General features: G+C 45.9%; 77 protein-coding genes, 1 tRNA gene and 2 pseudogenes. 41 read left to right on the plus strand and 39 right to left on the minus strand.

Annotated elements, in window-relative coordinates; all coding sequences use genetic code 11:
- Positions 1-392 precede the first annotated feature (392 nt).
- The 3 genes from ftsH4 to QUA25_RS11355 all read right to left on the minus strand — a co-directional run bounded on the left by ftsH4 (position 393) and on the right by QUA25_RS11355 (position 3924).
- Complete coding sequence (ftsH4, locus tag QUA25_RS11345; protein ID WP_333037668.1) at positions 393-2261, minus strand: ATP-dependent zinc metalloprotease FtsH4; 1869 nt, start codon at positions 2259-2261, stop codon at positions 393-395.
- Between the two features lie 231 nt (positions 2262-2492).
- Complete coding sequence (locus QUA25_RS11350) at positions 2493-2966, minus strand: tryptophan-rich sensory protein (protein WP_333037671.1); 474 nt, start codon at positions 2964-2966, stop codon at positions 2493-2495.
- Positions 2967-3078: 112 nt separating this feature from the next.
- Complete coding sequence (locus tag QUA25_RS11355) at positions 3079-3924, minus strand: M48 family metalloprotease (RefSeq protein WP_333037674.1); 846 nt, start codon at positions 3922-3924, stop codon at positions 3079-3081.
- Positions 3925-4184: 260 nt separating this feature from the next.
- Here QUA25_RS11355 and QUA25_RS11360 point away from each other — a divergent pair, with 260 nt between their 5' ends.
- Together QUA25_RS11360 and QUA25_RS11365 are read left to right on the plus strand one after the other, a co-directional pair.
- Positions 4185-5792 carry a HAMP domain-containing sensor histidine kinase gene (locus QUA25_RS11360; protein WP_333037676.1) on the plus strand — a complete coding sequence of 536 codons (1608 nt, stop codon included), beginning with the start codon at positions 4185-4187 and terminating at the stop codon, positions 5790-5792.
- 311 nt (positions 5793-6103) lie between these two features.
- Positions 6104-6670, plus strand: a complete 567-nt coding sequence (locus QUA25_RS11365; protein WP_333037677.1) for a hypothetical protein — start codon at positions 6104-6106, stop codon at positions 6668-6670.
- Positions 6671-6981: 311 nt separating this feature from the next.
- Here QUA25_RS11365 and QUA25_RS11370 read toward each other — a convergent pair whose 3' ends face one another.
- Together QUA25_RS11370 and QUA25_RS11375 are read right to left on the minus strand one after the other, a co-directional pair.
- The gene (locus QUA25_RS11370) at positions 6982-8178 is read right to left on the minus strand and encodes a GNAT family N-acetyltransferase (protein WP_333037680.1); all 1197 of its coding nucleotides are present in this window, start codon (positions 8176-8178) and stop codon (positions 6982-6984) included.
- 257 nt (positions 8179-8435) lie between these two features.
- A complete protein-coding gene (locus QUA25_RS11375; protein WP_333037682.1) occupies positions 8436-9137 on the minus strand; it encodes a dihydrofolate reductase family protein in 702 nt (233 codons plus the stop codon).
- A gap of 286 nt (positions 9138-9423) precedes the next feature.
- Between QUA25_RS11375 and QUA25_RS11380 the strand changes: the two genes are divergently transcribed.
- The 5 genes from QUA25_RS11380 to QUA25_RS11400 all read left to right on the plus strand — a co-directional run bounded on the left by QUA25_RS11380 (position 9424) and on the right by QUA25_RS11400 (position 18436).
- Positions 9424-9807 carry a photosystem I reaction center subunit IV gene (locus QUA25_RS11380; RefSeq protein ID WP_333037683.1) on the plus strand — a complete coding sequence of 128 codons (384 nt, stop codon included), beginning with the start codon at positions 9424-9426 and terminating at the stop codon, positions 9805-9807.
- A gap of 2 nt (positions 9808-9809) precedes the next feature.
- Positions 9810-10742 carry a DNA-formamidopyrimidine glycosylase gene (locus QUA25_RS11385; protein WP_333037685.1) on the plus strand — a complete coding sequence of 311 codons (933 nt, stop codon included), beginning with the start codon at positions 9810-9812 and terminating at the stop codon, positions 10740-10742.
- A gap of 311 nt (positions 10743-11053) precedes the next feature.
- Positions 11054-11269: an NAD(P)H-quinone oxidoreductase subunit O gene (locus tag QUA25_RS11390; RefSeq protein ID WP_015178120.1), complete on the plus strand. Its 216-nt coding sequence runs from the start codon at positions 11054-11056 to the stop codon at positions 11267-11269.
- Positions 11270-11392: 123 nt separating this feature from the next.
- Complete coding sequence (mdh, locus tag QUA25_RS11395) at positions 11393-12346, plus strand: malate dehydrogenase (RefSeq protein ID WP_333037686.1); 954 nt, start codon at positions 11393-11395, stop codon at positions 12344-12346.
- A gap of 1530 nt (positions 12347-13876) precedes the next feature.
- Positions 13877-18436: a PAS domain S-box protein gene (locus QUA25_RS11400; protein ID WP_333037688.1), complete on the plus strand. Its 4560-nt coding sequence runs from the start codon at positions 13877-13879 to the stop codon at positions 18434-18436.
- 422 nt (positions 18437-18858) lie between these two features.
- Here the strand turns inward: QUA25_RS11400 and QUA25_RS11405 are convergent, their stop codons facing one another.
- On the minus strand, positions 18859-22989 hold the full coding sequence (locus QUA25_RS11405; RefSeq protein ID WP_333037690.1) for an EAL domain-containing protein: 4131 nt from the start codon (positions 22987-22989) through the stop codon (positions 18859-18861).
- Between the two features lie 463 nt (positions 22990-23452).
- On the opposite strand from QUA25_RS11405, the gene acnB reads away from it, so the two are divergent.
- The 4 genes from acnB (at position 23453) to QUA25_RS11425 (ending at position 27515) form a co-directional block, all read left to right on the plus strand.
- The gene (gene acnB, locus QUA25_RS11410) at positions 23453-26068 is read left to right on the plus strand and encodes a bifunctional aconitate hydratase 2/2-methylisocitrate dehydratase (protein WP_333037692.1); all 2616 of its coding nucleotides are present in this window, start codon (positions 23453-23455) and stop codon (positions 26066-26068) included.
- A 159-nt stretch (positions 26069-26227) separates the two neighbouring features.
- Positions 26228-26584 carry a hypothetical protein gene (locus QUA25_RS11415; protein WP_333037695.1) on the plus strand — a complete coding sequence of 119 codons (357 nt, stop codon included), beginning with the start codon at positions 26228-26230 and terminating at the stop codon, positions 26582-26584.
- 9 nt (positions 26585-26593) lie between these two features.
- Positions 26594-27049, plus strand: a complete 456-nt coding sequence (locus QUA25_RS11420; protein WP_333037698.1) for a nucleic acid-binding protein — start codon at positions 26594-26596, stop codon at positions 27047-27049.
- Positions 27050-27134: 85 nt separating this feature from the next.
- A complete protein-coding gene (locus QUA25_RS11425; RefSeq protein ID WP_445242214.1) occupies positions 27135-27515 on the plus strand; it encodes a cupin domain-containing protein in 381 nt (126 codons plus the stop codon).
- A 276-nt stretch (positions 27516-27791) separates the two neighbouring features.
- Here QUA25_RS11425 and QUA25_RS11430 read toward each other — a convergent pair whose 3' ends face one another.
- From QUA25_RS11430 to QUA25_RS11470, 9 genes are all read right to left on the minus strand, one after another.
- Positions 27792-28451 (minus strand): pentapeptide repeat-containing protein, encoded by a 660-nt coding sequence (locus tag QUA25_RS11430; protein ID WP_333037700.1) that lies wholly within the window; start codon positions 28449-28451, stop codon positions 27792-27794.
- Between the two features lie 161 nt (positions 28452-28612).
- Positions 28613-30262, minus strand: a complete 1650-nt coding sequence (locus QUA25_RS11435; RefSeq protein ID WP_333037701.1) for an ABC transporter substrate-binding protein — start codon at positions 30260-30262, stop codon at positions 28613-28615.
- 165 nt (positions 30263-30427) lie between these two features.
- Complete coding sequence (locus QUA25_RS11440; RefSeq protein WP_333037702.1) at positions 30428-35266, minus strand: PAS domain S-box protein; 4839 nt, start codon at positions 35264-35266, stop codon at positions 30428-30430.
- A 911-nt stretch (positions 35267-36177) separates the two neighbouring features.
- A complete protein-coding gene (locus QUA25_RS11445) occupies positions 36178-37653 on the minus strand; it encodes an adenylate/guanylate cyclase domain-containing protein (protein ID WP_333037705.1) in 1476 nt (491 codons plus the stop codon).
- 70 nt (positions 37654-37723) lie between these two features.
- Complete coding sequence (locus QUA25_RS11450) at positions 37724-38068, minus strand: slr1659 superfamily regulator (protein WP_333037814.1); 345 nt, start codon at positions 38066-38068, stop codon at positions 37724-37726.
- A 47-nt stretch (positions 38069-38115) separates the two neighbouring features.
- Positions 38116-38694 (minus strand): DUF6272 family protein, encoded by a 579-nt coding sequence (locus tag QUA25_RS11455; RefSeq protein ID WP_333037707.1) that lies wholly within the window; start codon positions 38692-38694, stop codon positions 38116-38118.
- A gap of 77 nt (positions 38695-38771) precedes the next feature.
- A complete protein-coding gene (locus QUA25_RS11460) occupies positions 38772-39707 on the minus strand; it encodes a PP2C family protein-serine/threonine phosphatase (protein WP_333037709.1) in 936 nt (311 codons plus the stop codon).
- A gap of 188 nt (positions 39708-39895) precedes the next feature.
- Positions 39896-40396, minus strand: a complete 501-nt coding sequence (locus QUA25_RS11465) for a hypothetical protein (protein ID WP_333037710.1) — start codon at positions 40394-40396, stop codon at positions 39896-39898.
- Between the two features lie 66 nt (positions 40397-40462).
- Complete coding sequence (locus QUA25_RS11470) at positions 40463-40741, minus strand: hypothetical protein (RefSeq protein WP_333037712.1); 279 nt, start codon at positions 40739-40741, stop codon at positions 40463-40465.
- 535 nt (positions 40742-41276) lie between these two features.
- Here QUA25_RS11470 and QUA25_RS11475 point away from each other — a divergent pair.
- Positions 41277-41861, plus strand: coding sequence for a hypothetical protein (locus QUA25_RS11475; protein ID WP_333037715.1), 585 nt, complete (start codon positions 41277-41279; stop codon positions 41859-41861).
- Positions 41862-42047: 186 nt separating this feature from the next.
- Here QUA25_RS11475 and mnmA read toward each other — a convergent pair whose 3' ends face one another.
- Positions 42048-43139 carry a tRNA 2-thiouridine(34) synthase MnmA gene (gene mnmA, locus QUA25_RS11480; protein ID WP_333037717.1) on the minus strand — a complete coding sequence of 364 codons (1092 nt, stop codon included), beginning with the start codon at positions 43137-43139 and terminating at the stop codon, positions 42048-42050.
- Positions 43140-43253: 114 nt separating this feature from the next.
- Between mnmA and QUA25_RS11485 the strand changes: the two genes are divergently transcribed.
- Positions 43254-44906 (plus strand): NAD(P)H-hydrate dehydratase, encoded by a 1653-nt coding sequence (locus QUA25_RS11485; RefSeq protein ID WP_333037719.1) that lies wholly within the window; start codon positions 43254-43256, stop codon positions 44904-44906.
- A 268-nt stretch (positions 44907-45174) separates the two neighbouring features.
- Entirely contained in the window at positions 45175-45705 is a 531-nt protein-coding gene (locus QUA25_RS11490; protein ID WP_333037722.1) for a peptidoglycan-binding protein, read from the plus strand.
- Between the two features lie 395 nt (positions 45706-46100).
- On the opposite strand, the gene QUA25_RS11495 is transcribed toward QUA25_RS11490, so the two are convergent.
- From QUA25_RS11495 to QUA25_RS11515, 5 genes and pseudogenes are all read right to left on the minus strand, one after another.
- Positions 46101-46574: a TerB family tellurite resistance protein gene (locus tag QUA25_RS11495; RefSeq protein ID WP_333037724.1), complete on the minus strand. Its 474-nt coding sequence runs from the start codon at positions 46572-46574 to the stop codon at positions 46101-46103.
- Positions 46575-46681: 107 nt separating this feature from the next.
- Entirely contained in the window at positions 46682-48607 is a 1926-nt protein-coding gene (locus QUA25_RS11500) for a M61 family metallopeptidase (RefSeq protein ID WP_333037725.1), read from the minus strand.
- Positions 48604-49284, minus strand: a complete 681-nt coding sequence (locus QUA25_RS11505; protein ID WP_332985141.1) for a Crp/Fnr family transcriptional regulator — start codon at positions 49282-49284, stop codon at positions 48604-48606. The genes QUA25_RS11500 and QUA25_RS11505 overlap by 4 nt, the downstream gene beginning before the upstream one ends.
- Positions 49285-49444: 160 nt before the next feature.
- The gene (locus tag QUA25_RS11510; protein WP_333037728.1) at positions 49445-50329 is read right to left on the minus strand and encodes an inositol monophosphatase family protein; all 885 of its coding nucleotides are present in this window, start codon (positions 50327-50329) and stop codon (positions 49445-49447) included.
- A 222-nt stretch (positions 50330-50551) separates the two neighbouring features.
- Positions 50552-51620: pseudogene (locus QUA25_RS11515) on the minus strand (IS630 family transposase).
- 225 nt (positions 51621-51845) lie between these two features.
- Here QUA25_RS11515 and QUA25_RS11520 point away from each other — a divergent pair.
- On the plus strand, positions 51846-52070 hold the full coding sequence (locus tag QUA25_RS11520; protein WP_333037730.1) for a glycosyltransferase: 225 nt from the start codon (positions 51846-51848) through the stop codon (positions 52068-52070).
- Positions 52071-52357: 287 nt separating this feature from the next.
- Here QUA25_RS11520 and QUA25_RS11525 read toward each other — a convergent pair whose 3' ends face one another.
- The 6 genes and pseudogenes from QUA25_RS11525 to QUA25_RS11545 all read right to left on the minus strand — a co-directional run bounded on the left by QUA25_RS11525 (position 52358) and on the right by QUA25_RS11545 (position 56771).
- Positions 52358-54283, minus strand: a complete 1926-nt coding sequence (locus QUA25_RS11525; protein WP_333037732.1) for an alpha-amylase family glycosyl hydrolase — start codon at positions 54281-54283, stop codon at positions 52358-52360.
- 383 nt (positions 54284-54666) lie between these two features.
- Positions 54667-54972 carry a hypothetical protein gene (locus QUA25_RS11530; RefSeq protein ID WP_333037734.1) on the minus strand — a complete coding sequence of 102 codons (306 nt, stop codon included), beginning with the start codon at positions 54970-54972 and terminating at the stop codon, positions 54667-54669.
- Between the two features lie 42 nt (positions 54973-55014).
- Positions 55015-55185 (minus strand): hypothetical protein, encoded by a 171-nt coding sequence (locus QUA25_RS11535; protein ID WP_333037737.1) that lies wholly within the window; start codon positions 55183-55185, stop codon positions 55015-55017.
- A gap of 11 nt (positions 55186-55196) precedes the next feature.
- Positions 55197-56060, minus strand: coding sequence for an Npun_R2479 family HD domain-containing metalloprotein (locus QUA25_RS11540; protein WP_333037740.1), 864 nt, complete (start codon positions 56058-56060; stop codon positions 55197-55199).
- A gap of 330 nt (positions 56061-56390) precedes the next feature.
- Positions 56391-56540: pseudogene (locus tag QUA25_RS29465) on the minus strand (Mo-dependent nitrogenase C-terminal domain-containing protein); the annotation flags it as partial.
- A 96-nt stretch (positions 56541-56636) separates the two neighbouring features.
- A complete protein-coding gene (locus QUA25_RS11545; RefSeq protein ID WP_333037743.1) occupies positions 56637-56771 on the minus strand; it encodes a hypothetical protein in 135 nt (44 codons plus the stop codon).
- A 281-nt stretch (positions 56772-57052) separates the two neighbouring features.
- Here QUA25_RS11545 and QUA25_RS11550 point away from each other — a divergent pair, with 281 nt between their 5' ends.
- On the plus strand, positions 57053-57868 hold the full coding sequence (locus QUA25_RS11550; RefSeq protein ID WP_333037746.1) for a cobyrinic acid a,c-diamide synthase: 816 nt from the start codon (positions 57053-57055) through the stop codon (positions 57866-57868).
- A gap of 156 nt (positions 57869-58024) precedes the next feature.
- Here QUA25_RS11550 and QUA25_RS11555 read toward each other — a convergent pair whose 3' ends face one another.
- Complete coding sequence (locus QUA25_RS11555; protein WP_333037748.1) at positions 58025-59068, minus strand: AI-2E family transporter; 1044 nt, start codon at positions 59066-59068, stop codon at positions 58025-58027.
- Positions 59069-59487: 419 nt separating this feature from the next.
- Here QUA25_RS11555 and gshA point away from each other — a divergent pair, with 419 nt between their 5' ends.
- The 8 genes from gshA (at position 59488) to QUA25_RS11595 (ending at position 70934) form a co-directional block, all read left to right on the plus strand.
- Entirely contained in the window at positions 59488-60639 is a 1152-nt protein-coding gene (gene gshA / locus QUA25_RS11560; protein WP_333037750.1) for a glutamate--cysteine ligase, read from the plus strand.
- A 237-nt stretch (positions 60640-60876) separates the two neighbouring features.
- Positions 60877-61338, plus strand: coding sequence for a tRNA (cytidine(34)-2'-O)-methyltransferase (locus QUA25_RS11565; RefSeq protein ID WP_333037752.1), 462 nt, complete (start codon positions 60877-60879; stop codon positions 61336-61338).
- Between the two features lie 582 nt (positions 61339-61920).
- On the plus strand, positions 61921-64395 hold the full coding sequence (locus QUA25_RS11570) for a peptidoglycan DD-metalloendopeptidase family protein (protein WP_333037753.1): 2475 nt from the start codon (positions 61921-61923) through the stop codon (positions 64393-64395).
- Positions 64396-64533: 138 nt separating this feature from the next.
- Positions 64534-64606: transfer RNA gene (locus QUA25_RS11575), tRNA-Met, on the plus strand.
- Positions 64607-64731: 125 nt separating this feature from the next.
- Positions 64732-65331 (plus strand): peroxiredoxin, encoded by a 600-nt coding sequence (locus tag QUA25_RS11580; RefSeq protein WP_190663488.1) that lies wholly within the window; start codon positions 64732-64734, stop codon positions 65329-65331.
- A 112-nt stretch (positions 65332-65443) separates the two neighbouring features.
- A complete protein-coding gene (locus QUA25_RS11585) occupies positions 65444-65983 on the plus strand; it encodes a redoxin domain-containing protein (protein WP_333037756.1) in 540 nt (179 codons plus the stop codon).
- 214 nt (positions 65984-66197) lie between these two features.
- A complete protein-coding gene (locus QUA25_RS11590; RefSeq protein WP_333037758.1) occupies positions 66198-70247 on the plus strand; it encodes a hypothetical protein in 4050 nt (1349 codons plus the stop codon).
- 123 nt (positions 70248-70370) lie between these two features.
- The gene (locus QUA25_RS11595) at positions 70371-70934 is read left to right on the plus strand and encodes a Uma2 family endonuclease (RefSeq protein ID WP_333037759.1); all 564 of its coding nucleotides are present in this window, start codon (positions 70371-70373) and stop codon (positions 70932-70934) included.
- Positions 70935-71114: 180 nt separating this feature from the next.
- Here QUA25_RS11595 and QUA25_RS11600 read toward each other — a convergent pair whose 3' ends face one another.
- Entirely contained in the window at positions 71115-73583 is a 2469-nt protein-coding gene (locus tag QUA25_RS11600; protein ID WP_333037761.1) for an ATP-dependent Clp protease ATP-binding subunit, read from the minus strand.
- 443 nt (positions 73584-74026) lie between these two features.
- On the opposite strand from QUA25_RS11600, the gene QUA25_RS11605 reads away from it, so the two are divergent.
- Positions 74027-79375 (plus strand): AAA family ATPase, encoded by a 5349-nt coding sequence (locus tag QUA25_RS11605; protein WP_333037763.1) that lies wholly within the window; start codon positions 74027-74029, stop codon positions 79373-79375.
- 4 nt (positions 79376-79379) lie between these two features.
- On the opposite strand, the gene QUA25_RS11610 is transcribed toward QUA25_RS11605, so the two are convergent.
- Entirely contained in the window at positions 79380-79946 is a 567-nt protein-coding gene (locus QUA25_RS11610; RefSeq protein ID WP_333037764.1) for a hypothetical protein, read from the minus strand.
- Positions 79947-80068: 122 nt separating this feature from the next.
- Between QUA25_RS11610 and QUA25_RS11615 the strand changes: the two genes are divergently transcribed.
- The 3 genes from QUA25_RS11615 to QUA25_RS11625 all read left to right on the plus strand — a co-directional run bounded on the left by QUA25_RS11615 (position 80069) and on the right by QUA25_RS11625 (position 83151).
- Entirely contained in the window at positions 80069-81082 is a 1014-nt protein-coding gene (locus QUA25_RS11615) for a hypothetical protein (RefSeq protein WP_333037765.1), read from the plus strand.
- Positions 81083-81537: 455 nt separating this feature from the next.
- On the plus strand, positions 81538-82638 hold the full coding sequence (locus QUA25_RS11620; protein WP_333037766.1) for a glycosyl transferase: 1101 nt from the start codon (positions 81538-81540) through the stop codon (positions 82636-82638).
- A gap of 96 nt (positions 82639-82734) precedes the next feature.
- Positions 82735-83151 (plus strand): secondary thiamine-phosphate synthase enzyme YjbQ, encoded by a 417-nt coding sequence (locus QUA25_RS11625; RefSeq protein ID WP_333037767.1) that lies wholly within the window; start codon positions 82735-82737, stop codon positions 83149-83151.
- Here the strand turns inward: QUA25_RS11625 and QUA25_RS11630 are convergent.
- On the minus strand, positions 83138-83653 hold the full coding sequence (locus tag QUA25_RS11630) for a heme-binding protein (protein ID WP_333037769.1): 516 nt from the start codon (positions 83651-83653) through the stop codon (positions 83138-83140). The genes QUA25_RS11625 and QUA25_RS11630 overlap by 14 nt on opposite strands.
- A 420-nt stretch (positions 83654-84073) precedes the next feature.
- Between QUA25_RS11630 and QUA25_RS11635 the strand changes: the two genes are divergently transcribed.
- The gene (locus tag QUA25_RS11635; RefSeq protein ID WP_333037771.1) at positions 84074-85276 is read left to right on the plus strand and encodes an EAL domain-containing response regulator; all 1203 of its coding nucleotides are present in this window, start codon (positions 84074-84076) and stop codon (positions 85274-85276) included.
- A 53-nt stretch (positions 85277-85329) separates the two neighbouring features.
- Positions 85330-86175, plus strand: a complete 846-nt coding sequence (locus QUA25_RS11640) for a prohibitin family protein (RefSeq protein ID WP_333037773.1) — start codon at positions 85330-85332, stop codon at positions 86173-86175.
- 136 nt (positions 86176-86311) lie between these two features.
- Here the strand turns inward: QUA25_RS11640 and QUA25_RS11645 are convergent, their stop codons facing one another.
- Complete coding sequence (locus QUA25_RS11645; protein ID WP_333037776.1) at positions 86312-87235, minus strand: LysR family transcriptional regulator; 924 nt, start codon at positions 87233-87235, stop codon at positions 86312-86314.
- 378 nt (positions 87236-87613) lie between these two features.
- On the opposite strand from QUA25_RS11645, the gene QUA25_RS11650 reads away from it, so the two are divergent.
- From QUA25_RS11650 to QUA25_RS11690, 9 genes are all read left to right on the plus strand, one after another.
- Positions 87614-89119, plus strand: a complete 1506-nt coding sequence (locus QUA25_RS11650; protein ID WP_333037778.1) for an APC family permease — start codon at positions 87614-87616, stop codon at positions 89117-89119.
- A 204-nt stretch (positions 89120-89323) separates the two neighbouring features.
- The gene (locus tag QUA25_RS11655) at positions 89324-90028 is read left to right on the plus strand and encodes a cadmium resistance transporter (RefSeq protein ID WP_333037779.1); all 705 of its coding nucleotides are present in this window, start codon (positions 89324-89326) and stop codon (positions 90026-90028) included.
- Between the two features lie 20 nt (positions 90029-90048).
- Positions 90049-90711, plus strand: a complete 663-nt coding sequence (locus tag QUA25_RS11660) for a cadmium resistance transporter (RefSeq protein ID WP_333037780.1) — start codon at positions 90049-90051, stop codon at positions 90709-90711.
- Between the two features lie 539 nt (positions 90712-91250).
- Entirely contained in the window at positions 91251-91916 is a 666-nt protein-coding gene (locus QUA25_RS11665) for a hypothetical protein (protein WP_333037781.1), read from the plus strand.
- Between the two features lie 150 nt (positions 91917-92066).
- Positions 92067-92489, plus strand: coding sequence for a DUF202 domain-containing protein (locus tag QUA25_RS11670; RefSeq protein ID WP_333037782.1), 423 nt, complete (start codon positions 92067-92069; stop codon positions 92487-92489).
- A gap of 15 nt (positions 92490-92504) precedes the next feature.
- Positions 92505-92951, plus strand: coding sequence for a DUF202 domain-containing protein (locus QUA25_RS11675; protein ID WP_333037785.1), 447 nt, complete (start codon positions 92505-92507; stop codon positions 92949-92951).
- A 19-nt stretch (positions 92952-92970) separates the two neighbouring features.
- Positions 92971-93207, plus strand: coding sequence for a hypothetical protein (locus QUA25_RS11680; RefSeq protein WP_333037787.1), 237 nt, complete (start codon positions 92971-92973; stop codon positions 93205-93207).
- A 172-nt stretch (positions 93208-93379) separates the two neighbouring features.
- Positions 93380-93883, plus strand: a complete 504-nt coding sequence (locus QUA25_RS11685) for a hypothetical protein (RefSeq protein WP_333037788.1) — start codon at positions 93380-93382, stop codon at positions 93881-93883.
- A gap of 304 nt (positions 93884-94187) precedes the next feature.
- The gene (locus QUA25_RS11690) at positions 94188-94982 is read left to right on the plus strand and encodes a sulfite exporter TauE/SafE family protein (protein WP_333037791.1); all 795 of its coding nucleotides are present in this window, start codon (positions 94188-94190) and stop codon (positions 94980-94982) included.
- Between the two features lie 228 nt (positions 94983-95210).
- On the opposite strand, the gene cysK is transcribed toward QUA25_RS11690, so the two are convergent.
- Both cysK and QUA25_RS11700 read right to left on the minus strand, forming a co-directional pair.
- Positions 95211-96191, minus strand: a complete 981-nt coding sequence (cysK, locus tag QUA25_RS11695; protein ID WP_333037795.1) for a cysteine synthase A — start codon at positions 96189-96191, stop codon at positions 95211-95213.
- 18 nt (positions 96192-96209) lie between these two features.
- Entirely contained in the window at positions 96210-96647 is a 438-nt protein-coding gene (locus tag QUA25_RS11700) for an Rrf2 family transcriptional regulator (protein ID WP_333037797.1), read from the minus strand.
- A gap of 110 nt (positions 96648-96757) precedes the next feature.
- Here QUA25_RS11700 and QUA25_RS11705 point away from each other — a divergent pair, with 110 nt between their 5' ends.
- The gene (locus QUA25_RS11705) at positions 96758-96991 is read left to right on the plus strand and encodes a hypothetical protein (protein WP_333037798.1); all 234 of its coding nucleotides are present in this window, start codon (positions 96758-96760) and stop codon (positions 96989-96991) included.
- A gap of 343 nt (positions 96992-97334) precedes the next feature.
- On the opposite strand, the gene QUA25_RS11710 is transcribed toward QUA25_RS11705, so the two are convergent.
- The 5 genes from QUA25_RS11710 to QUA25_RS11730 form a co-directional block, all read right to left on the minus strand.
- On the minus strand, positions 97335-97919 hold the full coding sequence (locus tag QUA25_RS11710) for a Crp/Fnr family transcriptional regulator (protein ID WP_333037801.1): 585 nt from the start codon (positions 97917-97919) through the stop codon (positions 97335-97337).
- Positions 97920-98006: 87 nt separating this feature from the next.
- On the minus strand, positions 98007-98738 hold the full coding sequence (gene cysE, locus QUA25_RS11715) for a serine O-acetyltransferase (protein WP_445242215.1): 732 nt from the start codon (positions 98736-98738) through the stop codon (positions 98007-98009).
- A gap of 155 nt (positions 98739-98893) precedes the next feature.
- Positions 98894-100840 (minus strand): ATP-binding protein, encoded by a 1947-nt coding sequence (locus QUA25_RS11720; RefSeq protein WP_333037806.1) that lies wholly within the window; start codon positions 100838-100840, stop codon positions 98894-98896.
- A gap of 220 nt (positions 100841-101060) precedes the next feature.
- The gene (locus QUA25_RS11725) at positions 101061-102092 is read right to left on the minus strand and encodes a sulfate/molybdate ABC transporter ATP-binding protein (RefSeq protein WP_333037808.1); all 1032 of its coding nucleotides are present in this window, start codon (positions 102090-102092) and stop codon (positions 101061-101063) included.
- A 173-nt stretch (positions 102093-102265) separates the two neighbouring features.
- A complete protein-coding gene (locus tag QUA25_RS11730) occupies positions 102266-102523 on the minus strand; it encodes a hypothetical protein (RefSeq protein ID WP_333037810.1) in 258 nt (85 codons plus the stop codon).
- An 86-nt stretch (positions 102524-102609) separates the two neighbouring features.
- On the opposite strand from QUA25_RS11730, the gene gltD reads away from it, so the two are divergent.
- Positions 102610-104094: a glutamate synthase small subunit gene (gene gltD, locus QUA25_RS11735; protein ID WP_333037811.1), complete on the plus strand. Its 1485-nt coding sequence runs from the start codon at positions 102610-102612 to the stop codon at positions 104092-104094.
- The last annotated feature ends 131 nt before the right edge of the window (positions 104095-104225 follow it).

Raw genomic sequence — 104225 nt, forward strand, 5'->3', positions numbered from 1 at the left:
TTGGCTGGCATACATTCTAACTAATGAGCGCTTATTTTATATTTATATTATACAATCTAGCTGCGTATCAGCTTATCTCTTGTTTGAGAGATTCTGGCATCTTGACGACAGTTTGAAAAATCTGTAGCTCGATAGTAGTCATGATTTCTGTACAATTTTTACTATGTCATATTCACCAATTATACTGTAATGGCAGTCAGAAGGTATTTGGTGCGAAGGGAGAGCGCCCTGTGATTGCTCTCCCTTAATACGATTACTTGCGATCGCACAAACGCGGGTTTGTCCGTTTGCCGTTGTCTGTTTCAGTCGGCTCATCGTGGAGTGCGATCGCAAAACGCAGATGATTTGGAATCATCTGCGTTCATTTGCGGTTTAATTAAACCCTATTAACCTCAAGCCGCGACTTTATCTAAAGGCCGCACTTGACGGAGGAATTCGCGAAGCGCGTCACCTTCCACCACCTCAGTTTCCAACAGTTTCTGCGTAATTGTTTCCAACAATTCTCGATTTGCTTTCAGAATATCCAAAGCTTGCTGATGTGCAGTTTCGACAATTTCCTTCACTTCTTGGTCGATCGCCTCAGCAGTCTGAGCACTTACTGCACGGCGGGCATTTCCCATACCGTCGTTGAGGAACATTGATTGTTGACCTCGATCGTAAGCTAGAGGCCCCAAAACCTTACTCATCCCGTAAGTTGTCACCATCCGTTCAGCTAAATCCGTCGCCCTTTGCAAGTCATTTGAAGCGCCAGTAGTAATGCTACCAAACACGACTTCCTCAGCCGATCGCCCGCCCAACAAAGTCGCAATTTGACCGCGCAGTTCCGATTCATCCAACAAGAAACGGTCTTCAGTCGGTACTTGCAACGTGTAACCCAGTGCAGCCATACCGCGCGGGACGATCGAGATTTTTGACACTTCGCCGCCGCCAGTCATCGCAGCACCCACCATCGCGTGGCCGACTTCGTGGTAAGCCACAATCTTTTTCTCTTTTTCGTTGAGCACCCGGCTTTTCTTTTCCAAGCCAGCGACAACGCGCTCAAACGCCTCATAAAAGTCTTCCTGAGCTACAGTTAGGCGCTTGTTGCGAGCAGCTAGCAAGGCAGCTTCATTGACCAAATTTGCCAAATCTGCGCCCGAAAAACCGGGGGTGCGAGTGGCGACCGCCTTCAAGTCAATATCCGGGCCCAACTTCACTTTTTGAGAGTGAATGTTCAAAATTGCTTCGCGGCCGGATAAATCCGGACGATCGACTAAAACTTGGCGATCGAAACGACCAGGGCGCAACAAAGCAGCATCCAAACTTTCCGGGCGGTTAGTTGCAGCCAGCACAATTACCGTAGTATTGCCCGCCGCAAAACCATCCATTTCAGTTAATAATTGATTGAGAGTTTGTTCGCGTTCATCATTCCCACCGAAGCTAGCGTTACTGCTACGAGATTTGCCGATCGCGTCCAATTCATCAATGAAAATAATACAAGGAGCCTGTTTCTTAGCCTGCTCGAATAAATCTCTAACTCTTGCAGAACCAACACCTACAAACAGTTCCACAAACTCCGAACCCGATATGCTAAAAAACGGCACGCCAGCTTCACCAGCCACTGCTTTTGCTAGCAGCGTTTTGCCAGTTCCCGGAGGCCCGACTAACAGCACGCCTTTCGGAATTCGCGCGCCAATTGCCGTAAACCTGTCAGGAGTTTTCAGGAATTCAACAACTTCGACTAATTCAGTTTTAGCTTCTTCTACTCCAGCCACATCAGCAAAAGTAATTTTAGCCGATTCGCCTTCTACATAGACCTTAGCCTTGCTTTTGCCGAGCGACAGCGCACCCTGCGGTCCGCCACCCTGTCTGTTCATAAAAAATTGAAAAATCGCCACAAAAATCAGCGGCGGAACCACCCAGCTTAAAACACTGCCGATCCAGCCATTTTTAGCCGGCGGAGTTGCCGCAAATTCAACGCCTTTTTCTTGCAAAAGTTTAGGCAGTTCCAGGTCAAAAATTGGCGTAGTTGACAGCACTTGACCGGGTTTGTCACCTTCGCCTTTGAGTTGGTAGCGAATTTCATTTTGACCTACTGAAGCTCTGACTACATCTTGTTCTTGTACTTGATGGACGAACAAGCTGTAAGGCACTTGCGGAATTTGGGGGCCGAACAAATTGGGTAAAAAGATGTTTGCCAGCAAAAACAAACTTGAGAGCAATAACAAGACATTGCTAATTTGTCGAAAACGAGGTGCTTGGGGCTGGTCTTTAATGGCCATTGATAACTGTCATCCTTTGATTTAACGCTGTTTTATTCATCTATTTTCTCATCAAATACCCACACACTGTTAAGCGGATTTCCTCACTTTTTCGGGTGGGTTAACCCGCTAGCACGGATTTGCTATTATTAACAATGTTTTTTTTAACGAACCGCGAAGACGCTAAGGACACAAAGGGAGAGAAGAGAAGAGGGTTATAGTCTGTAGGGTGCGCCGAATATCACCGAATATTTATGCAGCTTCTGGGTTTAACTGAATCATTTCCCAAGTAGTATAAGTGCCGATCGCACCCCAAATCGCGTAAGGCAAAAGTAACAAAGCGGCGCTTTGAGAAATCGGCAAAACAGCCAACGCCAGCACAACTCCCAAAATCTCGCCAGCCCCTCCCAAAATTGTCCCTACTTTGAGACTTTTGGCTCTGAGAGTAGCGGGAATATAAGCAACTGTGACAATTTCTAAAAGCAAGTACAAAGCCATCAACAACCATGTTTTAATGCTCCCTGGCTCCTGTTCCCACACGAAAGTAGCGCTGCCGGCCCCGCAAGCAAAAATCACCGTCCAAATTAACGGAATAGCAGGCTCAAAAAACATCCAATCCGGTCTTTCAAGTTTGACTGCCCAGTTAATATCGCGCAGTTTAAAAAACAGAGTACCGAACGCGACTGAGAAAGTCACGCCGCCGATAATCATCCAAGATTGAATCATGGTTTTCAACTTTCCAATTGCTCGATCGCTCATTAAGTCGATCGTGCCAACTCCCAGCCGAACTTAGATCCGCCTTTAGTAATAACTTTTGTAAAGCCCTATGCAATTATTGCTAACCGCCAGACAAATTCTTAGCAAACTCCTCGCGTCCAGACACCAAATTAGCTGGAACGCCGTTAGGGTAATTTTGCGCGATTAAAGCTTGCAACTTTTGAACTCGGTTTTCAGGGTTGGGGTGAGAACTCAAAAACTCCGGCGGCGCTTCGCCCTTCCTAGCAGCACCGAGGATTTGCATTACCTCAACAATTCCTCTAGGATCGTAACCCGCTTCCGTCATAAACCGAAAACCGAGCTGATCGCTCTCAAGTTCGTCAGACCTACCGTACCGCAAACCGACAACTTGATTGACAGCTTGAGCAATTAATGCTGCCTGCTGACCACCCCCGCGATCGTCGCTAGTAGCCACCCCAACCGCCGTTACCAAAGCCCTGCCCAACTGCTGTTTTGCCAAGTGTTCCGCACCGTGGCGGGCGACAACGTGACCGCTTTCGTGCCCTAGTATAGCGGCCAACTGAGCCTCGGAATTTAGCCGGCGCAGCAGCCCCGCAGTAATGAAAACTTGTCCCCCCGGTAAAGCAAAAGCATTGACAGTTTGGGCATCTCGCAGCAGGTGGAATTCAAACGGATAACCTGCTTGTTTCGCCGCCGAACCGTTGACAACTCGTGCTCCTACTTGATCGATATACTGCTGAATACTTTGGCTGGGATAAAGCCCCCCGTGCTTGGCTGCCATTTGATCTCGCGCCTGCAATCCCAAAACTATCTCCTGGCGGGGAGAAAGCTGCACCCGCTGTCTCTCTCCTGTTACGGGATTTTGTACGTCGTTTGTAAAATAGGTAATTGCCCCAAAAAATGCCATTAATAGTCCGATCGCGGCTCGAAATAAAAATTTGTTCACAGGCTTTTACCTAAAAAGTTTCGCGATTAGACTACTACACTGACAGCTACCTCCACATCTGCCTGAAGTATCAAAAATGGAAAGTTGTTAGAGTTTTTTGGAATATTTTGCGAGCAAGGCTTTTTTTAAGAACCGGGAAGGCGCAAAGAACACGCAGGAAGAGAAGAAGAGAAGAAAATAATAGAAGAAGGTTATAGTTATTAAATCGGTTAAATCTGTTGAATCTATTACACAATTCGTTGCCGAACTTCCTTCGCAATATGTTTCAAGCTACCCGCCGCCGCCTCGCTATTTGGTACACTGCCGTTACTGCTGTATTGTTACTTGTATTTGCCACGGGTTTCTATTTCTACGTCCGCACTACTTTGATCGATCGCATTGATGACACCCTCAATCATGTTGTAGAAGTAATAGAGCGAACTCTCGTTATAGAGCCGCTAAGTTTGCCTAATACCCACGATAAAAAAAATAAATTGCAAGTTAATATTCAAGCCAGTTTTCGAGATAGCACCGATGCTGTAGAAGACGACCACATTGATTTAGAATGGTTCAGTCCTACGGGCGAATTGCTGTGGTCTACTTTATCGGAACCCCTGAATATTCCCATTCATGCTAACCGCACCGGTGAAACAGTTTGGATAATTAATAATAAGTTGCAGTTTGAGGGTACAAATCAGGTCGAAAAAAGTTTGGCAACAGGCCATGTACGGGATGTCACGGATTTAATGGGTAGAGGGAAGAGGGATTTAACCGCAGAGACGCAGAGGGCGCAGAGGGGAGAAAGAAGAGATTTTGATGGCGGTTTGAATGCAGGTGGGCAGGAAAATCTAAATTTAGGTAGTGAAAAGTCGATCGCACAAAATACAAATCGCGTTTCTACCAAACCAATTAGCATTCGGACAACTCAAAACTATTCCCTCAGACAAGTAACGCAGCGAGTACAAATCGGCCGCCAAGTTCTGGGATATTTGCGAGTTAGCCATCCTTGGTTTGAAGTGACAAAACCCATCCGCCAATTAATTCTCGATTTGATTTTGGGCGCGAGTTTAACTCTAATTTGCGTGGCGACTATTGGCTGGCTGCTGTCGGGATTGGCTATGAAACCTGTGCGGGAATCTTATCAGCGTCTCAAACAGTTTACTGCTGATGCTTCTCACGAACTCAGAAATCCGATCGCCACTATTCAAACTAACGTCCAAGTAGCTTTGGCGGAACCGGATATCGAACCTCAGCAACATCAACAGCTACAAGTTATCGAACGCCTTACCCGCCGTTTGGGGCGCTTGGTGGACGATTTGCTGTTTTTAGCCAGACAAGACAGCGGTATCGTGCAACAGCAGTGGATTGAAGTTCCCCTCGATGCTTTGCTGATGGAGGTAATTGAAGAACAACAGGCGATCGCCACAACCCAAAATCTCTCTCTTTCTTTGGAAATTGTCGATCTGCCCAACGCTGAGGACAACTTTACACTGTTGGGCGACTGGGATCAACTAGCCCGACTGTTTACCAATCTCGTCAGCAACGCCGTGCAGTACACGCCCTCTGGCGGTCAAATTGAAGTAGAATTGCAACTCGCAGGTAAACACAAAAGAAATTCGCCGATCTTAAATCCAGCGCTGCAAATAAAAGTAACAGACACCGGCATCGGAATTTCCGCAGAAGCCCTGCCGCATTTGTTCGATCGATTCTACCGCGCAGATCCCGCCCGAACCCACCGCAGCGCCGCTGGTTCCGGTTTGGGATTAGCCATCGCCAAGGCAATTGTCGAAAATCACCGTGGCCAAATCCGCATTGACAGCCAAGTCGATCGAGGTACAGCCGTTACCGTCACCCTCCCCGCCCACAAATCCGAAGCATCTCGCGTCTAAAAATCCCCTCTTCCCCTCTTCCTCTGTGCCCTCAGCGCCCTCTGCGGTTAATAAAAAAAACAGGACTTAAGCAGAAACGATGAAAAATAGCCCCGGAGATTGCTTCGTTTTTTTCTTCGGACACAAATCCGCCTTTAAACTTCCTCTCTTCCCCTCTTCCTGTACGCCCTCGAAAGGTTAATCACAAAATTTACCCCTCAAGCCTGATTCTTTCTACCTTGGGCCCAAACCAAGCTATTAAAATTCAATTCCCGCATAGATTAACATGAACTTTGTTGGAAAACCTCGATCGAACTTGTGAGGAGTTATTTATGTTTCGCCACAATCTACCGTTAAAAAAAATCAGCTTGCTAGCAGCCACCTGCGGGGGTTTACTCGTTAGTCTCGCAACACTTTCCCAAGCCGGCGGCCCCCCGCCCCAACAAGGAAAACCCGTTTCCCAACCCGCAGAGACTCCCGCAGCCACTGAAGAGCCCGTCAGCGAACCAACTCCGGCTGCGAGTCCGGGCCTCAGCGGGATGCCCTCTACACCAACAGACGCGCCTGCCCGCTTCCCCATGCCCAGTGCGCGAGTTACGCCTGCCGAAGGCATGATAGTAATTAAACTGGTGAATACCACCAATGCTGTCATCAATTATCAAATCGTAGGCGTGACCCAGCCGCGCACTCTGGGCGAACAATCTGAAATTTTGCTTCAAGCCCTCAAAGTGCCAATCACCCTCACTTATCAGCGCCCAGACGGCGGATTGGTGCTAGTTCGCCCCCAAGCAACCGCGATGCCGGGAATGTTGCAAGTCAGTTTCGGCGCGACAACTGAGTTGGACGCTGATACAAAATCGTTGCAAATTCAGGAAGATGGCAAGGTAATTTTGAATTAGTTTAACTGTTGACTGTTGACTGTTACCATTCGTGTCAACTTAAGACTCAAATCCATAATAAATATCGTTTATAGTTTAGTTGCGATCCCCCCTAACCCCTCTTAATAAGGGGGGGGACAAGACTATTCTTACCTCCCATCTAACTCCCATTAATAAAGGGGAAAGAGCCTTCAAAGTCCCGCTTCTTAAGGGGGATTTAGGGGTATCGAAACTTCGATACAAACGAGATATACACAGGGTTTTAGTATTATGTTGACACCGATGGGCTGTTACTAATTCCCAATTTCCAATTCCAAATTCCCAGTCAACCGTCACTCGCCGAGTAACAAAGGAGGTAACTTAGTAAAAGGTAAATCCTCGTTTACTGCATCAATTTCTTGCTGTTCTCTTTCGTTAATTTGACCGATATAAGACTTGAGAATTTGGGCCAGACGGTTGTTATAAAATCGGTGCAAACTATAATTTGGCGTAGCTGGAAAGCCGCGCCGTTTTTTGTGCCGCCCGCCGGCACCCGGATCGAAGCTTTGGATGCCCCGATCGATCGCCCATTCGATCGGCGTATAGTAACAAGCATCGAAGTGCAAGCAGTCGATTTCCTGCAAACTTCCCCAATAACGCCCGTACAGTCGATCGCCCTTATACAAACAAAAAGACATACCCACAGGCTGTCTGTCATCTTCCTTGTCGTAGGCGGCTACAAATAAAACTCGATCGCGATAATTGTGGTGCAACTGTTCAAAAAATCGCTTAGTCAGATACTTGCTTCCCCACCAACCAAATTTGTCGCAAGTATTCTCATAAAAAGCATACATTTGAGCAAACATGGCTTGGGGAATTTCATCGCCCGTCAGCGTTTTTATCAACAAACCAGCTTGATCGACTGCTTTGCGTTCGCGTTTGATATTGCGGCGCTGGTTGGCATTAAATGCGCCTAAATAATTGTCAAAATTTTGATAGCCTTGATTTTGCCAAATATAACTGTGGTGCAGCCAACTGCTGAAACCGTGGCGTTCCATGCGCTGCCGCCATTCGGGATCGACATAAAGGAAATTGCAGCCGGAGATATTGTGGCGATCGCAAAAATGGTCGATCGCGCTTACCATTACTGCCGTTAACTCGTCTTCATCTTCCCCCTCGGCAATCAAAAACCGATAGCCTTCAGCCGGAGTAAACGGCGTCATTCCCATCAATTTGGGATAATAGTGAACACCCAAACGTTGGGCTAAATCCGCCCACTGATTATCGAATACAAATTCCCCGTAACTGTGACTTTTGACATAAAGTGGCGCGCAAGCAATCAACTGTTTGTCTCGCCAGACTGTTAAGTGATGCGGTAGCCAACCGGTTTTACCTGTTGCACTGCCCGATACTTCGAGATTGTTCAGCCAATCCCATTCCAGAAATGGAGTTTTTAGTGGCATCGCCAAGGCATCCCACGACGCTTGCGGGATTTCGCCTATTTTGCTAATCCAGGCTACAGAATATTCAGGTTTTGGCTGTTTCAGCATAGGGAGATTTGAGCGTAGAGCGATCGAACTTCATTTAAGTTAATACAATTCTTCGATCGCTGGGAAAGCTGAATGGCAACTGGTGTCAACTGAACCTTGAAACCTGACAAATCTCGCTTTTGTCCAAAACCCGATCCCCCTAAATCCCCCTTAAGAAGGGGGACTTTGATCGCCTCCGGTTCCCCCCTTCTTAAGGGGGGCTAGGGGGGATCGGAGGGCTTAATCGTCAAACCCTAGTCTCCGATTACGTTTGAGCTTCAGTTAGTTCGATCGACCCGATAATGCAAAAATACCTCTTGTCCCACCTGTTTAACCGTCAAAAGCTCCAATTTTGGAGCTAAATCTGCCAAAAAACCCTCTCCCTCCACTGGTGTCGGTGCATCCGCCCCGCCCAAAATTAACGGGCACACCGTCAGCCACAGTTCGTCTACCAAGCCTGCAGCCAGCACAGACGCTACGAGTTTTCCCCCTCCCAGAATCGCCAAGCGTTTGATACCGAAGCTTGCTAGCTGTTGAAACGCATCAATCCAATCAATCTGTCCACCTGCGGTTTTCGCATAGATAATTCGATCGAACTTACTGTTTGTCATCGGGTAGGGAGATGGCAATGCCGTTTCCCTACTGTCTTGCCCCGTCAGCAGCCAGCGAGGTACCGGTTGCTGGAAAAATCGCAAGTTTGGGTCAAATTGGGACGATCGCGAACACACAATTTGCACCGGTTGTGGGAGCTTCCCTTGCAGTTCCCTCTGTTTGAGCAATTCCGGCGAAATCACTCTCTTCGTCGTCCCATAAGCCTGTAACGTGCCGTTGCCGAACAAAACGGCGTCGCTTGCTGCTACTTGCTGTTCGAGGTGGGCTTTGTCGTTGGCAGAACCGAATCTCGCGGGCGATCGTACTGCATCTGCTATTTTACCGTCAGCGCTGATCGCGAGTATTACTGTTGCGTGAGGTTCAGTCATTACTTATCAGAATTTCGCAGAACTTTTAACTGTAGCAATTCACAACTATTTGTAAAGTTTTTTTTCAACTCGCTCGCACTGCTTTTATTTGACGGATAATGTGAGTTTATTTATTTTGCAACGGTAGCGATCGCCCTACCAAAGTATTTACTTTTCTTTACAAAAAGCAGACAAAAAACGGCGCGGAAGGTAAAAAATTCGTTGCAGACTTTAAATGCGCCGCGCGATCGACTAGAGTAAAAAAAATGGCTTGATCCGTTTATTCATCGCAAAGGAAAAAAAGCTCATGGTTCAACGCGGTTCAACAGTCCGGATTCTCCGCAAAGAATCCTACTGGTATCAAGAAGTGGGCACCGTTGCTACGGTAGACCAAAGCGGCATTAAATACCCAGTTATCGTTCGCTTTAACACCGTAAATTATGCAGGCGTCAACACCAACAACTACGCCGAAAGCGAATTAGTGGAAGTGGCAGCACCCAAAGCAAAAGCGAAAACAGCGACTGCTGTAGCTTCCGGCGGCAAACAAACCACGCTCGACGAGAAAACTCGGAAAACCGGCAGCGGAGGAGCCCCCTCGCAGCCGAAAACTTCGACGGACAGCAAACCGGGCGCCGAAGTGCCCGGCACCGTCGAAGGTTCGCCTCAAGGTCAAGGAACAGAACAACGCTAATTGTGCCAGAACTGCCAGAAGTTGAAACTATTTGCCGGGGTTTGAATCAAGCAACCCTCGATCAAGAAATTTTGGACGGGGACGTGTTGCTAAACAGCACGATCGCCCGCTCAATCTCTGCGACCGATTTTTTGACGAAACTCAAAGGAAAGTCGATCGCCCGCTGGTACAGACGCGGCAAATACCTCCTGGCAGAACTATCTCAATTCCCAGAAGGAGAAAGAGAGAAAGGGAAAGGGGGAGAATTTAGGGCTCAAACTCCAAGCTCTTCCCCTCTTCCTTCTTCCTTCCTCCTTCCTTCAAAAGCCGGCTGGTTGGGCGTTCATCTGCGGATGACCGGGCAACTGCTGTGGGTGAACCGAGCCGAACCCCTGCAAAAACACGCGCGAGTGCGGCTATTCTTTGAAGGGAACCAAGAATTGCGGTTTGTAGACCAGCGCACCTTCGGGCAAATGTGGTACGTGCCCGCAGAAACCGAGATTTCCAGCACAGTAATCGGTCTGAAACTCTTAGGCCCCGAACCGTTTTCCGAGGAGTTTACAACAGAATATTTGGCCCGCAAGCTGCACCGGCGGGCGCGACCCATAAAAACAGCTTTGCTAGACCAGGCACTGATAGCTGGTTTGGGCAATATTTACGCAGACGAAACTTTGTTTTTGTCGGGAGTGATGCCCACAACTCTGTGCGCGGATTTGACCGCAGAGCAAATTGGGCGCATCCATACAGCTATTATTCAAGTTTTACAGAAGGCGATCGAATCCGGGGGCACCACTTTTAGCAATTTTCTCAACGTCCAAGGTGTCAACGGCAACTACGGCGGCGTCGCTTGGGTGTACAATCGCGCCGGTCAACCCTGTCGCACTTGCTCCACAACCATCGAACGTATAAAATTAGCAGGGCGATCGACTCATTTTTGCCCCGCGTGTCAGCAATAAGCAGAAGGAAGTTCGGCAACGGATTCGCTCGACGGATGTAACGGATGTCAGGAAGAAGGAAGAAGGAATAAGACGGAAGAAGGCGGGAGAGGAAAGAAGGAAGAAGGAAGAACTGATATCTTGTACCCTTGTCAATAAGGTTTTCAGGGGCGGGCGGGACAGCCAGCGCCCAAGAATATTGAACTATTGTGGAACAGGCCGGAAATCCTGTTAAGCGAGAATGGTGCCAGATGTCAGAAGAAAGAAGAAGTCCTTTCCAGCCAAATCTAGATTAAAATTTGTATAGTTTTTTAAACTAAACAAAGCAAGTTATGGCAATCAAGAAAGGCAGTATAGTTCGCGCTGTACGCGAAAAATTGGAAAACAGTCTAGAAGCCAAAGCCAGCGACCAGCGCTTTTCCTCGTATATATTTGAAACAAAGGGCGAAGTGATGGATGTTCGCGGCGACTATGCCTTCGTCAAATTTGGCAAAGTACCCACCCCCAATATTTGGCTGCGGGTAGACCAACTCGAAGATTTTAAGTAACTCACCAAAACTAAACATCACTGTTCTTAATTTAGCGAAGGGTGCACACCGCGCACCTTTCCCCAATTAAGCTGATTGCTAAAATCTAAAATCTAAAATCTAAAATCTAAAACCTAAAACCCAATGAATTCTCCATCAAACCGCGTATCAATTATTGGTGCAGGCAAAGTCGGCAGTACGTTAGCCCAGCGAATTGCTGAGAAAAATCTGGCAGATGTAGTATTGCTAGATATTGTGGAGGGTTGGCCGCAGGGCGTTGCTTTGGATTTGATGGAAGCTAGGGGAGTGGAACGCCACGATCGCCAAATTGTCGGTACAAATGATTATACAGATACGGCCAACTCAAATATCATCGTAATTGCCGCCGGAGTGCCACGCAAACCCGGTATCAATCGGGAAGATTTAATTAAAATCAATGCTCGAATTGTCACCGAAGCCTCAAAACAGGCGATCGAGCATTCTCCCGAAGCAATCTTAATCGTCATCACCAATCCCCTAGATATCATGACTTATTTAGCTTGGGAAGCTGCGGATTTGCCCAAACACCGAGTCATGGGGATGGGGGGAGTTCTCGACTCCGCCCGCTTTGAAACTTTTATTGCCATGGAATTGGGCGTTTCAATTGCTGAAATCAATGCAACTGTCATCGGTTCTCATGGCGATTTGATGGTTCCTTTGCCTCGCTATTCCACTGTCAACGGTATTCCCATCAATCAACTTATGGATGCTGGGGCGATCGATCGAATCGTACAGCGGACTCGCCACGGCGGCGCAGAAATTGTCGAATTGATGAAGATTAGTAGTGCTTATTTTGCACCCGCATCTTCTGCCTGTTTGATGGTAGAATCTATTTTATTTAATCAGTCGCGACTATTGCCTTGCTGCGTTTATTTGCACGGCGAATACGGTGTGCAAGATATCTTTTTAGGAGTTCCCTGCCGCTTGGGATCTCAGGGAGTCGAACAAGTAGTCGAACTCGAACTCAGCGATACCGAAAGAGCAGCCTTTATCGAGTCTGGCAAATTGGTTGCCGAAAATATTGAGGAAGCCAGGGCGATGCTGAAAACTGCTTCTTAAGCTTGTAGCAATTCCTTGATCACAGCAGTCTGCTGGCCACTTCAATATAATAATTTATATTGAGTATGAAAGTGCGAGCGCTCTGTCGGAAGTTGCCTTATCCGATTTCAACCGCGCTTTGATTAATATTATTGATCATGTTTGTTAGGCTATATTTCACAAGCCCAAAAATGGCAGCAAGGAACCGATCGATAAATATAAAATTTCCTCTCAAAAACTTGCTAAAAACGCAAAAACTGGCAAGCAAAAGCAGTTAAACTTGGTCGGCGCGAGAATACTCTTAAGTAGGTAAGCGGGATTAAACCGCTCTATGTAACAATATGTCAACAGGGCTAACTTAGCCACGCTTAGGGCATTTGGATACTTTACAATCCTTAACATAATTGTGTTTTACAGCGCCTACCTACTTAGAGTTTCTCTAGAAATTAAAGCAAAAATCTGCCATATTTTCTTTACTACTAAACCAACAGCAGAAGCAGTCGGTTTAGGATTATCTCTCACTCGCGCTCGCATTGTTTAACAACACCGTAGCACTTTAAAGGTAGAAAGCGAAATGCGAGTTTCTACGGAATTTCTCCTTACTTTGCCCAAACTTTAATCCTCGCGATCGCCATTTCTATTGATCAAGCTTGAAACACCTTTACTTTAGCCCAAAATGTGATACCCTAAATATTTGTATTATCTAAAATTTTTACACTTGTCAAAAATCGCAAAAATCGGGCAAAAAGTCTCCGCGCGTGCGGAAGCTATCCCGAACGCGCGTGCGGGCTCGTTGCGGTAGGGAATCACCCTTGAGTTGAGCCCATTTAACACAGCCTACAACTACCTCAACTGTTTGACCGAAAACAAACCTCTGATTCGGTGAATTTTAATCAGTTTAAAAAATCCCATCCCTCGCATGAAATAACGAGAAGGCAAGGAAAAATATCTAAAATTTCGGCTGACCCTAAAGATTGTAAAAAATCTCATTTAAGAGAGATAAATCGAGCATTACTTAAAACGTTAGAAAAGGCGATCGCCTAAGTTTAAACAAATTCAAATAAAGGCGTTACCAACAGGATATTCCCTCGCCAACACAAGGAAACCATTAATCGAGTTTGGGGTAATAATAAAAAGGTGACAATTGCAACCCAATGCGAACAAAAAAATGTCAAAATTAGTCAGAGACGCTCCTCCCGCTCGCGAAATGGAACCAGGTTTCTTGTTTCCACTTTCGGAGTTCTCCTGAGTTAATTACGTTAAGAAACCGGGTTTATGTGTAAGTTTTGTTGGCATTATTCCCACTAATTGACAATTAATGTAGTAGCAAATTATGCAACTTTTTCAGTAAATATACGGGAGCTAAGATGGTCGCTAGACCTCCAAATCTCGAAAAAATACGGAAATGCAGTGTGAGTAGCTGCTAAGTGCTAGCAGAATGAGGAGAATATGTTCTTTGCCTTTTTGAGTTACCAGGCTCAACTTGCAGAGCGCTATTGAGATGCCATCAACCTCGATAACCAACCGCAAAATAACTAAATAAAAATCATTATGTTTCATGAATACCTGTATCACGAAGTCAGCAACCTGCGCGAGAAACTAGCTCACCTAGAAAGAGAAACGCAGTCTCAAACCTGGTTCAAAAAGCTGCAGGCGCTGATGGGAGTTATTAGCAAAATTCGTGAATCCCTAGACTTAGAAACAATATTCAAAATCACAGCCACCGAAGTTCGGCAACTCCTAAATGCCGATCGAGTCGCCATCTACCGCTTCTTTCCCGAATCCGAATGGAATGAGGGCGAAGTAGTGTCCGAAGACGTACTGCCCCAATACAGCCCCTCTTTGGGAACCAGAGTCCGCGACAATTGCTTCGGCGAACAATTTGCAGCCAACTACACCAAAGGTTACGTTCAAGCAGTGACGGACATCTACAAAGCCCGGTTGAGCTCTTGTCACCTCAAAATCCTCAAGCGGTTTCAAATCCGGGCAAACTTAGTCGTACCGCTACTGCAAGGGCAACATTTGTGGGGATTGCTGTGCATTCACTCCTGCGGTCAACCCCGCCAGTGGCAAGAAGACGAAATCGAATTTGCCAGACAAGTAGGCGACCATTTAGCAGTTGCCATCTACCAAGCCGAACTGCACTTGCAAACCCAGAGGCAAATAGCAGAAATCGAATCCGCGCAGCAGAAACTCCGCGACAGTGAGCAAAAATATCACCAAATTCTCGATTCGATCGGCGATATGGTATTAGTCAAAGGCCCCAAATCCAAAATTGTTTGGGCAAATCAAGCATTCCGCGATTATTACGGCATGACTGAAGAGGAACTTCAAGGCATCGTAGACGCACCTTTCGCCGATCCCGACAATACTCTCCAGTACGTCAGAGATGACGCCTTCGTATTTGAAAGCGGACAGACTCTGCAAATTTCCGAAGAACCGGTGACGCGCTACGACGGAGAAGTGCGGCTGTTCAGCACCGTCAAAACACCGATCCGCAACGCAGACGGCGCAATCGTAATGACTGTCGGCGTCTCCCGCGACATGACGGAACGCAAAAAAACAGAAGAAGCGGTCAAAGCCAGCGAAACCAAATACCGCAGCCTGGTAGAAACCTCCCAAGACATGATTTGGTCGGTCGATGCGATCGGGCGCTATACCTTCGTCAACCCAGCAGTTAAGTACATCTACGGTTACGAACCAGAAGAAATGATCGGTCGGCCATTCTCCGACTTTGTGACACCAGAACAAAGCCAGAAAGATTTAGAAGTGTTCGCCCGCCTGTTTGCCGGAGAATCAATTTTCCAGTACGAAACCACCCAAATCGCCAAAGACGGTAGCATGAAACATTTGATGTTTAACGCCATCGGCCTCTACGACGAAACCGGAAACTTCCTCGGCACCACGGGCACAGCCACCGACATTACCGATCGCAAGCGAGCAGAAGCAGCCTTACAACACGCCAACGCAGAACTAGAGCGCAGAGTAGAAGCACGCACGGCAGAACTGCGCCAGACTTTTGCCGCCCTCACGGCCAGCGAAGCCCGGTTCCGGACGATCGCGGCCACCATCCCCGGAGCTCTGTTTCAGTTTTGCAACCGGGACGGAGTTTGGCAAGTTGACTACGTTAGCGATCGCATCTTCGATCTCACGGGCGTCACAGCAGCAGAAATGACGCGAGACTTAAATACATTCATTTGTCGCATCCACCCCGAAGACTCGGAAAGCCACCTCGCTTCCGTCAACGAAGCCGTAGAAAATCTTTGTCCCTGGCACTACGAAGGGCGGTTAGTCAAGCCCGACGGTGAGATTCGCTGGTGGCAGGGCGACTCCATGCCCACCCGCAGCGAGAACGGCGAAATAATATTTTGCGGAGTTTTGCTCGACATCACCGATCGCAAAGTTGCCGAAACCGCCATCCGCAACAGCCAGCGGCAGCTCAAAGAAGCCCAGAGACTCGCCCATGTCGGCAATTGGGAACTTGACGCAGCCACCGAAACCCTCACTTGGTCGGAAGAACTTTTCCGCATCTTCGGGCTCGAACCGGCCCCCATCGCGCCCAACATAGCCGAACAGGTAGCTCTGATTCATCCAGAAGATTTGGAATTGTGGCAAACTCAAGTGCAGCAGGGACTCGCAACAGGCATCCCTTTTGAGTTTGACTTTCGCCTTTACCGTCCCGACGGCATCTTGCGACACGTGAACGCCCTGGGCAAAGCCGAAACCGATGTGAACGGAAAGGTGGTAAAACTGTTCGGTACGGTGATCGACATTACCGATCAAAAAACCGCCGAAGCAGCACTGCGGCAAGCAGCAGTCGAGTTAGAAGACAGAGTGAGCGATCGCACGGCCGAACTTTCCCAAGCAGTCACCCAATTAGAACAAGAAATTGGCGATCGCAAACAGGCAGAAGCAGCGCTGCAAGTTTCCGAGCAAAACCTGCGGACGATATTTAACAATGTTTACGATGCTATCTTCATTCACGATTTAGAAGGAAACATTCTCGATGTCAACAATCGAATGTTAGAAATGTACGGAGTGAGCCCGGAACAAGCAACAAAATTATCAATTAAAAACGACTATTCAACACGCAGCAATCCCATTGAGAAAATGGAAGAACTTTGGGAAAGAGTATTAGCCGGCGAAACAGGTCGCGTGGAATGGAAAGCGAGGCGTCCCAACGACGGTTCAACTTTTGATGCAGAAGTGGCCCTGTCCAGAATTAATCTCAACGGGAATCTCAGCATCATTGCCAACGTCCGAGATATTAGCGATCGCAAACAGGCAGAAGCAGAACTCCAACACGCCCAACAGTTTATGGAGTCCGTACTCAAAACCATACCCGTAGGAGTGGTTGCCAAGGATGCCCAAGACCTGCGGTTTGTTCTGTGGAACCCAGTAGCTGAACAGTTACTCGGTTTCAGTGCAGCAGAAGTGATCGGCAAAAATGATTACGATTTTTTCCCAACACAACAAGCTGATTTTTTCACCGCCAAAGACAGGGAAGTGCTCAACAGCGGGCACATTGTAGAAATCGCCGAAGAAGAGATTGAAACGAGGCAAGGAGAAACGCGGATATTTCATACCAAGAAAACAACAATACTCGATGCTGATGGCAAACCGCAATATCTATTAGCTGTCACTGAAGATATTACCGATCGCAAGCGGGGAGAAATTGCCTTGAGGCGATCGGAAGCCCTACTCAGACAGCAAGCCGAGCGAGAAAAATTGCTCAACAACCTCACTACTCAAATCCGCAATTCCCTCGATTTCGACAGCATTATTGCTGTCGCCGTCCAAGAAATTCGGGCTTTCATGCACATCGATCGGTGCTATTTTTCCTGGTACCGCCGCGAACAAGAAGAGGCTTTTTGGGAAATTATTCAAGAATCTCGCAGAAGAGAACTTCCCGATTTAATAGGTTGCTATAAAGCTTCTGACTTCGGCACTATAGGAGAAGAGCTTTTGCGTCTAGAAACGCTGCAAATCGATGATGTCGGAACGCTCGCAGACCCTGTTTGGAGAAGGTCTCTTAACTCTCTGGGCTACCGATCTGTGTTGGCAATTCCGATGCAGGCACTTTCGGGAGTAGTGAGCGTTGTTACCTGCGCCCACTCCGCTGCTGTACGACCTTGGAGCGACAGCGAAGTAGAATTGTTGCAAGCGGTTACAGTTCAATTGGCGATCGCTCTCAACCAAGCCGATCTTTACGCCCAAACTCGCAATAAAGCTCTCGAATTAGAACAAACCTTGCAGAAATTAACCAGCACTCAATCACAGTTAATTCAAAATGAAAAAATGTCAAGTCTCGGTCAACTTGTGGCAGGAGTCGCCCACGAAATCAACAACCCAGTTAACTTTATTTACGGCAATCTGTCCCACGCCAACGACTATACTCAAGACTTGCTACACCTGATCGAACTTTACCAAAATCACTATCCCGATCCAGTCCCAGAAATTAAAGAGGAAGTAGACCATATTGAACTCGACTTTTTGATGAAAGACTTGCCAAAGTTGCTTTCTTCAATGAAAGTCGGTGCAGACAGAATTCAACAAATTGTTGCTTCTCTCCGCACATTTTCCCGCATGGACGAAGCGGAAATGAAAGCAGTCAACATCCACGACGGCATAGATAGCACCCTGATGATTTTGCAGCATCGGCTCAAAGCTAAACACAATCATCCAGAAATTGAGGTGATTAAAGAATACGCTCAACTGCCCTTAGTAGAATGTTATGCCGGACAGTTAAATCAAGTGTTTATGAACATCTTGAGCAATGCTTTGGATGCTTTGGAAGAACGGGATCTGCGCCGTTCTGCTGAGGAAATGCGGCAAAAGCCCAGCAACATCCGCATCCGCACTGAAATATCGCCAGCGGGCAAAGTAATCATTCGGATTGCTGACAACGGGCCGGGAATACCGGAGACTGTCGGCACTCGGCTTTTTGACCCATTTTTTACCACTAAACCTGTGGGTAAAGGCACTGGGATGGGCTTGTCGATTAGCTATCAAATTGTTACAGACAGACACAATGGGTCGCTGAAATGCACTTCTTCGCCGGGACAGGGTACAGAATTGGTGATCGAAATTCCCCTCAAAGCTAATTGTTAATAGGGAATTGGTAAGTTGTAAGTTTTAATTGGCAATTGGCAATTGCGAAAGTGTTACTGTGCATCAGCTTTGTAATTCTCAACCAGATAAATTCCGGTAGCATCGTCGTCGGACGTAAAATTTAGTCAACAATCAGTAATCACGGACGGTACAACCGGAATTGATCTCATTCATCTGCGTTACTCTGTGTTTATCTGCCCTCATCTGCGGTTTAAAAAAGAGAATTTTTAGGATCGCAGATGACAAGGGATTAATGCGGATTCACGCAGATGAAGAATTCCGATGCTAACAAATTTGATATTATCACCGAAAATTTAATTTTGGTGTACCATTTATTCCCTGGTGCATCAGTTTTGAGATTGTGAGTTTGTAGCAAAAATGTCTTCACGGGGTGAGGCACTATTTATCAATCTGTACCTCACTCAGTCCATAATGGCTATATTACTGAGATTTATCAGGATTTCTGTCACCGCAGAACTGTCCAAAGGTTTAGAAAACCAATATCCCTGAGCTAATTCGCAGTCGAGTTCTCGAAGCTGTGATAACTGTTCGGCTGTCTCTACACCTTCGGCGATCGCATTCAATCCCAAATTGTGAGCCAAAGTTACGATCGCCCGCACAATCTGCAAAGGCTGACCCCCGTCGTCACCGTTTTCGACAGCCCCCAAGCGGCTCACAAAAGATCGATCGATCTTCAGTGTATCCAGCGGAAAACGGTGCAAGTAACTCAAAGACGAATAGCCAGTACCGAAATCGTCGATCGACAATCGAATATTTCTACCTTTTAATTGGGCTAGCACAATATTGGCTTTCTTGACATTTTCCACGATCGCGCTTTCAGTAATCTCCAATTTTAAACAGCTCGAATCGCAGCCTGTTTCTGCTAAAATTTCATCGATTTCATCGATTAAATTCGGCATACCTAACTGTTTAGGAGAGAGATTGACGCTCATTGTTAATTGCGAAGGATCAATAATGGGTAATTTAAAATTCGGAATTGGTACCTGGGAAGTTGTACTGAACGTAGCCGAAGTATTGGTAATTGGGAATTGGGAATGGGTAATAGATGAGTGGAAATCGCTAATCGGGAATTGGTAACTGGGAATTGGTAATTTTTTACTGATTGTTTCTTCCCTGTGACCAATACTTCGGCTACGGTCAGTAAAAGTTGCGTGTTCCTCACTCCCTGTATCTGTTACATCAGTTAAATCTCCTACATTGCCTGTTGCCCTCTTCCCTCTTGTTACCCTGAGCGAAGTCAAAGCGCCTTCTTCCTTCTTGTTACCCTGAGCGACTTGCCCTGAGTGCAGCCGAAGGGAGTCGCAGGGCCTTGTTCCGACTTCCATTGGACTTCTTCCCTGTTCCTCGGTTAACATTTCTTGCCAAATCCGCAATTGCTGACAAGCTTCCCGCAACACCCAGGCTCCCAGAGGCACGATCAAACCTGTTTCTTCAGCTACAGGGATAAAAGTAGACGGCGGAACTAGACCCCGAACAGGGTGGTGCCAGCGCACCAAGGCCTCAAAACCTTCGAGCGCACCGCTGGCGAGCGAAACAATCGGTTGGTAGTGCACAATAAAGTGCGAACATTGATCCTTGCTCTCTCCTAATTCCTCCTTGCCCAAAATAGCCAACCGCAGGTCAGTTTCTAACTGCAACAGCGACATAGTTTGGTCGTGCATCGCCAAATTAAACACTTCGTGGCGGGCCTTACCCAAAGCTTTAGCGCGGTACATAGCGATGTCAGCATCGCGTAGGAATTCTTCTGGATGAGTGTACGAATTTAATTCGCCACTGGCGGTGGTTTCGCCTCGACTGAAAACAATGCCAATGCTAGCAGTGGTAAATACTTCGTGTCCTTCGAGATGAAACGGCTTCGTCAGTTCTTTTTGTATCTTTTTAGCTGCGAGGGTGGCGTCACTGAGGCTCTGAATGTGGTCTAGCAGGATGGTGAATTCGTCTCCCCCCAGTCGGGCGACGGTATCAGAAACCCGGACGCAGGTTTGCAGTCGCTCCGCGAGGGCGATTAGCAGTTTGTCTCCTAAAACGTGTCCTAAAGAATCATTAACTACTTTGAAGCGGTCTAAATCTAGGAAAAGTAAACCAAATTTGTAATCGGGGGACTGATTGGATCGGCGGATGGCTTGTCCTAGCCTGTCGATGAACAAAACCCGGTTGGGCAAACCCGTCAGCGCATCGTGAAAAGCGCCGTGCAGCAGTTGCCGTTCTACTCGCTTGCGCTCGGTGACATCTCGGATAATAATCTGGCCAGCAGTCGAGCCTTGATAAATAGCGGGGATGCCGGCCATTTCAACGTCTATTATTTGTCCGTCGAGCCTCATCAGTTTTTGTTCGGCAAGGTCGATCGGCTGATTTTCTATCTCGACTAGCCGAATGCGCTCTGTGGCTATTTCCACATAGTTTGGATGGACGAAATGCAATATGGGAAAGCCGATTAGCGCATCGGGAGAGTTCGCACCGAGGAGTTTCGCGCCGGCAGCATTGATGTAGGCGATTTTCCCTTGACTGTGAACGGCGATCGCTTCGGGAGATAGTTCTACTAAACGGCGATAGCGTTCTTCACTTTCTTTGAGAGAGACTATTAACTCGCATCGCTCTTTTTCAGCTTGCTGGCGTTCGACTTCCATTTGGTGAACCGCCAGAATTTTGCCAATACTTTGAGCCATCAATTCTATAATTTCTATTTCCTCGTACTTGAACTTTCTTTTCTTTATTTCTGGAGAACTAAAACTCAAAGTGCCGTAAGTTTTATTGTTAACAAATATCGGCGTCCCAATGTAAGATTCCGCCTTGCAGTTCTGATAAGCAGGATGTTCGCGCATCTCAATATCTCCTCCTATATGAGAATACGCAACTGTTTTGTTAAGTTTAATGACTGCCGCGCAGTAAGTATCGCTGAGGTTCAATTCTAAGCCTCGCACGAAGTATTCTAAATCGCTTTTCGCTGCTCTGACAATAAAAGTCTCGTTGTCAACTTCAGCCATGATGCCCATAGAAAGTCCAAACATCAAACAGCCTGCTGTTAGATAATCGTCAACCAGTTCTTCAAAGTTTTGATAATGATAAGTTGTAATCCGATGCAAATGTTTGAGATTAGCGCTAAATGCTGCTAAAGCTTGAGAATTTAAAAATAATTCTTCTTCCGAGCGCTGGCGGTCGGTAATGTCTGTTTGTACTCCAATAAAGTGGGTTAAGTGTCGCCGCGAGTTGTAAACTGGAGCGATCGACAGTTCGTGCCAAAAAGGAGTGCCGTCTTTCCGAAAGTTGCGTAATATAACTTGAGATTCTCTGCCTTCTTCAATCGCAATTCGCAATTGTTTGGCAGCGGGGGTGTCAGTGTCTGTACCCTGCAAAAATCGGCAATTTTTCCCCATTAACTCGTCTCTGCGATAACCCGTAATCCGCTCAAAACTGGGATTGACATAAATAATCGGATTATCTGCAACGGTTGCGTCGGTGATTGCAATGCCGTTGCTGCAACTTTCGATCGCCCGTTCCATCATTTGTAAGCGCTCTTGCGATATAATGCGCTCGATCGCCGCAGCTAACACGTTGGCGATCGCTTCTACAAAATAAACGTCATCTTGACTGAAAACCCGCCCTTGGCTGGTATGAACCCCCAAAATGCCCCAGGCGGGCGAGGATGAACTGTTCGCTGGTTCTGCTTGTCCCCAGTTCCTCCCCAGTCCCCGATTGCCGGGAATAATTACAGTGACGCCGCTGACTGCCCGATGGTTATGCAGTAGCGGCAACTCGCTAAAGCGCGTTTCCACCCGCAAATCTTCGACGATCGTCGGTTCGCCCACTAGCAATGTGTAACCTGCTTGCGATCGGGCAGAAGCGGCAACAGTAGCGCTGCCGACGAGGCCCGGCTGCCAGCCAACCCCCGCTCGCAGCAGAAAAGCATGACCAGAGGGCAACAGTTCTAATACCTGGCAATAATCAACGTCCAGGGTTTGAGCAATTAAAACCGCAGCTTTGTCCATCAGTGCGGACAAATCTGTTTCGGCCAGGGCCTGCTGCCCCAAGTAAGCGACGGCCGCTTGCTGGCGGGCCCGCGAGTGAATTGACGTGAGCAATTCCTGCTCCTTGGCGGCCACTCGCTTCCGATCAGTAATGTCGCTGAATACCGACAGAACAGCTTTCCCCGACACCAATGTCAGATACCGCATCGATACACTTGCCCAAAACAGCGTGCCGTCAGCTTTTTTAAGCCGGACTTCTGTCTCGCGGACGTGTCCGTTGCGGGCTAGCCGCAACAGCAATTCCTGGCGCTCTGCTGGTTTGTGGTAGAGTATTTCGGCTTTTTGGCGGTCGATCGACTTGAATCCTGTGAACCCGAAAGCCTGACGGCATAAATCATTGCTATAAAGAATTGTACCGTCCGCCAGACTGCTGACGATCAAGGGTATCGGCATCGAGTTAGCTATCGTCAGCAGTAATTCTTTGGTTCCTTGCAGCTCTTTGTACAAGTCTGGCTTGGAGGCCCAGCCGTGACAGTCTTCAGACTTTTCAGGGATAAAACTTTCCATTGTTTAATCGATCCATTAGCAGGACAACTTTTTTAAACTTGTGGTCAATCAATACTGCGGACGGTTTTTAATTAGCAATCGTAGAATAAAAGTTTCAAGGCGATTCGCCAATCGAGCTACCAACGGAAAATCAAGGGTTTCAAACTACGAACTAAAAACAGTCCAGATTATTGGTAAATGACGATTTCAGATGCAGAGGAGGATCTACAGTAGCCCACAACACATTAATCTTAACCAGAACTATGCAACTGAAGGCCCCTAAACTGCTCGGCTGAAGTTTGATACGCTGCTCTCCCGTTAAAGACCACATCTGTCTTTGGTATGAAAATCTACTGTTTTTAAAGTTGCGTTAAGTTTTGATGTATGGCGAGGAACTTTACCCAATGTGCAGCGGAAGCTCCTAATCTAAAAAGTAAAGTCACCTACAAACAACCACCGAATACTATCCGAGGAGAGAGGAGAAATGCTTGAATCTTACCGCCGTACCGCTGCCGAACGGGCCGCTTTGGGAATTCCACCCCTGCCGCTAGACGCCCAGCAAACGTCGGAACTGTGTGAACTGCTGAAAAATCCGCCGGCTGGAGAAGAAGAGACCTTAATAGAATTATTGCGCGATCGCGTCCCGCCAGGAGTAGACAGCGCCGCCTACGTCAAAGCTGGTTTTTTAACTGGCATTGCTAAAGGCGAAATCCACAGCCCCTTAATTGCTCCCAAATGGGCAGTTTACCTGCTGGGGACAATGATGGGCGGTTACAACGTCCAATCTTTAATCGATTTGCTCAATCCTACTGCCGAAATCGCCATTCCCGCCACCGCCGCCCGGGCACTGAGCAAAACGTTGTTAGTATTCGACGCTTTCCACGACGTTATAGCTTTGTCTGATACCAATCCCTACGCCAAACAGGTAGTCGATTCTTGGGCGGATGCCGAGTGGTTTACAGGCCGTCCTGTCTTGCCAGAAGCGATTACCGTTACAGTCTTCAAAGTTCCTGGAGAAACCAATACTGACGACTTATCGCCTGCACCTCATGCTACCACGCGGCCGGACATTCCCCTACACGCTTTGGCGATGCTGGAAAGTAAGATGCCAGGAGCTTTGCAAACCATTGCAGACTTGAAGCAAAAAGGTCATCCCGTAGCCTATGTTGGTGATGTTGTCGGTACCGGTTCGTCACGAAAATCGGCGATTAATTCCGTGCTCTGGCACATTGGCAATGATATTCCGTTTGTGCCGAACAAGCGCAGTGGCGGTTATATTTTAGGAAGTGCGATCGCCCCGATTTTCTTCAATACCGCTGAAGATTCCGGCGCATTGCCGATCGAATGTGATGTCTCCAAAATGGAAACAGGAATGGTAATTACCATCCATCCCTACAAAGGCGAAATCACCAATGAAGCCGGAGAAATCATCTCCACCTTCACCCTCAAACCCGATACCATTCTAGACGAAGTTCGCGCCGGTGGCCGAATTCCGCTATTAATTGGACGCACTTTAACCGACAAAACTCGCGCAGCTTTAGGATTAGAACCCAGCACTATTTTTACCCGTCCCACAATCCCAGTAGATACGGGAAAAGGCTTCACTTTAGCACAGAAAATGGTAGGCAAAGCTTGCGGTTTGTCAGGCGTTCGTCCCGGTACATCTTGCGAACCAGTAATGACAACAGTCGGCTCGCAAGATACCACCGGGCCAATGACTCGGGACGAATTGAAAGAACTTGCTTGTTTGGGATTTAGCGCCGATTTGGTAATTCAAAGTTTCTGCCACACCGCCGCTTATCCGAAGCCAGTGGATGTCAAAACTCACCATGAATTACCCGATTTCATGTCACAGCGGGGCGGCATAGCTTTGCGGCCGGGAGACGGCATTATTCACTCCTGGCTGAATCGAATGTTATTGCCGGATACAGTGGGAACTGGCGGAGATTCTCACACTCGTTTTCCTTTGGGAATTTCCTTTCCTGCTGGTTCGGGACTGGTGGCATTTGCTGCTGCCTTGGGCGTCATGCCTTTGGATATGCCGGAATCGGTATTAGTGCGGTTTAAAGGTGAATTGCGGCCGGGAGTAACGCTCAGGGATGTTGTGAATGCAATTCCCTATGTGGCGATTCAAAAAGGTTTGCTGACAGTCTCGAAACAGAATAAGAAGAATGTCTTTTCTGGGCGGATTATGGAGATTGAAGGTTTGCCCGATTTGAAGGTCGAGCAGGCTTTTGAATTGACCGATGCTTCTGCCGAGCGTTCTTGCGCTGGATGCACGATTAAATTGAGCGTAGAGACTGTTTCGGAGTACATTCGCTCCAATGTCGCGCTGCTGAAAAATATGGTGGCGCGGGGCTATCAAGATGCGCGGACGATGATGCGCCGGGTGGCGAAGATGGAGGAATGGCTGGCAAATCCGGTGCTGATGGAGGCGGATGCTGATGCGGAGTACGTTGAAATCATCGAAATCGATCTGAACGAGATTACAGAACCCATTGTGGCTGCTCCCAATGACCCGGATAATGTTAAGTTGTTGAGTGAGGTTGCGGGCGATCGGGTTGACGAAGTATTTGTCGGTTCCTGCATGACAAATATCGGTCACTACCGCGCCACAGCGAAGGTGTTGGAAGGTGCCGGGGAAGTGAAAACTCGCCTGTGGATTTGTCCCCCAACTCGCATGGACGAACAACAACTCAAAGAAGAAGGTTATTACAGCATTTTTGGAGCCGCTGGAGCGCGTACAGAAATGCCCGGTTGCAGTCTTTGTATGGGCAATCAAGCGCGGGTTAAAGATGCGACAACGGTGTTTTCCACTTCTACTCGCAACTTTAACAACCGCATGGGCAAAGATGCACAAGTTTATCTCGGTTCGGCGGAATTGGCTGCGGTTTGTTCGCTGTTAGGTCGCATTCCTACAGTTCAAGAATACAATGACATTGTGTCGAAGAGAATCGATCCTTTTGCTGGGGATTTGTATCGGTATTTGAATTTCGATCAAATTGCAGGTTTTGAGGATGAAGGCAGAGTGATTGCTTTGGAAGATATGCCTCGAATTGAGGATATTTTGGGAATTCCAGATGGTGTGTTGAGCAAGTAAAAAGTGCGGCGGGCTATGGCCCGCCCTTTGTTTATAATAGGAGTAGGGGTTCACGCCTGCATCTCTAATTCACGTCCAGGATATTGATCGACCCGCCCCCCTCCCTTTTTCGTAAATCAATTGAACTTCATATAAATCTGAGAAAGGAGAAAAGTGATTATGCCTGACCAAGCTTTAATCAGGGAAAGCCAAGCGACAGCAACTTCAGCGCCAGAAACTCTCATAGGCGAAGAAATTGTAGATTTTTTGCGGGAGATTCAGCAAACTCCGAGAGAATATTGGCCAAACTTACTTCAGATGATTCGGCTATTTCGCGAAACAGTAGAAATGAAGCCAGGAACCCCCGATACTTCGATAAAAGCTACAGACGAAATTAAGACCATCGATCCCCTACAGCAGCACGAAGCTCTGAGCAAATTGCTACAGTCTTGGGTTGACGAGGGAGATGAACAGGAGCAAACAGAAACCGCTGAAGTTCTCCGCAAGGCACTAGAAGAAAATTCCGTGCATATATAAGATCATTCCATGAGCCGAATAGTGTTCTTAGATTCTGGGCGGTTAGGAATTGTTACCAATCCCAAAGCCACATCTCCTTTATATCAAGAGGGTAAACTTTGGCTGCAATCTTTGCCACTGAAAGGTTACATTGTAATACTCCCTGAAATTGCTGACTATGAGGTGAGGCGCGAATTAATTCGTGCAGGTAAGGCGGCCGGCATTAGACGACTTGATGAACTTAAATCGCAACTTCCCTACCGTCATTTGACTACAGAGGTAATGCTTTTAGCAGCTCAGTTGTGGGCTGATTCGAGAAGGAGAGGAAGACCAACAGCCGAACCTAATGCACTTGACGGGGATGTGATTTTGGCGGCGCAAGCAATATTGGAGGCAAGTGAAGGCGATGAGGTGGTAATTGCTACAACAAATGTGGGGCATTTGTCGCAATTTGTTGATGCTCGCCAGTGGCGACTAATTGAGTAATGTTTAAATCGATCGCACTTACCCTATCCCTGTTATACTTTGAACTACAGCTATTTTTGCAAACACCGTTGGCGAGATAAACAGGATGGTGGAAACAGTGGACACAATCGAAAAAATTGACGATCGCACACAAACCCGCTATTGGGGTCAAGTTACAGTCATAGACGCGGGCGATCGTTATAAGATCAATCGCATTGAAGTCAAGCCGGGGCATCACATCAGCACCCAAATGCACTATCACCGCAGCGAGCACTGGGTTGTTGTCTCCGGTACCGCTAAAGTTATCTGCGACGACAAAGAGACGATTCTCATGCAGAAACAGTCAACCTACGTTCCCATGAATACTGCTCACCGCGTAGAAAATCCAGGCGTTATTCCTCTGGTGATGATTGAAATCCAAAATGGTGAATACCTCGGCGATGATGACATTATCCGCTTCGCCAAAGATGCTAACGAGGAAGATTGAGCCTAGATCGAAATATGAAGCAATCGCAGACGCCAGGGAAAAGCTTCGCACACCGAACAATGACCGGAAGCATCCAGGATACAAGCCCCCGAATTTATCCGTGGGGTCAATGCTTCAATTCTTTAATCTAAAATCTAAAATCGATTGACCTACGCAGCGACCTGGAACAAGATAAATCATACAATTAAAACTATAGGGGCAATTTCAGAATTGCCCCTACCTTATTATATTAAGTTTGTTAAGCACCAGCATTTGATATAGCAATTGGCGATCGTCCTACGGCAAAGAAGCGTTTTCTAAATCTACATTTGCCATATTGGCATTCTTTAAATTAGCACCTGTCAAGTCTGAACCGTTCAAATTTGCACCGTTCAAATTTGCATTGGTCAAATTTGCATCCCGCAAGTTGACTCCCTGTACGTCTATTCCCGACAAACTGCCACCTCTGAGGCTGATATTAGCTAAATTCGCTACAGACTGGCGAGCATTTCTCAGGTTTGCACCCGCCAAATTGGCGCTTTCTAAATTAGCGCCGATTAAATTAGCGCTGGTGAGGTTGGTATTTTTCAAACTTGCAATCACTAAACCCGCCAAACTCAGATTAGCGCGGCTCAGATCAGCACCCTCCAAATTAGCCCCGTGCATTTTAGCCCCAATTAAACTCGCACCTTGCAATTTAGCTTGTTTCAGATTTGCTTCATTCAGTTTGGCTTCGTCCAAATTTGCACCGTTCAAATTTGCACCTCTGAGATTCGCACCGCTCAAATCTGCCCCGCTCAGATTCATACCAGCAAGTTGTGCTCCTGTCAAGTCGCATTGGTTACATTTTTTAGTTTCTAATAATTGCTTGACGTGGGATACGTTTTCTGCCTTTACTCCCGAGGCTAAGCCCATCGCAATTACCAGCCCTGTTGTTGTTAAAATCCCAAGTTTCATATACCCACCCTCAGCAATATCTCTCTTTTAATAATATCCCACATTATTAAATAGGTTAGGGTGATCAGTCTCTTTGATAAACTGTGACAATCATCACCCTATTGTGTACAAAATATGCAATAATTATTGACGTTTCAACTCCCCTCTATTATTGTAACGAATTATTGCTTTTTCAGGAACCAAAAAGGAAAAGATTGCGTCGGTTCTAGACGGACGCCGGTGATGCTGTTCTGAGCAAAAGTATAGTCCTTATCCTGCCAAAGAGGGATGAAAGGTACATCTTTACCCAGTATGTCTTGAATTTCGGCAAATATGGCTTTGCGGGTTTCAGGGTTTGTTTCTTTGCGCTGCTTGTCGATCAGTTGATTTACCTGATCGCTATAATAAAACGAACCCTGACCTTGACTTTGACCCTTGGAGCAGCCCTCAGCCTCGGAACCTGTCGCACAATCTAAAAACGGGTGGATGTAATTGTCAGCGTCAAAAAAGTCGGCGGACCAATCCACTAAAACCGCAGGATAAATTCCCTTCTCGATGTTTTGAAACAAAGTCGGAGATTCCACGCTGTTAATTTCTACCTTCATTATCCCGTCCATTTTGAGTTTAGCTTGCGCCTCCATCATGCTCACCACTAAAGCTCGTTTTGTGGAAGATGAAGCATACCAAATTGGCAGAACGAAAGGATTTGTGGCAGAGTATCCCGCTTTCGTTAAAAGTTCCTTAGCCTTTGTCGTGTTGGCATCACCGTAGAGTTCTTTAAAAACCGGTTTTTGAACGTCGAAGTTTGTGGGAATCAGACTGTAAAGCGGTTGTGCTTGTCCCCGCAGTACGCGCTCGTTAATCACCGGGCGATCCATCACTGCTGCGATAGCCTGTCTGACTTCTAACTTGTCCAGCGGTTTAGACTTGGTGTTCAGCGTTATGTAATTAACCGTACTGCTTTCCCCCGCGATTTCCTGCCATTTCCCTTTTTTTGCTCCCTCGTCCAAGCTTTGAACTTGGTCTGCATCCAGAGACAAATAAGCCACATCAACGGCACCAGTCTGAAAAGTATTGAACAAATTTGACGAACTAGAAAGCAGCAAAATGTCAATTCCTTGATTAACAGGCTTTTCCCCCCAATACTTTTCAAACACGTCAAACTTGAGAGAATCGCTGCCGTACTTCGCCAGCTTGTAACGTCCAGTTCCCACAAACGAATCGGGTTTAAATTTACCCTGTCCAATCTCGTATGCTTTCGGAGAAACAGCACACATACCGGAAAATGTCAACAGGGAAGGAAAAGCAGAAAAAGGCTTTTTGAGTTGAAAAGTTAATTCATATTCGCCCGTGGCTTTCACCGATTCTACTGCATCGCTCAACAACATAGCCGGACTGCCACCATTTTTGATAAACCGCTGCAAGGAAAATTCCATTGCTGCGGCGTTAAACGGTGTGTCATCGTGAAAAATAACGCCTTGACGCAAGGGGATTGTATATGTCAATCCGTCTTGGCTAACTTTTGGCATTGCTGTCGCTAAGTGGGGGATTAACTTTGTAGTTCCAGACTCGTAGGTGTAGAGAGTGTCGCCCAAATTTCGCAGCAATTGTCCTGATAATGTTTCGTAACCGTCCGCAGGGTCGATCGTCCGCAATTTCAAGGTTGTGCCAATAGTAATGCGGTTATTAGCATTTTCGCCGCTCGCATTCACCGATCGACGTGATCCCTGCCCGCAACTTGCCGTTAACAAGCAGCACAGAAAGAACAGAGCTATCGCTTTAATCACTGAAGGTTTTATATGTATTCTAGGCTGGTGCTTGTTAATTCCCATCGTCTTTTTTTGACACTCCAAATTATTGATTATATTATCAGGACTTACGCACTGTTAGACTAGAAACCGGATTTATTGATAGATTCTCCTGTAATACAAATATCGCTGCCTAACCAGAGCAACTTAAAAGCTTGGTGATGTCCGCTCGGTTTGAGATCCTTCGGGTCAATCTTTATAGATTGCGGGGTCATGAGTGTTCTTGCTAAGAAGTGCGGCGATCGTCTTAATTAATTGATCCGGTTCGATCGGCTTTGCCAGATGTCGGTGAAATCCAGCTTGCAAAGCTTGCTGTTGATTAAACTCGCCCGCATAGGCCGTCAGGGCGATCGCGGGAATCAGCCCACCCCGTTCTGGCGGCAGGACTCGCACTTGCCGCAACAGCATATAGCCATCCATCCCCGGCATTCCAATGTCGCTCAACAGGACATCGGGCTGGAAATTAGTCAACGCTGTGAGGACTTCTTGAGGGACAGCAAGAGTCAGTACCTCTGCACCTGCATCTTCTAGCAAAAAGGAAATCAACTCTCGCATATCCGGCTCATCATCTACAACCAGTATCCGCATCCCAGATAACGGTTCATCCGCAGTCGATCGTTCCGAAAGTCCTGCAAGAGACTTTTCTTGTCTTACCTTCCCTGATAGGGGGAGTCTTACAGTAAAGGTAGCTCCTAGCCCTTCACCCGGGCTATCTGCGGCAACGGTGCCGCCGTGGAGTTCCACTAGATGGCGCACGATCGCCAGCCCCAATCCCAAGCCCCCAAACTTGCGGGTTGTAGCGCCATCTTTTTGCCGGAAGTAGTCAAACACGTAGGGTAAAAACTCCGGTGCGATGCCTATCCCTGTATCCGCCACCTTAATTTGAGCGTGATTGCCAACACGAGTCAAATTCACCTCAACGCGCCCCCCGGCTGAAGTGAATTTGACCGCATTGGAAACAAGATTCCAGACTACTTGCTGCAAACGGCCCGAATCCCCCAAAATTTGTCCGATCTGAGGATCTAACACAGTCCGAATATCAATGGATTTGGCAACAGCAGCCAAATTGACAGTTTCGATCGCCGATTCCACGGTTAAAGCTAAATCGACTGGACGAATATTAAGACTGAGCTTGCCTTGGAGAATTTTCGAGACATCAAGCAAATCTTCAATCAATTCAGCTTGCAGCTTGGCGTTGCGTTCGATAGTCGCTAACGCCTGTGCAGTTTTTGCCGCATCTAGCTTGCCAGTTTGCAGCAGCTTTGACCAGCCCAGGATGGGATTGAGGGGCGATCGCAATTCATGGGATAGAACCGCTAAAAACTCATCCTTGATCCGATTTGCCTGTCTTAGCTGTTCCGCTTGCTGCTGGAGTGAATCGTTCAGGTTTGCCCGTTCCAGAGCGATCGCGATCTGGTCGCAGGTCGATCCCAGCATATCGATTTCTGCAGGCGTAAAGTGCGTCCGAGTCCGACTGGCAAATGAGAGCGTTCCTAATAACTGCCCTTGAGCGATTAACGGTTGACCCACGTAAGCCGTCATGCCCAGTTCAGAGACGGCTTTAGCATTCGGATGAGTGGAGAGTTCGGCTTGATTCAAGACAAGTTGCTGCTGCGTTTGGGCAACAAATCCACAGAGATATTCCCCTAATTCGATCCAGGCGATCGCCTGCGCCCTTTCTTCAGAGATGCCATCATAGTTTCTCAAATGCAGCATCCGGCGGTTGTCTTTTTCTTCCACCATGAAATTGTAGTAAGAGTGCAGATCGAGTTGCACTGCAAGTTTGCGGAATAGCGTGTCCATCAAAGCCAGAGGCTTTTCTGTCTGCATCAGATCGCGGGTAGTTTCATACAGCAATTGCAGTCGCTCACTTGCTTGCCGTTGTGCGGTCTTGTCCTGCATGATTTTGACAAATCCCTGCGGACAATCGGCTTCATTAAGCAGGGGCATCATCAATCCACTCGCCCAAAAGCGATTCCCATCTTTGCGGACGTGCCAGCGTTCGTCTTCTGCCCGTCCTTGCAGTAGAGCCGTTTGCCTCTCGTACTCGGGTTGTCCTTGTTCGTTATCTTCGGGCGTGAAGATCATCCGACTGGGGCAACCAATAGCTTCTGTCTCGGTATAGCCCAACAGCCTTTCTGCCCCTGAGTTCCAACTGGCAATGATGCCGTTAAGGTCGATGGTGAAGATGGCATAATCTTTGGCGCTTTCAAAGATCAGACGGAGGCGGGATTCACTCTGGCGCAGGGCTTCCTCAGCTTGTTTGTGGTCTTCAATATCAACACAAGAGCCGATGTAGCCCAAGAACTCACCTTCCAATCCGTAGCGAGGAACAGCTTCATCCATAACCCAACGGTATATGCCATCACAGCGTTTCAAGCGATATTCCATCTTGAACGGTTGACGGGCATCAAAGGCAGTCACATAGGTGTCTAAACACCGATCGAGGTCGTCGGGGTGGACTCCTTCTGTCCAACCATTGCCCCTTTCTTGCTCGATCGTCCGTCCGGTAAAGTTTAGCCACGGGAGGTTGAAGTAATAACAGAGTTTATCGGTGCCCGACATCCAAATCAGCACAGGGGCGGCATCTGCCATCAGCCGGAACCGTTCCTCACTCTCCCGTAGTGTGGCTTCGGCTTGTTTGCGATCGGTGATATCGTTGACCAGTGCTACAAACCCTTCAACTTTTCCCTGGCTATTGAAGCGGGGAACATAAGTCGCATTGACATAACGGGTGACACCATCTTTGTAGGGAATTTGGGTTTCAAAGGTCACTTCCTGTCCTGCCAAGACTTGCTCAACATAAGGACGAACCCCTTCATACCCAGTTTCACCTAAAACCTCTTGAAGGTGCTTGCCATAGATTTGCGCTGCCGGATGTCCAAACCATTCTTCATATGCTCGATTGTTGAAGCGGTAGTATTGGTCTGAGTCTACAAAGGTGATCAAGGCAGGCACGGCATTGGTAACTAAACGAAGTTCTGCTTCTCGTTGTTGCAATACCTCCTCGGCAAGTTTTCCATCGGTGACATTTCGGAAATAAATGGTAATCCCGTTCGCGGCAGGGTAGGTGCGAACGTCATACCACCGATCGTGGTCGGGATAAAACGCCGTGACTGATAAAGCCGCGCGCTCGTTGGCCACGCGCCGATAAACCCGCTCAAACTCGCTGCCCTTGAGTCCTGGAAATTCTTCCCACAAATTCTTCCGCATCAGATCGCCCGAAGTGCGGTCTAGCAGAATTTCCGCTGACCGATTCAGGTATGTGAAACGCCAATTCTCATCCAGGGAAAAGAATCCATCATCAATGCTTTCCAGAATGTTCCGACTCTGCTCTTCGCTTTGACGCAACGCTTCTTCGGCTTGTTTGCGATCGCTGATGTCGATTAATACGCCCCGCGTCGAAATTATCATGCCCTCAGCGTTGTAGGCGCAATCGCCCTTTGCCAAAATCCAACGAACGGTGCCATCTGCCCACAGCGTCCGATACTCTATTTCAGTATGCGGTTGATTCGCTTTTAACTCACTGAGGACGGTGTGAAGGAATGGGCGATCGTCGGGATGCACGGCTTCTAAAAACACCTGCATCGACATTGCTGTATTGACAGGTAAACCAAACATCGCTTTGGCTCTATCCGTAAAACTCAGCGTGTCTGTTTCTATATCCCAATACCACAAACCAAAATTGCCGCCTTCGCAAGCCAATCGAAGCTGTTCTTCGCTCTCGCGCAACGCCTGGAACGATCGATCGCGATCGAAGGCGATGCTGGCAACTTGGGTGCCGAACTCGGCGAGTTTATGTTCCCAATCCGTCGGCCTCCGCGCCTCGCTAAAGCAAAGCATCAGCGACCCCAGAGCTAGATGGTCGTGCCTGAACACGGGCTGAGAATGACAGGCTAGAATGCCATGAGCCACGCATAAATTTCGCCATGCTTGCGACCAGCGATCGTCGTTAGCAATGTCGGCGCAGGTCACGGGCTGGCCGCTATACACTGCTTCGCCACAGGTTCCAATGCACAAATCGTTAATCGGAGCATCTTGGAGTCCTTCACCAAAAGACGCTGGAAAGTCTGGAGTAATGGATCTGTTAAACGTCAGCCCCTGAGCATCTGCTAGCAGAAAGCCCGCGCGGGTACCCGGATTCAGCCTGGATACTGACTCACACACGGCTGCCAGACAGTCGTCTAGTGGCTGTCCGAATGCGATCGACTCCAGCAGTCGTTTCTGCTCGATTAGCAGGAGTTCGGCCTGTTTGCGATCGGTGATGTCAGCAAGCACAACGGTCAGTCCACTGGGCGAAGGGTAAATTCGATGGTGATGCCAACCCTTCCAAGGTGAGTAGAGATAATCAAACTTGAGCGGCGTTTGTTCGCGCATTGCCCGATGAAACTGCACGTAAGCATCGGTGTCAACGGCAGCCGGAAATAGCTCCCAAACGTTCTGACCCAGAAGCTCTGACCGCTGCATTCCAACCATTTCACAGTAGCGATCGTTGGCATAGGTGTAGCGCCAATCTCGATCGAGGATGTAAAACCCATCGTTGATGCTAGAAAGTACCGTTTCTAGCTGTTCTTTTGCCGCAGTCGCCGCAGTTTGTGCTATTTGGCCCTGAAGCTGGGCTTTTTGTTCTAGCGACCTTATCTCCTGTAAAGTTTGCAAGGCTGCTTTCGCATTTTTTAGAGCCTTGCGCCACGATAGATTGAGTGAAGCGCTCAATCCTACGACGATCGAAAATATACCCAGCCGAACAATTGTCTCTACATTAGCGATCTTTAAGGAATAGAACGGCTCAATAAAAAAATAGTTGATTGCCAGTGTGGATAAAATTGTTGCCAGAAACCCAGGCCCTAAACTGCCATACCAGGCACTCACCATCACCGCGATGAAAAACAGGGGCGTCGTGGTTGGGTAGAGCCACGGTAAAAGCGATCGGGTTAGCGCCAGTGCCAGAGCCACGGAGAGGGTCGCCACACCATAGGGAAGTAGTCGAATATTTCTGAAAATGCTGTTGATTCCCTCTACACTCACCCTTTGTACTCCTTATCCGAAAATATCTTGCTCGCAGCGCCTTACTGCATTCGCGAAGCGTTGCATCTGACGAATTACCTAACTCATCCAGCAATATCTCAATTTGCTTGAGTGGCAAGCGAGAAGTTGTAGCGTGTCCATTTTCGCAACGATTAAACGATTAATCGGGGTAAGGTCATCCCTAATTCCTTCGCCAACTTTTTCTGAGACAGGTTCAGCGCTGGCCGCCGTTCTCGCACCAAATTACCGATCGCTGGTTTTTTCGCCCTAAGCCGTTCTATTTTGAGAACCCTCAGAAGTAACAAGTATAAAGCTATTTATATTTTACACCTTTTACAGATTTTAGGAGTCAGTCACCACTCTCAAGATATATTTTAGTTGTAGTGCCTTGAAAATATAAACGCTTCATTTTAAAACCCAGTGTCGTACCAGGGATAATTCGGCTTTTCTTGAAAGTCTCTGGGTTGTGCCTAAAAGCTCGATTGTTGATGATGTTGTGGAGGATTTTAAACACGGGACAGGCCTCTGTTTTCTTCATCCCAGAAAGCTCTCCGGGCTTGGATTACTTTGTGAGGTAAGCTGTTGTGCATTTAAATTTTGTGTTGAGGACGGTCTTTCGTTCTCACCCCACAAGAGTGAAAGTTTATTTGACCATGCAATTTAAAGGCGCATTAGCTTAGCTTTTTGTGGAACAGGTAGTTGGGACCTGTTAAGCAAGAATGGTGCAAAATGTCAGATGTAAGCGGATTTAAAATGAGTCATGAGTCATGAATCATCCCAACAACGGATACTGGTTTTCTGACCGAAGTCGTAAGCAGCTCAAAATTTTAGACTCTTGTTCAATATCCCCGATTCATCTGTGGAGTAAATCTAAAATCTAAAATCTAAAATCTAAAATCGACTAACTTGCTTTAAATTCCTTTAAGGAGCGATCGCCAATCCCGACAGCGTTTCAGGTAAATGCGAGCTACATGATCGCTGGGATTTGTTCGCAAACACTCTTCAAATAATTTTCCAGCTTCTCGGAAGTCCTTGCGATCGCACAGTAACATAGCTTCATTATATAGAGACAAATTTGCTAGCTTTGCCGACAAACTTTCCGGCGGGTCTGCATCAAATACCTCATAGACTACGACATATTGAGATTTTCCTTTTACCTGTACTTTATCCACAATCCTAATAGCATAATCTGTCGGATTTCGCAACCGTTCCAAAGTCTGCTGAGAAATTAACAAAGGTACGCCGTAATCTTTGGTCAATCCTTCAATGCGAGATGCTAAATTAACAGCATCGCTAATCACAGTGCTGTCCATTCGGCTTATACCCCCGACTGTCCCCAGCATCAAAGAACCCGAATTGATGCCAATGCCAATTTGAATCGGGACGTAGCCGACGCCTTGACGGTATTCGTTATAATTCTTCAGGATATTTAGCATTGCAATACCCGCTTTCACTGCATCATCTGCAAAGTCACTAAACAAAGCCATAATTGCATCGCCGATGTATTTGTCAATAAACCCGTTATTGCTAGTAATTGCCGGCTCCATTCGTGAAAGGTAAGCATTGATAAATTTAAAATTTTCTTGGGGAGTCATAGTTTCTGAAAGCGTCGTGAAGTCGCGAATATCCGAAAATAGCACCGACATTTCCTGCTGCACTTGGTCGCCTAAATGGACATCTATAATACTTTCATATCCCAACAAATTTAGAAATTGGTGCGGCACAAATCTACCGTAGGCATCAGTTAAGTCTGATTCGGCATCCAGGGATTTTTCTAAATTTTGGTTGAGGTCAAATAGTTTCTTAATAAATAAATGGCGATCGGCTTCAGCTTCTTTGCGTTCCGTGACATCTTGAAAAACTGCGATCGCAAAAGCAATTTTGCCACCCTCGTCAAAAATTGGCGTTCCCCAAATCTCAAGGGGAACTTTCTTGTCGGGTTGATGAATTTCCAGATTTTCAGCCGTCGCGTTTTCGCCCCTCAAAGCTCGGACGATAGGCAAATTCTCGAAAGGGTAGATAGTCTCAGTTCCCGCAATATAAATTTGATAACTTTCTGACAAATCCTCAACTGCCTTTAAGGGCAAAACTCCTTGACCGAGTAACTGCTGTCCGGCGTGATTTACGTAGTAAGGTCTGCCTTTAGAATCCAGCACGAGCACGCCTATGGGAATCGCTTCTAGAAATTGAGCCAGCTTGATTTCACCTTCGCGCACGGCCTCGAATGCGCGAGAGCGTAACTCAGTTTCAACCGTATCGGAATGTTCAGCAGTAGTTTCCAGCAAGATTTCCAGATCCGCTTTTTCCTCCTTCAAGTCTTCCACTTGCTGGCGCAATCTTTCTATCTCTAAAAGTAGCTGTTCTCTAGATGGTTGTTCTTCCAGCATAACTCTAGAATTTGCGCCTCGACTAACAAAAAATTGCTCAACAGCTCGCACCCTAAAAGTAATAGTCTATCTATAGAAATTCCAACTGCAAACCCGGCATCAGGCGCTGGAAATTCCTCAAAGATTTGCCGTGCCAACCTATGCTTTGAGAGCCTTGTACCGCCATTTGCACCCGGGCTGTTTTGCGGATCTCGATAATAAACTTCGATAGCATATTGATGCCTGAACTGTTCAAAAATTCTAACTGCTGCAAATTGAGGGTAATTTTCGTCGGTTCCAAGTCGCCAACCTTCGTCAGGAACTGCGCTATCGGCGCGTACTCCGCAGGCCCGCTCAGCCTTAGAGATCCAATAAAACTCACGGTTGCCGTTGCTGGATCGTAACAGATCCGGTAATCTTCTGTATTAATTTCCATAGCCACAAAAAAAAAGTCCCTTAGATATTATCTAGCGCCAGCGTTGCTTATACTGTTAATTGCACCATAGTTGTCACCGCAATTACTTCCGGGTCTTTGTGTACGGTCTGGAATTTCCAGCCAAGTTTGACGCTATAATCTGTGAGCATGGTCAACAAACCCAATCCAGAATTGGTACAGCTTTCGTCAGCAGCATTTTTTTCCAACCGCTGAATGTAAAGTTCGCTGGGATCTGAGGTCAGCAACTGGTGAATGTAAGCCTGAAACTTGTCCACAGATTGGGGAGAGATGCTATTAGCAACTGAGAAAATCATTCCGTCGCTCTCTAATTGCAGTTTAATATCGATCGGGTACTCCGAGGTTTGATCATTAAACTTCATGGCATTTTCCAATAACTCGTTGGCAATGTAGCTAACAGCGCTTTTTATTTCAGCTTGTCTTTCAATTGTCGAGGGCTCATCTTGGTTGCCCGGAAAAAAAGTCGTCAGGTAGTCAGCCAGAAAATCCGCCGACAAACCGTTGTTCCGCCACCGCTGCTTGAGAGGAACCGAACTGGGAGAAAATCCAATTATTAAGTATTCTTGGCTAGCGGGCTGCTCGATGAAATCGCCGAAAATTTGACTCATATCGATGTGAGAGCTAAAGTTTGAGATGATGGGGATCACTGAATATATTTTAAACTTTAGAAGGGAGATGCAAAGAGTTATTTTTGTTTGAGTCCCAGCAAGGTGATGTCATCAAAAACTTTTTGTTCGCGGATGTGCGCTCGCACGTCCTTAATTACAGCCTGCCTGATTTCGCCAGCCGAACGCTGCCAATTAATCTCTATTACCTCAATTAATCTATCTAAACCATAAAGCAGTTTATCCATATTTTTAGCTTCCGTAATCCCGTCAGTGTACAGCACTACCACATCTCCTGAATGCAAATGCACAATTTTTTCAGCAACAAATTCAGCAATATCTGCATCCAGCCCGATCGGGAAACCCAAATCCATCGTATCAAACCGCTCGACAGAACCGTTACACCGCACGACAATCATTTCTTCGTGCTGGCCGCTCAACTTCAGCATTCCTTGCTGATAACCTAGCAAAGCAAGGATAGCATTTTTATGGGATTTCATCCGCTGCACGTTATCATAAATTACACTGTTAATAGCAGTTAAAAATCTCACCGGATCGGCTTCGTTGTAGGCGAGCAAAGTTCGCACAGCCGTTTGAACCATAATCATTAAAACGCCGCTCTCCAATCCGTGTCCCGTCACATCGCCAATGCCAATTTTCACTCTACCTTTGTGCTGCAGTACGTAGTAATAGTCGCGGCCTACTTTCTCAGCAGCTTCCATAAATCCCGCAATACCTAAGCCGATAACTTCCTTGAGCTCTCGGTCTTGCGGCAGCAGCATCTGCTGAATTTTGCCAGTAACGTCTAGTTCTGCGCTCATTCGCATATTTTCAGCTTTTAGGCGATCGTTGAGAACAGTAATTTTTTGATTTGCACCAACTAAGGCATCGGCAATTTGGTTAAACGCCCCCACAACTTGCCCGAGTTCATCTCTGTTATCCAAAATAATTTTGTGGTCAAGATTGCCGCTTGCCATCTTTTTTACAGCTTCGTCAAGGACAAATACAGTTTGCATAACGCTTATGTAAAAACTTACAAATAAATAACTAGGGCTAAGGTTATTGACATCACAATAGAAATTATGCGTTTCTTGGCAACAAAACTATCAATGCGTTTTTGCAGAAGAAAGTCTAATTAATTGAGAGATCCATCCCACAGTTAAAAACTCGAATTCAGCACTCGATCGCTCCCATCAAGATAGGCCTAATATTCTACTAAAGCCGTGGGATTAATCAGTTTATATAGTTGCTCAGTTAGGTGTTCTACTACCGAGTTAAAGTTGGTCAAATTCTCACTTAATTTCCGGTTCAGATTCCCGTGATACTTATTGCTAATTCCTACCTCCATGTTGATAGCTAAATCCTGATTAAGTTCTCTCAATTTGCCTGCCAAAGTAATCAGTTTCGCTCTTTCTTGAGGTGTGGGATCGGAACGCAAGCTGTTTATTTGAGAAATAAACCTAATCTTTGACAGAATTTTTGGGATTTCTGGAATCTTCAGCAAAGTAGCATCCATCAAATAATAAGTATCTAGATCGGGGTCTAAAATTAGATTAGAAGGATCGCCGACGCGAGCGCTCAGTCTATTAAGTTCGGCAGCTAAACGTTGATATACAAAATTGTAATTTTCTAAACTCCACTGGCTGTGGCGAAGTTTGAAATTTTGCCAATTTTGATAAATTTTATTAAAGTTTTCACTGGACATTAATATGTTTCCTATCTGGCAATCTGTATTTGCTAGGGCTTGAAAATTCTTGTCTATCTTGGCTTCTCAATCGGTTCGGGATTCTGAATTGCTTAAATTAGGATTGAAACTCTGATAATTTAACAGTTGAAGTTTCGGTATGTATTCCCTCAACTGGCGCAGCGGGCGCAGGTATTGATTACCGTAGATTTCTTTTTGGGAAAAATCAACCCTGCTGTTAATTTCGGAAATCAGCAGGTACATGATTAAGGTTAACGGTATTGCAAATAGAAAACCGATTAAGGTAAATTTTTGAGGATAGCTCAGCCGATCCATTAAATGGATAGCCAAGGATTTTCGGTTCATAATTGATACATTTAAATAAGATTATACTAAAAAAGTAGCGATCGCTACTAAAGTAGTTTCGGGGACACTCGCTCTAGAAAAGCACAATGCTAATACAATTAATCAGCGATAGCTGATTTAATTTCTAAGGCGTTTTCGTCCTGTTGCAACAAATTTTGCGGCATCCCTGTGATATCCTTGGCTCAGTTCGCCTTCCACAGTCTAAAACACGTTTAGCAGTTTTGGAACGCAGAATAGTAATTTGTACTGAGATTCGGGGGCAGGATTAGAGGCTTTTAAGAATATTTACTTAAGCATAAATTTTTCTTAATACCCGGAGACAAAAAGTAAAAATTAAGTAATAACTGGGTAGTGCAAGTTTCCTGAAACACAACTGCCGGCAGCAAGTAGGAAATACTTGCGCCGCACCAGCAACCAGCAGTCAAGTCGGTTCTGCACAAAGGAACCAATAGCACCAGCAATAGTGTCTAAGTAAGTATCTGCAGTTGAGTGTTCAGGAGCGATCGCGCATTGTGTAAAGTGAGGCAGAGGGCGTATGATGAAAAGAATCTCCAAAAATAAATCCCCAAAGAATAAAAACCGAGAGCAAAAGCAGCCCAATCCTGTAATCTTGGCTTTGGTGCTGACAGGAATTCTGGTATGGGAAATGTATCCGGCGCTAAGACACACCGCTGCGGCTAACGCGGGCGCTCTCAAAGATTCCCTTGCCCAGTTGGAAAGGCAACAGCAGCAAACCGCGCAGCAATTTTCCTCAGCCGCGGTGTCCCATAAAATCAGCTATTCGGTATTGGCACTCAATACTCTAATTTCCGAACCGGGGAATTTTGCCGAGGGTACGCGCAAAAATCCCCCGAACAAATTGCCCGCCACCGTAGCAGCAGCAGTTCGCAGAGAGTTGTCGGACTCCACTGGCATTGGTGCTGACAAGTTGAAAGTAACTGAATCGAGCGAACAAAGTTGGCCGAATACTTGTTTAGGACTCTCGAAAGCGGATGAAATTTGCGGTCAAATGATTGTCGAAGGTTGGCGGGTTGTGGTTTCTGATGGTAGGCAAACTTGGGTTTACCGTACTAATGCTAGGGGAAATATCTTGCGTTTGGAAAAAAAGTTAGCTAGGTAAATGTACCCCTGTGAAATGAAATATAAGTTTCCTTTTGGAACAGGCCTCTTGCCTGTTCCACAAAGTGTGAATTTTCTGGTGGGAAGTTTCTTGTGGGCTTCTTGAAACAGGCAAGATGCCTGTTCCAAAAAGTGTGAATTTTCTGGTGGGAAGTTTTTTGTGGGGTAAGCACGCCTGTCCCTTAAATCAACCTGGGAGTTGGTTTCTTTCGATGATGCCGCCGCCCAACAGCACTTCTCCGTCATACCAAACAGCCGCTTGTCCGGGGGTAATGCTCAACTGCGGTTCGTCAAAAATCAACTTAACTCTTGTACCGCCGACTTTTTCCTCTGCTTGGGAGGATTGTACAGGAATAATGGTAGCGGGGACGGGTTGCGATCGATATCGAATCTGTACCTGAGCCCGAATCGGAGCCATCGGCGCAGCCACAGAAACCCAATTCACTTTCTGGACTGTACATTCAGATTCTACTGCCAACTGTCGATCGCCCACAATTACCCGATTGCCAGCAGCATCGAGTTCAATCACATACAGCGGTTCCGCGGCAGCAATTCCGAGTCCCTTCCGCTGCCCGATGGTGTAGTGGTGCACACCGTCATGCTGTCCGAGCACCCGTCCTGACTTGTCCACAATGTCACCCTTTTGCGGCGCAATGTACTTATCCAGAAAAGCCCGCATCGAACCGTTACTTTCCACCAAGCATAAATCCTGACTTTCCGGCTTATCAGCAGTTGTCAAGCCAAATTCTGCCGCAATTCTGCGAGTTTCTGTCTTGGTAATTTCCCCCAAAGGAAATTCCGTACCCGCCAACAAATCCTGTGTTAGATCGTACAAGAAATAAGACTGATCTTTCGCAGGGTCGATCGCCCGCAGCAACTGATAACGACCTGTAGCAGCATCGTAAGTAATCCGAGCGTAGTGGCCTGTAGCGATTTTTTCAATTCCCAGTTCTTCGCGAGCATACTTAAGCATTGGCCCGAACTTCACAGTTTTATTGCACTGCGAACAAGGCAAAGGCGTAACCCCTGCACTGTAACCCTCCACCAAATAATCGACAATACTTGCCTGAAAGACCTCGCGGCTGTCAACAATGTGGTGGGGAACGCCCAAATCTTCGCAAATTTTAGCTGCATCGACCATTCCCTCAGAGCAGCACTGACCTTTGCCCTTCATCAACCACAGCGTTAAACCCACCACTTCATATCCCTGATGGTGTAAAATTGCGGCTGCTGCGGAACTATCGACCCCGCCGGAGAGGCCTACAACAATCTTGTTCATGGTTGGAGAGAAATTGCTATTTTACTGTTACTTTGTTCGATCGAGCTAATTTATTATACCACAAAGATACTACAACTTGCCACTGCTGCTGTTAGCTGAAATTTTAGCACTAATATGACTATTCAAAAATTTGTTGTCACCGCCGACCAAATGCGGCAAATAGAAACGAGAATTTTTGCTGCTGGAATGCCAGTCGCAGCTTTAATGGAAAAAGTCGCGGGACTGATTGCTAGACGCATTCAGCAGCTTTTGAAGGTGGAAGGAAGTTCGGCAACGGGCAGTGTACGGGATTTAACGGATAGAAGGAAAAGGGAAGAAGGGAAAAATCTTGTTAATTCTCAATTGCCAATTATCGGCGTATTGGTTGGCCCCGGACACAACGGCGGCGATGCTTTGGTTGTTGCCCGCGAATTGCACTTTCAAGGGTTCCAAGTAGTTATTTACTGTCCGTTTTCTAAACTAAAAGAACTAACAAAAAATCACGCTGATTATGCGCGTTCTTTAAATATTCCATTTGTTGACAAAATTGAACCGCTGAAAAACTGCGATTGGCTTGTAGATGGTTTATTTGGATTTGGATTAGAACGAGAAATTAATAACGCCACTGCGGCAGCTATTGACGAAATAAATAATTTAAACATACCCATTTTAAGTATAGACATTCCATCGGGAATTCATACAGATACCGGAGAAGTTTTGGGGACAGCAATTCGGGCAAAACATACATTATGTTTGGGTTTGTGGAAAATGGCCTTTCTGCAAGATAGAGCGTTAGAATATATCGGGAGTTCCGAATTAATTGATTTTGATATTCCTGCAGCAGATATTGCAGCAATATTGGGCGAAACGCCAGCAATACAACGCATTACAAAAGCATCGGCAACTCAGCATTTGCCGTTACCCCGATCGCCAATTTCGCACAAATACACCAACGGTCACTTACTAATTATTGCAGGTTCCCGCCGCTACAGCGGAGCAGCAATTTTGGCAGCATTGGGAGCAAGAGCAAGCGGCATCGGAATGCTGTCAATCGCTGTTCCTGAGTCGATTAAACCGATGTTGAGCAGCCAGTTGCCAGAGGCATTAATTATAGGATGTCCCGAAACCCAAAGCGGTGCAATTAGCGAGTTGCCAGTAGCAATTGATTTGGGCCTCTATGATGCGATCGCCGCAGGGCCAGGTCTGACATTGGAAGCGGCAATAGCTGTAGAATCTCTACTGGAGAGCGATCGACCTCTGGTTTTAGATGCTGACGGTTTAAATATCCTCGCTCAACTCGGCACAGTCCCGATTTTGTCGGAACGTTCAGCACTTACAATTATCACGCCTCACCCGGGTGAATTCAAGCGTTTATTTCCCGAATTAGCCGACGAAACCGGCGATGATCGAATTGCGGCAACTCAAGCAGCAGTTCAGCTTTGTGGTGCAACGATATTGCTCAAAGGAGCGAGAGTTTGCATAAGTTGGAAGGATGAGGGCGATTCCCTACGGGATAGCTACGCTTCACGTACCATCACCTACCTCAATCCCGAAAGCACCCCAGCCCTCGCCAGAGGCGGCAGTGGCGACGTTCTCACAGGCTTGTTAGGGGGACTATTAGCAACTGCGATCGCCCGCAAGTCCCCCCCTAAATCAATTGCTGTAACAGCAGCTTGGTGGCACGCTCAAGCCGGAATCATGGCTGCCAAAGAACGGACGGAATTAGGATTAGATGCCTTTACTTTGACACAGTATTTAATTCCAACATTGCGAGAATTTACTGAGTAAACAATCAACATTAGTTGGTAGGGTGCGTACCCCGCATCTTTGTATTGGGTAGGTGTCCACCGCGCACCTTACCCCTTGGTTTGTATTGACAACGGAAGTCCTCATAAAAATATTACAACTTGTATTCGTTATGACAAACCAACGAGTAACTCAAACGAGTGACACTCACATGAGTGACACTCCAAAAAGTGACTGTGCATCCACAAATCCCACCAGTTATACCTGAAATATCAAACACCAAAACTTAAATGTTGAGAGGAACCACATTATGTATACCGAAGAAAGAAGCTTGAACAATGAAACTATGGCTCTTGTCGCCGATACTACTGCTCAATCAAGTCTTACATTTGCTGAAACCACGGGAGTCAACAAACCCACTTTACAAATGGGTTCAACAGGTCAAGCTGTCAAGGAACTACAACAGCTTTTATATCATTGGGCTTATTATTTCGGGCCGATTGACGGTATTTTCGGCGTCCAAGTTCAAAACGCGGTCAAAGGCTATCAACACCGCGTTTTTTTAAAAGAAGATGGGATTGTCGGCCCTATCACTTGGGAAGCACTATACTCTGGTGCACCTGTGAATATGCCGATCGTCATGAAGGGCAGTTCTGGTAATGCTGTTAAAATTGTTCAGAATGTCTTGAAAATCAATGGATACTATTTCGGCTCCATTGACGGATTCTTCGGGGCGATGACAGATGTAGCCGTGCGACAATTGCAACTGAGCAAGGCTTTACCGCAAGATGGAATTGTAGGCTACAGAACTTGGCACGCCCTCAGCAAGTTACCGCACTAATGACTGGTTGGCTTCACTTTCAGTCATCGCCAAAAATCGGTAGCTCAATTAGGGATTTAGGCTTTACCTAAGTCCCTAATTATCGTTAAGGGGAAGGCAGCGCGCGGGAAGGGCGATCGCAAATTTTCTTACCGTTCTCGGCGATGAAAAATATTCTCGACTTTTCCGTGTTTATTTCTTACTATATCTTAGGAAATTGGGAGTCACAATCCGGTTTATTTCTCTTCTGATTTAGTTGTAAATAGTTGCAATCATAAAATTATTATTCCGATACTTATCTAACAAGACTTAGGCATGGAGGGCTTATTCCCGGTTTCTACGAAAAATTCCAGGTTTAGTAACGAGAAATTTAGGAATCAACCGGGTTTTTAAGCCAAGCGCACGCAAGTCCCGAACTAGCCTTTGATGAACTTTTCTAATTTTTGAGCCATCTTCTCTATCATTCCCTCCGAAGTATCTCCCGCCGATGATTCAGCTTCAATACGCTTGACCACATCCTCTGAAAGATTCAGCAACTGCACTAATTTTTGATAAGCTGCGGCTTCTTCAGCGTTAATTTTTGGTTCGTCAGGAGTGCGAGAACTAGATGAAATCACTTCATAGCCGAGTTGCAGGACTAATTCCCTTTCATCTTGAGTTTCTAGTTGACCGATCAACTCGTCAAGGGGAATATTTTGCATAATATAATCCCGCAGTTCTTGTTGCATTTGTTGTCCGTCGGTATCTGGGGCAAACAAACTGCAAAAACGATCGAGCATTAAATCAACTTCTTCTGTCGCGAGTTGGCCGTCAGCCCAAGCCATCGAGGCAACAATTCTCAGCAGATTCATCTGGCGGGGCGTAATTGATGGAGGAGGTGGGGTTTGCATAATTAAAATGGGTAATTGGGAATTGAAAATTGGTAATTGGGAATTGGGAATTAGGAATTGAGCCTGATTCCTTCTTGTCTTTTCTTTCCCGTTCCCCTTCATTTATGTCACAATTTCGACAGAGGAACTCCCAGCCATCCAGTAAAGTTTTGTTTCTGAATAGCGGTGGGCTGTTCCACCGGCACGATCGAGTAGCGGCCAGGCCGGGGCGGCGCGAGAGTCACACGACGAGTCCGCAGTTCGTCTTGGTGAAAAACTGTCACCTCTATTGTGTCCCCCGGCTGATAATCTTTAAGCCTCTCGCCCGCTTGTTCTGAATTTACCCGAAAACCTTCGATCGCCAGCAACTCGTCCCCAGCGTCAATTCCCGCCAATTGTGCCGGAGAGCCTATTTCGACAAATTTAACCATTTCCCGCCCGTTTTCCGAGCCCAACGTCCAACCGATGCGAGGCGTTCGGTCAGTTTCATCTACCCAAATTTGCAGCCCGAAAGGTTCGAGATATTTGTTGTAAGGCAACTCTTCTGTACCGTCTATATAGCGCGCAAAAAAGTCGCTCAAATCGATGCCTGCGACGGACTCGATCGCACTTTGCAACTCTTCGGGAGTAAAGCCTATTTCTGCGGGCAGCGAAGGAGAATTTAAGTCTCCGTTTGATGTCAAATGCGCCGATTTGCCGTCTGTTTCCGACTTCAGGTCAAAATCGCCATTTTGGGCAGAATTAGCATTGCCAAACTGCTGCCACATCAAACGCATCACATCGTCGAGCGATCGCTCATTGCCGTGTCTAGCTCGAATCAACAAATCGAGCAAAAACGAAACAACTTCCCCTTTCAAATAATAGGAAATCTGCGAATTATCGCTGTTAGCATCCCGGCGATAAAGTTTAATCCAAGCATCCCAGCTCGACTCGCTCAGAGGCTGCACGTTCCGCCCCGGAGTCGTCTGCAAGCGAGTAATTTCCTTAGCCATACCTTGGAAAAAACCTTTCACGCTGTAGAGACCCGCTCGAAAAGGAATCACCAAATCGTAATAACTGGTAGTGCCTTCAGAGAACCATAAAGAAGGAGTGTAATTTTCTTTTTCGTAGTCAAATACTTCGAGAGCTTTCGGTCGAATGCGCTTGACATTCCACAGGTGAAAAAATTCGTGAGCTACCAACTGAATAAAGCGTTCATACTTTTCCTTAGCCCGAAAACCAAAACGCGGATAGTTGAGAGTGCAGCTCTCCTTGTGTTCCAAACCGCCAAAACCCGAGCCAGACAAATGCAGGAAAAACACATAGCGTTCGTAAGGCAAACCGCCGAACATTTTTGCCTCGACTTCGATCACTTTTTGGATGTCTCGAATCGTGCGATCTGGTTCTAAATTGCCTTTCCCCCAAACAACTAGCTGGTGGGGTTTTCCCATCACTTCAAACTCGTACACTTCGTGATAGCCAATCTCAAAAGGACTGTCTACCAGAGTGTCAAAATCCGCAGCAGCGAAAGTAAGATTTTGGCGAGAAACAGGTGGCAAAGTAGTAACGGTGCGCCATTCAGGCTGCGGCGGCACAACGGTTACGGTGTAGCAGTTGCTCTCAAAACCGGGCAAGAAAAAGCACAAAGCCGCCGGATTAAAATAACCGTGAGTCGAGTCTAAATGATTGGTTCGCACTGTCAGTTCATTGGCAAAAATGCGGTAGAAAACCGTGACATCTGACACGGAATTTGTCTCGATTTGCCAGTGATTTTTGCTGAGCTTGCGCCAAGGTAAAGCACGCGCGGCGTAGCTATCCCGTAGGGAATCGCCCACCTGTGAGCTAAAATCTTGCAGGTGGCGGGCGTACTCTCGAACCAAGTAAGAACCGGGAGTCCAAACAGGCATTTTTAAATCCAGAACCTGCTCCGACCAACCTTGCACGCGCAAAGTTACTTCAAAGAGGTGGGATTCAGGATTGGGCATCGCCACCGAATATTGAATTGTCGGTGCTGTTAGTTGCCCCTGACTGTTGCCGGCAGCGGACGAAGTATCCAAACAAGTAACATCAGTCATTGACTTGCCAAATTAATCAAGTGCTTGAGGTTGATCAAATGGATAGTTTGGCGGTCTGGATCGATATTGATCCAACCTTTACTATCAAGTTTTTCCATAATTTTGCTGGTTTCATCTAGGGTGATATCTGTGACATCAGCTAAGTCTTCATAAGGAATATTGAAGATATCTTTGCCCTCAGCAGTTTTCTGACCGTAGTTTTCTGCCAGCTCGACTAAAGTATTTGCTAGTTTAACCGCTGGCTGGCGGTTGCGGAGTTGATAGCGGAGATTGGTTTGGCGCAGCCGCCGTACCATCAGTTGCAGCATCCGGTGGTGCAATTGCGGGTCTTTAAACAGGGTTTGGATAAATCGCTGAGCTGTGACGCTGAGAAGTCGCACTGGCGATAGAGCAAGTACGTCATTCGATCGGGGAGATTCATCCAGAATGGCCATTTCGCCGAAGAAGGCACCCCGTCCTAAAATAGCCATTGATACAGCTCGATCGTTTGACAAGCGGCGGACTTTTACCCAGCCAGACACGACAAAGTAAATCGCGTTGCCCCAAGAATCCTCCATCACTACAGCTCGGCCCGGGGGATACTCATGCTTGACGGCATTTGATAGCAACCCTCCCAAGGTTTCTGGGTTAGCACCCTTAAATAGAGGGAACAGCTCACTGAAAGCTTCTGTCTTCATGCAAACTCGCGGAGGTGGGAAATATGATTAGGCGACACCCAACAGCTAGGGAACGATCGATGTTTGGGAACACAAACAATCTGTTGCTCCTTTAATTGATGATAAGGGTGCAGAGGCCCGGTTCACGTAAAATCGGCAGATTCTTTAATCTTAAACGGGTTTACAAGCCGGCCACTGCCTGTTGAACTTTACCCAACAGAGGTTCTATGTATTCCGGCCAGCCGATCGCGATTGACTGTGTGTGGGCCAGAGTTTCCGGCTCGATCGCATCTTTAGTCCACCTCAGCGGTTGACCTTGCAAGTCGCAACAAACCAATCCGGCTGCTTTTGCTAGAGCCAGAGGGCCGGCGGTATCCCACACTTTAACTCTGCCGTTGAGATACAGGTACAAACCAGCTCTACCGAAGATAACTTCCATCACTTTTAAGCCAAAGCTGCCCAGCGAGTAAAATTCGGCTCCGGGGATGCTTTGGGCGATCGCCTGGGCGTAGTTTTTCTGGTCTTTGTCTCCGAGAACAATTTTACAATTTTGCGCTGTCGGAGCCGGGGGTGGGCACAGCGCGATCGGCTGCGGCGCTTGGGTTCCCACACTTTGGAACAATCCCCAATCTTTGCCGCCAAAATACATTTGGTCAAAAGCCGGGGCGTAGAGCCAGCCGGCCACCGGTTCCCCTTCCAGCAGCAGCCCCACCATCGAAGCGTAGTGCAGTTTTCCCCGAATAAATTCTTCAGTCCCGTCGAGGGGATCGATGCACCAGAGGCGCTGGTAATTAGCCCCGTAAGCTGCTCTGGAGGCGCTGTTTTCCTCGGTGATCCTACCGTCTTCAGGAAACAAAGCGCTAAATGCTGCCGATAGTTGTCGGTCTAGGTATTGATCGATACTCGTCACGTAGTCGTTGGGCCCTTTCTCGCAAACTTCAAAAGGTTGGGCTGCGAGCTTGTAAGCTTCTTGACCGCACTCGCGCAGGGTGTAGCGAATTTTTTGGTCTTGCTCTGGAGAAATATACATGAGGTTAAACATAAATGCTTTAGCTAACTTCAGCATAAAAGCTTAAGTCCTTGGAATCGATCGGCGCGAGTCACTGTTTTTGATTCGTACAGGATTTGCGCCCGGTTGTCCATAAACCCGGTTTCCTAAGCATGAGGGCCGTTGCTATACAAGCCCCAGACAGGAGTGGTGGAATTAAAAAAATTTAGACATGACGGAGCACCCCCAGATTCATCATGTGTAGAGTCAATCTAAAATCTAAAATCTAATACCATTTTTTCAAAGATGTGATAGAGATAAAGAATGTAAAATCCAAGACCATCCGGTGAGAAAACCAATGACACGTTCGGTGAAAGATGCCAAAATTTCCTTGACTTTTGTGCGGAGTTCGTCAAGATTACTAAACACCGACCAAGCTAAAAAATCTTTCAGATATTCCCACACTCTTTCTGTCGGATTTACTTCGGGACAAGCCGGAGGCTGAAATAGTAAAATAACATTGTCTGGTAATTCAGATGAGTCCAAATTATGAGCAGGTGCGTTATCAACTTGAATGATGTGTAATTGCTCAGGATATTGTAGTGACAAAAGTTGTAAATATGCTCCAAAACAAACTTTGTCTAAATGGGAAAACTCCCAAAAAAACTCTTTCCAGTAGCGATTGATACTGCCCCATACAGCCAAAAACACTCAAATTTCCATTGATGCTTCCCAATGGGCTTTACGCCTGAAAGCGTCAGCTTGCGCCGACGAATTGTATGTAGTCCTAGCCGAGTTTCATCACTACACCAATAAGTGACTTTTTTATATTTGTTTACTTGAGGTAAAGCTTTGTCTAGGAGAGCTTTTATCTGTTGATGCAAGTTATTTTTAAATTCATTAATTGCCGTAAATTTCTGAGAAACACTGCGAGGTCTGGGAATTTTTAATTTACTTTTTAATTCCCTCTAACTAAAGAATATACCGCCTGATAACTGCTAGCTATTCCTTTAATCAACCCGAGCCAAAGATGAACTTCTTTATAACTCTGAAATCCTTCGGGGTCCCTCAACTCTTGTTGCAAGGTCGCTGCTATTTCAACTGAGAACTTTTTTGGGCGACCAAAAACCTGCCGATGTTTTAACAAATTTTCCATACCACCCTCTTTATATTGAAAGAGCCAGCGATGAATTGTTGCCTCACTTTTACCTAAAACTGCCGATACTTCCCGCACAGTTTCTACTTGTTTTGACTGAAACAAATAAAGCATTTGAACTTTGTTATAAGCGAGAATTCTTTTTTGCTGTTTGAGTATTTCTCGCAAACTTTCTACAGATTCGGTAATCTTTATATGAGGACGACCAGACATTGTAATGCTCTCCTTTACTTTTTACACAAGTCTATCACATCTTTAAAAAAATGGTATAAAATGTAAAATCGACTGACTGACCGCACCACCACTTTCAATAGTTGAGGATAGAATTTTCTGAGGGTTAGATAATTTCTGCCAGCACCAAATAGCAGTTTGTTTGGTGGACTATAAATATGCTGCTGGAGTGCAGGTTTTACTGGAAGCAATGGCCGCCCGGTCGTCATGACTGGGACTCAAGGTAGGGTCGATTATTTAGCTGCCCCGGATCTTGCCAAACTTGTAAATGTGGGAGATGCAACAGGTTTGCGGGAGGCGATCGTCCATTTGCTAAAAAATCCTCAAGAAGCTGAATCTCAAGTGCAGCGCGGCTACGAAATGGTTGTGAACCAGCACAGCAGCGAACGTTATGTCGATGTTTTAGCCCAGAAGTGGCGATCATCGCTTTAATAAAACTGTAGGGTGCGCCTCGGCGCACCATAAATCACGTCTGCAGGATGCACAATGCACACCTTACTGACATAGATAAAAAGCCCAACTATTTATTACCTAAGTCATATTTAAAAAATCATCAATTATGAGTTGCAGTTCCTAATTAAATCTCATAGCAGTTACTTACCTAGTAAATAAACCGGGTTTGACAAAGATAATCGAAAGGCTTAAGGAAGTATTTTCGTTCATCAAACCCGGTTTCTGTGCCTAAAACGGTTTCACTCAAAACTCCGAAATCAAAACTATTAAGACTCCCGTCCACTCGCCCACTTATCCCGCCATTTCACAGTCCCTTCCGAAACTAAAACCCAGCGGCGACAAACCAGATTTTCTCGCAGCGGCGACAGTCCTTCCCGTAGCAGCGCATACTTATAAGAAATCAACTTCCCCGCACTTTCATTAAAAGGAATTTCCCCAAACCAAGTATTAGTATTGATATACTCTAAGGGGTAGCCCTTACTAATATCCCAATTCCCCAATTCAGGACAATCTCCAATCACCACAATTCTTTCCCCAGGCTGAGTTCTAACGCTGTTAAGCTGCGCCCGCACAATAGTTTTCGCCTTAACTCGCTCTCCGACGCGGCTAAAAATCATTACTTCCCGCGAACCCAACTCTAAGTTGTACAGCATTCCATCTTTAACTTCAAACTTACGGCGGGATAAAACCTCCGTATGCTCTCCATCAGGCAGCTCAGTATCCACCTCTTTAAGTGTCACAGAATTGCCCCGATTCATCGCTACAAACACCACGGAATCGCGATAGCGACGCACGTAACAATAAACATCAGCAGTTAGATATTTTTGCCACTGACTCCCCATCGAAATAGCTGGATTCAGCCGCCGCAAGCCCGACAGCAACCGCACATCTCGATAAATCGGCGAATCAGTATCCCACTTTTCCATCATCGGGCGGTTGTAGGGGTCGTTTCCCCCTTCGGTATCATCGTGAAGATACTGTTCGGTGCCGTAATAAATGCAAGGAATACCGCGAGTCGTCATAATTAAACCTATCGCCAACCGCAGCATTTCTGGATCGGGATTCAACGACTGAAACCTCGGCATATCGTGGTTGTCAATAAAAGTAATCAACTCCGTCGCCCCGTAGTAGCGGTGATCCAAATTCAGGACATCTTGGACTAACTTAAATCCCGCCTCCGCACCCTTTCCCAATACTTCTCGAATTGCCACGCACAGACCAAAATCTAAAATAGTCATCCCCGACTCGTTGACAAATTCCACAGAACGATCGTTTCTAGGGTCGCTGTAAATCCATTCGCCAAAAATGAAAACATCAGGTCTGTGTGTTAAAATGTCAGCATTAAATTCCTGCCAAAACCAAATAGGCATATGCTTGACTGTATCAACCCGCAAAGCATCAACGCCTCTGTCCAGCCATTGTTTAATTGCTGACTTAATGTAATTGCGGTATGCAATATTGTTTTCGTTGAAAGTTGCTAAACCCGAGAGTTCGCAGTTTTGGACTTGCCATTCATCTTCCCAGTTTGTGACTTCGCCGTAGTGGTGATACCAGTCATCTTCATCGTCGTTAAAGTCAGCTATTTTTACGCCGTCGTCGTAGAGTTCCCCTTTTTTACCACTAAAATCTGGGTTGCTGTGATTGCAGACAATATCGAGCACGAGTTTCATATTTCGCTGGTGCAACTCGTATACTAATTTGTCAAATACGGTATCTTTAGTTTCTTGTGTTTGGTTGATAGAAGGATTGTCGCCTGTGGCAATGAAGCGGGGATTTAGTCGCTTAAAATCTTTAGTCCAGTAGCCGTGAATTGCCGCTTGTTCGACAAATAATGCTTCAACTTGCTCGAACAGTGGAGTCAGCCAAACTGCGGTAACTCCCATATCTTTTAAGTAATCGAGTTTGTCGATAACTCCCTGCAAGTCGCCGCCCCAATATTTACCCCAATCTTTGCCTTCGGGATCGTAAAGTTCTGGGTTGGGGCCTTCGTTATTTGCGGGGTCGCCGTCGTAAAAGCGATCGACTACAATGAAATAAATTGTTTCTTGTCGGAATTCAATGTCTCTGGTGTAGAGAAATTCTAAATCGAGTTCGCTTTCTGGCTTAACTTCTTCTACCAGAGAGTCAATTTTTTCTTCTGGTTCGCTAACTTCGTATTGAGAGGAAGTTTGATTTGGAGTGACTGATGTCATGAGATGTATTTTTTTATATTGTAAGATTGGTCAGTTATTCGGAGCTACAGTCGGAGATAGCTTTCCCCTCTAACTGACTTTTAGAGCATCATACGGAATTTACTCGTTTAATGAAATCTTCCTTTAGAGAGAGGGCAGGCTCATCCTTGAGTATTAGGTGGATGAGAGTTAATATTTAGCGTAATTCTCAATCACAGAGGCAGAGCTTCAAAAACCAGTGCTACCAGGCTGAGCCTGTTAACGAGAAAAGGTGCACTCATTGTGTGATCGCACTTTTTCCCTTCCTTCTATTCCTCCCGCAAGTTTTGGATATCTTCAACGCTCAAACCAGTAGTTTGACTAATGGTTTGATTGTCAAGGACATTGAGAAGTTGCCTAGCAATTTATAGAGCCTTTTCTCTCATTCCTAGCGCGAGTCCTTGTTCTCTGCCTCCTGGGATGCCTTGTTCTCTGCCTTGTGCGATGCCTTTTTCAATTCCCTTGAGCAAGACACCCTGCTGATCGAGAATAAACATTTCGTGTTCTTCTAAATATGCCAACTCCTCTGGATTCAAATTAGTTTCATTGGCAATCGCAAAGGCTTGCTGTATTTCCGATACTGTTTCCATTGTTGACGGCACTATTTCCAAGCGGGGAGCATTTTTCTTAAAATAAATCAACTTATCAGTCAAAGTTTCTAACTCATCCAATTGTTTATTTTATTTGGGCAATTCGATAAATATCAGTTCAATCTATGGATCGACATAATCAAATAAACTGTTTTTATCAGTAAACACAAAATGAGAAATTACTTCTTGGTCATTGTCAAACATTTCAACATCAGTAATTGTCAAAGCAATTATAGGTTTTAACTTAAAGTAACCTTGACCGCGAATCAGTTGAAAAGAGCGATCGCCCGACATCCACCCCAACCCTAGCTAACTACAGCCACCGCAGACTCTGGAACCTGAGAATGCTCCACCCGAAAAACATTCGCGCTCAAATTAGCAACCACTTGTTTCCCCTGCTGCGTCAGTTCCAAATAGCCGATCGCATCCTTCACATACCGATAAACCACATTCCAATAAAACTTCGGATAACCATCCCGCAACTCCCCCGGATTCTGATAGCCCAAAACCAGATTTTGCCCAGTCTCCTCAAACTCGTAAAACAGCGCCGCAATCTTTTGCAAATATCGTGGATCACTCAACTGACCAATTAAATCAGCAGCCCGAACTAAACCCGGGTAATTTACAATATCTTGATAATCTTCATCAGCAGGAACTGGGAAACGAGTCAGCTCAATATTACGCTTAACCAGCTCAGCATCAATCAGTTTGTGACTGCCAAAACGCTCGTCAATAAACATTTTTCCGCGATCGACATGATAAGGCATCAAACTAGCATCCGTCGCCCCCGGAGGCAGCGTTAATTTCAGGTCGCCTATTCCCGTCGCATAGAGTCCTAAATCTGTTCTATCTTGTCGGCAGACACCTTTAACATACCCGATATCGTGACAGAGCAAAGCAATGTGGAAGTGCAGCCAATCTTCGCAGGAAACACCCCCTTCGCGGATGTGCTTCCCACCCAGAATTGCTTGTCCCACCAAGGTTACTAAAATAGTGTGTTCGACATTGTGGTAAAGAGCATCGCTATTAGCAATATTTTCTAAAGCCATACTCGCCACCCAAGCAATAATCTCACCATAGTCAGATTTAAACCCACCGTAAGTGTGGCGGTAGCCTTCAATCAGGCGATTGACAAAAGCCTTAATCAGCAGTTCAGTTGCGTTAAACATATTCACTTCCCTGAGCCCACGTAGATTATTAAATTATTTTTATAGTTATTGTTTTTGTTGCTACCGTTTGATGTTATTTTTGGCTTAAGCGCCACGATTGATACCCACTCCTATCGACAGGCATCCATTGATATTATCAACAATTATGGCTTAAATTATGGCTCTCGCAACTACCAGAGCGACAGACCCCATAAATAATTGATATCAATGGGCGATCGAGGTATGACACCCCTCAATCAGCAGTACAGGGTTACATCTTCGCCGCATACCTCAGTCGATTTTAGATGTTAGATTTACTCCACAGATAAATCTGGGAGTTGGAACTAGGAGCTAAAACTTGGGGTTGCTCACTACTCTTGTCGGAAACTTGTATCTGTTCTGGCTGACCCCACCCCAAAACGAGAGAGACCAACAGCTTAACCCAATTAATTCCTCATACACAGGATTAAGTTTGCACATAGGCAGTATATGGGAAAAATGGTGTCCCCATAACTAGATATCTCTCTCACAAGAACACCGGGCGAGTATAAGTTGGCACACCACTGAGTTACTGGCGGCTCTCCCCCAGCAGTGCTATCAAGTCACTGCCGCACTGCTTGCACGAGGCGATCGCAAAAAGTTAAGTTTTGGCACTGATTTTTCGGGAAAATACTTGTAGTCAAGTTCATGATTCATCTCAGTAATAATTACTAACAAAAACTTATGAGTCACTCGACTTAATCCTCAACGAAACCCACTGTTACTCCGGTGACGTGAATAAGTTTTATGGGTGACACTCACAGTCGCAAAATGTGATGCGAAGAGCTAGCATTTGTGATTTAAAACTAGCTAAAGTGTGAGACAGATCACGCCCTCTGTTGCATCCAGAATGTATATTTAGATAGATGGCAAGAAAATAAGACAGAATAAGTGGCAGCCCTCCCTCGCAGCTCCCCTCTCCCATCCTCTGCGATCTACTACTCTGTATACTTACTAATATAAGGTTTCAGGCAATGATTAAACAAAAACATAAATATGCCGACCTTGCTCAACTCCCCCACACAGATACCGTGCTGCAAAAACTCCCTGTAGAAGTTAAAGAATGGGCCCAAAGCTTGCCTTGGAACCAACGGCGCTATGTTTTGTCCCTCTGCTACATATTGTGTGCATCTACTCCCGACTTGCAAGCAGAATTTTTAGATAATTATACAGCCGACGGTTTAGTCTCAAAAATGTTTGAAGATGTAGATACTCTACACCGAGTCAAAGAGTATTTAATCAGATTTCGGGTCAAAAAACAATTAAACGAATCAGATTTAAGAAGCTACATCAAACAATTTTATATCCACTCAGCTCAACAATCGCGCCGAGAAACTGACCAATATTTAGAATCTGCACTCCGCTTCGTCTTGAGTACAGAAGAACGTAATAATGTTTTTAACTACATTTTGGGTTTTGAATTTATTAAAATTGTGTTTCAAATGAGCTGGTTGCAACACGAAAGATTAGCGAGACTGCAAAAAAATCAGTCGCAGTTTATTGAAACCTATATCAAGCCGATTCAACACGCACACAGAATTAATGGCATAATTCTCCCGAAAGATGAGAGAATCTTTTTTGCCAGACGCACCTATTACGTTCAACTACCTAACATTTCCTACAGAAGGCTAATTGAGTTAGTCATGGCAACTTTTACTACAGAAATGGTGAGTAATTGCGGATTTTCTATCAGTCGCCACTCTCAAGCTCTGCGTTTTGACTGCGATTACATTTATGATCCAGAACCAGAAGAAGAAAGATTTCCTACTGACTTGCAATTTATTCATTAAGTTGACGCAGTAAGGTGTACCCTAAGTTACTTTTTACTCTTTAATTTTAGTTGCGCTTTGGGAACAGGAGAGTTTTTGTATCATGGGACTGCGAGTCTGCAGGTTAAAACCGAATTTTTCAGCCGGATTTGATATAAAATAGGAGGGATGTATCAATTAACCTTCCGCTTGCATTTCTTCAATGTCAAACCAGCTAACTATCACTCCCGCTAGCGGAATTGCCAGAAATATACCTAAAAGTCCTGCTGATCTTGCTCCGACTAACAGTGCAAAAAATACCACTACCGGATTTAGGTTAAGGGAATTTTGCATCAGTCTCGGATGAATAAAGTTGTCTTGAATTTGCTGCAAAACAATGCAAGCTGCCAATACTTTTAAAGAGAGCCACACATTTTGAGACAATACAATAAAACAAACTAAGCTAATCCCCAGCGTCGCTCCGATCCCTGGAACTAAATCAAACAATCCGATCATAAAGGCTAAAATTAAGGGAAATTTCACATCTAACAGCAGAAAAATTAAAAAACTTCCTGTTGTCAAAAATAACATTAATAGGATTTGTGCCTGAAAAAATCCTAAAAAATTTTTCTCTATGGTTACACTTAAACGCCTATGCAGGTGTCGAGGTATAAATTTGAGAACTAACAGCCACAGCCTCTCTCCATCAAGTAACATGAAAGAAGCCACTACCATAATTAATATTAAATTCAATAAATTGGTTAAAAATACTTGTAAAAAAGCAATACTCGATACAACTCCAGCCAAAGCTTGATTTCGCAGTTGTTCCTCAATAACTCGCAGGTTAACTTGCAGGTTTCTCGCCCGCAGGAATGCTTCGATGCGCTCGGACAGAGGCGCTAAAGCATTCACAAATTCAGTCATGCTGTCAATTAATTGCTGTCCTTGAGATAAAAGAGTGACGCCTACGGTGACGGTGAGACCGCCAAAAACTAAAATGGTGAGCAGGACGACGAAGGCGACAGCTAAACTTCGCGGTAAAAATCTCTGGAGAGTTCGCACCGGATAGTTGAGCAAAAAAGCCACGAGTGCAGCAATAGTGAAAACCGCCACTGCTGTTTCAAAGTAAGTTAAAAGTTGCAGTCCAGCCCAACCAGAAGCAAATAAAAGCAAAAACCGGACTAAGGCTAAATTGCTTAGCATATTCCAAAAATTGGGAGGGGTTCTTTCTTGCTCTTTCACAGGGATTTTTAGGGGTTAAGATTATAGCTCAAAAATATTGCAGAGCCCTCTTTTAGAATCGCACCCCAGATATATCTGCGGCTATCCCCCTCAAGGCAGAAAACCGATGTCGAACTGAGGCAGGAGTAGGTTCTATTCAGCATAAGTTTGATCGTCACGAATGCCGAAGGAAACAGGCCCGCGATCGAACAAACAGCCTTTTTGACTTTAAAACCGCCTCGGAAACTTTTTGTGATGGCAGTATTTGTCGCGGCAGCCCGATCGCAACTAACACACAAACGCTCAAACTTGCTAGGGCCGAAAAACCCGGTTTCAGTGCCAGTCGCGAAAAATTTCAACTCTGCCTCGTGGAAGATAGTATGAACAGGTCAATTTTTGGGATACTAGAAACTAGCACTCAACTTAGCTGAGGAACAAACGTGCTGCTATCAAAAGGCTTTGAAGTAGAAATGTATACCGGCACTCCCGAGGGTGAGGTTGTCGGTCTCTCCGATCGCATAGTCGCCGATCTAGAGGGATTTGTCCGGGAGCCTGATAGCCGCAATGTGGAGTACACGACCGCCCCGCTGTGCAGCTACGATCGCCTGCTGTGCGCCTTAGTCAAGCCACGAGTTCGGCTGCGCGAGTATTTAAAACAATTGGGCGACTATACCTTGCTGCCGGGAAGTACCTTGTCTCTCGGAGGGAGCGATCGATTTTACAGATCCGATCCCAACAACCCCTACCACACCTACATCGAGCAAACCTACGGCACCAAAGTCGTCACCGCCAGCATTCACATCAACATCGGCATCTCCCAACCAGAAATGCTGATGCGCGCCATCCGCCTCGCCCGCGTAGAAGCACCCCTATACCTTGCCTTGAGCGCCTCTTCCCCCTTCCTCGACGGCGAAGTCACGGGCTATCATTCCACTCGGTGGGGTTTGTTTCCCAAAACTCCCGCCATCGTCCCCCTGTTTGAAAGTCACAAGCATTACATTCAGTGGACTGAAGAACAGCTAGAACTCGGCACCATGCAAAACGTCCGCCATTTGTGGTCTGCCGTGCGACCAAATGGCGATCGTCGCCCCTACTGTCTCAACCGCCTCGAACTGAGAATTTGCGACCTCGAAGTCAATCCTCTGGCTTTGTTGGCCATCACTGCCTTACTAGAAGCTCGCATTTGGCAGATGATGGAAGACCCCAGCTTAGACCCCTTAGAACTCAGCACCTTACCGGCGGCCACCCGCAACCAAGACTTAGTTGCTCTCACAGACGCCAACGAAATTGCTGCATCCCGGCAAAGTTTGGATGCTCCACTAACCCACTGGCAAGACGGCAGGACTATTCTGGCACGAGATTGGATTGAGGAAATTTACCGCGAAGTGTGGCCTATCGCCAAAAAACGCGGCTTTAGTTGCTTTCTCTCGCCACTCAAAAAGATTCTACGGGAAGGCAACACGGCCCAGCAGTGGTTGAAGCTACACGAGGGCGGTTCGGACACCCGCAGTATTATTCTGCAAGGGATTCAGGGGATGGCTCACCAAGAATGGGAGCTAGAAGACAACTTGTGCGCCCAGTTAGTTGCCTGAAGTACCCGCCGTTATTATAACGGGGGCTTTCACTAGCCCCCTGGCTATGCGTACTCAGCCAATACAAATAGCCCGCACTTCCCGGTCAAAAGTTGCAGAGCGACTCCCAAAAACAAATCAGAATATTTAATCAATGGAGTTCGACAAAGGTTATAAATAAAAGCTATAAGGTATATCTACCTGTGGGTGGTTTTATAAATTTCCCAATAGCTGTATTGTTCGCTTTTAATTAGCTTCATGCCTCAACTTGTCTTGATTCACCCGCAAATCCCCCCAAATACTGGCAATATCGCCCGCACTTGCGCTGCCACAGGCACAGAACTGCATTTAGTGGGCCCGCTGGGGTTTGAAATTAGCGATCGCTACCTGAAACGGGCAGGCTTAGATTACTGGCCCTACGTCAACCTCCACTGCCACGAAGACTTAGCGGCTTTTCAGGCCTATCGGGAGCAGCGCGGGGGACGATCGATCGGATTCAGCACTGGCGGGCGATGCAATTACGCGCAATTCCAATTTCAGCCCAACGACTGGCTGATGTTTGGCTCGGAAACTGTAGGCATTCCCCAATTCGTCTTGGATGCCTGCGACGCCACACTTTTTATTCCGATGAGCCAGCCTGGAGTCAGGAGTTTGAACCTCTCCGTCAGCGCCACTGTGGGTTTATTTGAGGCTAAACGACAGTTGGGAGAGCTGGGATAAATCATTATCAACACATAAATATATAGATATTTAATAGCTGGCGGAGGCTGCCAAATCTCCATTTAAGTATAAGAAATTTGTATCAAAGGGGTGAAAATCTAGATAGCCGACATTAATATATTTTATTCATTCAAAAACAGATTGTTATCAGCAACACCAAATTACTCCCAAGATGATTCAGCAACAAAAACAGAGGATTTTAGCGATTTAGGGCGTGAGCGAGTACCAGCTTGGGTCTGAACACTATATCTAGTAAATATACGGTTGTAGGTTGTCCGGAAATTAGCCTAAAGTCTGATAATAGGTGAGAGTTCAGAGCCTTACCGGAACGAAGATTTTATGTATTCGTTCCAGCTATTGCGGTGTAAGGCTTGTGGGGTTAATTGCAGCAGGTTTGACCGAGAATTTTAAAATTTATGACGGTTTGAGCTTGTCTAAATTAAAAAAGCAAGGTAATCTGGCCTAAGCATGATAGCTGTCAACAATCAGAATATTTTTGCTTGTTGATTTAAACTCAGCGTCATGCGATCCCCTTGAGTGTTTCCAAGGACAGTTAGCGCTTCTCAGTAGGAGGTCGTTTTTTTGAAACGAACATATCCCCAAATTAAGCCTGTTCAGGCTAGTGAAATCGACAGAGATGGTTCTGCGGAACCATCCAAACAGACAACGCTCAGCACAGGCAGAGTTCGCTCTCTCGCCACAATCGGGCTGGCAATATCGGTAGGTGCTTCTGGCATCCTGCTACCGAGAAATGGAGACAGCGCTCGCGCGTCTGAACTCGCACCGACATCAGAATCCACCGCTGAAGTACAGCCAGTATCGGCCAACGGGTCCGCTACGTCCGCACAAGTTGACGGTTCCAAGGCCCAACAGCCCGGAACACCTTCTGAGCCGGCGACGGTTAAGGTGCAGGAGGGGCAAAGCCTTTGGGAGCTTTCTCGGGATTATGAAGTTGAACCGTTGGTACTAGCAACTGCCAACGACATCCAACCCGACACCATACTCCAAGTTGGCCAACAGCTCAGAATTCCGACTGCGACGGAAGCCACACCACAACAGAACGCCGGCTATAGCACATCGGCTTCGCTAGAGCGCGCAGCGACGGTCAATCCCGAACAAGAGTTAAATCTGACTGGCTCCGAGCCATTGGATAGTGCAGCCATGACAGCGCTGCCATCAACTGCAGCGACCCCGCTGGTTACGACGGTACCGGAACAAAGTTCGATCGAGATCCCGAATGCAGACGGGGCGATCGACAGTTTGAAAAAACAGGAAAACCGCACCACAGAATCGGGTCGAACTATGTTCGGGTCGGAGGGGGGAGCAACTTTATCTACACCTGCGGCATTTTTGCCCGAGTCAGCACCGACGCTGACCTCCCCCGGATATGCAACTGGGACAACTATTCCTGACCTCGATGCCACACCTGTAATTCCCAATTCCGGGGGAGGTCAAGCAGCATCGCCCGATCGAGCATTCGAGTCAATTGAAGAGTCTTTGGCAACACCCAGTTTGCCCTCGGCTGTGGTAGTCCCCCCTGCGGGAAGTACCGCCACGCCGGCTGAGGTTCTCTACAGCGTGCGTCCGGGAGATACCCTAGATGCGATCGCCAAAGGTCACGGCGTATCGCCCAAAGATCTGATCTCCGTCAACAAGCTCGGCAACCCCAACTTGCTGAATGTCAATCAACGCCTCAAAATTCCCCAAGTTGGATTTAAAAATCCAGGGGTGGAGGTGGCAGCATCTTATTCTGCCTCCAACTCTACATCTGTCTGGGCAGCGAGTTCGGTTCCCGCATCTTTGAACCCCAGCTCGTCTACCTCGGAAATAGCAGGTGCTGGCGTTGCAGCACCCGCGCCCAAAGTGCCTGTTGTATCTCCCCTGGAGAACCTGGAAGGTCTGAACAATATTTCAGCGCCGATGGTTCCCCAAATTAACAGCATTCCGCTCACTCAAGTTTCCCAAACGATTCGCGATCCAGGGAAGCTGGCTCTTCAAGGCGAACCAACATTTACAGGTGCAGTTGACACCAGTGCCCTGCCTGGGCCAGCCAGTGCAACTGCTACCGCCATCGCTACGGGAGAATACCCGCAGCCGCTCAGCTTCGTGGCAAATACTAGCGCTCAGGGTTCAAATGCCGATCCAACTAGCGCTTTACCAGAGTCGAATTCGGAGGCTCTCCCTACCCCAGAAGCTCTCAACCCTTATTCCGAACGATTGAGGGCAGAAGTTGTCCGGCTGCGAGAGGAATATCGTGCCTCGCGCAATTCGATCGGCCCCAATGCGGTGTCCCTGGCTCCAAATGACGGGTCCTCGGTCAACCCGTCTGAGGATATGCCAAGTGTCAATCCATATCTTTACACCCCCGACTATACTGAGGCGGTGCAGAATGAAATCAGCAGACCGCCATCGAGAGCGTGGTCTGAACAGGTTCAGAAGCAGCAGCAAGAGCGTTTAGACCCCGCTCGCGCAGCGGAACTGCAACCGATCAACCTGACGCCGACCTCTGCTGGGCAGCAGCCTGTGGTAGCAACTGCTCCTTTGGGAGCCGACGGTTACGATCCCCTAAGCAACCCGTCTTTGGGACGCATGGTTTCTCCAGAACTGCCTCCGCTTTCTAGCCCTGATACCTATCTGCCTAACGGCAAACAACAGTCGGCTAAGGGGTTTATTTGGCCGTCTAAGGGCGTTCTTACTTCGGGCTACGGCTGGCGGTGGGGACGGATGCACAAAGGAATTGATATTGCAGGGCCGATCGGCACGCCAATTGTGGCAGCATCAGACGGGGTGGTTACCTATGCTCAGTGGAACGACGGCGGCTACGGGTATCTGGTGGAAATTACGCATCCTGACGGCACTGAGACTGTCTATGCCCACAACAGCAGAATTTTGGTGCAAAAGGGTCAGAGAGTCGCTCAAGGGGAACAGATTTCAGAAATGGGCAGCACTGGCTTCAGTACCGGGCCGCACTTGCACTTTGAAATTCATCCCGCCGGACAGGGTGCTATCAACCCCATGGCTTTACTGCCCGACGATGCGTCCAGCGCTTCTCGGTAACGACTGGTCGGAAGTTATGGGTTTTGAATGATTACCAAAACTCATAACTTTTACGGTCAACTATTAGAAATACTGTTGTTTTAAAGCAAGACATAGCTAGCCCTACCGTGCTACGATAGTAAATCGTGAAGTAGATTTGGCTCAGTGGCGCAGTGGTTAGCGCAGGGGACTCATAAGCCCAAGGTCGCAGGTTCAAATCCCGCCTGAGCCATTATTTAATCAAAAAAACTGCGCTCTCAAATTTGAGAGCGTTTTTTTTGATTGAGCGAGAAGATACTTGTAGTCGTTATGAGTATGATATATTTGTAACAGTTCGTAAAAAAGGAAACAAAATCTATGACCAGTGAATGCCTCCGGGTTGGTCAAGCTGCACCCGATTTCGCAGCCACAGCCGTAGTGGATCAGGAATTCAAGACTGTTAAACTGTCAGACTATAAAGGCAAAAAGTATGTAGTCCTGTTCTTCTACCCCTTGGACTTCACCTTTGTGTGCCCGACTGAGATTACAGCATTTAGCGATCGCTTCGAGGACTTCAAGAAAATCGATACCGAAATCCTCGGCGTATCCGTTGACAGCGAATTCTCCCACCTCGCTTGGATACAAACAGACCGCAAATCAGGCGGTGTCGGCGACCTCAACTATCCCTTAGTTGCTGACCTCAAAAAAACAATTAGTTCAGACTACAACGTCCTCGACCCAGAAGCAGGCGTTGCCCTCAGAGGTCTGTTCATCATCGACAAAGAAGGCATCATCCAACACTCTACTATCAACAATCTTGCCTTCGGCCGCAACGTGGACGAAACTCTCCGCACTCTGCAAGCTATCCAACACGTCCAGTCTCACCCCGATGAAGTTTGTCCCGCCGGCTGGCAGCCCGGTGACAAGACTATGACTCCCGATCCAGTCAAGTCTAAGGTATTCTTTGCTGCGGTTTAAGCACATTATATTTGTACGGACACGGCGCTGCCGTGTCCGTACCCGCAGAGGCATTTATTTAACCGGATTTTTAATTACCAATTAGCAATTAGCAATTACCCAATTAGGAAATATGCTGACTTCTACTAATTTTAGCGGCTTGTTAAATGAGCGGTTTTTCCAAAATTTATTGCCTGTTCCGGCGAGTAATGTTCTGAAGCTGGGACAGATGACGCCCGACTTTGAATTGCCGGATATTAATAATGGCAAATTGGTGCGGCTGTCGAATTATCGGGGCGATAAGCCGGTAGTTCTGGCTTTTACGCGGATTTTTACTGAAAAGCAATATTGCCCTTTCTGTTTTCCTCACATTAAAGCTTTGAATGAAAACTGGGAAAAATTTGCCGATCGCAATATAGAATTATTGATGGTTGCCAGTACCGACGATCGCCAAAGCCAAATTGTGGTTAGAGATTTAGGCTTGAAAATGCCTCTGCTTTCTGATCCAGGCTGTCAAGTTTTTCGGGCTTATCAAGTCGGTCAGGCTTTAGGTGCTCCTTTGCCGGCTCAGTTTGTTTTGGGTGCAGATGGAAAACTCATCTTCAAACATTTGTTTTCTTTCATAGACCACAATGCTAGTGTGGACACTTTGTTGAAATATGTCGATCAGTAAGGAAACCGCTGCTGTGTCCTAATTTGGAGTTTTTCACCGCTGATGGACGCTCGTTTACGCCCATCAGCGGGATTTTTGCACCGTTTGACACTGGCTGCGACAGATCTTTAGTTATAAATACTTATTGTGCCAATTGCGATGGCGGAATGTTGCCATGTTGGCTCGACATTAATCTAGGCTATAGCTTGAAGGTACTTAGTACAAGTTTAAGCCAATGTCGTCTCCCAAAGATCGATCGAGCAAAATTGAATTGAGCGTCTTAGCGTCGCATCCTGAGTTGTTGACAGGTTTAGATGCGTGGCTGCGGCTAGGTTTACTTTCGCCCGCTGAGGTTGAGGAATTGTGCGGGCAGTATTTAGTCTGCCCACTCAGAGATCCCGCTGTAGACCTTTCTGAAATTGAGAACCCGCCAGCTCCTATTGCCGAGCCAAAAGTACCTGCCTTATCAACGCCTCAAGCATTACCTAGCAGCAGAGAAAGCGTTGCTAGACCCACAGAAACTACTCAAACCCCTAATTTTATAGCTCAAATTTTGCACTCGCTAATGGCAGAAATTAGCGTGGTGTGGCTGTTGTTTTTAGGAGTGTTCATGGTAGTTGTCTCCTCTGGAGTCTTAGCTGCCAGTCAGTGGGAAAGATTTCCTGCAGCCGGACAATATGGAGTTTTATTAGCTTATACTTTAACCTTTTGGGCGATTAGCAGTTGGGCAAACAGACAGCATAATTTGCACTTGACTGCTCAAACTTTGCAAGAAGTGACCCTGTTGCTAGTGCCGATCAATTTTTGGGCAATGGATACTTTTGGATTGTGGCGGTATCCTTGGGATTGGGCGGTAGCAATCGCAGCGGCACTTATTTTGACTTGGATAACTGCCCGGATTATAAAAGATCAATATCAAAGCTTTTCAGGAAAAAACATCACTCGCTCGATCGCCCTAAATCACTTGGGATTGAGTTATTTGCACTGGGGGTGGGCAGTGGCCGGCTTTTCCCTGGCTGCGGTTTATGTGGGTACAGTGGGAACTGCTGCTACTACAGTTTATCAAGTTCAGCAACAACGATTGCAATCTATCCAACGTGGGGGAAATACTGAAACATTCCCCGCTGCTTTCAGTTTAAGCCGAGATTTTTTGACTTACAAAAAAGCTGCTTTAGTAGCTTATTCATTAGGAATTTTACTGGGTAGAGCGATATTTGTCAAGGATGTAAATATCGCTGAAATGGGTTTAGCTTTGGCGATTTGTGGCGTGCTTTTAGCATGGCTAGATTGGCAGCAACCCCTGCCATCTGGGACTATTGAAAACAATATATCCGACCAGCCAAATCCCAGCAATTTTTTTAAATGGCAATTAGCGGGAATGGGTTTGTTGGGTTTGGGATGGCTGGTTTGTTTTCGCGACATTCCGCTACAGGCGATCGCCGTTAGCGGATTGGCTGTTTGGTTTTTTTATAACCGTTTAGTGCGGTTTTGGCAAGAGTTTGATTTGCTAATGCTGGAGGCGGTGGGACTTCAGAGTATTTGGCTGTTTTGGCGAGTGCTTCCTTTAGGGATTAGAACACAAGTTGTGGCATTTTTAGCTCAGCTTACAAACTCTCAGGAAACTCCTTGGGCTTTTTGGGGTGTTCTGCTGTTGCCTTATTTAATTTTAATGGTAAGTGCAGCGCAGTGGCTCTACCGCAAGCGAAAGTTTCAACTTGCCAGTTTTGGCGAAAACCTTGCTCTGGGTTTGGGGAGTGCTTTAACTATTATTAGTTTTGTCAATCCGTTTTGGCGATCGCTCAATTTATTAGTCTCTGCTTTAATTTTAGGTTGGATCACTTGGAAATACCTAATTCCCGATAATTCCCGGCGAGTTTCCATGCCGACTTTTGCGGCTGAACAACCGGGAAATCCGGCAATTTTGCTTCCCATAACTCACATTATTGGTTTAGGCGCGATCGCTTCGGCAATTGACTTATTTTTTCCCAACCAGCCACCCAATATTTGGTCTGCAATATTATTGATTTTTATGGCGGCTGAGTGGGTATTTTTTGTCTGGATGAAAGCGGCGAATTTTCGAGAAAATTCTGGGTTTTTCCGCTGGCATCCTGCATGGTTCCAAAGTTCCTGGTATCTAGGCTTAGTATTAGCAGGATTTAGCTTTGTCTTGTTGCAAAATTATTTGATTGCGGGTACTGCAACTTATCGCCCTCAGTGGAGTTTGCTATGGCTGGCGACTCCTTTGGCTTTGACTGCTGTTGCTAAATATACTGAGGTACCTCACAAACGAGTTGCCAGTACCTTTAGTGCGATCGCCCTAATATTTGCACAATTTCTAATTTTTACTTTTCCGGGATATCGGTTAATTGGTTTTGGTTTGGCTGCCGGATTAATGTTGGTCAATACTTACTATTTAGTAGAGCTACCAGCGGCTGTGATTGGAGTGGGGTTTGGCTTGAGTTTCGTAGCTGCCGCGATCGCTCGATTAGGTTTTGTGTCGGGTTGGGATTGGGGAATTGCCGGGGCGATCGCTCTTTTGTGTATGTGGTTGGTTCGCAGCATGATTGTTCGTTTTTCCAGGGGTCTACCTGAGCCTTCTCAATTAGCTGAAATTTACGATCGAGCTTTAGATGGATGGGCAATCTTACTGGCAGGCTTGCTGTTAACAACTATTACTTTTTATTCCTATGAACTCTACGCAGACAGTACCTTGAGTTTTCCACCATCTGCTGAAGTTTTGGCTGCTATTTTGGTGATAATGGCTGCGATTATTTTCCGAAGTTTACGTCAACTTTCCCCTCTGGCAATTTATGCTCTGGCTTGGAGTTTGGAGTTGTTGACAGCAGTGGGTTTGAGTTTTGTCGATCGCACTACGATTAATTTAGCAGTTGCTAATATCGCTCTGGGATTGTTTACTCAATTATTGGGTGATGTGTGGCGGCGCCGCCACCCCGATCCAACAATTTTACCTAGCATTGATTTTATACCTTTGGTATATGGGGTATTGGGTTTAACTTTTCGATCGCACACTTTGACGAATTGGACTGGTTTAACTGTGTTGGGTGCGTCTTTAATTGCGATCGGCATTGGTAGGCGGGAACCAGAATTCAAACCTTTGGTTTATTTAGGATTAATTGGCGTGTCCCTTGCTGCTTACGAATCGCTACTCTATCAACTTTTTCAAACACCAGGAGGAGCTTTTGGCGACGGCTTAATTGTCCTGGCCACTCTCGGCACAACTTTAACATATATTTATCGCATTTTATCTCCTTGGCTCAGCAATTATTTACATTTAACTAATGCAGAGTTAAAAATATTTGCTCACCTGCATTGGGTTTTGAGCAGTTTGCTGCTGATTTGGGCTTCGGCCGATGATATTAAGTCCGGCCTAAGTTTAGGATTAGTTACTGGTGGTTTATTAGTTCAATATGCTTTCTTGCAAGGGCGAAATAATCTCGATCGCCAATGGGCAGAAATTTGGATTTACTTAGGTTGGCTAGAAGCCTTTGGCATCCGGCTTTACTGGATCAATACACCTTTAGTTAAGTATATTTCCGGGCCGCTGGGGCCTTGGAAAGTTGCCTTCGCTTCCCTATTAGCCTATTTCATTTACATTTTGCCTTGGGACAACTGGGGTTGGTCAAAAAAACCTTGGCAGGTAATTGCTTCGGTGATTCCAATAATTACTATTTTGGAAAGTCCGTATAAGTTTTATCCGATTAGCTTGCTGATAGCTGCCGCCTTCTATGTTTTCCTAGCTTGGGAAAGGCAGGAAGTCCGTTTTACCTATGTGAGTGCGGCGATAATTGACTGGATAATGCTGCGGTGGTTCTGGCAAATAGGATTGACTCAGGCAGAGTTTTATGTTACTCCTTTAGCACTTTATTTACTTTACATTATTCAGTTCGATCGCACTCTCAAATTACCAGCACAAAAACCGCTGCGCCACACTCTGCGAATGCTCGCAACTGCGCTGATTTGCGGGATGCCTCTTTTGACTCAGCAAAGCCACGGTTTAGTTGCAGGAGCTTTTAGTTTAGTGGCGATTGCAGCCGGTTTGGCGCTGCGAGTTCGGGCGTTTTTGTTTGTGGGAACGGCTGTATTTTTAATCAATGTTTTCTATCAATTGGTGGTTCTGATTTTCGATTATCCGCTGATTAAATGGGCGATTGGTTTGGCTTTTGGGATTGTGTTTATCTGGATTGCTGCTACTTTTGAAACTCGGCGCGATCGCATTTCTGCTTTTGTGCAGCATTGGGTTGGGCAATTGCAATCCTGGGATTAGATTCATCGATTGTAAGGCGGGCAATGCCTGCCCTACTGAACCACTACTCTTCGATGTAGAATAATCACATTATTAAAGCTGCGGTCGCCTGTGACAAAAACTCGAATATTCCCGGACTAACCAATGAGTACCACTCAGTTAATCAAGCGGTTATTTACAGTCAAAGAATATCATCATATGATTGAAGCTGGCATCTTGACCAAAGATGATAAAGTTGAATTAATTCGAGGAGAAATTGTTCAAATTGCCGCCGTCGGTAGAAGGCATACATCTCATGTCAAGCGTCTGACAGAGTTATTCTATACTCGCTTATTATCGAGAGTAACCATTGGAGTTCAAGATCCGGTAGAATTGGACGATCACTCCGAACCTGAACCGGATATTTCCTTGCTGCGACGGCGCGATGATTTTTACGAATCGGGACATCCTCAGTCTGATGATATTTTACTCATTGTGGAAGTAGCGGATGCAACCGCTGAAACTGACAGAAATATCAAAATTCCTCTTTATGCCGAAGACAATATTGTAGAAGTTTGGCTGGTAGATATTAACGAGCAATGTGTAGTAGTTTATCGCGAACCTTCTCCCTCGGGATACCAAAATATTCAAAGATTCCAGCGAGGTCAGACTTTATCGATCCTAGCTTTTCCCGATATAGAAATTTCTGTAGATAATGTGTTGGGATAAAAGAGCCAAAACTCATACGATTTTAGATTTTAGATTTTAGAATTGGGAATGACTTATTATATAAGGATTTGGAGCTTGCCTAAAGTTGCTTTTTGTAAACTGGTTTCATTTAATTAAAAACCCGGTTTCTCAAAGAAACCGGGTTTTTAATCAACAGTGTTTATCCGTCTGTAGAGCGCATTAATGGCTCAATGCGAATTCGGGCAATTTCGGCTCAGATGAACCATCGGGCACTACTTTAACCTGACCGTTTTCATCCACATCAACGATCGCCTTTTGGCCATCTTTCAGCTTCCCAGACAGCATTTCCTCAGCCAGTACATCTTCCAACAACCGCATGATTGCGCGGCGTAAAGGTCGAGCACCGTAGCTGGGATTGTAGCCTTCTGTAACTAACAAGTCCTTGAACCGTTCCGTCACCGACAAAGTAATACCCTGTTCGGTTAAGCGGCTGAAGACTTGCTGCAACATAATGTCCGCAATCTGCTTGACTTCTTCCCTGTTCAACTGGCGGAAGACGATAATCTCATCCAAGCGGTTGATAAATTCGGGACGGAAAAACTGTTTCAGTTCTTCGTTTACCAAGCTGCGAACGCGGTTGTACTGACCGTCTGCGGCACTTTCAGCAAACTCGAAACCGAGACCGCCACCGCCTTTTTCAATCACTCGCGAACCGATGTTTGAGGTCATGATCAGCAGTGTATTCTTAAAGTCTACTGTCCGACCTTTAGCATCCGTCAAGCGGCCGTCTTCCAAGATTTGCAGCATCATGTTGAAGACATCCGGGTGAGCTTTTTCGATTTCGTCGAACAAGATGACCGTGTAAGGACGACGCCGGACTGCTTCTGTTAGTTGGCCACCTTCGTCGTAGCCGACGTAACCGGGAGGCGAACCGATGAGTTTAGAAACCGTGTGGCGTTCCATGAATTCGGACATATCTAACCGAATCATGGCTTCTTCGGAACCGAAGAAATAAGTTGCCAATGCTTTTGTAAGTTCCGTTTTGCCGACGCCTGTGGGGCCGGAAAAGATGAAACTGGCGATCGGGCGATTGGGATTTTTCAAGCCTACCCGCGCGCGACGGATAGCCCTAGAAACTGCGCTGACAGCTTCTTCTTGACCGATCAAGCGCTGGTGCAAAGTATCTTCCATGTGCAGCAGCAATTCCGATTCGGATTCTGTCAGCTTGCTGACCGGTACTCCCGTCCAATTAGCCACGATGTGGGCGATGTCTTCTTCGGTAACGATGGGAGAAGTTTTGAGTTGGCTTTTGTTGATCGTAGCTTCGGCGATTTCGGCTTCAATTTCTAATTCGCGATCGCGCAATTTTCCAGCTTTGTCGAAGTCTTGCTCGCGCACTGCTGCATCTTTTTCTTTTGTTACTGCAGGCAGTTGCTTTTTGAGCTCTTTAACTTCGGGCGGGGTTTGTGAATTCATCACGCGGACACGGGAACCTGCTTCGTCAATTAAGTCGATCGCCTTGTCTGGCAAAAACCGATCGTTAATGTATCTGTCTGACAGTGTAGCCGCTGCTTCTAAAGCTGCGTCGGAAATTGTCAGTCTGTGATGCTGTTCGTAAGCCGATCGCAACCCGTACAATATTTCTATTGTTTCAGCCACGCTCGGTTCGCCGACTTTGATCGGTTGGAAGCGGCGTTCTAAGGCAGCGTCGCGCTCGATGTGCTTGCGATATTCGTCCAAGGTAGTGGCGCCGACACACTGCAATTCGCCTCTAGCAAGGGCGGGTTTGAGCATATTGGAGGCGTCCATGCTGCCTTGAATTGCGCCTGCACCGACTAAGGTGTGAATTTCATCAATTACCAGAATGATGTTGCCTGCAGCGCGAATTTCGGCCATGATTTTCGTCAGCCGTTCTTCAAATTCGCCTCGGAACTTTGTACCAGCAATCAGCGAACCCATATCGAGGCTAATTACTTGTTTGTCTTCTAAAATTTCCGGGACGTTTCTATTAACAATCCGCTGGGCTAGGCCTTCGGCGAGGGCTGTTTTGCCGACCCCTGGTTCGCCTACTAATACTGGATTGTTCTTTGTGCGGCGGCCGAGCACTTGGATCACGCGCTCGATTTCATTTTCGCGGCCCACTACGGGGTCGAGTTTACCTGCTGCGGCTAACTTGGTCAGGTTTGTGCCAAATTCTTCTAAAGTCGGGATTTTGCGATCGCCGCTATCTCCCCTACCTCCGGGTACTGCCGCGACTTCTCCCACGGCACGAATTACCTGCGTGCGGACTCTCTGGCGATCGATCCCCAAGTTTTGCAGCACCTTCGCCGCCACCCCTTCATCGTCCTGAATCAGCCCCAGCAGGATGTGCTCGGTGCCGATGTAATTGTGGCCTAACTGCCGCGCTTCGTTCAGCGCCGTCTCAAAAATGCGCTTGACGCGGGGTGTAAAAGGAATTTCTGGCGGGAGGAACCCGGAACCTCTACCGATGATATTTTCGATTTCATTGCGCGCCTCTTTCAAGTTGAGGCCCATATCCAGTAATACTTTTGCAGCGATGCCAGTGCCTTCGCCGACGAGACCCAGAAGAATTTGCTCGGTGCCTACAAAATTGTGACCGAGGCGTCGCGCTTCCTCTTGGGCTAGCATGATTGCTTTAATGGCTTGTTCTGTAAAGCGTTCAAACATATTTTTTCTATCCTACTGTCTGGGCGAGGGCTGTATCGCTGCTGGTGAGGAGCGATTTGGAACACTACACAAATTATAGATGTAAATTTTTGTGTATTTCCTTCTCTAACAATGTATCTTGCTAAAGGGGTAGGGACAGTGGGGAGACCCGAATAGTAGGGGTGTGGTTGCCGTCCGCTGTCGATCGGATATTAATTGAGAATAATAGTAGCAAAATGGCTTGATTGCCTGAATACTATCATTTTATGTATAAATTATATTCTTGTCCGAGTAAATAAAGCTTGATTTTTCTTTGCCTAAGTACATAGTTGAATTAAGCATATAACAGTTGCCCTGTCAAGACTTTTGAAGGTTGAGAGTGGTAGTGCCGTCAGCCAACAGCCAACAGTCAACAGCGAACAGCGAGTAGAATCAGATATATTTTCAACTCTGAGGAGAACTCCATGCAATTTCTCTCGCAATACCAAATCCACTCCACTCTCCACGAAGGTATCGAAACGATTATTTATCGAGGAAAAATCCCCACCCACCAGGATACAACCGTACTCAAAATCCTGAAAGCTGAATATCCCACCCTCGATGCAATTACCCGGATCAAGCACGAGTATCGCATTCGCCAACATTTAGACCATCCGGGCCTAATTAAAGTCATTAGCCTAGAAACCTTTGATAACCGTCTCGGCTTGCTTTTAGAAGACTTTAATGGCGAATCTATCGATCGCCTCATGTCCAGACAAAAGCTCGAAGTCATCACCTGTTTGAGGTTTGGCATCCAACTCATAAAAGCCTTAGAATATCTGCACCTTCAAAAAATTATTCACAAAGATATTAAGCCGAGCAATATCATCATCAACAGCCAAACAGGAATTATTAAACTGACTGATTTCGGGATTGCTTCACGATTGTCCAAAGAAACTCCCCAAATTAATAATCTTAACTCGATAGTCGGTACTTTTGCTTATATGTCTCCCGAACAAACGGGGAGAATGAACCGCACCCTAGACTACCGCACCGACTTTTATTCTCTCGGAATCACTTTATATGAAATGCTGACAGGTCAATTGCCATTTATGAGCAATGACCCTTTAGAAATTGTTTACAGTCACATAGCTTCTCAAGCAATTTTACCGCATCAAATTAATTCAGACATTCCACCATCAATTTCACAAATTGTGATGAAATTGATGGAAAAAAATGCCGAAAATAGATATCAGACAGCAGGCGGATTATTAGCAGATTTAGAAATTTGTTTGCATCAGTTAGAAACTACAGGCAAGATAGTAGATTTTACCCCCGGAAACTTAGATATATTGAGTCAGTTGTTGATTCCTCAAAAATTGTACGGTCGGGAAACACAAGTCAGCGAACTATTGGCAGCATTTGAACGTGTAGCTAATCCTTGCGAGGAAAATTCTTCCCCTTCCCAAATTGAACTGATCCTAGTGTCGGGTTATGCAGGCATAGGCAAATCTGCTGTAGTTAGCGAAATTCAAAAACCCATCACCAGACAGCGGGGCTATTTTATTTCAGGTAAATTTGACCAATTCAAGCGGAATATACCTTACGCATCTTTAATTCAAGCTTTTCAATCTTTGATCCAGCAGTTACTTGCCGAAAATAGCAAAAAATTACAAGATTGGCAACATCAACTTTTAGCCGCACTAGGCGATGCCGGACAAGTAATTATTGACGTGATTCCCGAACTAGAATTGGTAATTGGCAAACAGCCTGCCGTTGCGGAACTTGCCCCCACAGAAGCACAAAACCGCTTTAACAGGCTATTCAAAGAATTTATCCACGTATTCGCGCAAAAAGAGCATCCATTAGTTATATTTATCGATGACTTGCAGTGGTCAGATTCAGCGACATTGAAATTAATGGAATTGCTAGCGACTGACCCAGATAGCAAATATTTATTATTTATTGGAGCCTATCGAGACAATGAAGTTAGCTCTACACATCCTTTAATGCAAACAGTAGAGTACCTTCAAAAAACGGGAATTATTCTCAACAATTTAGTGCTGGAACCTCTTTCTTTAGCCCAGGTTACTGAGTTAATTTCGGAGACATTGAATGAATCAGACAGAATTCAACCTTTAGCGGAGTTAATTTGGAATAAGACTGGTGGGAATCCTTTTTTCTTGACGCAGTTGCTCAACACTCTTTATCAAGAAAAACTTTTGAGATTTGACTTTTCCCGGCTGCTGTCTCCCGGAAGCAGAGGGGAGTGGCAGTGGAACATTGAGGAGATTCACGCTATTGGCATCACAGATAAGAGTGTAGTTGAACTGGTAGCCAGTCGGATTCAACAATTGCCAGAGACTACACAACAAATTTTGAAATTGGCGGCTTGTGTTGGCGACAAATTCACTTTAGATGTTCTATCTACTGTCAATGCAAAATCTCCATCCGTCACGGCGACTGAACTCTGGGATGCTTTGCAAGCAGGGTTAATACTTCCTTTGAATGAGAGTTACCTCATTCCTTTATTTTTAGATGGAGAAGGAGGAGCTAATTTAACTTTCGATTCTTCGGGAATCAGCTATAAATTTTTGCACGATCGCGTCCAGCAAGCTGCATATTCGCTGATTCCTGATGATGAAAAGAAAGTCACTCATCTTAGCATCGGTAAATTGCTGTTTGAAAATACGCCCGCCGATAAAGTAGAAGAAAAAATTTTTGATATTATCAACCAGTTGAATGTAGGAATTGATTGTCTGCTCCTGCAATCAGAAAAAGATGAATTAGCAGGATTAAATTTAATTGCTGGACATAAGGCCAAAGCAGCTAATGCTTACGAACCCGCGGTTAAGTATTTGAATGCGGGAATGTCGTTATTAGCACCTGATAGTTGGGGTCGCAACTATAGCATGACGCTGCGCTTGTATGTAGAGACGCTGGAAGCGGAATATTTAAACACCAACTTTGAGCAAGCAGAAGTTTTGGCAGAAGTGGTTTTGCGATCGGCTAAAAACCAGCTTGACATAGTGAAAGTGTATCAGCTCAAGATCCTATTTTATCAGGCTCAAAGCCAGATGCTAAAAGCTGTTGAAACAGGTCTAGAAGTGCTGGAAATGCTGGGACTAAACCTATTAGACAACGAAACCATTGCAGTGCCAAAATTGCCGCGAATTGAGGAATTAGAAAACCTGCCAGTTATGACAGATCCATATCTACTGGCAGCTATGGAAATCCTGACAGCCCTCTATCCTCCTGCTTATATTGCCAAACCTGAAATTGTGTCCTCCCTCGTCTTGACTATGGTCAATCTTTGTATCGATCATGGTCATTCAGCATTAGCTACTTTTCCCTATACTCTTTATGGAATGATTCTGTGCGGGACAGCAGGCGACATCGAAGCTGGCTACTACGCTGGATTAATTGCTTTAAAACTGCTAGAACAATTTAATGCTAGCCAACAGAAAGCTAAGGTTTATGTAATGTTTAATGCTCATATCAGAATCTGGAAAGAGTCTACGAAAAATACACTTGCTTCCTTTCTCGAAGGAATGAAAGTTGGTGTCGAGACGGGGGATGTAGAATGGGCAATTTATAATTGTAAGCACTATATTACCAATTTATTTTTGGTGGGAGAACCGCTAGAATATGTCGAAGATAAACAAACCGTTTATATGGAGTTTTTGCAAAAAAATAAACACGAATTTGCCATAGGTTATGCTCAAATTTGGCAAGTAACTGCTTCAAGCTTAAGAACCAAAACATCAGAGCAAGTACGATTAGTTAGCGGCAGGTTGGATGAACCTGCTGTGATGTCTCGTTGGCAGAAAGAAAATAATCGAATGTCGCTATTTGCAGCTTATGTTGCTAAATTGATGCTGCTTTATTTATTGAAAGATGATGCTGGGGCTGTTGCCAGCGGTAAATTAGCTGCAGAATACGCAGATGGGGCGATCGGCTTAATCACTGTTGGGGTACACAATTTCTACTATTCGCTGGCCCTCCTCGCTCACTATCTTGAAAGTGACAATCAAGAAGCATACCTAGCTATTGTTAACTCTAATCAGCAAATTATGAAAAAGTGGGCCTGCCATGCACCCATGAATTATCAGCACAAGTATGAGTTAGTTGAAGCTGAGAAAGCTCGACTTTTCAGCGATAAACTTGCAGCCATGGATTATTATGACTTAGCTATTAAAGGAGCGGCTGCTAACGGTTACATCCAAGAAGAAGCATTAGCTTATGAATTAGCTGGAGAGTTTTATCAATCTTTGGATAAAGAGATAATTGCTCGATCTTATCTGACAAAAGCTTATTATGCCTACATCCGCTGGGGAGCTATAGCAAAAGTTAAATACTTAGAATCCCGTTATCCTTATTTAGTCGATCGCAATCAAGGAGCAATATCTAAGAATGTTGATATCATGACTGCTACCACTACTGTTGACAATAGCTTGATGCTGGATTTACCAACTGTTGTCAAAGCATCTCAAGCTGTTTCGAGCGAAATTATCCTCAGCCGTTTGCTAGAGAAACTTGTACAGCTTGTAAAGGAAAACGCAGGCGCTCAAAAAGTATTATTTCTTGCCAAGACAGGTAATCAATTATTTATAGAAGCTGGACTTACAGGTCAGTTTAATGATGTAGCTCTGTTACAATCTCTCCCGATTGCCGAATCCGAGATGCTCCCACTTTCATTGATTAACTATGTAGAAAGAACCCAAAAATACTTGGTTTTAGATGATGCTACCCGATCCGATCAATTCCAATTTGACCCTTATATTGTGGCAAATCAACCCCTATCTATCCTGGTATTGCCAATTATCCATCAAGGCAACCTTACAGGAATTTTTTACTTAGAAAACAATTTAACAAAAGGTGCTTTTACTAGCGACAGGTTAGAAATTTTGGGAATCCTGTCTGCACAAGCAGCTATTTCTCTAGAAAATGCTCGTTTTTATAATATTCTGGAAACGCGAGTAGCCCAAAGAACTGAGAATTTGCATAGTGCACTGGAAGAACTTCGCCACACTCAAGTGCAGCTAATTCAAAGTGAAAAAATGTCCAGTTTAGGTCAAGTGGTCGGGGGAATTGCTCACGAAATTAATAACCCGATTAACTTTATTTATGGAAATTTATATTACACCAACGAATACGCTGAGAACTTACTAAATCTACTACGTTTATACCAAAATAATTACCCCAATCCCGTACCACAAATAGTAAATGAAATAGAGCAAATAGATTTAGATTTTTTAATGAATGATTTCACTAAAATGATAGATTCAATGAGAGTGGGCGCTGCGAGGGTTCGCGATATTGTGCTGTCGCTGCGAAACTTTTCTCGGTTAGATGAATCTGATAGAAAATGGGTTAATATTCACGAAGGTATCGACAGCACGTTGATGATTTTGGAACACAAATTAATTGATATTCAAGTGATCAAGGAGTACGACAATTTGCCTTTAGTGAACTGCTATCCTGGAGAAATTAATCAGGTATTTATGAATGTCCTGACCAATGCGATTGATGCTTTTTCTCGCGAAAGAGGGAGTGAAGTTGACTCGAAACAGACTCCGACAATTCAGATTTGCACTGAAGTCGCGGAAGGAAATCAAATAGCGATTCGCATTGTTGATAATGGTGTGGGGATGAATTCGGAGGTGCTGGGTAAATTATTCGATCCGTTTTTTACTACTAAACCGATAGGTAAGGGGACTGGTTTGGGATTGTCTATCAGTTATCAAATTGTGGTAGAACAACATGGAGGAAAGTTAATTTGCAAGTCGGAACCTGGAGAGGGCAGCGAGTTTACTATACTGCTGCCGTATTGATCAATTAAAGCCATCGTGAAAGCAACTGTTCAATTACTTTCACAAAGCCGATCGCAATTTGAATCAACGGCCAACCCACAAAACAAATTAACACCGCCCAGCGAGTTTGAATATCCAAACCTTGGCGAACCGCCACAATTACAGCTAGCAAACTCCACACAGCTAATATCCGCTCTATTCCTTCTCCCAGCAAGGGAATTAAAGTTAAAAAATTCAGCACTTGGGGCGCGTAAGCAAAGCCGATCGGCACCAACAACTCCCCATAAGTTACGTGCCCCTGCTTCAGCCACTCTCCGATTTTAAAGATAGTGAAAGTCCAAAAATAATAACCCCCCGCAACTGCCAAACCATCTATCCAAAGTGCTAAAAATAAAACTGATAGCTCAGTTCGATTAATTAACAAGATGACGGCGCTGCCCAAAACGCGGGACAGCGCAGCTAAAATTACAATTGTTAAAGCTATTCGCTTAGTTCTGCGAGTGTAGGGAGTTTTTTCGTAAAAATTGCCGTTCAAAGAAAGTGCGTTCCAAAGCGTTGCCCCCAAACCTGCAATTGAATCTTCTCCCTTCACGTGGAACTCCTGCTCCTCAAGATAGTTGACAATTTTTACAAAATAAGGTCTAATACAGCAGAATCACCGACCTATTTCTAGGTAATTAAGTAATTAATTGGCATTCTACCAGATTTTATTAAATGCTAAGATTGATTTTACGGATACTTGCATGGCTGCGCGGGGGAAGTTTAAATTTGTTGCTCATCGCAGGTGTAATCCTGATAATTTGGGGCATTCTTTCGCCGGTGGGGACTGTTATATGGTGGCTGAATCAAAGTGCCGAAACTTTGGGTCTCAAGAAAAACCCGCCGGAGATATTACCCTCAAACAAGGGCAATTTAGAAGCCCGCAAGTCTTCGCAACTCAATTGTTATATCATCTTTTTACCGGGAGTTGGGGATTTTTCGGGGGACGAATTAACCCCTGGCGAAGAGTTCTTTCTCAAGCGTTTAGTTAAAACTCACCCGCAGTGCGTAGCAGTGGGCGATGTTTTTCCTTATTCAGCGTCTAACAAAAGTTTAGGAGGAGAGCGATGGCTAGCTCCTTTTTGGCGGTTTGCAGAACAGGCAAAAAAAGGGCCGATTGCGGGGAATATCTTCATTAAAATTCGCAATCTCTGGAGGTTTGCAATTTCTCTAGATTATCGCTACGGCTTTGCATACAATCAGGGAATGGCTAATGCAATTATTGATCGCATGAATGCTCAATCTCCCATTTCAGTTAATTCTCAAAAACCTTTGAAAGTTATTTTAATTGGCACTAGCGGCGGCGCACAAGTTGCTTTGGGTGCTACTCGCTATCTTAAAGAATGGCTGAAGGCAGAAATTACCGTTGTTTCGGTTGGGGGCGTGTTTTCGGGAGAAAATGGTTTTGCAGAAGCCGATCGCATTTTCCACTTTCGCGGCACTCGCGATTCAATTGAGGATATTGGCGGCATAGTTTTTCCGAGTCGCTGGTACTGGTACGCGACTTCTCCTTTCAACCAAGCTCGTTTGCAAGGCCGCTATGCAGAAGCTTTGAGTGGCCCTCACAAGCACGACGGCGATGATGGATATTTTGGGGAAAATCTGGCGACTGAGGGTCAAAAGTATGTAGATATAACGCTGAACAAGATTAATCAATTGCCTGTTTGGTCTGAGGGCGCGTCCGATTGATCAGTTCTTGCCTATTCGATGCCTGTACAATTATAATTAAGTTAGGAGGAAAATTTTTAGTTTTAATTTATTCACAAAGAGAGGACTGGCGTTCATCATTAAAAACTAATTTTATTATAGTCACTAATAATAAAAATATTCGGGGCCGTTGCTCTGAGCAACGCCAGGAATATATAGCAATCCTTGCAGGAGTCGTAAATTTTTTACCCCACCCCAACCCTCCCCTTATCAAGGGGAGGGAGTAAGAAATTCACAAATGATTTAGGATAGCTATACAAGTTAAATACACAACCGCTTAGTCATTAGTCATTAGTTATTAATTGTGTCATTGTTCGTTGTGCGTCGCTTGAAGCTTGGCCTTGTTGGCTTCCAGTCTCTACCTCCAATTCCCGATGCCCGATGCCCGATCCCCGATGCCCAATTCCCAATTCCCAATTCCCAATTCCCAATTATAAATGTCTCGACCAACATTATATATTGCCATCACCAATCACGGATTCGGCCACGCTGTCCGAGTTGCTTCCGTAGCTGCAAAAATTCAAGAATTAAATCCAGATATCTTACTAATTATCACAACAACAGCACCTCGCTGGCTGCTAGAATGTTATATTGGTGGCGACTTTATCCACCGTCCCCGCGCTTTTGATGTGGGTGTGGTGCAAGCTGACAGTTTGAATATGGATAAAGACGCAACGCTGGAAAAATTACGGGAAATTCGGAAAAAGCAAAATTCCCTAATTGCGGGCGAAGTTAATTTTATCAAGCAAAATCGGGTGGGTTTGGTGCTGGCAGACATTCCTCCTTTGGCAACGCGAATGGCGGCAGCGGCTGGGGTTCCTTGCTGGATGATGAGCAATTTCGGGTGGGATTTTATCTATCGCGAGTGGGGCGGGGAATTTGTAGAAATGGCAGATTGGATTGGTGAATGTTTCGGAATGTCCGATCGGCTTTTTCGTCTTCCATTACACGAACCGATGGCAGCTTTCCCAAATATTCAAGATGTGGGCTTGACTGGCGGCAATCCTCGCTACAGTAACGAAAAAATTCGGGAAGTATTCGGCATCGAAACACCGCTGGAAAAAACTGTATTGTTGACTTTCGGCGGATTGGGTTTAGAAGAAATTCCTTATCAAAATTTACAGCTATTTAGCGACTGGCAATTTATTACTTTTGATGCGGGAGCTCCCGATTTGCCGAATTTGATTTATGTCAAAAATCAGGAGTTTGCACAATATTTCCCGATTTTACCGCGTCCGGTTGATATTATGCCTGTGTGTGGGCGCTTAGTTTCTAAACCGGGATACAGCACTTTTGCGGAAGCTTTGCGCTTGGAAATACCTGTTATTTCTATAATGAGAGAAGGTTTTGCAGAAGCTGCGGTGTTGCTTGAAGGGATTCAAAATTATGCGGAACATCAAATCTTGACGGAGACGGAATTTTTTGAGGGGGAGTGGGAGTTTTTGCGACAACCGCTGCATCCGCCCTGTTTGTCGGATAAATTGGATAAAAATGGTACGGAGGCGATCGCCCAAGCTGTTGTAGACTATTTTTCATAAGTGCGATTAGAAATCGCTCTTACACAAACAAAGTCTACCTCCGCCGAAATAAGACTTTTGCATCAGTCTCATCCAAAATCTAAAATCTAAAATCGAATGAATCACTATCAACAGATACTCAAGATTCAAACTACAGGGAAATCTCTGTGCAAAATCACTCCTAAGATAGAAGATGTGGTGGCGAATTCAGGTGTTAAAACCGGACTTTGTAGTTTATTTTTGCGCCATACTTCTGCTAGTTTGGTGATTCAAGAAAATGCTGACCCGGATGTACTTAAGGATTTGGCTAACTTTTTGGCTAAACTGGTACCGGAGGGCGATCGCTACATTCACGATGCGGAAGGCCCAGACGATATGCCGGCGCACATTCGCACTGCGCTGACTCATACTTCTGAACAAATCCCGATCGATCGCGGCAGGTTGCTGTTAGGAACTTGGCAGGGAATTTACCTGTGGGAACATCGCCAGCGGGGTCACATTCGCGAATTAGTTGTTCACGTCAGCGGCACTTGATCGGAATTTGTACCTCGCTGATTTTAGTTGCTTCCGGCGTCATCGGGGAATTGTAAAAAAAGCGGCGCGGTGGCCCGACTATTTCGTATTCAGGATGTTCTTGAAGCCAATCTTTGAGTTTCTGGAGGTTATTTTCGTAGCTTTCCCAAGTGTAGGCCCCGCGCACGCCGATGCTGACAACTGTCATCGGAGAAGTATCTGTGACTTCTACAGCGGAGTTAACGCTGCTGGGGGCGATATTTGGTGCGGGATAGAGGAACGAAACTTCTGCTTGGGGAACTGCATCGATTTGCCCGGAAGTTTCCGTGTAGCGCGCTTCTACTGGCGTTGTCATCGCTATTTGGTTGTTGCTGATGTGTTGAAATAAGGGATTGAAGGCGATGCCAGTTGCTTGTCGCAAATCGCCCGCGTGGGTGTAGGTGACAGCGCGGTAGTGAGGATATTGCTTAACTTCTATGACCCCAATCTGTGCGGGTTCAGGGAATCCAGTAGGTAATACCATTTGAGATTTAAAAGTTTAGATTTTACATTGAAGAATGGGGAAGACTGACTCCGCAAGGGTTTGGAACTTGCTTGCAGTTGCATTATTTTTGGCAACTGGTATAAATAGGCTGAGATTGTTTGCAGACAATCGTTCAGGTGGCACAATTAGTTTAGCAGTTATTTAAGGCGCTGCTAACTATCGATCGCCTAGAATTAGTTGAGAGATTATTAATTAACCTCGTAATAATACGGACGGCACTGAGTAACCAGAGAAACATTAATCTAGTTGTGCTTGAAAAATTAGCGTTTTTCCGGTGTTTGCTATTTGTGTCGGAAAATATTCCGCTGTTGGGCCCATCGAGCTGTGCGTTCTCAGTTATTGGGACGCTTATCGCGTTCAGTAACGCCTATCAATTATATCGCTTTCAGGGAATGACGTATGAAAAAGATTCTAGTGATTGAGGACGAGCAAGTAATTCGCGAGAATATTCTCAAACTCCTCAAAGCTGAAGGTTTCGACGTGAGGGGTGCAGAAAATGGAGCACAAGGTTTATATGCGGCAGTGTCAAATGTTCCCGACGTGATTATTTGCGACGTGATGATGCCAGAACTTGACGGGTATGGGGTGCTGATGGCCTTGCGATCTAATCCTGTTACTGCTACAGTGCCTTTTGTTTTTCTCACCGGTAGAGCCGATCGCTCTGAAATGCGACAAGGTATGGAATTGGGAGCAGATGATTACCTGACTAAACCTTTTAGTAAAGCTGAACTGGTGGGCGCGGTATCGAGCCGTTTGAAAAAACAAGAAGCTGTCGCAGAACAGTACAATACTTTGCGATCGCAAAGCAGCGAATTTATCCAAAATACTGCCGACAAATTAGAGCAGATAAGAACCCGTTTGTGCAACGCACTGGAACGAGAAGAATTCCAAGTTTACTATCAGCCGCAAGTCAATGTCCAGACAGGTAAGATTATGAGCGCAGAAGCTTTACTGCGCTGGGTACATCCAGAAAAAGGGCTAATTTCGCCTGCAGAATTTATTCCCCATGCCGAAGAAACTGGCTTCATTGTAGAGTTAGGCGAGTGGGTTTTGCAGACAGCCTGCCAGCAAATGCAAGTTTGGCAAAATGCTGGTTTTCCGCTCCGAATAGCTGTGAATCTGTCGCCGCGCCAATTTCACCAACCGGATCTCAGCAGCAGAGTTGCCCAAATTTTAGCAGAAACTGGTTTGGAACCGAGCAGTTTGGAATTAGAGCTGACAGAAAGTTTGATGGTAGAAGATGCCGAAAGTGCGATCGCGACTTTGCAACACTTGAAAAATTTGGGAGTTTGTATATCTCTTGACGATTTCGGAACTGGGTATTCTTCTTTAAGCTATCTGACGCAATACCCTTTCGATACTTTAAAAATAGACCGCTGTTTTATCAGCAATATCACCGATGGTTGCACAAATGCAGCGATTGTGAAAGCTATTATTGAAATGGCGCACAGTCTCTGTCTTGAGGTAATTGCCGAAGGAGTTGAAACAGAAACCGAAAAAGATTTTCTCTGGCGCTATAAGTGCGATATAATGCAAGGATATTTGTTTAGTCCTCCTTTGGCAGCAGCGGATTTTGAACAGTTGTTGATGGCCGGAAAATAGAATACCTATTAAGTCAATATTGAGCAGACAATTAAGTGCGATCGGGGTGAAACATGGTTTTAGAATCCAGCAGTAACGTTGACACACTCAAACCAAGCAATAAAAAAAATAATGATGTTTACATAGCTGTTAAACTAGGTCTATTGATAGTTTTTTTAGCTATTTTGTCCAAATTTTTTGTCATTGTCAACGCTGGAGAACGGGGCGTGGTGATGCAGTTTGGTAAAGTGCAAGAACAGGTACTCGGAGAAGGAATTCACGTAATAGTCCCCACAGTTTATAGTGTAAAAAAGTTGAGCGTCAGGGTGCAAAAACAGGAAAGTTCCGCTGAAGCCTCCTCAAAAGATTTGCAAAATGTTTTCACGGATGTAGCGCTAAATTGGCATATTATCCCAGAAGAAGCAAATGCTATTTTTCAACAAATAGGTGACGAGAAGGAAGTCGTTGCTCGCATTATAGATCCGGCGGTTGAAGAAGTATTAAAAGCAGTGATGGCAAAATACACGGCTGAAGAAATTATTACTAAACGGGGAGAAGTTAAAGCCGCAGTCGATGATTCTTTGACCTTGAGGCTGGTTACATATCACATTGCCGTTGACGATATTTCTTTAGTACACGTTCACTTTTCGGAGCGGTTTAGCGAGGCCGTGGAGGCGAAACAAATTGCCGAACAGGAGGCAAAAACAGGGGAGTTTTTAGCGCTGAAGGCAGTAAAACAGGCCGAGGCTAAGGTGAATTTAGCCAAGGGAGAAGCCGAAGTGCAAAGGTTGCTGCGGGACAATTTGACTCCGGAACTTTTGGAAAGGCAGGCTATAGAAAAATGGGATGGGAAATTGCCGCTGATTGTTGGTGATGGGGGTAAAAATTTATTGGATTTGAGGAAATTGGTTGAGAGATAATTATACTCCTGGACGCACGATTGGGGAGAAACCGGGTTTTTTACAAAAATACACGGCGTTTAGCTTTTTATGTTGGTAAAAAAACTGGTTTCTTGAGTATTGGTGCGTAAGCGATCGATTAGCAATTACCAGCACCTTAAGTTAATATCTGTTCAAAAGCTTTAGTAATTGCAGTTTGAAAACGCTGTCTGTGCTTCAGTTTTAAAACTGGTTTAATTATTTCAAAACATACATTAGAACTTGGTTGGCTATCTATAATTTTAATCGCTCGCAGTGTAGATAGCTGCAATTCTTTTTTTACCATCAATTCAGGAATAGCGGCTGCACCTGTGCCACTTTCCACCACTGCTTTTACCATTTCACTGCTATTCAAAACTAAAGTTACATTCAATTCATTGGGATTAATGCCCCAACTTTGCAAAGCTTGTTCCAACATTTGCTGAACTCCAGAACCAGCTTCTCGCATCACCCAATCCGTTTCCGCAATTTCCGCTAAACTCACATCTGCACGTTCAAACCAAGGGTGAGATTTGCCAACTACAATCAGCAAGCGTTCGCTGCCTACAACTTCTTCTTCCAGAGTGATCTTAAGCGAAGCTTTGATGTCTCCCGTCACTAAACCCAAATCAAATGTTCCTGTCGCCGTCCCCGCACAAATTTCTTCGGCATTTGCCAAAGTACAATTCACGCAAATACCAGGATATTTTTGCTTGAACTTGCTAAGTTTATCAGGCAACCAATAATTGCCAATGGTCAGACTGCAACCCAAGTTTAATTCGCCTCGCTGCAAGTCATTCAACTCCCGCAAACCTCTCTCAGTCAAAGCAACTTGGTCGAGAATTTTCTGAGTTTCAACTTGTAGCAACTTCCCAGCATCTGTGATTTCGATCCGGCGGCCGATGCGGTGAAATAGTTTTACTCCGTATTGCGCTTCTAAGCTTTGGATTGTCGCGCTGACAGCGGGTTGGGTGATGTAAAGTTCCTCGGCTGCGCGGCTGAAGTGCAGGTGTTCCGCGACAGCTAGAAAAACTCGCAGTTGGTCAAGTGTCATTCCGGCCATGCTGAGTACCCTTTTACTAAATACAGTTATTTTTTGAGACTAAAATCTATTGCGGCTAAGCTTTGACCTGAACTTGTCCACTATCTTGTACAGGTTGGAATTACCAAGAAAGTACGGTTGCCAGCCGCTATTTGAAGTTTCCTTTTAACCTCAAGGGTTGGATCTGGTGGCGATAGATACGTCTCGTCTTCCAACAGTTTTTTGGCCACGGCACTGCATCACTTGTATTTATTAATTCGATAAAAAACAACATTTGATTCTACCCCTCAAGAGCCTTAAGCTGATACTTAAGCTTCTAACGCAGGGCCCCATGCTGAAGCAGCACCGACAAGTTTAAGCCGATCGCCAAAAGTCGATCGACAAAAAGAGAGAAGATAAATGACTAAGAAAACGCCAAAAAATCACAGTCCCCACGGCTTAAAGCCGGACTGCCTCTCCTTCGGGGAGGTTTTAGCTCAATCCTTTGCCGTCATTGCACCTACAACTATACCCGCATCTAATCTAGGGTTAATTGTAGCTCTTTCGGGTAACGGGACTTGGCTGAGCTTTCTCATCGGCTTGATAGGCCTAGTATTTGTCAGCATCAATATCAACCAATTTGCGAGTCGATCGGCTTCTGCAGGTTCTCTTTATTCTTATATTGTTAAAGGACTAGGCCCGACTGCCGGCGTAATTTGCGGCTGGAGTTTGGTACTGGCTTATCTATTTACTGCGATGTCCGTTTTGTGTGGTTTTGCTAACTTTACGGGTACTTTCATCGGTCATTTAGGCATCCATCCGTCACCGATTACGCTGTTAGCGATCGGGGCCGGCGTTGCTTGGTATGCAGGTTATAAAGATATCCAGCTTTCAGCTATGGCGATGCTGTGGCTGGAGGGGGTATCAGTGGGAGCGATTTTTATTTTGGGAATGATCATCTGGGCGCACAAAGGTTTTGCCCTGGATATGTCCCAATTAACTTTGGAAGGCGTAACTCCGGGGAACATAGCGACGGGACTTGTCTTAGTAATGTTTGGTTTCTCTGGTTTTGAAAGTGCTACATCTCTGGGCGACGAAGCGAAAAAACCCTTAAAAAATATCCCCAGGGCTGTCATGGGCAGTGCTGTCATGGCAGGCTTATTCTTCGTTCTGATGACCTATATTGAGGTTTTGGGTTTTAGCGGGACTGGAGTTTCTATTACTAATAGTGAAGAACCTCTGACTTTTCTATCGCAACAAGTCGGCATGGGCTGGCTGGGAGAGTTAGTGGCTTTAGGCGCTTTATTTAGCTTTTTTGCTTGCGTGCTCGGCAGCATCAATCCAGCGGCGAGAGTGTTTTTTATGATGGCGCGGCACGGTTTGTTTCACTCTTCATTAGGTGTAGCGCATTCATCTAATAGAACTCCCCACGTTGCAGTAACAATGTGTACATTTATGACATTTTTGGTGCCTGCTGTGATGTCTATGTTTAACATCAAACTGTTTGATTGTATGGGTTATTTGGGGGCAATTTGCAGCTACGGATTTTTAACGGTATACATCTTGATTTCGATCGCGGCTCCGGTTTACCTGCACAAAATTCGTAAATTGCGCCTGCAGGATGTAGCGTTCTCGGTGGCGGCGATCGCATTTATGATGATTCCGATTGCGGGAAGTGTGGGCATTCCAGGCAGCACTATGTTCCCAGTTCCCGAAGCTCCTTACGATGCGTTTCCTTACTTGTTCTTGATCTACTTGGTGCTTACTTGCGGGTGGTTTTTCTTGCAGCGGCGGCGCTATCCTGGACTGACGGGATCGATGCAGCAGGGTATTGACGCAATTCATGCCAAGTTCGAGGAAGAAAATGCAATTTACGGCGGTGTTCGATTGAAAGCAGTATCGATCGACAATCAAGGCTTTGATTAGTTGCAAGGCGGTGTTTATAGATGTTAATTTAGCCGCCAAGACCGCCAGGGAATTAATTCCCTGGCTAATAGCAAAAGTCCTCTGAAGAGGACTAATAATTTCTTCAGTCCTCTTCAGAGGACTTGAGCTTTGAGGCGGGGGTTTTAACCCCTGCCGGACTGCGGGAGCAACCGCAAAGACCGCTGAAATTAAGGAGACACAGAAATGAACGAATTACTAACAGCAATTTCTACGGCAATGACAGCTTTTACAGCTACGAATCTAGACGATATTCTGATTCTGCTGCTGTTTTTCTCGCAGGTGAATGCAGTATTTCGGCGCAGGCATATCGTCTTCGGTCAGTTTCTGGGCTTTACTGCACTGGTTTTGGTTAGCCTTCCGGGTTTTTTTGGTCGCTTAATCTTTCCGCCAGATTGGATCGGAATGCTCGGTTTGCTGCCAATTGCGATCGGGCTTAGCCGCTTGTTGAATCCAGAAACTGACGATTCGGAAGCTGAGGCAGAATTAGAGCAATCTGAAAAATCTTTTTTTAGCAGTTTTCTGTCTCCTCAAACTTACAGCGTAGCAGCGGTGACGGTGGCAAATGGGGGCGACAATATCGGGATATATGTGCCGCTTTTTGCTAGCAATACTTTAGAAAGTTTGGCGGTAGTTCTCACTGTATTCTTCGGGATGGTGGGCGTTTGGTGCTACGCTGCTTATCGGTTAATTCAGATGCGGGCGATCGCGGATACTTTGACTCGCTACGGCAATCAATTAGTACCTTTTGTTTTAATCGGATTGGGAATGGCGATTCTGGTTAAAAGTGGCACTCTGGCAAGCCCAACTTTAAGTATAATATCTTTAGTTGGTTGCGCTTTCTGTTTGATAACTATGAGCAGAAGTAACGCCAGCGAAACGGAAGTTTAGAAAAATTGCAGGGACAGCACATGAATTGGATTGCAGCAGCGATTATTGCCGGAATTACATCTTTTGCCGCAACCAATATAGACGATATGGTGCTTTCGATGCTGTTCTTTGCCCAGGTAAATGATACTTTCCGCCCCCGGCATATCTTTGTCGGTAAGTACCTCGGATTTGCAGCACTTATCGCTGCTAGTTTGCCCGGTTTTTTTGGCGGTTTAATTGTGCCGAAAGCTTGGATTGGCTTGCTGGGTTTGCTTCCGATCGCGATCGGCATCAGTCACTTAGTCAAGCCAGAAAATGAGGAAAATGACGTACAAGCAGTATCGGGCGAATTTAACCGTCAATCCAACTCATCTGCTGTGTCAAAACTCGCCAATCTTTTCAATCCCCAAACTTTGAATGTGGCTGCGGTAACAGTGGCCAACGGGGGTGACAACATCGGTATTTATTTGCCGCTGTTTGCTAGCAGCGATTTGCCGAGCTTGGTGGTGATTTTGGCGGTTTTCTCGGTGATGGTAGGTGTTTGGTCTTATGTCGCGTACCGATTAACTCGCCAAAGGGCGATCGCCCCTATTTTGACGCGCTATACCAAGGCTGTTGTCCCTTTTGTCTTGATTGGTTTGGGAATATTCATTCTGATTGAAAGCGGTACTTATCGCCTGCTCCCGGCATTTCAATTTAACTAAGAATTAGCCTCGGTTTCGCTACTTACATCCCTCTAGAGGTAGATAATTTTTCCGAACTTCATAAGTTCTAACTCATCATTTTTACCTTGCCAATTGTTGGCTTAAAATCGTGTCTAAATTACTTGCCATATATCACCCAGTATGCTAAGTTAATAATGAACTAATTGACCGAGCTAAAAGCAGCTTCAAACTAATTTAGCCTGGAATTTTGACTAAAGTTCAAGCAATCTTGTGAGCTAGCAAATTGCCAGACTTAGGCAAGAATATACCTTTCATTTCAATAATACTGTAGTGGTGAATCCAACTCAGCTAAAAACTTGAGGAGTAATCCTTAAAATATCGCCAGAACACTTCGCCACTACCCCACGCCGCTCGAATTTGACAAGAGGTCTAATCCTAAAAAACCCGATTTTTCGATTCTGCCAAATTTGGTTTTTCAGGCAAACCAGTTAAAGATAGTTCGTTTTTGCCTAAGTCTTAAAATAGCAAGCAAACAGAAAGTTGGAAAAAACCTGACAATCTAGAAAAGGAGAAAAATTGTGAAAATCTTCAAATTTGTTTTAGTGCTCTTGGTAATGGTCGCCAATTTAGTATTCGTTCCCCCGTCCTGGGCCGACGCTCCAAAAACGCCGAGATATGCGAGCAATCCCGACTACATAGAGGTGACTCAAGCTTTGAACACTCTCAAGGCAGCCAAAGACGCACCCGATACCGCCCAGAATTATACCCCTGAGCAACTTCAGCAAAAAATCTCTCAATTGGAGTTTCAAAAATACACTTTAGAAACTGGAAAGCCTTGGGGTCAGTGCCGCAACGAGACAGGAAAAACCCTGGCTGTCTACGGGCCGAAACGCAAAAAAGCCGCTTCTTCTACTTACGAGAATGCCCTTTATTTTCTAGCTGACGGCCAAACAACTGAACATAAATGGGATTGCGATGGAATTTATCTACCCAGCGATATCAAAGCAACCGATTTAAGAACGACCGATCAACCTTCAGAAGAATTGACTGGCGGTCTAGCTGTTAAGATAGTTGACGGAACTCAAGTTGTAGCGAGAGCTAATCCCGATACGGGGGCTGTAGAATTCAACGTTCCTACTGCTAAGGTTTTCCAGCCTGGGGATGCGAATTGGTTTGTTCCTGATGTGACTCAGGCGTACATAGATACGCAAGTTCCCAACGCACCTACTGAGGAAAATGATTAGGTTTGGTGAAGTTGTAATGCGATCGGCTGTTTAAAGCCCGTTGCAACGCAAGAACCGCCGGGGAGGGGAGCGCTCCCCGGCGGATAATCGTCCCAGAGAAAATATATCGGTTTACCTTCTTATTTCCCGTTAAAATTAAAAGGTTGATCTATGCTATTAAATTGGAAATCCACAAAAGTAAATACAGAAAAGACTAGGCGACCAAATCCGTCGCGGGTGCGGGATCACTTGGCAAACGAGCGTACTTATTTAGCATGGATGCGGACAGCAATATCGCTGATGGGTTTTGGCGTAGTTATCGTGCGCCTTCGCACCTTTCATCCCCCTCTACTCCCAACTCCCGGCAATGGCTGGAAGTTGGGTTTGCTTTTTTCAGCAGTGGGTTTGCTGACGGTGTTATTCTCAACTAAGCACTACTTTGGCGTCCGTCACGATATCGATTACGATACTTATGAACCTACCGATCGCTGGGTAATTCTGTTCAGCCTCGCGATCGCCATCCTAGGGGCTGGGGTAATTTATTATATGTTCACCGTTCCTTCTAGCTCATTTGGTTTGATGGCACCTGAATAATGGTGGCGGTTTAATATGAATATTAAAGAGTTCGACCGCGTGCAATTATCGTTCAAACCGATGCAAGTAGATGATGAGAAACCAAAGCAGCAAAATCTGTCGCGGGCGATCGATCGATCGGCAAATGAGCGCACCTTCTTAGCCTGGATGCGGGCCGCGATCGCCCTCATGGCTTTTGGCGTCGTCATCATCCGACTTCGCGTCGTGCAAATGCCCGTAGATTACCGTCAGGCGATTGGGTGGAAGTTGGGTTTAATCTTCTCTCTAATAGGTTGGGTGACAGTCTTAATCTCAACTAAGCATTACTTCACCGTTCGCCACCAAATTGACCACGATACCTACAATCCCCCAGACGCCATGGTTTTATTTTTCAGTTTCGCTGTGGGCTTATTGGGAATTGGAGTAATTTATTCGATTTTGGCAATCGCCCTGAGCCCAAGTAGTTCTGTTATACCCGATTGATTGTCAACAGGAGTTAATTATGAACAGCGATACAGTTGCCACGATCGCTTCCATTCTCATCTTAGGTGCTGCTATCTGGGCAGCATTCGTAGTGCTGGAGACTGTCGCGAAAATAGTCCCTAAATTGCTGGGCGTGACAGTCGCGATCGGGCTTTTGCTCGTTTACCTGCAATATTACTGGGGCATCGATACTGCATATCTTTGGCAAACTGTCAAGCATTTGCCTGAAGCTTTCAATTTCTCGATCGGCGCTTAAATCATCACCAGCCAGCATTCTCAACAACCTCTCCCGGATAGATATTTTTGTACCGGGAAAAAACTAGATTTAGCCGATCGCCCCGGAAATACGGTAACTTTATCGACTTACTAGACATAACTGATTTGGGCTGTTAAACTACGGTAAGTCGATCGAGTAATGAGCTATTAACGTGGAAAACGCTAAAAAAGTCATTGAAGAGTACCAGCTTGCAGGACAACTGACCCAACAGTTGCCAGAAGCTAAGGGCTTTAACGAAGTCTGGTTTAAAAAGATCCGAGGCGGGTTGCTTCTGGCAATTGGATATTTGCTATCACCCCTGTGTTGGTGGAACGACATATTTTTCAATCTGCCAATTGCCTACGCCTTTGGGTATATCTGTAGTTGGCTTTCCGCAGATTTACTGTTTCCTTGCACAATAGTCGGCTACTGGCTTTCCAATATTGTGGGAATTCTGTTGATGCAGCTAGGAACTTTAGATGTTTTTACAGAAAAACCCAAGGACAAAAACCTCAAAAAAGAGTTATTGACGGGTTTAGTATCATCAACCGCCTTCACTCTTGTCATTGTGGCATTGATTCATTTTAATGTTCTCGAAACTCCCGATTTCTTTGCCGGCCAGCAGTCGGTTAACCTCAGCTCTGCTTTACCTGTGACGCTCGTCACTTCAAGGTAGAACGCCGAATATAAACCCCATAAATGAATCCAGGGTTTTTCATCAGTTACACAGGTACATATAAGAAAATCAGGGAGCTTTTACACTACAATTTTTGTAGTTGGATTGATTTGCATTTACTTACTTTTACCAAGTTTTTTGTAGCTTAAGAGACGGTAAATCTCAAGCGTTGAAAAGCAAAACTCCTGGCAACGCATATTGAAATGCAAGTGATATTTAGCCTGTGTAGCTGTGTTGTTCTAGCCGCCCAAGTTATCTATTTGTTGGTGGGCAGCGCTTAAATACACAGTTTTTGGGCATAACCGTGAACTACTTATTACTATCGTTTCTCAGCTTTTTTGTGGGCATTATCGTTGGTTTGACCGGAGTTGGCGGAGCCTCGCTCATCACCCCAATGTTAATTTTTGTTTTCCAAATTCCAGCATCAATTGCTATTAGTTCGGATGTGGTAGCTGCTACACTGATGAAAGTTGTTGGTGGCTTCAAACACTGGCAGCAAAAGACCCTTGACTTGCAAATAGTTAAGTGGCTGGCTTTGGGCAGCGTACCCGGTTCGCTGACTGGCGTGTGGATTTTACACTGCATCAAATCCAGCGGCAGTCAGGACTTAGACAGCATATTGCTGCGTGTTCTTGGAGTAGGGATCGCCCTAATTGTCGCTTTATCGCTGACCCAATTAGTGGTCAAAACATTTTTCCCTAAGTTTAAATTGCCTGCGACCCCAAAATGGGACTTAAATACTAATTATGGCCGTATTTGTACTGTGAGTGCGGCAGCAATTTTAGGCTGCATAGTGGGAATCACTAGCGTGTCTTCCGGTTCGATGTTTGCACTGTTGCTGATTGCTTTTTTCCGCCTGGATACTTCTAAATTGGTGGGTACAGATATTTCCCAGGCCGCAATTTTGTTGATGTTTACATCTCTGGGACACCTCAGCCTCGGAACAGTAGACTGGAGTTTAGTATTGCCAATTTGGTTGGGTTCGGTGCCGGGAGTTTTGGTAGGTGCTAAATTCTGCCAAATTATGCCTCAACGCCCGCTAAAGTTTGTTATTTACGGAATGTTGGCGATGGCTAGTTGGAAGTTGTATCAAGTCTGAAAAGTAGGGTAAGGTCAGCAGTATTGCGGTCAACAAATATGGGCTTTCGGTGCAGTCCGGCAGGGGTTTAAACCCCTGCCTCAAAGCTGAAGTCCTCTTCAGAGGACTATTAACTCATTAGTCCTCTGAAGAGGACTTTCGCTTTGAGCCAGGGAATTAATTCCCTGGCGGTCTTTCGGGTTAAGCTGATAGCAATGTCGCTGTAATGAAGCTCGCCCCTACTACAATTTAATAATTGCTGACTAATGATTCGAGTTCGCGGATCGTCGGCAATTCTAAATCTTTGAACAAGGCTGTACTGAGGTAGCGTTCGCCATAAGAAGGCTGCACAAAAACTATCAATTTTCCAGCATTTTCGGGACGCTTGCCGACTTCAATTGCGGCACACAAAGCGGCGCCTGCAGAAATTCCTGACAACAATCCTTCTTCTCTGGCAAGTCGGCGGCTGTACGCGATCGCATCTGCGTCGCTAACTGCGATCACCTCATCAATTAACTCTGGTTTCAACACTTCCGGGATGAATCCTGCACCAATCCCTTGAATTTTGTGAGCACCAGATTTGCCTCCCGAAAGCACGGGGCTGCTTGCGGGTTCAACTGCAATTACCCTAAAACTAGACTTTCGCGGTTTAATTACTTCAGCAACTCCAGTAATCGTACCGCCGGTGCCAACTCCAGCAACTAAAAAATCTACTTTACCCTCTGTATCTTCCCAAATTTCCTCGGCCGTGGTTGCCCGGTGAATTTTCGGATTAGCGGGGTTGCGAAACTGTTGCAGCATGAAAGCGTCGGGGGTTTCTTCTACAATTTCTTCCGCACGGGCGATCGCGCTTAACATCCCTTCATGTCCCGGAGTTAATTCCAACTGAGCTCCGTAAGCTTTCAGCATCGATCGGCGTTCCGTACTCATCGTATCCGGCATCGTTAAAATCAGACTGTACCCTTTCGCCGCTGCGATCATTGCCAAAGCAATTCCAGTATTGCCTGAAGTCGGTTCAACTAAAATAGTTTTACCCGGTTGAATTAACCCCGCATCTTCTGCCGCCTGAATCATGCTCGCTGCAATCCGATCTTTCACCGAAGCAGCCGGATTCATCCCTTCCAATTTGGCCACAATTTGAGCAACTACTCCTTCGGATTGGGGAATTTTATTGAGCTGAACTAAAGGAGTTCTCCCAATTATTCCTGTAACATCCTTAGCAATTCTCATGGCTTAATTTCTCTCCATTTAAATGTAGTACATGGGATGTGCTTGTTTGCGAACATCCCGCTGTTCGCACAAATCTTGTAATGTATATTTCCCCAAAACAGACCAAGATGCCTGTTGAGCTTCCTGCCATATTTCTAGCACCGCAGTTTTTTCTATTGTTACAGATTCCGAAACTTTTTGGGTCGGACCGCTGCCGTCGCCTTCGAGTGTCGAAAACACCTCTAGCAAAGTAATCTGCCAGGGCTCTTTCGCCAGCAAATAACCGCCTTTAGCACCCCGCAGACTCTGGACAATACTTGCACGCCGCAGCACGGCAAGAATTTGGTCTAAATAGCGTTCCGGTATCTCTTGAGAAGCAGTAAGTTCGCTTACTGTTAGGGGCGAATCCTTCGGGTGGTGGCTCGCCAGTTCCAAGAGGGCTAACAGGGCATATTGTACTCTAGAAGATAGTTCCACATTCCCCACTGGCGATCGAGTTTAAATTGTACATTATATAATAGTACATAATTCCGGTAGGTATACAGGTGTTAGTATATTTTTATTACAAAAACGGTTGGAGAAATCCCGTGAGCAACGTAAATGTAGGTTTAAGCTGTCGGCATTGTCGGTATTACGAGCAGCACGGGCACAGGGGCGGAAACTGCCTGATGCTCGGCGTGGGGGTACAGGGTGGGTGGAAAGCTTGCCCCTTCTTGGTTCCACCCTTTGCACCGTCTTGGGAAGACCCAGAAGCGGGTAGAGCAGGAGAGTCTCAAATGTTGCAGGGAGCGAGTATATTAAAGGCAATACCGCCGCCTTAAAGTAACTATTAAGTAGGTAGGTGGATATATGCTGTCTCATCGTTAAGTTTATTCATACTCACCTACTTAAGGGTAGTCAACAGGTGCGAGATATCGCATCTGTCGGCAGTGAGAAGAAAGAAATCAACCCAAAGAAAAAAGCAAGTGCGATCGTCGCCTTTGCTTTTGAACTTATTGACGAGTCGATGAGAAAACTTAATTAACGCCAATTCGATACAAATTATTTGTTGTCTAGAAAACTCTGAATTGGCTCTAATATCGCATTGTCACCAAATAAATTCTTTTGCACCGCATTCCTATCACCTACATCGGCGCTCGTAAAATATTAACAGTTAATAACCTTTTATATTTCGTAGTGCCACACCTCAGAAGGTTGTAAAATGATCCGGTGGAGAGGCAGACGATCGATCAAGCCTTGCTGCTCAAAATGACCGAGGGTGCGAGTGACAGTTACCCGACTTGTACCGATAATTTCTGCAATGTCCTGATGCGTTAAAATCATATCGATCAAATGTCCTTGCTCTACCTCAGAACCAAACCTCTTAGCCAGCCAAGTTAATAGTTGATAGAGCATAAAATCAACTCTTTTGTAACCTCGCATTACCATAAAGTCTTCAGCCTGCTGAATGTGATTGAGCAAAATATCTCTATTTAGCCAGCGATCGCCCGATAGTAAAATTGCCTCGACTTTAGTGAGGCATTCAATTTGAAAAGGATCGCATTTTGATATCGCTTTGCCGATCGTATCACCAGGCCCCCACAATCCCAAGGTGATAATTGTGCCATCTTCAAGCCACGTTACAGTTCGCACTACTCCACTTTCAATTCGCCACAGAGCATTGCTTCTGTTGGGCAAGTGCGAGCGACGAGAAAATATATGTCTGCTGGTTTCATCAAAAGTTTTAGTGGAAAGAGAAGCAATAGTCATAGCGAGTTACTTAAGGAACCAAAGTTAGTCTGTACAATGGCAGCAGGATAGTGTTGCGGGGAAAAATCTATATAAATTGAAGCTTTACTAGATTCCTGCACCGTCTAAAAACTGTGTAATAAATAAATCAGAAGACAGGAATAATTCATTTTTTTCTTTCTCGGCTTGCTCTAATTGAGTTGCTTTGTTCGGAGAGAGTTGAGATTTCAAAAAAGCAACTTGATCTTCTAAATCCTTAATTCTATCGAACAAAGCTCGAATAGCTTGAGCTTCCAAATCCGGTAGACCTTGAGAATTTTGAGCATCTTCCACCTGCTTTTTCCGAGAGATAATGCGGCCGGGGATTCCCACAACTGTGCAATCGCTAGGGACATCCCGCAGCACTACCGAGCCCGCACCAATCCGAACATTATTGCCAATTTGAATATTGCCTAAAACTTTAGCACCGGCCCCTACCACTACATTTTCTCCCAGCGTTGGATGCCGTTTTCCTATTTCTTTACCCGTGCCGCCAATGGTGGCTCCTTGATAAATTACAGCATAATCTCCAACGATCGCAGTTTCGCCAATTACCACCCCCATGCCGTGGTCGATAAACACCCCCCTACCAATTTTCGCTCCTGGGTGGATCTCAATACCTGTTAAAAAGCGGCTCAGTTGGGAAATCAAGCGCGGTACAAACGGCAGGCCAGCGGAATAAAGCCAGTTTGCTATCCGGTGCAAAAAAAGTGCTTGCAGTCCGGGATAGCAAAATAATACTTCCAGCCAGTTGCGCGCCGCAGGGTCGCGTTCGTAAATAATTTGCAAGTCACTGAACATATTTAGTCTCGCCGTGTTTGGGTTATACAGTATCGGCAGTGCCAACGGTTTAAGCTGCATAAAGCAGTATTGGTTTTGGCATTATTACATATAATACTATAACCCGACCGAATTACAGTAGTTTACTAGAAAAAAATTTTCCTTCCCCAGCCTTTCTAAGCTGCCTCCGATATTTTCCGCGAAACAAACGGTACAGCTTGTTTGACTTCTTGCCGCAGCGGAATCTCGATCGAGAATTCCGTCCCCAATCCCGGTGTCGAATCGCAGCGCAGCGTACCTTTGTGCTTTTCTACGACAATTTTATAGCTGATGGACAGTCCCAATCCTGTCCCTTTTCCGACCGGTTTCGTCGTAAAGAAGGGGTCGAACAGCCGTTTTTTGACATTTTCTGCCATACCGGGGCCGTTGTCAGATATCCGCACAATTATTTTATCGGGGATGGAAAATTCTGTGGTTATGGCGATCGCGATCGGATTGGCTTTCGCTGCTTTGGGCCCGCGATCGAAGTTGTAACTCTCAAGGGCGTCGATCGCATTAGCCAGAATATTCATAAACACCTGATTTAATTGTCCGGCATAGCACTCTACTAAAGGTAAATTGCCGTAGTTTTTAACAATCTCGATCGGCGGGCGATCGCCTGTAGCTTTCAGGCGACTTTGCAGAATTAGCAGAGTGCTGTCAATGCCTTCATGGATGTTGACAGGTTTCATTTCGCTTTCATCTAAGCGAGAGAAATTTCGCAAAGATTGGACTATTTGAACAATGCGATCTGCTCCTATTTTCATCGAAGATAGCAGTTGCGGCAAATCTTTGCTGAGAAAGTCAAAGTCAATATTTTCTAAATACTCGGAAATTTCAGAGGGAGGGTGTAAATATTGTTTTTGGTAGAGTTTTACCAACTCCAACAAATCGCTAGTATATGCGCTGGCGTGGTGGATATTGCCGTAAATAAAACTAATAGGATTGTTCACTTCGTGGGCAACACCAGCAACTAATAAACCCAAACTAGACATTTTTTCCTGCTGAATCAATTGGCTTTGAGTTTGCTGCAACTCTTGCAAAGTTTGTTCTAGCCTTTGAGATTTAGCCGTGCGTTCTGCTGCTATTTTTTCAATTAAAGCGGTATAATTCCACAAGCTCATTAGATAAAGTGTCCCCGCCAAAGTTAAGATTGTCCCCAAAACTAAAACAGTCAAAGAGCGCCAAAATCTTAGAGGATTAATGTACTCTGGCGTTAGTCGCAGTTGCAGCAACCACCTGCGATTTTCAATATTGAGAATGCGGGTGCAACTGCTGCCATCCGGGCAGTAAGCTCTTTCCCCAATTTGGAGTTGATTTTTAATGTTTTCGTCGGTGACGATCCTTTTAGTCTTTGCTTCATAAAAGGCGAGAAATCTTTCTGCTTCAGGAGCCATAGCATCTTGAAGATACACATTAACAAAGTTGAGTTGAGTTTCCTGTAAAGCTGACTTAACAATAGCATCAACGAGCAAAATTCCCAATGCAAAACCTTTCAAATTTTCTGGATTTCTAGCAGTTAATTTTTGTGACCATTCGCCGCCGGTGTCGTCAGCAGAAATTTGACTAAAAATTGGCAAAAATACGAAGACGCTTGGTTGATTTTGTGAAGACCATTTTTGGCGGTCAGTCGCGATAATTTCTTGTCTTTTGACGGCTTTTTCTAACGCTAGCCGATTAGCAGTCAAATCTAAACCTAAATCTATTTCATCAGTCAGGAATTGCGGAGAGTCAGAAACACTGGGCAGCCAAGCGATCGCCTTCAGGCTCGGATGGCGGTACAGGGCAGGACCAACAAATGTATTAATTTCGGGCTTTTTAACGCCGTCAAATACGCTGTAAAATGCTCCCACCGCCCGAATTATTTCTAAATTGCCGCTAACATCTCTCTGAATGTCTGTAGCTATTTTGTCCAGCCGGTCTTGCAGTTCGGCTTGCATGGATTTGTATTCCCAATTGTACGCAACTGAAGAGGCGATCGCAGACAATCCTAATCCTGCACAAAGTGTTAATCCTGCCTGGATGTAACGGCGATAACTAAGTAAAGTGCTAGTTGCTAAATTCTTTAATTTGTTAGCAGTCATATTCTTCACCTATCTTTTTTCTAGTTCTCGTTCTCAGGCTCTGCCTGGGATTTCTCGTTTTTCTCGTTCTCAAGCTCTGCCTGGGAATGAATTTCAGGAGGCTCTGCCTCCGATTTAGAGCCACGAGACAGCATTACCAGGCACGAGCCTGGTAACGATGTGGGAGCAGTGTTTTGTAGAAGCGCCCGGATAGTATTTTGAGTAAGATGCAGTCGCTGATTTAAATTGAATAAGCAGGAAAAGTCATCGCGTGTTTGGGCTTGACGTAAACGTGCTGATCTCGCGTTAACTGTAGAGAATCGAAGCGCTCGCGACTCACGTAAGCTGTTACTACTTGCTCGGATTCTAACACTAACTCGGTTTGTATTTCCCGCCCTAAATGAATGATGCGGCTGACTTTTGCTAATGAAAAACCAGACTCCGGCTTAGTTTTAATTTCCACGTCGTGGGGGCGCAAAAACACTACGTCCGAATGAGCGGCTCCATTATGGCGAGCCGTTGTGCCGTTGCTGGCGAACAAACCTGCAGCATTCGAGAGCACATTGACCGGCCCAATAAAACTCATCACAAAAGCTGATGCCGGTTTGTCGTAAATTTCAGCAGGAGTGCCAACTTGTTCGACTCTACCTTTGTTCATCACCACAATTTCATCGGCTACTTCCATAGCTTCTTCTTGGTCGTGAGTCACAAAAACTGTGGTGATGTTAACTTCTTTGTGAAGGTTGTGCAACCACGATCGCAATTCTTTGCGGACTTTAGCATCTAATGCTCCAAAAGGTTCGTCTAGCAGCAGCACTTTTGGTTGAACTGCTAGAGCTCTCGCCAAAGCAACCCGCTGCCGCTGGCCCCCAGAAAGTTGCGAAGGATAGCGATCGCCCAAACCTGTCAACTGAACTAAATCCAAAAGTTCCTCAACCCGCCTGCTAATAGAACCTTTAGGAACTTTGCGAATTTCCATCGCAAAAGCAATATTTTTCCGAATACTCATGTGTTTAAATAAAGCGTAGTGCTGAAACACAAAACCGATATGCCGTTCCTGCACCGACTGATGAGTAGCATTTTCACCGATCAGGTAAATCTCACCGCTGTCCGGCGGTTCTAGCCCCGCGATCATCCTCAGCAGAGTCGATTTCCCGGAACCGGAAGGCCCCAACAGCGCGACTAAAGAGCCCCTTTTAATTTCCAAATTCACGTTGTCAATTGCGTGGAATGAGCCGAAGTGTTTCGATACGTTCCGAATTGTAATGCTCATGAGTTTATTTACCTATTTTTGGAGTTCCAAAAGTAAACTCCGCTTATCTGACAGATTTACAGTAGTATATCCTGAAAATAATATTTTGCAAGGTCTGTAACTTTTTGTATAGGATCTCGATGCCCTCCTAATGGGGGCTGCGTTTCAAAGTTGAGGCTGGCGGGCCGTCCGAGTTAAGCCGTCAGCGTTTCGAGATGTGGCTGTAGGGGTAAATGCGATCGTCCCAGAATAAGCAATGCTGAAATTATGTAGAAACCGGGTTTGATGGACGAAAATACTGCATCAAAACCTTTAAAACCTTTAATCCCCGTAAAAAACCCGCTTTCTTTGCTGTCGCTGTATATTTTACGGCTGGCGACAATTCCCCGACTCCCGGCGATATTGAAGATTCCAGGTAGGAATTGCTCAATCTGAGGTGCGATCGCACACAATTTAGATCACAATAGTTAATTCAGAAGCCCGCCAGCTTCACCTTTGAGAAACTGACAGAATAGTAAATTCTAACCAGAACACCACTATGGGAAAACCAACAGGCTTTATCGAATTCTTGCGCGAATTGCCCTCTGAACTCTCACCAGTCGAGAGAGTCCACAACTGGGACGAATTTCACCTACCGATGGAGGAGGACAAACTCCGCACCCAAGGCGCGCGCTGCATGGATTGCGGCATTCCGTTTTGCCACACGGGCACAATTATCAGCGGCATGGCAAGCGGCTGCCCGATTAACAACCTCATCCCCGAATGGAACGACCTCGTATATCGCGGACTCTGGAAAGAAGCCCTAGACAGACTCCACAAAACTAACAACTTCCCCGAATTCACCGGCCGCGTCTGTCCCGCACCCTGCGAAGGCGCTTGCGTGCTCGGCATCAACAACCCGCCGGTGACGATTAAAAACATCGAAGCCGCAATTATCGATAAAGGCTGGGATGAAGGCTGGGTTACTGCCGAACCGCCAGCCAAACGCACCGGCAAAAAAATCGCCGTCATCGGTTCCGGGCCCGCAGGTTTGTCCGCCGCCGCGCAACTCAACAAAGCCGGTCATTGGGTAACAGTATACGAAAGAGCCGATCGACCGGGCGGCCTGCTAATGTATGGCATACCCAACATGAAGCTAGACAAAGAACAAGTCGTGATGCGCCGCCTCAAAGTCCTCGAAGACGAAGGCGTGACATTCGTCTGCAACACCGAAGTCGGCAAAGACTTACCAGCCGAACAACTGCTAAAAGAATACGACTCCGTTGTCCTCTGTACCGGCGCCACCAAACCCCGCGACTTGGGCATCCCCGGCCGCGAATTAAAAGGCATCCACTTCGCAATGGACTTTTTAACTGCGAACACCAAAGCAGTTTTAGACAAGAGCACCAACGATAACTTCATCTCCGCCGAAGGCAAAGATATCGTGATTATCGGCGGCGGCGACACCGGCACCGACTGCGTGGGTACCTCCATCCGCCACGGCTGCAAAAGCCTGGTACAGTTAGAAATCCTGCCGAAACCGCCCTCGGAACGGGCGGCCAACAATCCCTGGCCCGAATGGCCAAAAGTCTACCGCCTCGACTACGGCCAAGAAGAAGCAGCAGCCAAATTCGGCGACGACCCCCGCGGCTATCTCACCACGGCGACAAAGTTCGAGGGCGACGAAAACGGCCATGTCAAAGCTGTGCACACCGTTGAGGTGGAGTGGGCGAAAAACGAGAAAGGGCAGTTCATTCCGAACCACATCCCGGGCACCGAAAAAGTTTTGCCCGCACAGCTTGTCTTGCTAGCGATGGGCTTCCTCGGCCCGGAACAGCCTCTGCTGGATGACTTGGGATTGGAACGCGACGCGCGCAGCAATGTGAAAGCCGAGCACGAAAAATATACAACCAGCATTCCGGGAGTTTTCGCCGCTGGTGACTGTCGCCGGGGACAAAGTTTGGTGGTTTGGGCGATTAATGAAGGGCGCGGCGTGGCCCGGGAGTGCGACCTTTATCTGATGGGGAGCACTGATTTGCCTTAGTTGCCCAAGCGGGAGCGGGTTTATTAGATTGTTGGTTTCTAACATAAATGGTTGGTAAAACCCGCCCCTTGTATCTTAAAAGAGTCAGGCGATAGATCGCTACGTCAGTCAGTTGATCGTTACACCAAGCA

This window comes from Microcoleus sp. Pol17C6 (genome assembly GCF_036701145.1).
In the GTDB taxonomy this organism is placed as follows: domain Bacteria; phylum Cyanobacteriota; class Cyanobacteriia; order Cyanobacteriales; family Microcoleaceae; genus Microcoleus.

Excerpts from the sequence above, each read along its gene's own strand:
- ftsH4 (WP_333037668.1), bottom strand. The coding sequence starts at position 2,261 with ATGGCCATTAAAGACCAGCCCCAAGCACCTCGTTTTCGACAAATTAGC.
- QUA25_RS11350 (WP_333037671.1), bottom strand. The coding sequence starts at position 2,966 with ATGATTCAATCTTGGATGATTATCGGCGGCGTGACTTTCTCAGTCGCG.
- QUA25_RS11360 (WP_333037676.1), top strand. The coding sequence starts at position 4,185 with ATGTTTCAAGCTACCCGCCGCCGCCTCGCTATTTGGTACACTGCCGTT.
- QUA25_RS11365 (WP_333037677.1), top strand. The coding sequence starts at position 6,104 with ATGTTTCGCCACAATCTACCGTTAAAAAAAATCAGCTTGCTAGCAGCC.
- QUA25_RS11370 (WP_333037680.1), bottom strand. The coding sequence starts at position 8,178 with ATGCTGAAACAGCCAAAACCTGAATATTCTGTAGCCTGGATTAGCAAA.
- QUA25_RS11375 (WP_333037682.1), bottom strand. The coding sequence starts at position 9,137 with ATGACTGAACCTCACGCAACAGTAATACTCGCGATCAGCGCTGACGGT.
- QUA25_RS11380 (WP_333037683.1), top strand. The coding sequence starts at position 9,424 with ATGGTTCAACGCGGTTCAACAGTCCGGATTCTCCGCAAAGAATCCTAC.
- QUA25_RS11390 (WP_015178120.1), top strand. The coding sequence starts at position 11,054 with ATGGCAATCAAGAAAGGCAGTATAGTTCGCGCTGTACGCGAAAAATTG.
- mdh (WP_333037686.1), top strand. The coding sequence starts at position 11,393 with ATGAATTCTCCATCAAACCGCGTATCAATTATTGGTGCAGGCAAAGTC.
- QUA25_RS11400 (WP_333037688.1), top strand. The coding sequence starts at position 13,877 with ATGTTTCATGAATACCTGTATCACGAAGTCAGCAACCTGCGCGAGAAA.
- QUA25_RS11405 (WP_333037690.1), bottom strand. The coding sequence starts at position 22,989 with ATGGAAAGTTTTATCCCTGAAAAGTCTGAAGACTGTCACGGCTGGGCC.
- acnB (WP_333037692.1), top strand. The coding sequence starts at position 23,453 with ATGCTTGAATCTTACCGCCGTACCGCTGCCGAACGGGCCGCTTTGGGA.
- QUA25_RS11415 (WP_333037695.1), top strand. The coding sequence starts at position 26,228 with ATGCCTGACCAAGCTTTAATCAGGGAAAGCCAAGCGACAGCAACTTCA.
- QUA25_RS11420 (WP_333037698.1), top strand. The coding sequence starts at position 26,594 with ATGAGCCGAATAGTGTTCTTAGATTCTGGGCGGTTAGGAATTGTTACC.
- QUA25_RS11425 (WP_445242214.1), top strand. The coding sequence starts at position 27,135 with ATGGTGGAAACAGTGGACACAATCGAAAAAATTGACGATCGCACACAA.
- QUA25_RS11430 (WP_333037700.1), bottom strand. The coding sequence starts at position 28,451 with ATGAAACTTGGGATTTTAACAACAACAGGGCTGGTAATTGCGATGGGC.
- QUA25_RS11435 (WP_333037701.1), bottom strand. The coding sequence starts at position 30,262 with ATGGGAATTAACAAGCACCAGCCTAGAATACATATAAAACCTTCAGTG.
- QUA25_RS11445 (WP_333037705.1), bottom strand. The coding sequence starts at position 37,653 with ATGCTGGAAGAACAACCATCTAGAGAACAGCTACTTTTAGAGATAGAA.
- QUA25_RS11450 (WP_333037814.1), bottom strand. The coding sequence starts at position 38,068 with ATGGAAATTAATACAGAAGATTACCGGATCTGTTACGATCCAGCAACG.
- QUA25_RS11455 (WP_333037707.1), bottom strand. The coding sequence starts at position 38,694 with ATGAGTCAAATTTTCGGCGATTTCATCGAGCAGCCCGCTAGCCAAGAA.
- QUA25_RS11460 (WP_333037709.1), bottom strand. The coding sequence starts at position 39,707 with ATGCAAACTGTATTTGTCCTTGACGAAGCTGTAAAAAAGATGGCAAGC.
- QUA25_RS11465 (WP_333037710.1), bottom strand. The coding sequence starts at position 40,396 with ATGTCCAGTGAAAACTTTAATAAAATTTATCAAAATTGGCAAAATTTC.
- QUA25_RS11470 (WP_333037712.1), bottom strand. The coding sequence starts at position 40,741 with ATGAACCGAAAATCCTTGGCTATCCATTTAATGGATCGGCTGAGCTAT.
- QUA25_RS11475 (WP_333037715.1), top strand. The coding sequence starts at position 41,277 with ATGATGAAAAGAATCTCCAAAAATAAATCCCCAAAGAATAAAAACCGA.
- mnmA (WP_333037717.1), bottom strand. The coding sequence starts at position 43,139 with ATGAACAAGATTGTTGTAGGCCTCTCCGGCGGGGTCGATAGTTCCGCA.
- QUA25_RS11485 (WP_333037719.1), top strand. The coding sequence starts at position 43,254 with ATGACTATTCAAAAATTTGTTGTCACCGCCGACCAAATGCGGCAAATA.
- QUA25_RS11490 (WP_333037722.1), top strand. The coding sequence starts at position 45,175 with ATGTATACCGAAGAAAGAAGCTTGAACAATGAAACTATGGCTCTTGTC.
- QUA25_RS11495 (WP_333037724.1), bottom strand. The coding sequence starts at position 46,574 with ATGCAAACCCCACCTCCTCCATCAATTACGCCCCGCCAGATGAATCTG.
- QUA25_RS11500 (WP_333037725.1), bottom strand. The coding sequence starts at position 48,607 with ATGACTGATGTTACTTGTTTGGATACTTCGTCCGCTGCCGGCAACAGT.
- QUA25_RS11505 (WP_332985141.1), bottom strand. The coding sequence starts at position 49,284 with ATGAAGACAGAAGCTTTCAGTGAGCTGTTCCCTCTATTTAAGGGTGCT.
- QUA25_RS11510 (WP_333037728.1), bottom strand. The coding sequence starts at position 50,329 with ATGCTGAAGTTAGCTAAAGCATTTATGTTTAACCTCATGTATATTTCT.
- QUA25_RS11520 (WP_333037730.1), top strand. The coding sequence starts at position 51,846 with ATGACTGGGACTCAAGGTAGGGTCGATTATTTAGCTGCCCCGGATCTT.
- QUA25_RS11525 (WP_333037732.1), bottom strand. The coding sequence starts at position 54,283 with ATGACATCAGTCACTCCAAATCAAACTTCCTCTCAATACGAAGTTAGC.
- QUA25_RS11535 (WP_333037737.1), bottom strand. The coding sequence starts at position 55,185 with ATGTCGGGCGATCGCTCTTTTCAACTGATTCGCGGTCAAGGTTACTTT.
- QUA25_RS11540 (WP_333037740.1), bottom strand. The coding sequence starts at position 56,060 with ATGTTTAACGCAACTGAACTGCTGATTAAGGCTTTTGTCAATCGCCTG.
- QUA25_RS11550 (WP_333037746.1), top strand. The coding sequence starts at position 57,053 with ATGATTAAACAAAAACATAAATATGCCGACCTTGCTCAACTCCCCCAC.
- QUA25_RS11565 (WP_333037752.1), top strand. The coding sequence starts at position 60,877 with ATGCCTCAACTTGTCTTGATTCACCCGCAAATCCCCCCAAATACTGGC.
- QUA25_RS11580 (WP_190663488.1), top strand. The coding sequence starts at position 64,732 with ATGACCAGTGAATGCCTCCGGGTTGGTCAAGCTGCACCCGATTTCGCA.
- QUA25_RS11585 (WP_333037756.1), top strand. The coding sequence starts at position 65,444 with ATGCTGACTTCTACTAATTTTAGCGGCTTGTTAAATGAGCGGTTTTTC.
- QUA25_RS11590 (WP_333037758.1), top strand. The coding sequence starts at position 66,198 with ATGTCGTCTCCCAAAGATCGATCGAGCAAAATTGAATTGAGCGTCTTA.
- QUA25_RS11595 (WP_333037759.1), top strand. The coding sequence starts at position 70,371 with ATGAGTACCACTCAGTTAATCAAGCGGTTATTTACAGTCAAAGAATAT.
- QUA25_RS11600 (WP_333037761.1), bottom strand. The coding sequence starts at position 73,583 with ATGTTTGAACGCTTTACAGAACAAGCCATTAAAGCAATCATGCTAGCC.
- QUA25_RS11605 (WP_333037763.1), top strand. The coding sequence starts at position 74,027 with ATGCAATTTCTCTCGCAATACCAAATCCACTCCACTCTCCACGAAGGT.
- QUA25_RS11615 (WP_333037765.1), top strand. The coding sequence starts at position 80,069 with ATGCTAAGATTGATTTTACGGATACTTGCATGGCTGCGCGGGGGAAGT.
- QUA25_RS11620 (WP_333037766.1), top strand. The coding sequence starts at position 81,538 with ATGTCTCGACCAACATTATATATTGCCATCACCAATCACGGATTCGGC.
- QUA25_RS11625 (WP_333037767.1), top strand. The coding sequence starts at position 82,735 with ATGAATCACTATCAACAGATACTCAAGATTCAAACTACAGGGAAATCT.
- QUA25_RS11630 (WP_333037769.1), bottom strand. The coding sequence starts at position 83,653 with ATGGTATTACCTACTGGATTCCCTGAACCCGCACAGATTGGGGTCATA.
- QUA25_RS11635 (WP_333037771.1), top strand. The coding sequence starts at position 84,074 with ATGAAAAAGATTCTAGTGATTGAGGACGAGCAAGTAATTCGCGAGAAT.
- QUA25_RS11640 (WP_333037773.1), top strand. The coding sequence starts at position 85,330 with ATGGTTTTAGAATCCAGCAGTAACGTTGACACACTCAAACCAAGCAAT.
- QUA25_RS11645 (WP_333037776.1), bottom strand. The coding sequence starts at position 87,235 with ATGGCCGGAATGACACTTGACCAACTGCGAGTTTTTCTAGCTGTCGCG.
- QUA25_RS11650 (WP_333037778.1), top strand. The coding sequence starts at position 87,614 with ATGACTAAGAAAACGCCAAAAAATCACAGTCCCCACGGCTTAAAGCCG.
- QUA25_RS11655 (WP_333037779.1), top strand. The coding sequence starts at position 89,324 with ATGAACGAATTACTAACAGCAATTTCTACGGCAATGACAGCTTTTACA.
- QUA25_RS11660 (WP_333037780.1), top strand. The coding sequence starts at position 90,049 with ATGAATTGGATTGCAGCAGCGATTATTGCCGGAATTACATCTTTTGCC.
- QUA25_RS11670 (WP_333037782.1), top strand. The coding sequence starts at position 92,067 with ATGCTATTAAATTGGAAATCCACAAAAGTAAATACAGAAAAGACTAGG.
- QUA25_RS11675 (WP_333037785.1), top strand. The coding sequence starts at position 92,505 with ATGAATATTAAAGAGTTCGACCGCGTGCAATTATCGTTCAAACCGATG.
- QUA25_RS11680 (WP_333037787.1), top strand. The coding sequence starts at position 92,971 with ATGAACAGCGATACAGTTGCCACGATCGCTTCCATTCTCATCTTAGGT.
- cysK (WP_333037795.1), bottom strand. The coding sequence starts at position 96,191 with ATGAGAATTGCTAAGGATGTTACAGGAATAATTGGGAGAACTCCTTTA.
- QUA25_RS11710 (WP_333037801.1), bottom strand. The coding sequence starts at position 97,919 with ATGACTATTGCTTCTCTTTCCACTAAAACTTTTGATGAAACCAGCAGA.
- cysE (WP_445242215.1), bottom strand. The coding sequence starts at position 98,738 with ATGTTCAGTGACTTGCAAATTATTTACGAACGCGACCCTGCGGCGCGC.
- QUA25_RS11720 (WP_333037806.1), bottom strand. The coding sequence starts at position 100,840 with ATGACTGCTAACAAATTAAAGAATTTAGCAACTAGCACTTTACTTAGT.
- QUA25_RS11725 (WP_333037808.1), bottom strand. The coding sequence starts at position 102,092 with ATGAGCATTACAATTCGGAACGTATCGAAACACTTCGGCTCATTCCAC.
- gltD (WP_333037811.1), top strand. The coding sequence starts at position 102,610 with ATGGGAAAACCAACAGGCTTTATCGAATTCTTGCGCGAATTGCCCTCT.